The organism is Plantactinospora sp. GCM10030261 (assembly GCF_042666615.1).
Lineage (GTDB): Bacteria > Actinomycetota > Actinomycetes > Mycobacteriales > Micromonosporaceae > KBS50.
Map to the genome: position 1 here is coordinate 113249 of NZ_JBHTDD010000003.1, position 109238 is coordinate 222486.

The 109238-nt window shown below is 70.8% G+C and carries 114 protein-coding genes, 1 tRNA gene and 3 pseudogenes (2 of these 118 running past the window's edge); 48 read left to right on the forward strand and 70 right to left on the reverse strand.

The annotated features are described in order from the left end of the window. The 4 genes from ACFQUZ_RS05560 to ACFQUZ_RS05575 form a co-directional block, all read left to right on the forward strand. A protein-coding gene (locus ACFQUZ_RS05560; RefSeq protein ID WP_377438427.1) for a hypothetical protein crosses the window boundary here: on the forward strand, positions 1 to 116 show its end. The gene continues 223 nt to the left of window position 1, outside the view; the window shows 116 of its 339 coding nt (coding positions 224-339); its start codon lies beyond the left edge, outside the window; the stop codon is at positions 114 to 116. A 3-nt stretch (positions 117 to 119) separates the two neighbouring features. Further along, a complete protein-coding gene (locus tag ACFQUZ_RS05565; protein WP_377438430.1) occupies positions 120 to 386 on the forward strand; it encodes a hypothetical protein in 267 nt (88 codons plus the stop codon). Positions 387 to 454: 68 nt separating this feature from the next. Beyond that, positions 455 to 1303 carry an ABC transporter ATP-binding protein gene (locus ACFQUZ_RS05570; RefSeq protein WP_377438432.1) on the forward strand — a complete coding sequence of 283 codons (849 nt, stop codon included), beginning with the start codon at positions 455 to 457 and terminating at the stop codon, positions 1301 to 1303. Then, entirely contained in the window at positions 1300 to 2142 is an 843-nt protein-coding gene (locus ACFQUZ_RS05575) for an ABC transporter permease (protein WP_377438434.1), read from the forward strand. Before ACFQUZ_RS05570 ends, ACFQUZ_RS05575 begins: the two co-directional genes overlap by 4 nt. Before the next feature lie 469 nt (positions 2143 to 2611). Here ACFQUZ_RS05575 and ACFQUZ_RS05580 read toward each other — a convergent pair whose 3' ends face one another. Together ACFQUZ_RS05580 and murA are read right to left on the reverse strand one after the other, a co-directional pair. Further along, positions 2612 to 3460, reverse strand: coding sequence for a 3-hydroxyacyl-CoA dehydrogenase family protein (locus tag ACFQUZ_RS05580; RefSeq protein WP_377438437.1), 849 nt, complete (start codon positions 3458 to 3460; stop codon positions 2612 to 2614). A 140-nt stretch (positions 3461 to 3600) separates the two neighbouring features. Continuing rightward, positions 3601 to 5196 (reverse strand): UDP-N-acetylglucosamine 1-carboxyvinyltransferase, encoded by a 1596-nt coding sequence (gene murA / locus ACFQUZ_RS05585; protein ID WP_377438836.1) that lies wholly within the window; start codon positions 5194 to 5196, stop codon positions 3601 to 3603. A 67-nt stretch (positions 5197 to 5263) separates the two neighbouring features. Here murA and ACFQUZ_RS05590 point away from each other — a divergent pair, with 67 nt between their 5' ends. Both ACFQUZ_RS05590 and ACFQUZ_RS05595 read left to right on the forward strand, forming a co-directional pair. Next, complete coding sequence (locus tag ACFQUZ_RS05590; RefSeq protein ID WP_377438440.1) at positions 5264 to 5836, forward strand: cob(I)yrinic acid a,c-diamide adenosyltransferase; 573 nt, start codon at positions 5264 to 5266, stop codon at positions 5834 to 5836. Between the two features lie 89 nt (positions 5837 to 5925). After that, on the forward strand, positions 5926 to 6333 hold the full coding sequence (locus ACFQUZ_RS05595) for a VOC family protein (RefSeq protein ID WP_377438838.1): 408 nt from the start codon (positions 5926 to 5928) through the stop codon (positions 6331 to 6333). 27 nt (positions 6334 to 6360) lie between these two features. On the opposite strand, the gene ACFQUZ_RS05600 is transcribed toward ACFQUZ_RS05595, so the two are convergent. The 3 genes from ACFQUZ_RS05600 to ACFQUZ_RS05610 form a co-directional block, all read right to left on the reverse strand. After that, entirely contained in the window at positions 6361 to 6978 is a 618-nt protein-coding gene (locus ACFQUZ_RS05600; RefSeq protein ID WP_377438442.1) for a DedA family protein, read from the reverse strand. Between the two features lie 103 nt (positions 6979 to 7081). Further along, positions 7082 to 7765: a response regulator gene (locus ACFQUZ_RS05605; protein ID WP_377438445.1), complete on the reverse strand. Its 684-nt coding sequence runs from the start codon at positions 7763 to 7765 to the stop codon at positions 7082 to 7084. Beyond that, complete coding sequence (locus ACFQUZ_RS05610; protein WP_377438448.1) at positions 7762 to 8955, reverse strand: sensor histidine kinase; 1194 nt, start codon at positions 8953 to 8955, stop codon at positions 7762 to 7764. Before ACFQUZ_RS05610 ends, ACFQUZ_RS05605 begins: the two co-directional genes overlap by 4 nt. Positions 8956 to 9084: 129 nt before the next feature. Here ACFQUZ_RS05610 and ACFQUZ_RS05615 point away from each other — a divergent pair, with 129 nt between their 5' ends. Next, complete coding sequence (locus ACFQUZ_RS05615; RefSeq protein WP_377438450.1) at positions 9085 to 9717, forward strand: class I SAM-dependent methyltransferase; 633 nt, start codon at positions 9085 to 9087, stop codon at positions 9715 to 9717. Between the two features lie 110 nt (positions 9718 to 9827). Here ACFQUZ_RS05615 and ACFQUZ_RS05620 read toward each other — a convergent pair whose 3' ends face one another. The 13 genes from ACFQUZ_RS05620 to glyA form a co-directional block, all read right to left on the reverse strand. Then, complete coding sequence (locus ACFQUZ_RS05620) at positions 9828 to 10286, reverse strand: DUF2550 domain-containing protein (protein ID WP_377438453.1); 459 nt, start codon at positions 10284 to 10286, stop codon at positions 9828 to 9830. A gap of 11 nt (positions 10287 to 10297) precedes the next feature. Then, positions 10298 to 10579 carry a F0F1 ATP synthase subunit epsilon gene (locus ACFQUZ_RS05625; protein WP_377438456.1) on the reverse strand — a complete coding sequence of 94 codons (282 nt, stop codon included), beginning with the start codon at positions 10577 to 10579 and terminating at the stop codon, positions 10298 to 10300. A 79-nt stretch (positions 10580 to 10658) separates the two neighbouring features. Beyond that, positions 10659 to 11843, reverse strand: coding sequence for an LCP family protein (locus ACFQUZ_RS05630; protein WP_377438841.1), 1185 nt, complete (start codon positions 11841 to 11843; stop codon positions 10659 to 10661). A gap of 268 nt (positions 11844 to 12111) precedes the next feature. Then, on the reverse strand, positions 12112 to 13566 hold the full coding sequence (gene atpD / locus ACFQUZ_RS05635) for a F0F1 ATP synthase subunit beta (RefSeq protein WP_377438459.1): 1455 nt from the start codon (positions 13564 to 13566) through the stop codon (positions 12112 to 12114). Next, positions 13566 to 14501, reverse strand: a complete 936-nt coding sequence (locus tag ACFQUZ_RS05640; RefSeq protein ID WP_377438461.1) for a F0F1 ATP synthase subunit gamma — start codon at positions 14499 to 14501, stop codon at positions 13566 to 13568. Before ACFQUZ_RS05640 ends, atpD begins: the two co-directional genes overlap by 1 nt. Before the next feature lie 8 nt (positions 14502 to 14509). Further along, complete coding sequence (gene atpA / locus ACFQUZ_RS05645; protein ID WP_377438465.1) at positions 14510 to 16186, reverse strand: F0F1 ATP synthase subunit alpha; 1677 nt, start codon at positions 16184 to 16186, stop codon at positions 14510 to 14512. A 160-nt stretch (positions 16187 to 16346) separates the two neighbouring features. Then, complete coding sequence (locus ACFQUZ_RS05650) at positions 16347 to 17168, reverse strand: F0F1 ATP synthase subunit delta (protein WP_377438468.1); 822 nt, start codon at positions 17166 to 17168, stop codon at positions 16347 to 16349. Continuing rightward, a complete protein-coding gene (locus ACFQUZ_RS05655) occupies positions 17168 to 17731 on the reverse strand; it encodes a F0F1 ATP synthase subunit B (protein WP_377438469.1) in 564 nt (187 codons plus the stop codon). Before ACFQUZ_RS05655 ends, ACFQUZ_RS05650 begins: the two co-directional genes overlap by 1 nt. 28 nt (positions 17732 to 17759) lie before the next feature. Then, positions 17760 to 17996: a F0F1 ATP synthase subunit C gene (locus ACFQUZ_RS05660; protein ID WP_377438471.1), complete on the reverse strand. Its 237-nt coding sequence runs from the start codon at positions 17994 to 17996 to the stop codon at positions 17760 to 17762. Positions 17997 to 18067: 71 nt separating this feature from the next. Beyond that, positions 18068 to 18868, reverse strand: coding sequence for a F0F1 ATP synthase subunit A (gene atpB / locus ACFQUZ_RS05665; RefSeq protein ID WP_377438474.1), 801 nt, complete (start codon positions 18866 to 18868; stop codon positions 18068 to 18070). Between the two features lie 13 nt (positions 18869 to 18881). Then, the gene (locus ACFQUZ_RS05670; RefSeq protein ID WP_377438477.1) at positions 18882 to 19112 is read right to left on the reverse strand and encodes a hypothetical protein; all 231 of its coding nucleotides are present in this window, start codon (positions 19110 to 19112) and stop codon (positions 18882 to 18884) included. A gap of 276 nt (positions 19113 to 19388) precedes the next feature. Further along, complete coding sequence (locus ACFQUZ_RS05675) at positions 19389 to 19820, reverse strand: hypothetical protein (RefSeq protein ID WP_377438480.1); 432 nt, start codon at positions 19818 to 19820, stop codon at positions 19389 to 19391. Beyond that, a complete protein-coding gene (glyA, locus tag ACFQUZ_RS05680; RefSeq protein ID WP_377438481.1) occupies positions 19813 to 21123 on the reverse strand; it encodes a serine hydroxymethyltransferase in 1311 nt (436 codons plus the stop codon). The genes ACFQUZ_RS05675 and glyA overlap by 8 nt, the downstream gene beginning before the upstream one ends. Positions 21124 to 21217: 94 nt before the next feature. Here glyA and ACFQUZ_RS05685 point away from each other — a divergent pair, with 94 nt between their 5' ends. Continuing rightward, positions 21218 to 22684: an SDR family oxidoreductase gene (locus tag ACFQUZ_RS05685; protein ID WP_377438844.1), complete on the forward strand. Its 1467-nt coding sequence runs from the start codon at positions 21218 to 21220 to the stop codon at positions 22682 to 22684. Between the two features lie 76 nt (positions 22685 to 22760). On the opposite strand, the gene ACFQUZ_RS05690 is transcribed toward ACFQUZ_RS05685, so the two are convergent. From ACFQUZ_RS05690 to ACFQUZ_RS05705, 4 genes are all read right to left on the reverse strand, one after another. Further along, positions 22761 to 24854, reverse strand: a complete 2094-nt coding sequence (locus tag ACFQUZ_RS05690; protein WP_377438483.1) for a transglycosylase domain-containing protein — start codon at positions 24852 to 24854, stop codon at positions 22761 to 22763. A gap of 248 nt (positions 24855 to 25102) precedes the next feature. Continuing rightward, complete coding sequence (locus tag ACFQUZ_RS05695; RefSeq protein WP_377438485.1) at positions 25103 to 25723, reverse strand: phosphotyrosine protein phosphatase; 621 nt, start codon at positions 25721 to 25723, stop codon at positions 25103 to 25105. Beyond that, positions 25724 to 26368: an L-threonylcarbamoyladenylate synthase gene (locus ACFQUZ_RS05700; RefSeq protein ID WP_377438487.1), complete on the reverse strand. Its 645-nt coding sequence runs from the start codon at positions 26366 to 26368 to the stop codon at positions 25724 to 25726. Between the two features lie 70 nt (positions 26369 to 26438). Next, positions 26439 to 27293, reverse strand: a complete 855-nt coding sequence (locus tag ACFQUZ_RS05705; protein ID WP_377438489.1) for a PP2C family protein-serine/threonine phosphatase — start codon at positions 27291 to 27293, stop codon at positions 26439 to 26441. Between ACFQUZ_RS05705 and ACFQUZ_RS05710 the strand changes: the two genes are divergently transcribed. The 7 genes and pseudogenes from ACFQUZ_RS05710 to ACFQUZ_RS05740 form a co-directional block, all read left to right on the forward strand. Next, positions 27293 to 27445 (forward strand): hypothetical protein, encoded by a 153-nt coding sequence (locus tag ACFQUZ_RS05710; RefSeq protein WP_377438491.1) that lies wholly within the window; start codon positions 27293 to 27295, stop codon positions 27443 to 27445. The genes ACFQUZ_RS05705 and ACFQUZ_RS05710 overlap by 1 nt on opposite strands. Positions 27446 to 27566: 121 nt before the next feature. Then, entirely contained in the window at positions 27567 to 28709 is a 1143-nt protein-coding gene (locus tag ACFQUZ_RS05715; RefSeq protein WP_377438493.1) for a S1 family peptidase, read from the forward strand. 203 nt (positions 28710 to 28912) lie between these two features. Continuing rightward, positions 28913 to 29908 (forward strand): diacylglycerol/lipid kinase family protein, encoded by a 996-nt coding sequence (locus ACFQUZ_RS05720; RefSeq protein ID WP_377438495.1) that lies wholly within the window; start codon positions 28913 to 28915, stop codon positions 29906 to 29908. A 49-nt stretch (positions 29909 to 29957) separates the two neighbouring features. Next, positions 29958 to 30953: a YihY/virulence factor BrkB family protein gene (locus ACFQUZ_RS05725; protein WP_377438497.1), complete on the forward strand. Its 996-nt coding sequence runs from the start codon at positions 29958 to 29960 to the stop codon at positions 30951 to 30953. 140 nt (positions 30954 to 31093) lie between these two features. Further along, complete coding sequence (locus ACFQUZ_RS05730; RefSeq protein WP_377438499.1) at positions 31094 to 32638, forward strand: phosphatase PAP2 family protein; 1545 nt, start codon at positions 31094 to 31096, stop codon at positions 32636 to 32638. Positions 32639 to 32724: 86 nt separating this feature from the next. Then, positions 32725 to 33435 carry a phosphotransferase gene (locus ACFQUZ_RS05735; RefSeq protein ID WP_377438502.1) on the forward strand — a complete coding sequence of 237 codons (711 nt, stop codon included), beginning with the start codon at positions 32725 to 32727 and terminating at the stop codon, positions 33433 to 33435. A 117-nt stretch (positions 33436 to 33552) separates the two neighbouring features. Beyond that, positions 33553 to 34224 (forward strand): annotated as a pseudogene (locus ACFQUZ_RS05740) (helix-turn-helix domain-containing protein); the annotation flags it as partial. A gap of 147 nt (positions 34225 to 34371) precedes the next feature. On the opposite strand, the gene ACFQUZ_RS05745 reads toward ACFQUZ_RS05740, so the two are convergent. Further along, complete coding sequence (locus tag ACFQUZ_RS05745) at positions 34372 to 35193, reverse strand: META domain-containing protein (RefSeq protein ID WP_377438503.1); 822 nt, start codon at positions 35191 to 35193, stop codon at positions 34372 to 34374. Between the two features lie 183 nt (positions 35194 to 35376). Between ACFQUZ_RS05745 and ACFQUZ_RS05750 the strand changes: the two genes are divergently transcribed. Beyond that, positions 35377 to 35979, forward strand: coding sequence for an ATP-dependent Clp protease proteolytic subunit (locus tag ACFQUZ_RS05750; protein WP_377438505.1), 603 nt, complete (start codon positions 35377 to 35379; stop codon positions 35977 to 35979). Here ACFQUZ_RS05750 and ACFQUZ_RS05755 read toward each other — a convergent pair whose 3' ends face one another. After that, positions 35980 to 36951, reverse strand: coding sequence for a DUF5937 family protein (locus ACFQUZ_RS05755; RefSeq protein WP_377438507.1), 972 nt, complete (start codon positions 36949 to 36951; stop codon positions 35980 to 35982). It abuts the gene before it with no gap. A 70-nt stretch (positions 36952 to 37021) separates the two neighbouring features. Between ACFQUZ_RS05755 and ACFQUZ_RS05760 the strand changes: the two genes are divergently transcribed. Further along, entirely contained in the window at positions 37022 to 38281 is a 1260-nt protein-coding gene (locus ACFQUZ_RS05760) for an MFS transporter (RefSeq protein WP_377438508.1), read from the forward strand. 45 nt (positions 38282 to 38326) lie between these two features. Here the strand turns inward: ACFQUZ_RS05760 and ACFQUZ_RS05765 are convergent, their stop codons facing one another. Further along, a complete protein-coding gene (locus tag ACFQUZ_RS05765; protein ID WP_377438510.1) occupies positions 38327 to 38449 on the reverse strand; it encodes a hypothetical protein in 123 nt (40 codons plus the stop codon). 5 nt (positions 38450 to 38454) lie between these two features. Further along, positions 38455 to 39417, reverse strand: coding sequence for a TIGR03557 family F420-dependent LLM class oxidoreductase (locus ACFQUZ_RS05770; protein WP_377438512.1), 963 nt, complete (start codon positions 39415 to 39417; stop codon positions 38455 to 38457). Between the two features lie 176 nt (positions 39418 to 39593). Here ACFQUZ_RS05770 and ACFQUZ_RS05775 point away from each other — a divergent pair, with 176 nt between their 5' ends. After that, positions 39594 to 40943: a cellulase family glycosylhydrolase gene (locus tag ACFQUZ_RS05775; RefSeq protein ID WP_377438513.1), complete on the forward strand. Its 1350-nt coding sequence runs from the start codon at positions 39594 to 39596 to the stop codon at positions 40941 to 40943. Positions 40944 to 41051: 108 nt separating this feature from the next. Here the strand turns inward: ACFQUZ_RS05775 and ACFQUZ_RS05780 are convergent, their stop codons facing one another. The 3 genes from ACFQUZ_RS05780 to ACFQUZ_RS05790 all read right to left on the reverse strand — a co-directional run bounded on the left by ACFQUZ_RS05780 (position 41052) and on the right by ACFQUZ_RS05790 (position 42900). Continuing rightward, positions 41052 to 41420 carry a hypothetical protein gene (locus ACFQUZ_RS05780; RefSeq protein WP_377438515.1) on the reverse strand — a complete coding sequence of 123 codons (369 nt, stop codon included), beginning with the start codon at positions 41418 to 41420 and terminating at the stop codon, positions 41052 to 41054. After that, positions 41417 to 41806 (reverse strand): hypothetical protein, encoded by a 390-nt coding sequence (locus ACFQUZ_RS05785; protein ID WP_377438516.1) that lies wholly within the window; start codon positions 41804 to 41806, stop codon positions 41417 to 41419. The genes ACFQUZ_RS05780 and ACFQUZ_RS05785 overlap by 4 nt, the downstream gene beginning before the upstream one ends. Before the next feature lie 227 nt (positions 41807 to 42033). Beyond that, positions 42034 to 42900 (reverse strand): CPBP family intramembrane glutamic endopeptidase, encoded by an 867-nt coding sequence (locus ACFQUZ_RS05790; RefSeq protein ID WP_377438517.1) that lies wholly within the window; start codon positions 42898 to 42900, stop codon positions 42034 to 42036. Positions 42901 to 43247: 347 nt separating this feature from the next. Here ACFQUZ_RS05790 and ACFQUZ_RS05795 point away from each other — a divergent pair, with 347 nt between their 5' ends. Continuing rightward, positions 43248 to 43892, forward strand: coding sequence for a DUF3455 domain-containing protein (locus tag ACFQUZ_RS05795; protein WP_377438519.1), 645 nt, complete (start codon positions 43248 to 43250; stop codon positions 43890 to 43892). A 58-nt stretch (positions 43893 to 43950) separates the two neighbouring features. Here ACFQUZ_RS05795 and ACFQUZ_RS05800 read toward each other — a convergent pair whose 3' ends face one another. After that, a complete protein-coding gene (locus ACFQUZ_RS05800) occupies positions 43951 to 44250 on the reverse strand; it encodes a hypothetical protein (protein ID WP_377438522.1) in 300 nt (99 codons plus the stop codon). Between the two features lie 139 nt (positions 44251 to 44389). On the opposite strand from ACFQUZ_RS05800, the gene ACFQUZ_RS05805 reads away from it, so the two are divergent. Beyond that, a complete protein-coding gene (locus tag ACFQUZ_RS05805) occupies positions 44390 to 44662 on the forward strand; it encodes a GlsB/YeaQ/YmgE family stress response membrane protein (RefSeq protein WP_377438524.1) in 273 nt (90 codons plus the stop codon). 31 nt (positions 44663 to 44693) lie between these two features. Here the strand turns inward: ACFQUZ_RS05805 and ACFQUZ_RS05810 are convergent, their stop codons facing one another. Together ACFQUZ_RS05810 and ACFQUZ_RS05815 are read right to left on the reverse strand one after the other, a co-directional pair. After that, positions 44694 to 44954, reverse strand: a complete 261-nt coding sequence (locus ACFQUZ_RS05810) for a hypothetical protein (protein ID WP_377438526.1) — start codon at positions 44952 to 44954, stop codon at positions 44694 to 44696. A 38-nt stretch (positions 44955 to 44992) separates the two neighbouring features. Beyond that, positions 44993 to 45253, reverse strand: coding sequence for a DivIVA domain-containing protein (locus tag ACFQUZ_RS05815; protein WP_377438528.1), 261 nt, complete (start codon positions 45251 to 45253; stop codon positions 44993 to 44995). A gap of 446 nt (positions 45254 to 45699) precedes the next feature. Between ACFQUZ_RS05815 and ACFQUZ_RS05820 the strand changes: the two genes are divergently transcribed. Continuing rightward, positions 45700 to 46566, forward strand: a complete 867-nt coding sequence (locus ACFQUZ_RS05820) for a helix-turn-helix domain-containing protein (RefSeq protein WP_377438530.1) — start codon at positions 45700 to 45702, stop codon at positions 46564 to 46566. Beyond that, positions 46566 to 46784, forward strand: coding sequence for a DUF397 domain-containing protein (locus ACFQUZ_RS05825; protein ID WP_377438533.1), 219 nt, complete (start codon positions 46566 to 46568; stop codon positions 46782 to 46784). The genes ACFQUZ_RS05820 and ACFQUZ_RS05825 overlap by 1 nt, the downstream gene beginning before the upstream one ends. A 218-nt stretch (positions 46785 to 47002) precedes the next feature. Here the strand turns inward: ACFQUZ_RS05825 and ACFQUZ_RS05830 are convergent, their stop codons facing one another. Together ACFQUZ_RS05830 and ACFQUZ_RS05835 are read right to left on the reverse strand one after the other, a co-directional pair. Further along, a complete protein-coding gene (locus tag ACFQUZ_RS05830; protein ID WP_377438846.1) occupies positions 47003 to 47431 on the reverse strand; it encodes a hypothetical protein in 429 nt (142 codons plus the stop codon). A 187-nt stretch (positions 47432 to 47618) separates the two neighbouring features. Then, a complete protein-coding gene (locus tag ACFQUZ_RS05835; RefSeq protein ID WP_377438536.1) occupies positions 47619 to 48254 on the reverse strand; it encodes a hypothetical protein in 636 nt (211 codons plus the stop codon). Positions 48255 to 48413: 159 nt separating this feature from the next. Between ACFQUZ_RS05835 and ACFQUZ_RS05840 the strand changes: the two genes are divergently transcribed. Then, positions 48414 to 49130 (forward strand): hypothetical protein, encoded by a 717-nt coding sequence (locus ACFQUZ_RS05840; protein WP_377438538.1) that lies wholly within the window; start codon positions 48414 to 48416, stop codon positions 49128 to 49130. Between the two features lie 13 nt (positions 49131 to 49143). Here ACFQUZ_RS05840 and ACFQUZ_RS05845 read toward each other — a convergent pair whose 3' ends face one another. From ACFQUZ_RS05845 to ACFQUZ_RS05855, 3 genes are read right to left on the reverse strand one after another with little or no spacing between them, the layout of a single operon-like run. Then, complete coding sequence (locus ACFQUZ_RS05845; protein WP_377438540.1) at positions 49144 to 49404, reverse strand: hypothetical protein; 261 nt, start codon at positions 49402 to 49404, stop codon at positions 49144 to 49146. 35 nt (positions 49405 to 49439) lie between these two features. After that, positions 49440 to 50132 carry a hypothetical protein gene (locus ACFQUZ_RS05850; RefSeq protein WP_377438543.1) on the reverse strand — a complete coding sequence of 231 codons (693 nt, stop codon included), beginning with the start codon at positions 50130 to 50132 and terminating at the stop codon, positions 49440 to 49442. Beyond that, positions 50129 to 52603 carry an FtsK/SpoIIIE domain-containing protein gene (locus ACFQUZ_RS05855; protein ID WP_377438848.1) on the reverse strand — a complete coding sequence of 825 codons (2475 nt, stop codon included), beginning with the start codon at positions 52601 to 52603 and terminating at the stop codon, positions 50129 to 50131. The genes ACFQUZ_RS05850 and ACFQUZ_RS05855 overlap by 4 nt, the downstream gene beginning before the upstream one ends. Positions 52604 to 53085: 482 nt before the next feature. On the opposite strand from ACFQUZ_RS05855, the gene ACFQUZ_RS05860 reads away from it, so the two are divergent. After that, positions 53086 to 54069 carry a sporulation protein gene (locus ACFQUZ_RS05860; RefSeq protein ID WP_377438545.1) on the forward strand — a complete coding sequence of 328 codons (984 nt, stop codon included), beginning with the start codon at positions 53086 to 53088 and terminating at the stop codon, positions 54067 to 54069. 170 nt (positions 54070 to 54239) lie between these two features. Here ACFQUZ_RS05860 and ACFQUZ_RS05865 read toward each other — a convergent pair whose 3' ends face one another. Further along, on the reverse strand, positions 54240 to 54620 hold the full coding sequence (locus ACFQUZ_RS05865) for a hypothetical protein (RefSeq protein WP_377438547.1): 381 nt from the start codon (positions 54618 to 54620) through the stop codon (positions 54240 to 54242). A gap of 209 nt (positions 54621 to 54829) precedes the next feature. On the opposite strand from ACFQUZ_RS05865, the gene ACFQUZ_RS05870 reads away from it, so the two are divergent. Next, complete coding sequence (locus ACFQUZ_RS05870) at positions 54830 to 55240, forward strand: hypothetical protein (RefSeq protein WP_377438549.1); 411 nt, start codon at positions 54830 to 54832, stop codon at positions 55238 to 55240. Between the two features lie 143 nt (positions 55241 to 55383). Here ACFQUZ_RS05870 and ACFQUZ_RS05875 read toward each other — a convergent pair whose 3' ends face one another. Then, positions 55384 to 57726: a HelD family protein gene (locus ACFQUZ_RS05875; RefSeq protein WP_377438551.1), complete on the reverse strand. Its 2343-nt coding sequence runs from the start codon at positions 57724 to 57726 to the stop codon at positions 55384 to 55386. 262 nt (positions 57727 to 57988) lie between these two features. After that, positions 57989 to 59122, reverse strand: coding sequence for an outer membrane lipoprotein carrier protein LolA (locus tag ACFQUZ_RS05880; RefSeq protein ID WP_377438553.1), 1134 nt, complete (start codon positions 59120 to 59122; stop codon positions 57989 to 57991). Positions 59123 to 59217: 95 nt separating this feature from the next. On the opposite strand from ACFQUZ_RS05880, the gene ACFQUZ_RS05885 reads away from it, so the two are divergent. Beyond that, positions 59218 to 59874, forward strand: coding sequence for a response regulator transcription factor (locus ACFQUZ_RS05885; protein WP_377438556.1), 657 nt, complete (start codon positions 59218 to 59220; stop codon positions 59872 to 59874). A gap of 35 nt (positions 59875 to 59909) precedes the next feature. Then, positions 59910 to 61289, forward strand: a complete 1380-nt coding sequence (locus tag ACFQUZ_RS05890) for a sensor histidine kinase (RefSeq protein ID WP_377438850.1) — start codon at positions 59910 to 59912, stop codon at positions 61287 to 61289. Here ACFQUZ_RS05890 and ACFQUZ_RS05895 read toward each other — a convergent pair whose 3' ends face one another. Beyond that, on the reverse strand, positions 61290 to 63119 hold the full coding sequence (locus ACFQUZ_RS05895; protein ID WP_377438559.1) for a tetratricopeptide repeat protein: 1830 nt from the start codon (positions 63117 to 63119) through the stop codon (positions 61290 to 61292). Positions 63120 to 63228: 109 nt separating this feature from the next. Between ACFQUZ_RS05895 and ACFQUZ_RS05900 the strand changes: the two genes are divergently transcribed. Next, on the forward strand, positions 63229 to 63750 hold the full coding sequence (locus ACFQUZ_RS05900; RefSeq protein ID WP_377438562.1) for a VOC family protein: 522 nt from the start codon (positions 63229 to 63231) through the stop codon (positions 63748 to 63750). A gap of 102 nt (positions 63751 to 63852) precedes the next feature. Continuing rightward, positions 63853 to 64791, forward strand: coding sequence for a hypothetical protein (locus tag ACFQUZ_RS05905; RefSeq protein ID WP_377438564.1), 939 nt, complete (start codon positions 63853 to 63855; stop codon positions 64789 to 64791). Here ACFQUZ_RS05905 and ACFQUZ_RS05910 read toward each other — a convergent pair. The 3 genes from ACFQUZ_RS05910 to ACFQUZ_RS05920 all read right to left on the reverse strand — a co-directional run bounded on the left by ACFQUZ_RS05910 (position 64760) and on the right by ACFQUZ_RS05920 (position 66493). Further along, positions 64760 to 65251, reverse strand: coding sequence for a potassium channel family protein (locus tag ACFQUZ_RS05910; protein ID WP_377438565.1), 492 nt, complete (start codon positions 65249 to 65251; stop codon positions 64760 to 64762). The two genes, ACFQUZ_RS05905 and ACFQUZ_RS05910, sit on opposite strands and share 32 nt — an antisense overlap. A gap of 86 nt (positions 65252 to 65337) precedes the next feature. Further along, a complete protein-coding gene (locus ACFQUZ_RS05915; RefSeq protein ID WP_377438566.1) occupies positions 65338 to 65517 on the reverse strand; it encodes a DUF4236 domain-containing protein in 180 nt (59 codons plus the stop codon). Between the two features lie 115 nt (positions 65518 to 65632). Further along, on the reverse strand, positions 65633 to 66493 hold the full coding sequence (locus tag ACFQUZ_RS05920) for a helix-turn-helix domain-containing protein (protein WP_377438569.1): 861 nt from the start codon (positions 66491 to 66493) through the stop codon (positions 65633 to 65635). 149 nt (positions 66494 to 66642) lie between these two features. Here ACFQUZ_RS05920 and ACFQUZ_RS05925 point away from each other — a divergent pair, with 149 nt between their 5' ends. Continuing rightward, a complete protein-coding gene (locus ACFQUZ_RS05925) occupies positions 66643 to 67419 on the forward strand; it encodes a glucose 1-dehydrogenase (protein ID WP_377438571.1) in 777 nt (258 codons plus the stop codon). Positions 67420 to 67505: 86 nt separating this feature from the next. Here ACFQUZ_RS05925 and ACFQUZ_RS05930 read toward each other — a convergent pair whose 3' ends face one another. Further along, on the reverse strand, positions 67506 to 67937 hold the full coding sequence (locus tag ACFQUZ_RS05930; protein ID WP_377438573.1) for an SsgA family sporulation/cell division regulator: 432 nt from the start codon (positions 67935 to 67937) through the stop codon (positions 67506 to 67508). Positions 67938 to 68210: 273 nt separating this feature from the next. On the opposite strand from ACFQUZ_RS05930, the gene ACFQUZ_RS05935 reads away from it, so the two are divergent. The 3 genes from ACFQUZ_RS05935 (at position 68211) to ACFQUZ_RS05945 (ending at position 69245) form a co-directional block, all read left to right on the forward strand. Continuing rightward, positions 68211 to 68732, forward strand: coding sequence for a TIGR02611 family protein (locus ACFQUZ_RS05935; protein ID WP_377438575.1), 522 nt, complete (start codon positions 68211 to 68213; stop codon positions 68730 to 68732). 122 nt (positions 68733 to 68854) lie between these two features. Then, positions 68855 to 68929, forward strand: a tRNA-Val gene (locus tag ACFQUZ_RS05940). 139 nt (positions 68930 to 69068) lie between these two features. Next, positions 69069 to 69245, forward strand: a complete 177-nt coding sequence (locus tag ACFQUZ_RS05945; protein WP_377438576.1) for a hypothetical protein — start codon at positions 69069 to 69071, stop codon at positions 69243 to 69245. A 282-nt stretch (positions 69246 to 69527) separates the two neighbouring features. On the opposite strand, the pseudogene ACFQUZ_RS05950 reads toward ACFQUZ_RS05945, so the two are convergent. From ACFQUZ_RS05950 to ACFQUZ_RS05960, 3 genes and pseudogenes are all read right to left on the reverse strand, one after another. Further along, a pseudogene (locus tag ACFQUZ_RS05950) lies at positions 69528 to 70052 on the reverse strand (recombinase family protein); the annotation flags it as partial. Between the two features lie 77 nt (positions 70053 to 70129). Continuing rightward, a pseudogene (locus ACFQUZ_RS05955) lies at positions 70130 to 71637 on the reverse strand (ISL3 family transposase). A 217-nt stretch (positions 71638 to 71854) separates the two neighbouring features. Continuing rightward, the gene (locus ACFQUZ_RS05960) at positions 71855 to 72154 is read right to left on the reverse strand and encodes a hypothetical protein (RefSeq protein ID WP_377438854.1); all 300 of its coding nucleotides are present in this window, start codon (positions 72152 to 72154) and stop codon (positions 71855 to 71857) included. On the opposite strand from ACFQUZ_RS05960, the gene ACFQUZ_RS05965 reads away from it, so the two are divergent. From ACFQUZ_RS05965 to ACFQUZ_RS05975, 3 genes are all read left to right on the forward strand, one after another. Then, positions 72094 to 72480, forward strand: a complete 387-nt coding sequence (locus tag ACFQUZ_RS05965; RefSeq protein WP_377438579.1) for a poly(ADP-ribose) glycohydrolase domain-containing protein — start codon at positions 72094 to 72096, stop codon at positions 72478 to 72480. The two genes, ACFQUZ_RS05960 and ACFQUZ_RS05965, sit on opposite strands and share 61 nt — an antisense overlap. A 55-nt stretch (positions 72481 to 72535) precedes the next feature. Then, positions 72536 to 73318: a class I SAM-dependent methyltransferase gene (locus tag ACFQUZ_RS05970; protein ID WP_377438581.1), complete on the forward strand. Its 783-nt coding sequence runs from the start codon at positions 72536 to 72538 to the stop codon at positions 73316 to 73318. A 266-nt stretch (positions 73319 to 73584) separates the two neighbouring features. Then, complete coding sequence (locus ACFQUZ_RS05975; protein ID WP_377438583.1) at positions 73585 to 74475, forward strand: bile acid:sodium symporter family protein; 891 nt, start codon at positions 73585 to 73587, stop codon at positions 74473 to 74475. 42 nt (positions 74476 to 74517) lie between these two features. Here ACFQUZ_RS05975 and ACFQUZ_RS05980 read toward each other — a convergent pair whose 3' ends face one another. Beyond that, positions 74518 to 74937: a universal stress protein gene (locus ACFQUZ_RS05980; RefSeq protein ID WP_377438586.1), complete on the reverse strand. Its 420-nt coding sequence runs from the start codon at positions 74935 to 74937 to the stop codon at positions 74518 to 74520. Positions 74938 to 75176: 239 nt separating this feature from the next. On the opposite strand from ACFQUZ_RS05980, the gene ACFQUZ_RS05985 reads away from it, so the two are divergent. Then, a complete protein-coding gene (locus ACFQUZ_RS05985) occupies positions 75177 to 76532 on the forward strand; it encodes an APC family permease (protein ID WP_377438588.1) in 1356 nt (451 codons plus the stop codon). Between the two features lie 73 nt (positions 76533 to 76605). Here the strand turns inward: ACFQUZ_RS05985 and ACFQUZ_RS05990 are convergent, their stop codons facing one another. The 6 genes from ACFQUZ_RS05990 to ACFQUZ_RS06015 form a co-directional block, all read right to left on the reverse strand. Then, positions 76606 to 77400 (reverse strand): ABC transporter permease, encoded by a 795-nt coding sequence (locus tag ACFQUZ_RS05990; protein WP_377438591.1) that lies wholly within the window; start codon positions 77398 to 77400, stop codon positions 76606 to 76608. Then, positions 77397 to 78197 carry an ABC transporter permease gene (locus tag ACFQUZ_RS05995; protein WP_377438594.1) on the reverse strand — a complete coding sequence of 267 codons (801 nt, stop codon included), beginning with the start codon at positions 78195 to 78197 and terminating at the stop codon, positions 77397 to 77399. Before ACFQUZ_RS05995 ends, ACFQUZ_RS05990 begins: the two co-directional genes overlap by 4 nt. Beyond that, positions 78190 to 79155 carry an ATP-binding cassette domain-containing protein gene (locus ACFQUZ_RS06000; RefSeq protein WP_377438597.1) on the reverse strand — a complete coding sequence of 322 codons (966 nt, stop codon included), beginning with the start codon at positions 79153 to 79155 and terminating at the stop codon, positions 78190 to 78192. The genes ACFQUZ_RS05995 and ACFQUZ_RS06000 overlap by 8 nt, the downstream gene beginning before the upstream one ends. A 162-nt stretch (positions 79156 to 79317) precedes the next feature. After that, positions 79318 to 80463, reverse strand: coding sequence for an RNA polymerase sigma factor (locus tag ACFQUZ_RS06005; protein WP_377438599.1), 1146 nt, complete (start codon positions 80461 to 80463; stop codon positions 79318 to 79320). Positions 80464 to 80499: 36 nt separating this feature from the next. After that, the gene (locus ACFQUZ_RS06010; RefSeq protein ID WP_377438602.1) at positions 80500 to 80910 is read right to left on the reverse strand and encodes a YciI family protein; all 411 of its coding nucleotides are present in this window, start codon (positions 80908 to 80910) and stop codon (positions 80500 to 80502) included. Positions 80911 to 81078: 168 nt separating this feature from the next. Further along, positions 81079 to 81693 (reverse strand): YdeI family protein, encoded by a 615-nt coding sequence (locus ACFQUZ_RS06015; protein ID WP_377438605.1) that lies wholly within the window; start codon positions 81691 to 81693, stop codon positions 81079 to 81081. A gap of 112 nt (positions 81694 to 81805) precedes the next feature. Between ACFQUZ_RS06015 and ACFQUZ_RS06020 the strand changes: the two genes are divergently transcribed. The 3 genes from ACFQUZ_RS06020 to ACFQUZ_RS06030 all read left to right on the forward strand — a co-directional run bounded on the left by ACFQUZ_RS06020 (position 81806) and on the right by ACFQUZ_RS06030 (position 83845). Continuing rightward, positions 81806 to 82156, forward strand: coding sequence for a hypothetical protein (locus tag ACFQUZ_RS06020; RefSeq protein ID WP_377438607.1), 351 nt, complete (start codon positions 81806 to 81808; stop codon positions 82154 to 82156). Positions 82157 to 82391: 235 nt separating this feature from the next. Beyond that, positions 82392 to 83621: a cytochrome P450 gene (locus ACFQUZ_RS06025; protein ID WP_377438609.1), complete on the forward strand. Its 1230-nt coding sequence runs from the start codon at positions 82392 to 82394 to the stop codon at positions 83619 to 83621. Further along, complete coding sequence (locus ACFQUZ_RS06030) at positions 83618 to 83845, forward strand: ferredoxin (protein WP_377438612.1); 228 nt, start codon at positions 83618 to 83620, stop codon at positions 83843 to 83845. Before ACFQUZ_RS06025 ends, ACFQUZ_RS06030 begins: the two co-directional genes overlap by 4 nt. On the opposite strand, the gene ACFQUZ_RS06035 is transcribed toward ACFQUZ_RS06030, so the two are convergent. From ACFQUZ_RS06035 to ACFQUZ_RS06065, 7 genes are all read right to left on the reverse strand, one after another. Continuing rightward, a complete protein-coding gene (locus tag ACFQUZ_RS06035) occupies positions 83842 to 85221 on the reverse strand; it encodes an MFS transporter (RefSeq protein WP_377438614.1) in 1380 nt (459 codons plus the stop codon). The genes ACFQUZ_RS06030 and ACFQUZ_RS06035 overlap by 4 nt on opposite strands. Before the next feature lie 62 nt (positions 85222 to 85283). Next, entirely contained in the window at positions 85284 to 85595 is a 312-nt protein-coding gene (locus ACFQUZ_RS06040) for a S24/S26 family peptidase (protein WP_377438616.1), read from the reverse strand. Continuing rightward, positions 85592 to 87361: an ABC transporter ATP-binding protein gene (locus ACFQUZ_RS06045; protein WP_377438618.1), complete on the reverse strand. Its 1770-nt coding sequence runs from the start codon at positions 87359 to 87361 to the stop codon at positions 85592 to 85594. Before ACFQUZ_RS06045 ends, ACFQUZ_RS06040 begins: the two co-directional genes overlap by 4 nt. An 11-nt stretch (positions 87362 to 87372) precedes the next feature. After that, the gene (locus ACFQUZ_RS06050) at positions 87373 to 87855 is read right to left on the reverse strand and encodes a hypothetical protein (protein ID WP_377438620.1); all 483 of its coding nucleotides are present in this window, start codon (positions 87853 to 87855) and stop codon (positions 87373 to 87375) included. A 90-nt stretch (positions 87856 to 87945) separates the two neighbouring features. Further along, positions 87946 to 88185 carry a hypothetical protein gene (locus ACFQUZ_RS06055; protein WP_377438622.1) on the reverse strand — a complete coding sequence of 80 codons (240 nt, stop codon included), beginning with the start codon at positions 88183 to 88185 and terminating at the stop codon, positions 87946 to 87948. Between the two features lie 66 nt (positions 88186 to 88251). Next, complete coding sequence (locus ACFQUZ_RS06060; protein WP_377438624.1) at positions 88252 to 91173, reverse strand: BTAD domain-containing putative transcriptional regulator; 2922 nt, start codon at positions 91171 to 91173, stop codon at positions 88252 to 88254. A gap of 133 nt (positions 91174 to 91306) precedes the next feature. After that, the gene (locus ACFQUZ_RS06065) at positions 91307 to 92044 is read right to left on the reverse strand and encodes a TetR family transcriptional regulator (protein ID WP_377438626.1); all 738 of its coding nucleotides are present in this window, start codon (positions 92042 to 92044) and stop codon (positions 91307 to 91309) included. A gap of 49 nt (positions 92045 to 92093) precedes the next feature. Here ACFQUZ_RS06065 and ACFQUZ_RS06070 point away from each other — a divergent pair, with 49 nt between their 5' ends. Continuing rightward, positions 92094 to 93014: an alpha/beta hydrolase gene (locus tag ACFQUZ_RS06070; protein WP_377438628.1), complete on the forward strand. Its 921-nt coding sequence runs from the start codon at positions 92094 to 92096 to the stop codon at positions 93012 to 93014. On the opposite strand, the gene helR is transcribed toward ACFQUZ_RS06070, so the two are convergent. The 5 genes from helR to ACFQUZ_RS06095 form a co-directional block, all read right to left on the reverse strand. Further along, positions 93001 to 95175: an RNA polymerase recycling motor ATPase HelR gene (gene helR, locus ACFQUZ_RS06075; RefSeq protein ID WP_377438630.1), complete on the reverse strand. Its 2175-nt coding sequence runs from the start codon at positions 95173 to 95175 to the stop codon at positions 93001 to 93003. The two genes, ACFQUZ_RS06070 and helR, sit on opposite strands and share 14 nt — an antisense overlap. 175 nt (positions 95176 to 95350) lie before the next feature. Continuing rightward, positions 95351 to 96055: a hypothetical protein gene (locus ACFQUZ_RS06080; protein WP_377438632.1), complete on the reverse strand. Its 705-nt coding sequence runs from the start codon at positions 96053 to 96055 to the stop codon at positions 95351 to 95353. A 127-nt stretch (positions 96056 to 96182) separates the two neighbouring features. Continuing rightward, positions 96183 to 96974, reverse strand: coding sequence for an alpha/beta hydrolase (locus ACFQUZ_RS06085; RefSeq protein WP_377438635.1), 792 nt, complete (start codon positions 96972 to 96974; stop codon positions 96183 to 96185). Between the two features lie 99 nt (positions 96975 to 97073). Beyond that, positions 97074 to 99440 (reverse strand): glycoside hydrolase family 9 protein, encoded by a 2367-nt coding sequence (locus ACFQUZ_RS06090; RefSeq protein WP_377438637.1) that lies wholly within the window; start codon positions 99438 to 99440, stop codon positions 97074 to 97076. Between the two features lie 138 nt (positions 99441 to 99578). Then, positions 99579 to 100685, reverse strand: a complete 1107-nt coding sequence (locus tag ACFQUZ_RS06095; protein WP_377438639.1) for a cellulose binding domain-containing protein — start codon at positions 100683 to 100685, stop codon at positions 99579 to 99581. 373 nt (positions 100686 to 101058) lie between these two features. Between ACFQUZ_RS06095 and ACFQUZ_RS06100 the strand changes: the two genes are divergently transcribed. Genes ACFQUZ_RS06100 through ACFQUZ_RS06110 form a run of 3 tightly spaced genes read left to right on the forward strand, consistent with a single transcriptional unit; the run spans position 101059 to position 104188 of the window. Next, positions 101059 to 102093: an efflux RND transporter periplasmic adaptor subunit gene (locus tag ACFQUZ_RS06100; protein WP_377438641.1), complete on the forward strand. Its 1035-nt coding sequence runs from the start codon at positions 101059 to 101061 to the stop codon at positions 102091 to 102093. Continuing rightward, positions 102090 to 102881 carry an ABC transporter ATP-binding protein gene (locus ACFQUZ_RS06105; RefSeq protein WP_377438643.1) on the forward strand — a complete coding sequence of 264 codons (792 nt, stop codon included), beginning with the start codon at positions 102090 to 102092 and terminating at the stop codon, positions 102879 to 102881. Before ACFQUZ_RS06100 ends, ACFQUZ_RS06105 begins: the two co-directional genes overlap by 4 nt. Further along, positions 102878 to 104188 carry an ABC transporter permease gene (locus ACFQUZ_RS06110; RefSeq protein ID WP_377438645.1) on the forward strand — a complete coding sequence of 437 codons (1311 nt, stop codon included), beginning with the start codon at positions 102878 to 102880 and terminating at the stop codon, positions 104186 to 104188. Before ACFQUZ_RS06105 ends, ACFQUZ_RS06110 begins: the two co-directional genes overlap by 4 nt. 91 nt (positions 104189 to 104279) lie before the next feature. Here ACFQUZ_RS06110 and ACFQUZ_RS06115 read toward each other — a convergent pair whose 3' ends face one another. Together ACFQUZ_RS06115 and ACFQUZ_RS06120 are read right to left on the reverse strand one after the other, a co-directional pair. Continuing rightward, positions 104280 to 105344 (reverse strand): sensor histidine kinase, encoded by a 1065-nt coding sequence (locus tag ACFQUZ_RS06115; protein WP_377438647.1) that lies wholly within the window; start codon positions 105342 to 105344, stop codon positions 104280 to 104282. Then, a complete protein-coding gene (locus ACFQUZ_RS06120; RefSeq protein ID WP_377438650.1) occupies positions 105341 to 106018 on the reverse strand; it encodes a response regulator transcription factor in 678 nt (225 codons plus the stop codon). Before ACFQUZ_RS06120 ends, ACFQUZ_RS06115 begins: the two co-directional genes overlap by 4 nt. Before the next feature lie 142 nt (positions 106019 to 106160). On the opposite strand from ACFQUZ_RS06120, the gene ACFQUZ_RS06125 reads away from it, so the two are divergent. The 3 genes from ACFQUZ_RS06125 to ACFQUZ_RS06135 all read left to right on the forward strand — a co-directional run bounded on the left by ACFQUZ_RS06125 (position 106161) and on the right by ACFQUZ_RS06135 (position 107924). Beyond that, the gene (locus ACFQUZ_RS06125; RefSeq protein ID WP_377438652.1) at positions 106161 to 106481 is read left to right on the forward strand and encodes an ATP-binding protein; all 321 of its coding nucleotides are present in this window, start codon (positions 106161 to 106163) and stop codon (positions 106479 to 106481) included. Positions 106482 to 106627: 146 nt separating this feature from the next. Further along, a complete protein-coding gene (locus ACFQUZ_RS06130) occupies positions 106628 to 106798 on the forward strand; it encodes a hypothetical protein (protein WP_377438655.1) in 171 nt (56 codons plus the stop codon). A gap of 76 nt (positions 106799 to 106874) precedes the next feature. Next, positions 106875 to 107924 (forward strand): lysylphosphatidylglycerol synthase transmembrane domain-containing protein, encoded by a 1050-nt coding sequence (locus tag ACFQUZ_RS06135; RefSeq protein WP_377438657.1) that lies wholly within the window; start codon positions 106875 to 106877, stop codon positions 107922 to 107924. On the opposite strand, the gene ACFQUZ_RS06140 is transcribed toward ACFQUZ_RS06135, so the two are convergent. Continuing rightward, positions 107881 to 108411: a MarR family winged helix-turn-helix transcriptional regulator gene (locus ACFQUZ_RS06140; protein WP_377438660.1), complete on the reverse strand. Its 531-nt coding sequence runs from the start codon at positions 108409 to 108411 to the stop codon at positions 107881 to 107883. The genes ACFQUZ_RS06135 and ACFQUZ_RS06140 overlap by 44 nt on opposite strands. Before the next feature lie 76 nt (positions 108412 to 108487). Here ACFQUZ_RS06140 and ACFQUZ_RS06145 point away from each other — a divergent pair, with 76 nt between their 5' ends. Continuing rightward, positions 108488 to 109238: the 5' portion of an MFS transporter gene (locus tag ACFQUZ_RS06145; RefSeq protein ID WP_377438662.1), read on the forward strand. It continues 512 nt past the right edge of the window; only the first 751 of its 1263 coding nucleotides appear in the window; the start codon lies at positions 108488 to 108490; its stop codon lies off the right edge, out of view.

Consider the following 109238-nt stretch of genomic DNA (forward strand, 5'->3'; position numbering starts at 1 on the left):
GGTTCGGCACCTGGGGACCGGCCTGGTTCGTTCCCCGACTGCTCGCCGTCACGGTTGCCGCCCGCACCTACGACGCCGCGATCGAGGGCACGCTGACCATGTTCCTCTGGGGGTGACAGATGTCCGCAGCCACCGACGACCACCGGTCCACGCACCGGGCCTTCCTGGTCCGGTCCCCGGAATCCGGTGAGATCGTCCATGTCCACCACGAGATCATCTTCGGTGACCGGCCGCCGGACGGGCGCGACCCGCGGGAGCGGGCCGCCGACCTGGCGGCCGAGTTGGCCGGTGCCCGGGGGCGTTCCGGCCGGACGGAAGAGGTGGACCCGGCCGACGTGCCGGTGCCCGAGTTCCGCGCCCCGGAGACCGGTCCGCCCGCTTCCTGATCGTGGTTGACCGGGGCCCCTTCCGATGCGAAAGGCGACAGGAAGGGGCCCCTCCTTACGATGGTCGGATGGAACCCCAGCTCGCGATCTCCGTACGCGGCCTCCGCAAGGCGTACGGCGGAGTCGACGCCGTCGCCGGTGTCGATCTCGACGTCCGGCGGGGGGAGGTGTTCGCCCTGCTCGGACCGAACGGCGCGGGCAAGACCACCACGGTGGAGATCCTGGAGGGCTACCGGCAGCGGGACGCCGGCGAGGTCCGCGTCCTCGACGCCGACCCGGCGACCGCCGGGCAGGACTGGCGGACCCGGGTCGGCATCGTGCTCCAGGGCACCGGCGAGTTCGACGAGCTGACCGTCCGCGAGGTGGTGAGCCACTTCGCCGGCTTCTATCCCGCTCCCGACGACCCGGACAAGGTGATCGAGCGGGTAGGGCTGACCGCGAAGGCGCGGGCCCGCACGCACTCCCTCTCCGGCGGGCAGCGGCGCCGGCTGGACGTCGCGCTGGGCATCATCGGCCAGCCCGAACTCCTCTTCCTGGACGAGCCGACCACCGGTTTCGACCCGGAGGCGCGGCGCGAGTTCTGGGAGCTGATCCGGGACCTGGCCGCCGCCGGCACCACAATCGTGCTGACCACCCACTACCTGGACGAGGCCGAGTCGCTTGCCGACCGGGTGGGGGTGATCGCTGGCGGTCGGCTGATCGAGGTGGCCACCCCGGATCGGCTCGGCGACCGGGAGGCGGCGCTGGCCACCGTCTCCTGGCGTACCCCGGACGGAGGCTGGCAGCGGCGGGAGAGCGCGACGCCGACGGCGCTGGTGGCGGAGCTGGCCGCGCGGTTCGACGGCGAGGTGCCGGGGCTGACCGTCACCCGGCCCACCCTGGAGGACGTCTACCTACGGATGATCGGACACCGATGACCACCACCGATATCGCGGCGCCGGCGGCGACCACCCCGACCCGGCGGGTCGGACCCGCCCAGCTGGCGCTGCGGCAGGGCCGGTTGGAGATCCGCCAGTTCCTGCGCAGCAGGGAGTCGGTGGTGTTCACCATGGGCTTCCCGGTCATCATGATCCTGATCTTCGCGGCGATCTTCGACGGCGAGATCGCGCCGGGCGTCGATTACACGCAATACTTCATCACCGGCATGATCGCCACCGGGCTGATGACGGTGAGCTTCCAGAACCTCGGCATCTGGATCCCCGTGGAGCGGGACCGAGGGCTGCTCAAGCGGCTGCGCGGCACGCCGATGCCGAAATGGGTCTACTTCGCCGGCAAGGTGATCATGGTGGTGGTGATCGGGGCGGCCGAGACCGCGCTGCTGCTCGCCGTCTCCGTTGGGCTGTTCGACCTGTCGCTGCCGGGCAGCGCCGCGCGGTGGCTGACCTTCGGCTGGGTGTCGGTGCTCGGTGTCACCGCGTGCACCCTCTGTGGCATCGCCATCTCGTCGCTGGCCCGCACCGCCCGCAGCGGCTCGGCCGTGGTCACCCCCGTCGCGCTGGTGCTCCAGTTCATCTCCGGAGTGTTCTTCGTCTTCACCGACCTGCCCGCCTGGATGCAGCAGGTCGCGGCGTTCTTCCCGCTCAAGTGGATGTGCCAGGGGCTGCGCTCGGTGTTCCTGCCGGAGACGTTCGGCGGCCAGGAACCGGGCGGGTCGTTCGAACTCGGCCGGGTGGCGTTCGTCCTGGCCGCCTGGTGCGTGATCGGCCTGGTGCTGTGCCTGCTCACCTTCCGCTGGACCACCAAGCGCGACGGCTGACGTTCACGGCCGTGCCGCTGCGAGCTGGGCCCTGACCCATGCCGGGTCCGGATTGGTGCGGGCGCCGTCGGCGGTGATCACCGTAGGCGTGGTTTCGTTGCCGTTTCCGGCGTGCACCGTACCTGCCAGACGGGGCACTCACAGTCACCAAGGACGGGTCCGCTCGGCGACCGATTCTCGCCTTTGCGGTGCTGTAGCCCACGCAACAGCAACTCACGGTGACCACAGGCGCTGACCACCTTACATCGACAGGTGGCTATCACACCGGATGAACCCGGGTGTTGCGTGGGCTACAGCACCGCAAAGGACCGCCGACACCAGCATGGCAACTCAAGGAATCGTTACACACGGTACGCAGCGCGAGAGAGACGACAGTTGTCACGCTCCGCATTCAGCACCGCGTACCGCCCAGCCCCGACCGACCCGGTGAACCTTCCCGACACCACACTGGATCGCTTCTGGCCCGCGATCAGTACGAGTAGAAGCCCTTGCCGGTCTTGCGGCCCAGGTCGCCGGCGGTGACCATGCGCTGGAGCAGCTCCGGGGGGAAAAACTTCTCGTCCGCGGTGTCGGCGTAGATGTTCTTCGCGGCGTGCAGCAGCACGTCGGCGCCGGTGAGGTCGGTGGTGGCCAGCGGTCCCATGGCGTGCCCGAACCCGAGCTTGCAGGCCGTGTCCAGATCCTCGGCCGATACCACCCCCGACTCGACCAGCTTGACGGCCTCCATGACCAGCGCGGCGATGAGCCGGGTGGTGACGAACCCGGCGATGTCCCGGTTGACCACGACCACCGTCTTGCCGATCTCCTCGGCGAACGAGCGGACGGCGGCCAGCGTCTCGTCGCTGGTCTTGAAGCCGCGTACCAGTTCGCAGAGCTTCATCATCGGCACCGGGGAGAAGAAGTGCGTCCCGACGACCGCCTCCGGCCGCTGGGTGACGGCCGCGATCTGGGTCACCGGGATGGCCGAGGTGTTGGTCGCTAGCACCGCGTCGGCCTTGCAGATCTTGTCCAGCGCGCGGAACACCTCGTGCTTGACGTCGAGCCGCTCGAAGACCGCCTCCACCACGATGTCGGCGTCCGCGGCGGCCTCCAGGTCGGTGGTCGGGGTGATCCGGTCCAGCGTCGCCGACACGTCGGCGGCCTCGATGGCGCCCTTGGTGGCGAACTTGTCCAGCGACTTACGGATGCCGTCGAGTCCCCGCCGCGTGGCGGCGTCGTCCAGATCGCGCAGCGTCACCTGCCACCCCGCCTGGGCCGCCACCTGGGCGATGCCCGAACCCATCAGACCCGCCCCGATGACCGCCAACCGCCCCGCCATCTGCCACTCCCTCGCCGGAGGAACCCGCCTGCTTCGAGCACCCTAACGGGCGAGCCTGAACGTCCGTAAAGGCGGCCCCGGCAGCCTTCGTCAGAGCGTGAGTCAGACCGGCCCGGGTGACCACTCCTCCATCCTCACTGTCAGAGGGAGAACTCGGGATCCTCCGGGGCCAGTGCCCGCTCCACCGTCACCCCGAGACATCGCAGGTCGGACACGAAGTCCGGGTAGCCCCGGTCGATGTGGTGCACGTGCGAGACCTCGGTCACCCCGTCGGCGCACAGTCCGGCCACCACCAGCCCGGCACCGGCCCGGATGTCGGTGGCCCGCACCGGCGCGCTGGACAGCCGCTCGCGCCCGCGTACCACGGCATGGTGGCCGTCGGTCTTGATGTCGGCACCGAGCCGCGACATCTCGCTGACGAACATGAACCGCCCGTCGAAGATGTTCTCGGTGATCAGTGACGCGCCCTCGCTCACCGAGGCCAAGCCGATCGCCATCGGCAGCAGGTCGGTGGCGAACCCGGGATACGGCAGGGTGACCACGTCGACCGCTGACGGTCGCCGGTCCATCTGCACCCGGAAGGCGTCGTGCCGGGTCTCCACCAGGCCACCGGCGGAGACCACCTTGTCCAGGGCGATCTCCAGGTAGGTGGGGCTGACCCCGGTAACGGTCACGTCCCCCCGGGTCATCGCCGAGGCGAACGCCCAGGTGCCGGCCACGATCCGATCGCCGACGGTGGCGTGCCGCACCGGGCTCAACTCGCGCACGCCCTCGATGCGCAGGGTCGACGTGCCGACGCCGTCGATCTTGGCGCCCATCTCGGAGAGCATCGCGCAGATGTCGACGATCTCCGGTTCCCGCGCCGCGTTGTCGATCTGCGTGACGCCGTTGGCCAGCACCGCCGCCATCACCAGGTTCTCGGTGGCCCCGACGCTCGGGAAGTCGAGCCATACGGTCCCGCCGTGCAGACCGCCGGGAGCGGAGGCCACCACGAAGCCGTGCTCGCCGGAGATCTCGGCACCCATCCGGGCCAGGCCGGCCACGTGCATGTCCAGCCCCCGGGAACCGATCGCGTCACCGCCCGGGTGCGCCACCCGCACGTACCCGCAGCGGGCCAGCAGCGGACCGAGCACGCAGATCGACGCGCGCAGCCGGCGTACCAGGTCATAGTCGGCCTCCGTACCCAGCCGCTCGGGCACGTCGATGGTGACCGACCGGGACCGCGGCGGCGGCGCGGGCGGCTCACCCGCCGGCCGCGCCGCCGCGATGTCGCGGGCCGGTGAGACCGCGACGTCGGTGGCCGGGGCGACCGCGATGTCGGTCGCCGGCGGGTCCGCGAAATCCGACCCCGCCGGCGGTACGCCGGGGGCCGCCATCGGTGGGACGAGCAGCCCTGCGCCGCTGGCGCCGACCGGCGTTCCGCCGCTGCCGGCGGCGGCCGGGGGGTCGTCGTCGCCGAACGTCACCTCGCAACCGAGGCGGCGGAGCACCTCTCCCATGATCGCGATGTCGGTGATCCGGGGCACGTTCGTGATCACGCTGCGCCCGGGTGCCAGCAGCGCCGCCGCCATCAGCTTGAGCGCGGAGTTCTTGGCACCCACCACGTGCACCTCGCCCGCGAGGCGGGCACCGCCGTCGACCCTGATCACGTCCACGTCGGTCATCGTAGGGTCAGCCGGCGTCGTCGGCCGGGCGCCGTCCGGCCGGCGCCGGTCGGCGGAGTCCCGTGCCGCCAGTTCGCGGCTCGCCGGATCCGCCCCCGGCGGCTCGGCGGACTGGCCGGTCGTCCGTACGCTGTGCGACATGGCCGTCCACCTCACGCGCATCTACACCAGGGCCGGCGACGCCGGCACGACCAGGTTGAACAACAACGAGGAGGTCCCGAAGACCGATCCGCGGATCGTCGCGTACGCCGACGTCGACGAGTGCAACGCCTCGATCGGCGTGGCCCTGGCCTTGGGGCAACTGCCCGACGCCCTGCGTGCGGTGCTGGCCACCGTGCAGAACGACCTGTTCGACGTCGGGGCCGACCTGGCCACGCCCGTGGAGCCGGAACCGGCGTACCCGCCGCTACGGGTGACCGCCGAGTACGTCACCCGGCTGGAGGGCTGGTGCGACGAGTTCAACGCTCCACTGGGCAAGCTCGACTCCTTCATCCTCCCCGGCGGCACCGCCGGAGCGGCGCTGCTGCACGTGGCGCGTACGGTGGCCCGCCGCGCGGAACGGTCGGCGTGGGCCCTCGTCGGTAGCGACCCGGAACGAACCAGTGTTCTTCCGGCAAAGTATCTCAATCGCCTCTCCGATCTGCTCTTCATCCTGGCAAGAAGCGCCAACCCGGACGGCGATGTGCTATGGGTCCCCGGCGCCAACCGGTGACCGGACCCACACCGCGCGGCACGGAGCCGGACCCGGGCGACGCCGAGCCGGACCCGGCTGGACCCGGACCGGCTCGCCGGACGGGCGGCCTGCATCATGTCGAGATCTGGGTGCCGGATCTCGATCTTGCCCGGCAGGACTGGGGTTGGCTGCTCGGCGAGCTGGGTTGGCAGCCGTTCCAGGACTGGCCGGCCGGGGCGTCCTGGCGGCTCGGGCCGGTCTACCTGGTGCTGGAGCGGTCCTCGGCGCTCACCGGGCCGGCGCACGACCGGTGCGCTCCCGGGCTCAACCACCTCGCCTTCCACGCCGGTTCCCGGGCCGACGTCGACCGGCTGGTCGCGGCCGCGCCGGGCCACGGGTGGTCACTGCTGTTTCCGGACCGGCATCCGTACGCGGGCGGGCCCCGGCACTACGCCGGCTACCTCGCCGACCGGCAGGGGTACGAGGTCGAGCTGATCGCCGCCCCCTCCCCGCCGATCCAGGGCAGATGGTCGTGAGTTGATCTCCAATCACGACCATCTGCCCTAGATCGGCGGGGTGATGGGGGCGGCGCGGTGGCGGTGGCGCAGCCAGAGCAGCACGGCCAGGGTTGCCGCGCCGAGCACGCACGCCCAGGTCGGCACGCCCGGTAGCCGGGCGTAGGACGCGCCACCGGCATAGCCCAGCAGCACGGTGCCCGGCACCCAGACCACGACACCGGCAGCGTTGTAAGCCACGAACCGCCGGTACGGAAGCCCGGCCGCCCCAGCCACCCTGGGCACGATGGTCCGCACGACCGCCATCCACCGGCCGACCAGCACCGCCGGCCCGCCTCGCCTCATGAGCAGCTCGTCGGCCCGCGCCCACCGGTCGGCACCGATCCGGCGGCCGAGCCGTCCGCGCCGCACCCGGTCCCCCGCCAGCCGACCCTCGACGAAGCCGAGTTGGTCGCCGGCGAAAGCGGCGGCCACACAGACGATCAGCACCGTACCCAGGTCGAGGCGCCCGGAGTGGGCCAACGCCCCGACGGTCAGCATGGTCGTCGCGGCCGGTACGGCGACACCCAGCAAGATGCCGACCTCCGCGGCGAGCAGCACGGCCGCGACGAGATAGACGCCAGCGGGCGGCAGTCCCCCGAGCCAGTCGATGAGCGTGGCGGTCATGCCAGCAACGGTCCCCCGGGCCGACGGCTCGGGGCCTCGTGCCGCGGGGCCGTCCGCCTCCTCCGGTCGGCCGGACCGGCACCTAGGGGCGGGCCCGATTCGTCTAGGGGTTGGGCACCGGACGGAAGTCGTCGTCGACCAGACCCAGGCGGTGCGCCGTCACCGCGGCCTGCACCCGGTTGCGCAGCCGCAGCTTCTCCATCGCGGCCGAGACGTGCGTCTTCACCGTGGTGACCCCGAGGTGTAGGCGGGCGCCTATCTCCGCGTTCGACAGTCCGGCGCCGACCAGGGTCAGGACCTCCCGCTCCCGGTCGGTGAGCAGCCGGCGGTCCACCGACCGGTCGTCCGTCGGCCGCTCGGCGGCGTGCGCGGTGACGGCCCGGTCGACGACCCGGGACAGGACCGCGGCCGCCAGCATCGGTTCACCCCGGGCGGCCCGGCGAACGGCGTCGATCAGTTCCTCCGGCGCGCCGTCCTTCACGAGGTAGCCGATAGCGCCGGCGCCCAGCGCGCCGTACACCGAGCCGTCGTCGGCGAAGGTGGTGAGCACCAGGATCCGAGCTGCCGGCTGGCTCTCCAGGATGCGCCGGGTCGCCTCGATGCCGTCCATCCGGGGCATCCGCAGGTCCATCAGGACCACGTCGGGCCGCAGCCGGTCGGCCAACCGGACCGTCTCCAACCCGTCACCGGCCTCGCCGACCACGTCGAAGCTCCCGGCGGTGCGCAGCAGCAGGCTCACCCCGGCCCTGACCAGCATCTGGTCGTCCGCGATCAGAACTCGGATCACGCCTCGTCCCTCCCCATCGGCAGCCGGGCCACCAACCGCCAACCGCCGTCCGCAGGCCCCGCCGTCAGCGTGCCACCGAGCAGGCCGACGCGTTCCCGGAGACCGGCGAGCCCGTGCCCCGAGGACGGCAACCCGGGTGGCGGCACGACGGCGGCGCGGGCCTCCGCGGGCCCACTGTCCCGGATCTCCACGCGCATTCCGTCCGATCCGGTCCGGATCTCAACCGCGACCACCGCGCCCGGACCGGCGTGCTTGAGTGCGTTCGTCAGGCCCTCGCGGGCCACCCGGGCCGCCGTCGTACGAGCCACCAGCGGGGCCGCCGCCAGCTCGCCAACCCCGGTTACCCGCACGTCGAGTCCCGCCGCGCGGGTGAGCCGCTCGGCCTCGGCCAGCACCTGCTCCGGCTCGACCAGTGGGGCATCCGAGGCCACCGCCTCCGGGTCCCGTAGCACCGCCAACAGCGCCCGAAGCTCCTCCACCACCCTGGCAGAGGTGGCCCGAATGTCGCCGAGAGCCTCGACGGCGTCGTCGACCCGCCCGGTGTGCCGGGCGGCGTACTGTGCCGACCCGGCCCGCACCGCGACGCCGGCGATATGGTGCGCCACGATGTCGTGCAGGTCACGGGCCACCGCGGCGCGTTCGGCCAGCCGGGCCGCCCGGGTCTCCACCACACGGCGGGCGTCCGCCTCCCGGACCCGTTCCTCGGCCACCAGCGTGGCGACGCGCACCCCCCGCAGGTACCGGCCGAACACCACCGGCGTGGCCACCAGCATCGCCAACACGACGACCCGGAGCATGCCCTCCTTGCCGGCGAATACCGGATCCGTCGGCTCGCCCAGGACGGCGACGCTGAACACGGTCACGGCGAACCCGATCAGCCAGCCCAGGATCGCGCCGAGCCAGCCCGAACGGTAGGAGTGATAGCCGAGGGCGAACCCGCCGGCGAACAGCGGCATGGCCGTCCCGTACGGCAGCGTGAGGGCGGACCCGACCAGCAGCGCCGCCTCCGCGAGCAGCACCGGGAGCGGATGCCGGCGAACCGCGACCAGCAGCACGGCGGCGCCCAGTTCCAGCAGCAGTGTGGCACCGCGCTGCGGGATGTGGGGCGACCCCAGCGCTGACGTGACCAGGACGAAACAGATCGCGGCCAGCGCTGTCAGCACGTCGAACCGCCAGCCGCGTCGGGTCACCAGGCCACCATACGGACCCGCTGACCGCCCCCCGCCCCTCCCGCTGGCCGGCGTGCCTCCTCCGGGTGGCCGCCAGACCGACCCGTCGACGGAGATCGGTAGCGGCTCTCCCGGCCTACCGTGCCGACCATGAACGATCTTCCTGCCCACGAGGGGACGAGCCGCGATCTGCCGGCGTTCCTGACCGAGTTCCTCCGGCGACCGATGATCGTGGGCGCCGTGGCACCGAGCGGACCAGATCTGGCCGGTGACATCACCGCTGCCGTACCGCGGACCGGAGAGCCGGTGGTGGTGGAACTCGGACCCGGAACGGGAGCGTTCACCGGCGCGGTGCAGCGCCGGCTCGGTGGCCGGGGACAGCACGTGGCAATCGAGGTCAACCCGCGCCTCGCGCGCCGCGTTGCCGATCGGCACCCGGCGGTCCGGGTGGTGGTGGCGGACGCGGCCCGGATCGGCGACGTGCTCAGCTCGTACCGCCTGCCGGCCGCCGACGTGGTGGTCAGCGGGCTGCCCTGGGCGGCGTTTTCGGAGCGTCGACAGCGGTCGATGCTGTCCCGGGTGGTGGCCGCGCTCTCCGCCGGCGGCGCGTTCACCACGTTCGCCTACCGGCACGTCCGCTGGACCGGCCCGGCACGGCGCTTCCACGGCCTACTCACGGAGTCGTTCGAGGAGGTCACCGTGGGGCGTACGGTGTGGCGGAACCTTCCGCCCGCCCTCGTTTACCACTGTCGGCGCCCGGTCCGCATCGCGGCGACCTCTTGATCGACTCGTTGTCGGCGATACAGGGGTGTCCCGGTCACTCCAACCCGCCAGGTTCGCCGACATTGAGTCGATCAGGCCGAGGGTGCGAGGTGCGTCGACCCGGTCGCGGCTCAGGCCGCCGGGCGGTGGTCGTGCGGGGCCAGACGCGGCGAGGCCGCCCCGGGTGGGGCGGCCTCGAGCCAGGAGAGAAAACCGGTAACGGTTGATTTGGCCATCGCGATCTCCACCGGTGCCTGGTGGCTGGTGCAGCGGAGGATCACCCAGTCGTCGGGCATGGAGAGCAGTTCCTGACCCTCTGGCATCCGGCGCCGCTCCACGGCCAGCCCGGTCCGGTTGAGCACCCGCTTCGGGCGCAGGGCCAGACTGAACATTCGATACCAGCACAACTGGTCGTCCGTGAACCGGCCGAACCCGGGTGACCAGCCACGCTGGTTGAGCATCGTGGAGACGCGGACGCTGAGCCTGATGATCCCTCCGGACCGGGTCACCAGGGCCCGACGGACGAAGAGCGCCCCGAACAGCACGAGCAGGACGGCTAAGCCGAGGACGATCCCTTCCACGACCTCCACGGCGGGCCGGCTCAGCGGGATGCGGGAGTGACTTGGGTGGCGCTCTCGGCCAGGACGGTCACGCCGCCTCCGGTGACCGAGAGGAATCCGCCGGTGACCTCGTACGCTAGTTGTTCGCCACCGGCGCGCTTGATGCGTACCTGGCTCGACTCGGCCAGCAGGCCCAGCAGCGGCGCGTGACCCGGCAGGACACCGATCTCACCCTCGGTGGTGCGGGCGACAACCATCTCGGCCTCGCCCGTCCAGAGCTTCTCCTCGACGGATACCAGCTCCACGGTCAGCTGCTTTGCCACGCTGTCTCCTCTGCGGCGGGGTTGCGACGAGTCTAGTCGGGACCTGTTCGGCACGGGGAGCCGGGTGCCGAGTGACCGGTCACTTCTCCTTGTTGATCATCTCAGGGTGGGCGGCGACGAACTCTCCCGCCGCGCCGCCCCGGAGCGCCTCCAGGAACTCCAGGGCCAGCGGTTGCAACCGCTCACCCTTGTACGCCCGGCCGGTGCCGATCCCCTCGCCCGGCAGTTTGATCATCTGTATCGAGTCGGACCGGAGGTTACGCAGCGCGAAGCCCCAGTCGGCGACGGTGGCACCCCGACCGTTGAAGATCAGGGACTCGCCGGCCGCCCGGAGTACGCCGTCCAGCTTGATCGGGTTGGTCACCACGTCCTTGCTGAGCGCCTGGTTCGCCATCGCCCGGACGAACTGCTGCTGGTGCCGCTGCCGGTCGTAGTCGCCGTTCGGCAGCCCGTACCGCTGCCGGACGTAGTCCAGGGCCTGCCAGCCCTTGAGGTGGGCGGTGCCCTTCTTGTACTCGGCCTGCGGACCGACGTAGCCCTCGCCGTACCGCTTGTGTTTGCGATGCGTGCCGTCCGGCTCGCGGTGCTCGGACTTGACGTCGGTGTCGATGTACATCGTGACGCCGCCCATGGCGTCCACGATGCGCTGGAACCCGCCGAAGTCGATGATCGCGCCGGCGTCGAAGCGCTCGATCCCGGTGACCTTGGAGACCGTCTTCGACAGCAGCTCGAAGCCGCGGGCCGGGTCTGGCCGCTCCTGCCCGGGCACCCGACTGCCGAAGTACATCGCAGAGTTGATCTTCTCGCGACCGCCGCGGTACTCGGCCTTCGGGAACGCCGGGATGTCCACCACCAGGTCCCGGGGGATGGAGAACAGGTACGCCTGGTCCATCGACTCGTTGACGTGCACGACCATGATCGAGTCGGACCGGGGCGGCTCGTTCGGGTTGCTGGCCCGAGGGTCGATGCCGACCAGCAGGATGTTGACCGGTCCGTTGATCTCCTTGCGCTTGACCTGCGCACCCGCCGCCTGGTCACCGAACAGGTCGGCCTGCTTCACCGCGCCCTGATAGCGGGCCAGCAGCACCTCGGAGGCGATCAACACCCCGCCACTGAGCAGCACCAGCACCGTACCCAGAACCGTGCACACCCGGGCCCAACGGGGGATCCGCGACTTCGTCCGGCCGCCGGACTTCCCGCCACCGGACTTCCCGCCACCAGCCGCCGTGCGGTCGCCGAAGCCCGGCGGCGCGTCACCGGTCACGCCGGTCGACTTACCGTTCCGCCGCTTGGCCACGGCTGTCCCTCCACTGTCGTCGCGCTCCCACGTACCGGACGAGCACAACGGTCCGGATCGTTGCCGGCCGCGCTGAGCTGAAGTGAAAAGTACCTCGGATCCCGGCGGTGTGCCGAACCCCGTCCGTCGTACTGATCAACGAGAGCGGGGCCCGTTCCGTTCAATGTGCGGACCGGAAAGCGGAAAACCGCGCCGGCACGACGCCGACGCGGTTCCCGTGGATCAACTACGGACCTCAGTCCTTCATCAGGTCCTTGGCCTTGCGCTCCAGGTCCTCCAGGCCACCGCACATGAAGAACGCCTGCTCGGGGAAGTGGTCGTACTCGCCCTCGCTGATCTTCTTGAACGCCTCGATGGTCTCCTTGATCGGGACCGTCGAGCCCGGTACGCCGGTGAACTGCTCGGCCGCGTAGGTGTTCTGCGAGAGGAACCGCTCGATCCGGCGGGCCCGGCCCACCGTGACCTTGTCCTCCTCGGAGAGTTCCTCGATACCGAGGATGGCGATGATGTCCTGCAGGTCCTTGTAGCGCTGCAGGATCCGCTTCACCTCGGAGGCCACCGCGAAGTGCTCGGCGCCCACGAACTGCGCGGAGAGGATCCGGGAGTACGACGCCAGCGGGTCCACCGCCGGGTAGATGCCCTTGTCGGAGATCGACCGCTCCAGGTTGGTGGTCGCGTCCAGGTGCGCGAACGTGGTCGCCGGCGCCGGGTCGGTGTAGTCGTCGGCGGGCACGTAGATCGCCTGCATCGAGGTGATCGCCTGGCCCCGGACCGAGGTGATCCGCTCCTGCAACTGGCCCATCTCGTCGGCCAGGGTGGGCTGGTAGCCCACGGCGCTCGGCATCCGGCCCAGCAGGGTGGACACCTCCGAACCGGCCTGGGTGAAGCGGAAGATGTTGTCGATGAAGAGCAGCACCTCCTGCTTCTGCACGTCGCGGAAGTACTCCGCCATGGTCAGCGCGCTCAGCGCCACCCGCAGCCGGGTGCCCGGCGGCTCGTCCATCTGGCCGTAGACAAGCGCCGTCTTGTCGATGACGCCGGACTCGGTCATCTCGGCGATCAGGTCGTTGCCCTCGCGGGTCCGCTCTCCCACGCCGGCGAACACCGACGTACCACCGAAGTTGTTCGCGACCCGGGTGATCATCTCCTGGATGAGCACCGTCTTGCCCACGCCGGCACCGCCGAACAGACCGATCTTGCCGCCCTTGACGTACGGGGCGAGCAGGTCGATGACCTTGATGCCGGTCTCCAGCATCTCGGTCTTCGGCTCCAGGTCGGCGAAGGCCGGCGCCTTCCGGTGGATGCCCCACCGGTCGGAGACCTCCAGCCGCTCCCCCTCACGCAGGTTGAGGCACTCGCCGATGGCGTTGAAGACGTGGCCCTTCACCGCGTCACCCACCGGGACGGTGATCGGCGAACCGGTGTCCCGCACCTCGACGCCGCGCACCAGGCCGTCCGTCGGCTGCATCGAGATGGCCCGGACCATGTTGTCACCCAGGTGCTGGGCGACCTCCAGGGTCAGCGTCTTCTCGCCGCCGGACAGCGACACGTCCACATGCAGGGCGTTGAACAGGTCCGGCATGGCGTCGCGCGGGAACTCGGCGTCGACGACCGGGCCGATGACCCGGACCACGCGACCCGTGGCCGTCTTGGTCTCCGCTGGTCCGCCAGCGGTTGCGGATACAGTCATCACACTTCACTTCCCGACGCGGCGAGCGCGTTCGCGCCGCCGACGATCTCGCTGATCTCCTGGGTGATTCCGGCCTGGCGGGCCGAGTTCATCTCACGCGTGTACTTCTCGACCATCTCTTCGGCGTTGTCGGTGGCGCTCTTCATGGCCCGCCGCCGGGCCGCCGACTCGCTCGCCGCCGACTCCACCAACGCCGCGTAGATCCGCGTGTTGATGTACTTCGGCAGCAGCGCGTCGAGTAGCACCTCCGCCTCCGGTTCGAACTCGTACGCCGGGAGCAGTCCCTTGGCCTCGGAGCGCGGTCGCTCCTCGACCTCCATGGGACCGAGGATCCGGGCCACCGGCGTCTGGTTCATCAGCGACTTGAACTCGGTGGAGACGATGTGCAACTCGTCCACCCCCCGGATGCCGTCCGGCCCCGGATCACCATCGACGTCGTCCGCCCCGGCGGTGAACGCCTTGATCAGGGTCTCGCCGACCTCACGGGCGTTGACGAACTCCGGCTGCTCCGAGAAGCCCGTCCAGCTCGCCTCGATCGGCCGGTTGCGGAACCGGTAGAACGTGACGCCCTTGCGGCCGATCACGTACAGCACCGGCTCCTTGCCGTCCGCCTTGAGCCGCGCCATCAGCGACTCAGCGGTCTTGATCGCGTTGGAGCTGTAGGCGCCGGCCAGGCCACGGTCCGCCGTGATCAGCAGCACGCCGGCCCGCCGGATCCGCTCCCGCGGGGTGAGCAGCGGGTGGTCGATCCGCGCGTTCGACGCCAGCGCGGTGAGCACGCCGGTGATCGCCTGGGCGTACGGCAGGGATGCCGCCACCCGGGCCTGGGCCTTGGCGATCCGGCTCGTCGCCACCAGCTCCATCGCCTTGGTGATCTTCTTCATGCCCTTCGCGGCGCGAATCCGCCCCCGAAGAACGCGTACCTGGGCCGCCATGATCCGCCTTACTGCTCGTCGGCCGGGCGGTTGTCCGCCTCCACGGGACGGTCCGTCGTGCCGTCGCGGAACCGGGTCACCGTCTCCCGGGACTGCTCGCCCTCCAGCGGCTTGGCCGGCGCCTCGTTGATCTGGCGCTCGTCCTCCTTACCGAGGAACATCTCCTTGAACCGGGCGATCGCGGCGTCGAGCGACGAGATGGTGTCGTCGTCCCACGTGTTGTCGGCGATCGCGGCCAGCACGCCCTCGTGCTTGTGCCGCAGGTACTCGAGGAACTCGGACTCGAACCGGCGGACCTCGCCCACCGGGATGTCGTCAAGCTTGCCCTCGGTGCCGGCCCACACCGAGACGACCTCATGCGACACCGGGTACGGCGAGTAGTTCGCCTGCTTGAGCAGCTCGACCAGCCGGACGCCCCGGTCCAGCTGGGCGCGGGACGCCTTGTCCAGGTCGGAGGCGAAGGCGGCGAACGCCTCCAGCTCGCGGTACTGGGCCAGGTTCAGCCGCAGCGAGCCGGCGACCTTGCGCATCGGCTTCACCTGCGCGGCGCCACCGACCCGGGAGACCGAGGTGCCGACGTTGATCGCCGGCCGGACGCCCTGGTTGAACAGGTCGGTCTCGAGGAAGATCTGGCCGTCGGTGATCGAGATGACGTTCGTCGGGATGAACGCCGAGATGTCGTTGCCCTTGGTCTCGATGATCGGCAGCCCGGTCATCGACCCGGCACCCATCTCGTCGGAGAGCTTCGCGCACCGCTCCAGCAGCCGGGAGTGCAGGTAGAAGACGTCACCGGGGTACGCCTCACGGCCCGGCGGACGGCGCAGCAGCAGGGACACGGCCCGGTACGCCTCGGCCTGCTTGCTCAGGTCGTCGAAGACGATCAGGACGTGCTTGCCGCCGTACATCCAGTGCTGCCCGATGGACGAGCCGGTGTACGGCGCGAGGTACTTGAAGCCGGCCGGGTCGGACGCGGGCGAGGCGACGATTGTGGTGTACTCCATCGCGCCGGCGTCCTCCAGCACGCCCTTGATCGAGGCGATGGTGGAGGCCTTCTGCCCGATGGCCACGTAGATGCAGCGGACCTGCTTAACCGGGTCGCCGGAGCGCCAGTTGTCGAGCTGGTTGATGATCGTGTCGACCGCGACCGTGGTCTTGCCGGTCTGCCGGTCACCGATGATCAGCTGTCGCTGACCCCGGCCGATCGGCGTCATGGCGTCGATCGCCTTGATGCCGGTCTGCAGCGGCTCGGAGACCGACTGCCGGGCCATCACGTTCGGCGCCTGGAGCTCCAGCTCCCGGTAGCCCTCGTTATCGATGTCCCCGAGGCCGTCGATCGGCTCGCCGACCGCGTTGACCACGCGGCCCAGGAAGGCGTCACCGACCGGCACCGAGAGCACCCGGCCGGTCCGCTTGACCCGCTGGCCCTCCTCGATGCCACCGAAGTCGCCGAGGATGACGACGCCGATCTCCCGGATGTCCAGGTTCAACGCCACGCCGAGCGTGCCGTCCTCGAACTCCAGCAGCTCGTTGGTCATGGTCGAGGGCAGGCCCTCGACGTGTGCGATGCCGTCGCCGGCGTCGGCGACGGTGCCGACCTCCTCGCGGGAGACGTCGGGCGAGTAGGACGAGACGTAGCGCTCAAGGGCGCCGCGGATCTCCTCCGTCGAGATGGTCAGCTCGGCCATCCTCTGCTTCCTCTATTCAGGCCCGGTCTAGCCGGAACGGCGTGGATGTCTTTGTCGGCGCCTGGCGAGCGCGTCACGGTGTGCGGCGCCGGGGCGCCCGCGGGTGTTGCGGCGCCGGGGCGCCCCCTAGCTGTAGCGGCGCCGAGGCGCCTCCGGGTGTTCAGCGCTTGGCCAGCGCGTTTCTGGTGTCGGTGAGCCGGCGCAGGATCGTGCCGTCGTACAGGTCGGCGCCGACCCGGACGCTCAGGCCGCCGAGGATCTCCGGGTCGACCGTCTGCTTGACGCTTACCTCCCGACCGTATAGCTCGGAGAGCTTGGCGCCCAGCCGTTGCTCTTCCTGCTCGGTCAGCGGGGCGGCGACCGTCACGTACGCCACCTGGCGGTCCCGCCGGTCGGCGGTCAATTCGACGAGCCGGGTCAGCGCACCCTCGAAGGAACGCCCGCCGAACCCGGCCAGCGCCACCTCGGCGAGCCGGACGGTGACCGGCCTGGCCTTCCCCGCCAGCAGCGCGCGGACCAGTTCGGCCCGCTGGGCCGGGGGTGCGACCGAGTCGGACAGCGCGCTGGCCAGCCCCGGGTCACCGGAGACCACCTGACCGAACCGGAACAGCTCGTCCTCGACCTCGCCGAGGTCCCCGGCCCGCTCGGCGCTGGCCAGCAGCGCCTCCACGCCGAGTCGCTCGGTGGCCTCCAGTAGCTCGGACGCCGCCGACCACCGGCCCGAGACGAGCTGGGTGACCAGCTTGGCGGCGTCCGCACCGATCTTGCCGGACAGCACGCTGCCGGCCAGGCCCGAACGGTCGCCACCGGAACGCGCCGGATCCGACAGTGCCCGGCGCAGTCTCGGCTGCTGGCGCAGCAGCCCGGCTACGGCGAGGACCTCGTCACCGGCGGTCGCCACCGCCGAGGCGTCGGCCTCCCGCGCGTACGCGTTGAGCCGTTCCGCCGCGGCGGCGTACGACTCCCGGCTGGCGGCCTGCATCAGCGGGCCCCGGCCGGGGTGCCGTTGCCGGTACCCGCGGTCTCCAGGTCGGCGAGGAACCGCTCGACGGTGTTGCGGCGGCGGGCCTCGTCGGCAAGCGACTCACCAACGATCTTGCTGGCCAGGTCGACCGCCACCGTGCCGACCTCCGCCCGCAGCTCGCGGACGATTGTCTGCCGCTCGGCGGCGAGCTGCTCCTTGCCGGCCGCGATGATCCGATCCGACTCCTCGCGGGCCTTGGCCAGCACGTCGGACCGGATGCCCTCGGCGTCGACCCGGGCGTCGTCCCGGATCTTGGCAGCCTCGGTGCGGGCCTCGGCGAGCTGGGCCTTGTACTGCTCGAGCAGCTTGTTCGCCTCCGCCTGGGCGGTCTCGGCGCGCTTGATGCCACCCTCGATGGCATCCACCCGGGCCTGGAACGTCTGTTCCATGCGCGGGAAGACGTGCTTCATCAGCAGGTAGGCGAGCAGGCCGAAGGCGACCAGCCCGACCACGATCTCCTGCCAGATCGGCACGATCGGGTTGTGCTCGGTGCCGCCCTCCGCGGCGAGATTCAGCAGCATGCCAACCTCCGGTTCGAGAAGGTTTCGATCAGGAGGGGACCGTGAAGGCGTAACCGAACGCGATACCCAGCAGGGCCAGCAGTTCGACCACGGCGAAGCCGATCCACACGTACGGCAGGGTCATCCGGGACGACTCCGGCTGCCGGGCGGTCGACTGGATGTAGGCGGCGAAGATCAGGCCCACACCGATGCCGGGCCCGATGGCGGCCAGGCCGTAGCCGATGGCGCTCAGGTTTCCGACGATGTTAACTTCCGCGAGGTTCATTTCTCGGATTCCTCCTGGGTATCTCGCGTGAGCTGTTCACGCGGGACGACAACGGGTTGTGCGGTTGTGGGTCAGTGCTCCTCGGCGAGGGCGCCCTGCACGTAGCTGGCGCTCAGCACGACGAAGATGTATGCCTGCAGGACGACGACAAGCGCTTCCAGGAAGGTCAGCGCGATGGAGACCGCCCAGGACAGCAGCGAGACCGGCTTCAGGAACAGGCTTGAGGAGTTGAGCAGCAGGAATCCGCCCAGCGTGAAGACCAGCAGGATGATGTGGCCGGCGAACATGTTCGCGAACAGCCGCAGCGCCAGCGACACCGGCCGGGCGATGAACGTCGAGAACAGCTCGATCGGGATCAGCAGCGGCTGCATGAACCAGGGCGCCGGCGGCATCAGCGAGTGCTTCATGAACTTGCCGAAGCCGTGGTGCCGGATGCCGACCCAGATGAACATGACGTAGCTGATGATCGCCAGGAACGCCGGGAACGCGATGTGCGAGTTCGGGGAGAGCTGCACGCCGGGGATGATCTGCCACAGGTTGTTCATCAGGATGAAGCAGAACAACGTCGTGAAGTACGGCGCGAAGTTGACGCCGCGGTGGCCGATCATGTCCACCGCGATGTTGTTCCGCACGAACCCGTAGATCGACTCGGCGATCCACTGCTTCCTGGTCGGCACCAACTGCGGCTTCCGGTAGCTGGCCAGGAAGAAGATGATGAGCAGCCCGACACTCACCCAGACCAGTGCGGTGACCTTGGTGAACCAGTACGAGTTGTGCGCGCCCCACGGCACGATGCTCGGCAGGAAGAAGTCTTCCACACTCGGCGGAAACGGTAGTTCGTTCTGCGCGAGAACGACCGACTGTCCGATCACCGCGTCCCTTCCCTCAGGTAGGCGTGCCAAGCCGGCGGATGACCAGATAGACGCCCCCGGCCGCGCCGAGCACGATGCCGACTCCGGTGGCGATGCCGCCGGTGTCGAGCCACTGGTCGACCAACCAACCGATGAACCCCCACACCGCGAGACCCCCGATGAGGTACGCGAGCGCCGTCCAGCCCGCGCCGGCGTCCGGAGGTCCCGGATTGCCGGAAGGCTGGGGGGCTTGGTCACCGGTCATGACGGGCCGAACGATATCAGCCGGGCAGATGAGGCTGTGCCTCACCCCCCGCACAACTCAGTCGTGTGGGCGCTCCGGGAGGCGAAGTTCGTAACCTGGCACGCTACTCCGCTTCGGCGGGGGCGCAATGACCCATCACTGACAGTTTCGATGTGGCGTGGGCCACGCCGACCCGACGCGGGTCGCCGTGGCGTGGGCCGCGCCGACCCGACGCGGGTCGCCGTGGCGTGGGCCGCGCCGACCCGACTCGGGGCGCCGAAGAGGCTTTCCGCGCCGTCAGCGACCGCGGGCGTGCACCGTGCTGATCCACCAGATGTGGGCACCGGTCCAGCCCACCGCCCCGACGGCGATCCCCATGAGGAACGGCCTGAACCCGGCCCAGTCCTGGGCGGCCAGCGCGATCGTGACCGCGCCGAACAGGACAATCTTGGCGCCGTAGACCCCCAGCCCGAACGGCAGCACCAACCGGGGGTGCACCGAGTCGGCCCAGGCCACCACGAGCGTGGACAGGACATAACCGACGGTGACCAGAGAGACGCCGGTGGCCGCGCCGATCGCTCCGTGCACCCCGGCGACCAGCCCACCCGCGATCGCGGCGAGCACCACAAGCACCCCGGACACCCCGATGAGGACCGGCAGGTGCCGGATCCGCCACCGGCCGTCGTCGGCCGCGGTCGTGGCGGCCGGACCGGCCGCGGGCTCAGTCATGGGGGTACGCCGGGAACTCGCGCACCAGCTCGGTGACCTCACCGGCGAGCCGGGTCAGCGCCTCGGTGCCGCCGGGTTCGGCCGGGTCGACCCGGATGGCCGCCGCGATCAGGCCGGCGATCCGTCGCATCTGCGCCTCTGTCATGCCCTGCGTGGTCACGCTCGGCGTACCGACCCGGATGCCGGAGGCGACCATCGGCTTCTGCGGGTCGTACGGGATGGCGTTCTTGTTCAGGGTGATGCCGGCGGCGTCGCACCGCGCCTCCGCGTCCCGCCCGGTGATGCCGAGGTCGCGCAGGTCGAGCAGGGCCAGGTGGGTGTCGGTGCCGCCGGACACCGGCCGCATCCCCTCGGCGGCCAGCCCGTCGGCGAGCGCCTGCGCGTTGCGGATCACCTGGCCCGCGTACGTCTGAAACTCGGGCGTCGCGGCCTCCCGCAGCGCGACCGCCTTGGCGGCGATGGAGTGCATCAACGGGCCGCCCTGGGTGAACGGGAAGACCGCCTTGTCGATCCGTTGGGCCAGCCCCTCCCGGCAGAGGATCATGCCGCCGCGCGGGCCGCGCAGCACCTTGTGGGTGGTGAAGCAGACGACGTCGGCGTGCGGCACCGGGGACGGGATGGCCTTCCCGGCCACCAGGCCGACGAAGTGGGCGGCGTCCACCATCAGGTACGCGTTGACCTCGTCGGCGATCTCGCGGAACCGGGCGAAGTCGATCAGCCGGGGGTACGCCGTCGCGCCACAGATGATCATCTTTGGCTGGTGGGCGAGGGCGAGATCACGCACCTCGTCGTAGTCGATCATTTCGGTGTCCCGGCGGACCGGGTAGCCGACCGTGGCGAACCACTTGCCCGAGAAATTGACCTTGCTGCCGTGGGTGAGGTGCCCGCCGTGCGGCAGCTCCATGGCCAGCACCGTGTCCCCCGGCTGGACCAGGGCCGCGTACGCGGCGAGGTTGGCACTGGCCCCGGAGTGCGGCTGCACGTTGGCGTGCTCGGCGCCGAACAGGTCCTTGGCCCGGGCGATGGCGATCTCCTCAGCCCGGTCCACCTCGGCGCAACCACCGTAGTACCGGCGACCCGGATATCCCTCGGCGTACTTGTTGCTCAGGGTCGAGCCGAGCGCGGCGAGCACGGCCGGCGAGGTGAGGTTCTCGCTGGCGATCAACTGGAGGCCGCCCCGCAGCCGGTCCAGTTCGCCGAGCACCACCGTCGCGATCTCCGGGTCGGTCGCCCGCAACGCCCCGAAATCCGGCCCCCAGAAGGTGCCGGTCGCGCCGGCCGGCGCGGTTGTCAGGTCGGTCATGGGCGGTCCCCTCGTCGCGGTCGGGCGAGCGACCCGACCGTGGGCACGACCGGTCGCTCAGCGGACAAGTCTAGGAGGCGGCACGATGGGGATCATGAGATGCCTGGTCACCGGCGCCACCGGATACATCGGCGGCCGGCTGGTCCCCCGCCTGCTCGCCGCCGGTCACGAGGTGCGCTGCCTGAGCCGGGACCCCCGCCGACTGCGGGACGCGCCGTGGGCCGGCAACGTGGAGATCGTCGAGGGTGATCTCGGCGCGCCGGGGACGTTGCCCGCCGCGTTCGCCGACGTGGACGTGGCGTACTACCTGGTGCACTCGCTCGGTCAGCACGGGTTCGAAGCGGCGGACCGGGCGGCCGCGACGAACGTGGCCGAGGCTGCGCGGGCCGCCGGCGTACGCCGGATCGTCTATCTCGGTGGCCCGGAGCCGGCGGCCGGCGACGGACCGGTCTCGCCGCACCTGCGCTCCCGGGCCGAGGTCGGCCGGATCCTCCTGGCGAGCGGCGTACCCACCGCCGTGCTCCGAGCCGCGGTGATCATCGGCTCCGGCTCGGCGTCCTTCGAGATGCTCCGCTACCTCACCGAGCGGCTGCCGGTCATGATCACCCCTCGTTGGGTACACAACCGGATCCAGCCGATCGCCGTCCGGGACGTGCTGCGTTACCTGGTCGGCTGCGCCACCCTGCCGGTCGAGGTGAACCGCGGCTTCGACATCGCCGGACCCGACGTGCTCACCTTCGCCGAGATGATGCACCGGTACGCCGCGGTGGCCGGCCTGCGGCGGCGGCTCGTGCTGCCCACCCGGGTCCTCAGCCCGAGCCTGTCGTCGCACTGGGTGGGTGTGGTCACCCCGGTGCCGAACGCGATCGCCCGGCCGCTTGTGGAAAGCCTGGTCCACGAGGCGGTGGCGCGGGAACACGACATCGCCCGGTACGTCCCGGACGACGGCCTGACCGGCTTCGACCGGGCGGTCGAGCTGGCCCTGGCCAGGGTCCGCGACGCCGACGTGGAAACCCGGTGGTCGACGGCGAGCGGCCTGGACGCGGCGGCCGAACCGCTGCCCAGCGACCCGGACTGGTCCGGCGGCTCGGCCTACACCGACGACCGGGAGATAAGGGTGGCCGCCTCCCGCGCCGACCTGTGGCGGGTCGTCGAGGGGGTGGGCGGCGACAACGGCTGGTACTCGTTCCCGCTGGCGTGGTCGGTCCGGGGTTGGCTGGACCGCGCGGCCGGCGGGGTGGGGCTGCGCCGGGGACGTCGAGACCCGCACCGGCTGCTTATCGGCGAGGCGCTCGACTTCTGGCGGGTGGAGGAGATCGTCCCCGGCGAACTGCTCCGGCTGCGGGCCGAGATGCGCCTGCCCGGCGCGGCCTGGCTGGAGCTGCGGGCGGTGGACGACGGGACGGCCGGCAGCCGCTACCGGCAGCGCGCCGTATTCGTGCCGCGCGGCCTGGCCGGGCACGCGTACTGGGCGGCCCTGACGCCGTTCCACGCGGTCATCTTCGGCGGGATGGCGCGCAACCTCGCCCGGCGCGCCGAGCGGGAGGGATGGACCTCCTAGCCGGGGGCCAGTCCCCGCGCGGGACGCTTGGCCAAGGGCCGTTCCCGCGCGGGGCACCAGTCGTGTGGACCCTGTCTCACGGCACGCCCAGCGCGAGCCGGCGGCTCGGCGGGGCGAAGGCGGCGACCGGCTTGCCACGCAACGCCTCCTCCATCACCCGGCCGACCGCCACCGTCAACTGGGCCTGCACCTCCCGGCCGACCGCGTCGCGCGGGTTGTCGGGATTGGTGGCGATGCCGGCGACCGCGACCTGCGGGGTGTACGCCACCACGGTCTCCGTCGCGTACCCCTCGTTGCTGCCGGTCTTGCCGGCGATCGGCCGGTTGGGGACGACCTGCCGGAGCTGACCGCCGGTGCCGCCATCGCACTGGTTGAAGGCCGACTGGTCACCCACCGGGCAGCGGGCAGCGTCGGTCGCCGCCCGTGCCGTGTCCGCCGGCAGCACCTGCCGGCAGGCCGGGTCCGCCGCCGGCACCGGCCGGCCGGCCGCGTCCCAGATCGACGTGACCGGCGACGGCGCGCAGTACCTCCCCTCGGCCGCCACTGTGGCGTAGGCATTGGCCAGGTCCAGCGGCGTGGTGGCGGAGACGCCCAGGGTGAACGGACCCCACAGGTGGGCACCGTCCACCGCCAGCCGCGCGTCGTCCTCGGCCCGGAAGGTGATGCCCAGCCGCTGGGCCATCTCCACCACCCGCTCCGCGCCGACGGTCTCCTGGAGGTGGACGAAGTAGGTGTTGACCGACCGGCCGAAGGCGGTCCACATGTTGCGTAACCCGCTCTGCGTCTCGGGACTGGCGTTCTGCGGACACCAGAGCCCGCCGCAGCTCGCGGGCCCGTCCACCGGATAGCGGGTGAGCAGCTTGGCCGGGGCGTTGTACGGACTGTTCAGCGGCATCCCGGCCTCCAGCGCGGCCAGCAGTGTGAACAGTTTGAAGGTGGAGCCGGCCTGGTAGCCCACGATGTCCCCGCCCCCGGCCACGAGCTGGTTCATGGTGTTCGGATAGTTGACCTGACCGGGCGGATTGGCCGTCAGCCCGTAGTGCCGGTTCACCGCCATGGCGAGCACCCGGCCGGTCCCCGGCTGCACCACCGCGAGCGGCGCCGCGCGCGGGCTGGCATAGCCGTAGATGCCTGTCACCTGTCGCACCGCGGCGGACTGGACGTCGAGATCGAGCGAGCTGACGATGCGGTAGCCGCCCCGGCGCAACGCGTTACGCCGGTCGTTGACCGTGGACCCGAAGGCGGGCTGCTGTTCCCACCACCGCGCCACGTAGTCGCAGAAGAATCCCCAGTCGTCGCCGGTCGGTGAGACACAGTTGCCCGGCATGGGACTCGGGCGCAGTCCCAGCGGCGCCACCGCGGCGCGTTTCCGCTCGGCGGGGGAGATGATGCCCAGCTCGACGAGTTGGTCCAGCACGTACGTCCGGCGGGGCAGGGCCGCGGTCGCGTCACCGTTGATCGGGTCGTACTGCTCCGGCGACTGGACCAGGCCGGCGAGCAGCGCCGCCTCGGGCAGGTTCAGAGCCGCGGCGGGCTTGCTGAAGTACCGCTGGGCGGCGGCGGAGACCCCGTATGCGCCGGCGCCGAAGTAGGCGATGTTCAGGTACCGGCTGAGGATCTCGTCCTTGCCGAGCTCGCGCTCCAGCGCCAGCGCGTACCGCATCTCCTGGACCTTGCGGCCGACGCTCGTCTCGGTGGCCGCGGCCCGCTCCGCCTCGGTGAGCGAGGGGTCGGTCTTCCGCACGTTCCGCACGTATTGCATGGTCAGCGTGGAGGCCCCCTGCCGGGTCTCACCGCCCACCCGGTTGGCCACGAAGGCCCGGACCACGCCGCGCAGGTCCACCCCACGATGCTGGTAGAAGCGGGTGTCCTCGGCCGCCACCATGGCGTGTCGCATGATCGGGGCCACCGCCTGGAGCGGGACGTCCTGCCGGTTCTCGGCGAAGTAGGTGGTAATCAACGTCCGGCCGTCGTTGGCGTACAGGTAGGAGCGCTGCGGGTTGGACGGCGTGTCGAGATTCGCGGGCAGGTCCGCGTACGGCCGGGTGACGGTGGCGAGACCCCAGCCGGCGACCAGGTGGACGGGGAGCATGACGGCCGCGAGGAGCAGACCGCCCAGCACACCGGACAGGACGACCGTGGCGGCGACCGAGAGCTTGGATCGGACCATCGGGGCACCTCGCGCATCGGGTTGGGCTGATGCGCTTCAGGATTGCCGATTACGGCATTATTGTGAGGGTTACCCGCGAAACACCCCCAATGGGGTCAAGCCCCCACGAGCAGGCGAGCCCCCCAACCCTCCCCATCACTACTCTCCGCGATCTTGAACTTTTGGCGCCGACAAAAGCCGTAAAAGGTACGAAAGGTCAACCCAAACCGCAAGATCGTGGCGGAACGGGAGGCCGGGGAGCTAGTTAGTTAGGGAAGCAAGGTGGCGGCCAGCGGTTGGACGGTCTCCTCAATCTCGTCCGCCACCCGGCTGAAGCACTGATCGCCCCGCCCCCACGGATCGTCCAGGTCGTCCCCGGGCTGCGCGTTGGTCCCCCGTCGGGCCGTGTTCGCGGCCTCGACCAGGGCCACCCCGCGAGCGTAGACGGCCTCGGCGGTGGCATCCGCCGCCGGCAGGGTCGACAGGTCGAGCATCGGCAGCAGCCGGCCGAACTCGCCGAGCACGAACGTCCGGTCGGCCGCGTCGGGGCGCAGCGCCAGCACGTACTCGTGCTGATCGGCGGTCGCGGTGAGGACCAGGTCGGCTGCGTCGATCTGGTCCGAGCGCAGCCGGCGGGCCGCGAACCCCTCGACGTCACCACCGCGCGACCGGACCTGCCGGGCGGCCGGCGGGTTCATCCCCTCGCCGGCGTGCCAGCCGCCGGTGCCCGCGCTGTGACTGTGCAACAGCTCGTCGGCGAGGCCGGCCGGCACGTCCCCGCCGCGCGACCGCGCCAGCCGCTCCCGCACCGCGAGGACGAGCAGCCGCTCGGCCATCGGCGACCGGCAGATGTTTCCCATGCAGACGTGCAGGACGGTGAACGGCGGCACTCACGCCTCCTGCGGGATGATGTCCGGGATCACGTCGCAGAGTCGCTCCAGTGACAGCGCACCCTGGCGCAGCACCCGCGGCTTCTCGCCCGTCACGTCCACGATCGTGCTGGGCAGCGAATCTGGACACGGCCCGGCCTCCAGGTAGGCGCGTACCGCGTACCCGAGCTGGTCACGGGCCTGCTCGGCGGTGAGCGCCGCGGGCTGGCCGTGCTTGTTCGCCGACGACACGGCCATCGGGCCCGTCTCCCGCAGCACCTCCAGCGCCACCGGATGCAGCGGCATCCGCACCGCCACCGTCCCCTGCAGGTCACCCAGATCCCACTGCAGGCTCGGCGAGTGCTCGACCACGATGGTCAGCGGACCCGGCCAGAACGCGTCGACCAGGTCCCGGGCCGTCATCGGCAGCGAGAACACCAGGCCGTCCAGGGTGTGCCGGGACCCGATCAACACCGGCGGCGGCACGTTCCGGCCGCGACCCTTCGCGTCCTGAAGGGCCTTCACCGCGTACGGGGTGAAGGCGTCGGCCCCGATCCCGTACACGGTCTCGGTGGGCAGCACCACCAGTTCGCCGTTGCGGACCGCCTCGATCGCGGCGGCGATCCCGCGGTCCCGTTCGGCCGCCGACCGGCAGTCATAGAGCATCACGGGATCAGAGTCTGCCACGCCACCCCCCGCCCCCCGCGATCTAGGGCAGATGGTCGTGAATTGATCTCTATTCACGACCATCTGCCCTAGATCGGCGGGGAGGGTGGGGTGGGGAGGGGGAGGGTGGGGAGGGTGGGCGGGCGCGGTGGGCTGGGGGTTGGGCGGTGACGCGGAGCAGGGCCACCGTCGCGTTGTCCGCGCCACCGACGGCGATCGTGTCGGCGGTGAGCTGGCGGGCGATCTCGTCGAGGTCGGCGTCCCGGCTCAACAGCCGCCGCAGCCGGTGGTAGTCGAGCTGATCGGTGATGCCGTCGGTGCACAGGCAGTAGACGTCGCCCGGCAGCAGGGAGACGCGCAGCAGATCCGGTTCCGGCTGTTCCGGATGACCCACGTACCGGGTGAGCTGGTAGCGGGCCGCCGCCGCCTCGGCCGAGTCGGCCGCGTACCAGCCGTGCACCAGGCCCAGCCAGGCGGTGGTGTGATCGACGGTGAGCAGTTCCAGCAGCCCGCCGCGCAGCCGGTACGCCCGCGAGTCGCCGAGCTGCACGATCCACGCGTCCCGGCCGGTCGGCCCGGCGAGCAGCGCGGTCAGGGTGCATCCGGTCAGCTCGCCCAGCTCGGCCCCGGCCCGGGTCACCTGATCCTGGGTGTCCGCCACGGCGGTGCGTAGCTCGTCCGGACCGGCCGCCGCGCCGATCCCCCGGATCTGGTCGACGAGAGTCGTCATCGCGGTGGCCCCGGCCACGGTGCTGCCCCGCCCGCCGCCCATTCCGTCCGCCACGGCCAGGAACGGCAGCTCGGGGTCGATGTGCAGGACGTCGAAGTTGGCCGGGTACCGGCTGCCCACGCAGGTGGCGCCGGCCACCGACAACCGGCGGCGACCGCGGTCGAAGCTCCGCACAGTGTCCGCGAGCGATTGCATTGCGCCAGTATGCCGGGCTGTTCCGGCCGACGTCGGACAACCGGCCGCCGCTGCGTTTCCGGGTCGAGTCGGTGCCGGGAGACACCCGGTTCCGGGTGCTGTTGCCGCTGGCCGGGGCGGCGTCGGGGGGTCAGATCGACGAGACGTTATGACGTAGTCGATATGTATCGCTTGACGGGTGTCACATTTAGCGTGGGTTTCGTCCCCGGCGGCGCCCGAAGGTGGCCTTTCATCCTCATCGGGCGTGGTCTACCCCCGATGAAGGGACTGTGCATGCTCAACCGACTCGCGTCCGCCGCGGCCGCCACAGCGCTCGCGGCGGGCCTGGTGGCCACCGCACCCCAGGCGGTCACCGCGGCACCCCCACCCACCCCCGCCCCCGCGACCGACCAGGTGTCGCCGGATCTGCTCCAGGCCATGCAACGGGACCTCGGCCTGGACGAGGACGCCGCCCGGGCCCGACTGAGCGCCGACGCCCGTGCCGCGACCGCGGAGCGGTCACTGCGGGCCGCGCTCGGCGACCGGTTCGGCGGCGCCTGGCTGGCCGGCGGGGACACGGTGATGGTCGCCGTGACAGACGAGAAGGCCGCCTCGGAGGTCCGCGCCGCCGGAGCGGAGCCGACCCTGGTCGCCCGCGGCGAGAACCAGTTGACCAAGCTCAAGGACACCTTGGACGCGAACGCCACCAAGGCGTCCCGGTCGATCACGGGCTGGCACGTCGACGTGGCCGACAACGCCGTCGTGGTCCGCGCCACCCCGGCCGGCGCCACGGCGGCCAAGGAGTTCGCCACCGCCAGCGGCCTGCCCGCTGACGTGGTACGGGTCGAGACCGCCGCCGAGGCACCCCGACCGTTGTACGACATTCGCGGCGGCGACGCGTACCACACCCCGGTCGGTCGCTGCTCCGTCGGATTCGCGGTCTCCGGCGGGTTCGTCACCGCGGGCCACTGCGGCACCGTCGGCCAGTCGACCGAGGGTTCCAACGGGGTGGCCCAGGGCACGTTCCAGGGCTCCTCGTTCCCGGGCAACGACTACGCCTGGGTGGCGACGAACGGTTCCTGGACGCCGCAGCCGCACGTGAACGACTACGCCGGCGGCGTGGTCACCGTCTCCGGCTCGGCCGAATCGGCGGTCGGCTCCTCGGTGTGCCGGTCCGGCTCGACCACCGGCTGGCACTGCGGCACCATCCAGTCCAAGAACGAGACCGTCAACTACGCCGAGGGCGCCGTGTCCGGGATGACCCGGACCAGCGCCTGCGCCGAGCCCGGTGACTCGGGCGGCTCCTGGCTGACCGGGAACCAGGCGCAGGGCGTCACCTCCGGCGGGTCCGGCAACTGCACCTCCGGCGGCACCACGTTCTTCCAGCCCGTCAACGAGATCCTCGCCGCGTACGGGCTGAGTCTGGTCACCGGCTGAGAACCGAGACTTTCCTCCCTCGGGTGGGCGGGGCCGGCGCGAGCCGGCCCCGCCCTTTTACGCCACACCTGTCTTCCAGAACCGATATGGGCGAATAATCGACCATCCTTGCCTCCTCCCGGTTCTGAAACGCGGATCGGCTGCGCGAAACGTCACGGCGTCCGGGGTCGCCGGGATCGTTGCCGTGCTGCACACTGGCGGCCGTGGAGTCCCGAGGCGAACGCGACGGCAATGCCGGCACCTGCTCGGCCGTGGTGGTCAACCCGGCCAAGGTGACCGACCTGGACGAGTTGCGGGGCACCGTGACGGACGCGCTGACGGCGGCCGGATGGGCGGAGCCGCTGTGGTACGAGACCACGGTCGAGGACCCCGGAAAGGGCCAGACCCGGCAGGCGATCGAGGCGGGCGCGGAGGTGGTGTTCGCCTGCGGCGGCGACGGTACGGTGCTGTCCTGCGTCAACTCGCTGGTCGGCACGGACGTGGCGCTCGCGGTGCTGCCCAGCGGCACGGGCAACCTGCTGGCCGCGAATCTCGGCCTGTCCGACGACCTCGCCGCCGGCATCCAGGTGGCGATCGAGCGCGGCAAGCGTCAACTCGACGTGGGTGAGCTGGACGGCCAGTACTTCACCGTGATGGCCGGCATGGGCTTCGACGCCAAGATGCTGGCCGACACCTCGGAGACCACCAAGCGGCGGATCGGCTGGCCGGCGTACGTGATGGGGGCGGCCCGGCACCTGCGCGACCGGCCGATGCGGCTGACCATCAAGATCGACGACGGCCCGCCGGTGCGCCGCCGGGCCAAATCGGTGCTGGTGGCCAACGTGGGCCGGTTGCAGGGCGGGCTGCGGTTGCTGGCAGACGCCGAGCCGGACGACGGCCTGCTCGACATCGCGGTGCTGTCCCCGCGGACCATCGGCCACTGGGTGGCGCTCGGCTGGGCGGTGGCGCGACGCCGCGAGCGGGTGCCCCGGATGCAGGTGCTGCGCGGGCGGCGGGTAGAGATCCGGAGCACCCGGGCGCAGCCGCGCGAACTCGACGGCGACGTGATCGATCCGGGCCGCACGCTGAACGTGCGGGTCCGGCCCGAGGCGCTCTGGCTCTGCGTGCCACGTCCCGAGGAGGCGCCGGACATCTCGGTGGACGCCGACGCGGTGGCCGAACGCGGCGAGCGGTTCGTCGAGGAGGCGCATCGTGACTGAGAGTTCCGTTGGCTAGCCAGGTCCCGGCGGTGATTGCGCGGAGCGGGCGATGAGCAGCACCCGGATCGTCCCCGAGACCCGCCTGATGGCGGAGAACGAACTCACCGCCGACGACGCCTGGCACACCCTGCGCCGGCACGGCGGGTGGCACCTGCTGCGGGACGCGTTCATCCGGTTCCGGTACGGCGACGGGTTCAGCCACTCCCGGGCGCTCGCCCTGCAGCTCTGCCTCGCCGTGGTGCCGTTCCTGATCGCCCTCACCGGGCTGGTCGGTCAGATCGGGGCGCGCCGGGGCGGCAAGGTGATCGCCGAGACCGTGGTGGCCATCACGCCGGGCGCCAGCGCCCAGATGGTCCGGGAACTGCTGGAGAACCAGGGCGACGACGCCGGCGAGGTGGCCCTGGTGCTGGGCCTGATCACCGGGCTGGTGGCGCTGACCACCACGATGGCCCAGATCGAACGGGGCGCCAACCGGATCTACGGGGTGGAGCGGGACCGGCCGGTGCACTGGAAGTACCTGCGCGCCGCGGTGCTCGCCGTCTGCGCCGGTCTGCCCGCCCTCATCGGATTCCTCATCCTGGTGGCCGGCACCCCGCTGGGCGAGGCGGTGCAGCGGCACTACGAGTGGGGCACCGCGGCGAACGCCACCTGGGCCCTGGTGCGCTGGCCGCTGAGCCTGGCCCTGACCGTCTTCGCGGTGGCCGTGCTGTTCCGGCACGCGCCCCGGCGCAAGCAACCCGGACTGTCCTGGGTGCTGTTCGGTGCCGCGCTGGGCACCGTCCTGTGGTGGGTGGCCAGCCTGATGCTTGCCGGTTACGTGCGGTTCTCCGACCAGTTCGGCCAGACGTACGGGCAGTTGACCGGGATGATGGCGCTGCTGCTGTGGGCCAACCTGACCGGCATGGCGCTGTTCGGCGGGCTGGCGTTCGCCGCCCAGTTGGAGGCGCTGCGGGTGGGCGCGCCGGAGCCGGCCCAGCCCGATCTCTGGCGGCCGGACTCGGAGCGCCGGGAGGACATGGACACCGGCGAGATGACCGCCCTGTAGACCCGGACAAACCGCACACCGGTGTACGGGCGCTCGCATCGGGGTATTGCGCTGGCCCAGACGAGCAGGAGCCGCTGCGGGTGAGCGCGAGGAGTGAGCCGGGTTGCGCGCCCGCGGTCGCGGACGAAAGGTGGGCACCGGTGGGCGCAAGCACCGAGCCGGGTCGACGGTCACCGCGGTCGGAAACCGACCGGGGTGGGGCGGGCAGGCTCCCCAATCTGGTACGCGGGCCGGTCGGCCACTTCGCCGAGCGGAGCCTCGTCGGCCTGCTGGTGATCGTCGGGGCGGGAGTGGGGTTCGGCCTGCTGCTGACGCTCGTCCACGCGGAGTGGGGGCCGTTGCGCCGGGCCGACATCGCGGTCGCCGACTGGTTCAACCAACTGGTATCGCCGTACCCGGTGCTTGTCGAGACGCTGAAGGTGGTCACCGACCTCGGCGCCACCGCGGTGCTGGCGGGGTTGGTCGGCATCGCCGCGGTCGCCCTGCTGATCCGCCGGCAGCCCCGGCTGGCCGTCTATCTGATCATCACCGGGATCGGTGGCCTGATCCTCAACCCGACCCTCAAGGCGGCGGTCGGCCGGCTCCGGCCGGTCGTCGAGGACCCGGTGGCCACGGTCCCCGGCAACAGCTTCCCGAGCGGGCACTCACTCGGCTCCTTCGTGGCGTTCGGCGCGATCCTGCTGGTCTTCCTCCCGGCCATGCAGCGGGGCTGGCGCAAAGCGGCGATCTGGATCACGGCCGTGCTGGTGGCGGTCATCGGCTTCACCAGGGTCGCCCTCTCCGTGCACTACGTCTCGGATGTGCTGGGTGCCTGGCTGCTCGGCACGGCCTGGTTGACGATCAGCGCGTACGCCTTCCGGCTGTGGCGCCGGGAGCGGGGCCAGCGTCCCACCCGGCCGCTGGCCGAGGGACTGGAGCCCGAGGCCGGGCAGGAGATCGCGCCCGCCCCGGCCGAGGAGCGGGTGTTCCCGCATCCCCGGTCCAAGGTCGCCGAACTGGTGGTCGGTTGGGTGTTGGTGTTCGGCACGCTGTACGGCTTCGGCCTGTTCGTCATCCAGCACGCCAAGGGCACCTTCCTGGAGACGATCGACCGGGTGCCGCAGGAGCTGGCCGAGGAACGCACCCGGGACTGGACAAGCGTGAGCTGGTGGTGGAGCGAGTTCGGCAACACCGGGGCGATCATCATCATCGGGCTGGTCGCCTGCGTCCTGCTGCTGGCCGTGTGGCGCCGGTGGCGTCCGGTGCTGTTCGTGGCGCTGGCGATGGCCGGTGAGATCACCCTGTTCCTGGCCACCGCCAAGGCGGTCGGCCGGCAGCGGCCTCCCGTGGAGCAACTGGACGGTGCGCTGCCCACGTCATCGTTCCCGTCCGGGCACATCGCCGCCACGCTGTGCGTCTGGACGGCGATCGCGATCGTGGTGGTGCCCCGCTCCGGTCGTTGGTGGCGCTGGGCCTTCCTGACGCTCGCCGTGGTCATGCCGCTCGGGGTGACCATCTCCCGGCTGTACCGGGGGATGCACCACCCCACCGACGCGCTGGGCTCGTTCCTGCTCTGCGCGCTGTGGATCGGGCTGGCCTACTGGGTGGTCCGGCCCAACGCGGACCTGCGCGAGGGCAACCGACCATCCTTCACGGCCGACCAGGTGGACGAGTTGGACGACGAACTGGCCCGCGCCGGTAGGTAACGGAAGGTCGTTCGAGCTGCCGCGCCCGCGCCCGACCCGGCGGCGGTGGCCGTCGAGGCTCGACTTCGACCCGTACCCTCGGTCGGGTGGGGGAGCTGGAGCTGCTGGCCCGGGGGCGCGACGCGGACGTCTTCGCACTTGACGATCGGCGGGTGCTGCGTCGTTACCGGCGCGGCGGTGACGTCCGGGGCGAGGCCGAGGTGATGCGTCACGCCGCCGCCCACGGGGTCGCCGTCCCGCTCGTGTACGGCGCCGACGGCACGGACCTGGTGCTCGAACGCCTCGACGGGCCCACGCTGGCGCAGGCACTGTTCAGCGGGCGGACGGACGTGCCGACCGCGGCGCGGCTGATCGTCGACGCGCAGACGGCCCTGCACCGGATCCCGCCACCGCGGTCGTCCGGCGACCCGGCCGTCCGCCTGCTGCATCTGGACCTGCACCCCGAGAACATCATGCTCGGCGCGCACGGGGCGGTTCTGATCGACTGGCGCAATGCCGAGGCGGGGCCGCCGGAGCTGGACGTGGCGGTGAGCGCGCTGATCCTCGCCGAGGTCGCCGTCGACCTCTCCGGCTCACTGGTCCCGCCCGTCATCGGGTCGACGAAGGCCCGGGTGACCGAGATCGCCGACGCGCTGCTCACCGCGTATCTCGCCGGCTCGCCGACCGGACCGGGCGGGCACCTCGCCGAGGCGGCGCGGCGGCGGCGGATCAACCCGAACCTCTCGACGGCCGAGAAGGGTCGGCTGGACGAGGCCGTGGCGCTGGTGCGCGAGCGGGAGCACGCCGTTCACCGGTAGCGAACGGGCTGGTCGCGGACCGCCCGGCCGGTCGATCACGGTTAGGCTGACCGCATGACCGCGAACCCGAAGCGCGGCGCGCGGACGCCGGCACCGGCCGGCTCCGGCAGCCGCCAGGTGCTCCCGACACGATCCGCCGCCGAGTCACCGGCCCCGCTGCTGCGCCGGTTGATCGGCGCGGTGCTGCGCCGGATCCGGCAGCGCCAGGGCCGGACGCTGCGCGACGTCTCCCGGGCGGCCGGGGTGTCGCTGCCCTATCTGTCCGAGCTGGAGCGTGGTCGCAAGGAGCCGTCGTCCGAGGTGCTCGGGGCGATCTGCCGGGCGCTGGGGATGCGCCTGGCGGACCTGCTCGACGAGGTGCGGGACGAGCTGTTCCGGCTGGAGTCGCCCGGTCGGCGCCCGGCGGCGAGGTTCGGCCGTCCGGGACTCGTGCCGGGACAGCCGGGTCGGGACCAGGTTACCGCCGGTTCGTCGGCCGGCCTCCGGGCCGACCGCCGGGAGCGCGGACCGGTCATGCTCGGTGGCGCGGTCCCGCACCCGCCGAACTTCCCCCGGGTCGGTACGCCAGCCCCGCTGGTCGCCGGTGTCGGCTCGCCGGAGTCGTCTGCCGGCGGGGCGCACCGGATCGGGTTCGGGCCGGCCGTCGCGGGTGACGTCCCGGTCGCCGGTGCACCCCCGCTCACCTTCCGGATCATCGGGTTCGGCGATCACGATGACCGTCCGCGGCCGCCCGAGCGGTCGTACCTCCGCGTCCGGCTCGTCGAGTCGCGTGCCGGCCGTCGGTCGTACGCCCGCCGGTCGTATCCCGGCCGACGGTCCGACGATCGTCGTCGGATCGCCACCGCGAGCCGGTCGGTGGTGTTCTGCGGGGGCGACGCGCCGGTCCGGTCCGGCGGCCGGTTCAGCGGGCCGGGCAGAGTCGGGCCCGTGACGCGGTCAGCCGCCCGCTACCAGGCGCAGGCCGTCGCCGGACGGTTGGGTTAGCGTCAGGAAGCGCCCGTCGACCCGGTGGTTGACGGTACCGCTGAGGACGGCGAGGACGGCGGACTCCAGCGACCCGGCCGGGCCGTCACACGCCCGTTCGGTCGCCGTAAGGCCGGTGACCACGATGGTGTCCGCCCGCACGTCGGCCGTGCCACCGATCTCATTGCAGCCCGTCGAGCCGGTGAGCCGGCCGTCCGTGGACACCGTGAGGTGGGCTCGGGCGCCGGCCGGCAGCGACGAGGCGGTTTCACCGTCGACGATCGTGTCGACGGTCCAGGTCGTGCCGGTCAGCGGCCGGTCCGGGTCGGCAACCTCGCGGTCGGTGAACCGGATCCGGGTGACACTGCCGTCGAGCGTCAACTGGTCCCCGGCGACCTGCCAGGTCGGCCCGTCGCCGAGGAACCGGATGAGCCACTGGTCCTGGGCCATCCGCGCCTGGTCGCAGCCCATGTCGGTGCCGGACATCTCGGGAACGGTCAGCCGGTTGCCGGTCAGCCGGACGGACCCGCTGAGCTGGTTGCAGCCGGCCGACGCCCGTAGCGTGCCGTCCGGAGCGAAGTGCAGCTCGACCCGCGTGTTCGGCGCCATGGCCCTGGGGGAGCCCGATTCGGTGACGTCGACGGACCAGAAGGTGCGTCCGGTCAGCGGATCGGGGGCGGGCACGGAGGCGACCGGGGCGGCGAGCGTGTCGGGCCGTGCGCAGGCGGCCGAGGTCAGGCCGGTGATCGTCAGAGCGGCGGCGACAAGCGCCGCGCGGGCAACGAGGCTTCGCATGTGGCTATGACGCGGTGCACCGCCGTCCGGCTCCCGACGTTTCCGGGGGCTTTTCTGCCGGCAGCAGAACTGCTCAGGGCAGAATCGCGTGCGAACCGCCGGCCCGGCGGCGACGCTGGACCGACCGGGAACTCGGGGCGCGACCGGCTCCCCGGCCGGACAGCACGGAGATGAGGCAGACCGATGACGGTATGGATGCGGGCGGAGGCCCCGTCGTCCTTCAACGACCAGGTTTTCGATCGGCTGCTCAAGGAGCGGATCGTCTTCCTCGGTGAGGAGGTGACCGACCAGTCCGCCAACACGATCTGCGCGCAGATCCTGCTGCTGGCCGCGGCCGACCCGGATCGGGACATCACGCTCTACATCAACTCTCCGGGCGGGTCGATCAGCGCCGGCATGGCCGTCTACGACACCATGCAGTTCGTCAAGAACGACATCGCCACGCTGGCCCTCGGGTTCGCCGCGTCGATGGGGCAGTTCCTGTTGAGCTGTGGCACCGCCGGTAAGCGGTACGCTCTGCCGCACACCCGGATCATGATGCACCAGTTGTCCGGCGGCATCGGCGGCACGGCGGCGGACATCGCCATCCAGGCCGAGAACATGCTGCACGTGAAGCGGACGACGAACGAGTTGCTGGCCCGGCACAGCGGACACACGGTGGAGGAGATCGAGCGGGACTCCGACCGGGACCGCTGGTTCACCGCCGAGGAGGCCCTCGGGTACGGGTTGATCGACCATGTGATCACCCGGGCCACGGAGATTCCCGGCCCGCATCCGGTCTCCTGACTACATCGTCGGTTCCGGGCCGACGAGGGTGTCCGCCCGGGCGGTGCGCAGGTGCAGGGTGGTGCGGCCGTCGCGACGGGTGGCAACGAGACCGGCCTCCCGGAGCACCGTCAGGTGCTGGGACACCGCCGCGGCGGTGACTCCGAGGCGGGCCGCGAGGCCGCTCGTGGTTTGCGGGCTGGTCAGTTGGATGAGGATCGCGGCGCGGGTGCGGCCCATGAGCTTGGCCAGGGCGTGCGGTGCCGGCCGGGCGGCTTCCCATAACGTCGCGACGCCGCGAGCGGGGTAGCGGAGGGTGCCGACCGCGACGGGCCGGGTGGCCGCCGTGACCCGCGGCCAGCAGAAGATGCTCGGGCAGAGGACCAGCCCGTGCCCGCGTACGCTCACCGCCGTCCGCTCGGTGCGGTGGGGATGGATGACGAGCTGTTCGCCATCCCATTCGACATCGGGGTGCAGGTCGGTGAAGAGGCTCTCGAACCCGCCGGTGGCGAGCGCCCCGGCACGCTGGGCGATGTCGGCGTCCAGGAGCCGGACGATGCGCTCCCAGTGCGGCGCGACGATCAGCTCGTGGCAGTGCCGTAACGCGGCCACCACCAGTGGCAGCTCGGCGCGGGGGTCGGCCTGGAACTGCCTCGCCCGCCGCGAGGTCAGGCGGGACGTGTCGATCCGCGCGCGGGCGGGTGGGGTGGCCCGGATCCGGCGGAGTTCGGTCGCCAGGTCGGGCATCCGGGAGGCGGGAGCGGGCAGCAGGAAGCCCGGCTTGACCTGGTCGTGGCTGACCAGCGCCTCGAGCAGGGGAAGATGCTCGACGGTTGCCAGCCGTGGCCTGGCCCAGCGCGTCCAGGGCAGGTGCACCGCGGGTACGCCGGGACGGATCAGGGCCGCCAGCGCCATCACCGTCTCGTACACCGGCGAGATCGCGAAGCGCACCCGGGCCAGCTCGGCGCCGGTCAGCCTAATCTCGATCTTCATGCTGCGCCCTCGGCGGTTTAGCGGAGGCTGAATCGTAGCTGCCGCGAAGCGCCGACCGCATGCTCGCCGGGTGAATCGGGATTGGCGTCTGTTGTGGACTGCCTCGACCGTCTCCGGTCTGGGCGATGGTGTGTTCGTCGCGGTACTGCCACTGCTGGCCGCGACCATGACCAGCGATCCGCGGCTGATCGCGGGGATCACCGCGTGGGGAACGCTGCCGTGGCTCCTCACCGCGCTGCCCGCCGGTGCCATCGCGGACCGTGTCGACGGGCGGCGGTCGCTGATCATTGTGGAGGTGTGCCAGGCGCTGCTGGTCGGCACGTTGGCCGTCGTGTCGATGGCGGGAGCCGGGACGATGGCGGTGCTCTACGCGGTGGCGTTCGCGTTGGGCACCGCGGAAACGTTCGCGAAGGTCGCGGTGCAGAAACTCGTTCCGGCAGTGGTGCCGCCGCGCCGATTGGAGGTGGCCAACGGTCAGCAGAACGCCTCATTGTTCACGGTGAAGCTCTTCCTCGGTCCGCCGATCGGAGCGCTGCTGTTCTCGGTCTCCGCGGCGCTACCGCTGTGGCTCGACGCCGCCACGTTCGCTGTCTCCGTGGCCCTGGTGACCCGCCTGCGGGTGCGCACCCGGCAGGTCTCGGGCACGCGCTGGTCACCGATTGGCGACATCCGGGAGGGGGTCCGGTGGCTCGCCCGGCACCGCCTGCTCCGGACGCTGACGCTGCTGGCCGGCGTGGCGAACCTGGCGAACTTCATGACCGTCTCGACGCTTGTGCTCTTCGCCCGCGACCGGCTTGGCCTGGACGAGGCCGGGTACGGCGTCCTGCTCGGCGCCATGGCGGTCGGCGGCGTGCTGGGCAGCCTGGTCAGCGGCCGGATCATAGCCCGGTTCGGTGGGCGCGCGGTCGCCACCGCCACCATCTTCGCCACACCTACGGCGATGCTGGGCGTGGCGTTTCTCGCCGTGGACCTGGTCAGCATGGCGGCGCTCTCGACCGTCAGTTCCTGCGGCGCGTCCCTGTGGAACGTCGCGTCGGCCTCGGTACGGCAGCGCACCGTGCCGAGCGGGTTGGTCGGGCGGGTGAGCAGCGTCGGGCTGATGGTCTCCTGGGGAGCGCAGCCGGTGGGGGCGCTGCTCGGCGGGCTGATCGCCGCCTCGTCCCTCGGGCTCGCGGCGCCCTGGATCATCGCCGGTGCGCTGCGCCTGCTGGCCGCCGTGGCGGCGCTTCCGGCGCTGCGCACCTGGCCGAAGGCGGCGGACGACGGATCGGAACTGGGCGGGCTCACCGCTGACCGGCCTGCCGCCGGCTCCGCCCCCGCCGACCGCTGACCACCGACCGCTGACCACCGACCGCTGACCGCTGACCGCCGACGCTCAGCGCAGCGCGACGTTGAGCAGCACGGTCAGCAGGATCGAGCCGACCACCGAGAACAGGATCATCAGCAGGCAGCCCAGTCCGCCGCCCAGCGGCCGGACCTCCACGTTTCCGAAGCGCATGAGTCTCACAGCTCCCGCAGCCGGGGGAGCAGTTCGTCGCGGGCCCAGTCGAGGAACCGCGGCTGGTGGTCGCCACCGATCTGCACGATCGCCACGTCGGTGAACCCCGCGTCGACGTACTTCTTGAAGGCGGCGACGTGCGCCTCGGTGTCCGGGCCGCAGGAGATGTTCTGCGCGACGTCGTCCTCGCGGACGTACGCGGTGGCGGCCTCGAACGAGGCCGGCGCCGGCAGGTCGGCGTTGACCTTCCAGCCGAGTCCGAACCAGCGGAACTGGTCGTGTGCGATCTTGCGGCACTCGTCCTCGTCCGGGCCGTAGCAGATGGCGACCTGGCCGTAGCGTGGCTTCCCGGCGCCGCCGGCCCGGTCGTACGAGTCGACGAGGTTCGCCAGCGGCTCGGTGGCGATCATCGCGTCGGCGTACTCGCTGGCGAGATCGACCGATGACGGCCCGGAGACCGCGACGGCGAGCGGCACCGGCGTTTCGGGCCGGTCCCAGAGGTACGCCTCGGGCACCTCGTAGTGGTCGCCGCTGTAGGTGAGCGTCTCGCCGTCGAGCAACGGGCGGATGATCTGTAGCGCCTCCTCGAACATCTCGTGCCGCTGCTGCACGTGGGGCCACGCGCCGACCACGTGTTCGTTGAGGTTCTCGCCGGCGCCCAGCCCGAGGGTGAACCGGCCGTCGGAGAGCAGCCCCAGGGTGGCCGCCTTCTGCGCGACCACGGCGGGGTGGTACCGGCGGGTCGGGCAGGTCACCATGGTCATCAGGCGCATCCGTGAGGTGGCGTGCGCGACGGCTCCGAGCACCGACCAGGCGTACGGCGAGTGGCCCTGGGACTTGAGCCAGGGGTAGTAGTGGTCGGACATCACCGCCAGGTCGAAGCCGGCGTTCTCGGCGCGCTGGGCGTAGTCGACAAGCTGCTTGGGCCCGGCCTGCTCGGTCATCAACGTGTATCCCACAGCGACCACGGGTGGCTCCTCTCTCGACGTCCTCCGGGGACGGGGTACCCCCGGTCGCCGGTCCGAATCGCAGACCTGGACGGGTGGCCTCTTGACCGCCCATTTCGGCTATCGTTAAACTTCGATGACTTAACCGGTTAAGTTGCTGTTAATCCCCCGTCCCCCATCCATTGAGGTGAGGTTCCATGCGCACCCGGCTCCTAGCCACCGCGGTCGCGGGCCTGCTCGCCCTGCTCGCCGCGGTGTTCGTCGCGGTCCAGCCCGCCAACGCCGCGGCCGGCTTCACGGTCCGCGACGGCGTCCTGCTGGACGCCAACGGCACCCCCTTCGTCATGCGCGGGGTCAACCACGCGCACACCTGGTATCCCCAACAGACCGGATCGTTCGCGGACATCAAGTCGCTCGGCGCCAACGCGGTACGCGTCGTGCTCAGCAGCGGCGACCGATGGACCCGCAACGACGCCGCCGACGTCACAAACGTGATCAACCTGTGCAAGAACAACCGGCTCATCTGCGTGCTGGAGGTGCACGACACCACCGGGTACGGCGAGCAGAGCGGCGCCATCACCCTCGACCGCGCGGTCGACTACTGGACCAGCATCGCCAGCGCCCTCGCCGGCCAGGAACGCTACGTCATCATCAACATCGGCAACGAGCCGTACGGCAACCAGAACTACGGCTCGTGGGCCGCGGACACCACCCGGGCCATCTCCCGGCTGCGGGCCGCCGGCTTCGACCACACCATCATGGTCGACGCGCCCAACTGGGGCCAGGACTGGTCGAACACCATGCGGGACAACGCGGCCTCGGTCTTCACCAGCGACCCGGACCGCAACACCGTGTTCTCCATCCACATGTACGGGGTGTACGACACGGCCGCCGAGATCAGCGACTACCTGGGCCGGTTCCGGTCGGCCAAGCTGCCCATCGTGGTCGGCGAGTTCGGCCACAACCACTCGGACGGCAACCCCGACGAGGACACCATCCTGTCGTACGCGCAGGCCAACAACATCGGTTACCTGGGCTGGTCGTGGAGCGGCAACGGCGGCGGCGTCGAGTACCTCGACATGGTCACCGGGTTCGACAAGAACCAACTGACCTCCTGGGGTCAGCGGATCTTCAACGGCGCCAACGGGATCCGGCAGACCGCGCGGGAGGCGACCGTCTTCGGCACCCCGCCGACCGACCCGCCCACCGATCCGCCGCCCACCGACCCCACCGACCCGCCTCCCGGGCCGACCGGCTGCACCGCGGCGTACCGGGTGACGAACTCCTGGCCCGGTGGCTTCCAGGGCGAGGTGACCGTCACGGCCGGCAGCGCGGCGATCCGGGGCTGGACCGTCGGCTGGACCCTCACCGGTGGGCAGCAGATCACCCAGTCCTGGAACGCGACACTTACCGTGTCCGGTTCGGCGGTGACCGCGCGCAACGTGTCGTACAACGGCAGCCTCGGCGCGGGCGCCAGCACCACGTTCGGTTTCATCGGCGCCGGCAACCCCGGCAGCGCGCCGACGACGAACTGCACGGCGAGCTGACGCGTACGGTGGTCGGGCATTCCGCCGGATGCCCGACCACCGCCGTTAACGACCGTTGGGCGTCGCCGTGGGTCATGTCCCCTGGGTACGGCCGGGCCAGTGCCCCGGCTATCGGGGGCCGTCTGTCTCGGCGCTCGTGGTCGCGGTCGTCATCGTCCGGCCCCGCACGGCGGCGACGATCAGCAGTCCCATCCCGGCCGCGTTGATGATTGCTCCCATCAGACCGAGCGCGACCAGATCGAGCGGGATGTCGGTGATCCCGGGCATACGTCCATCGTCGACCGCCGCTCCTGCCGTTGTTAGCCCGTCCTCCACGATGTCCGAGAACCACAGTGCTGCGGCGTAGTCGACCACGAGAACCGTCAGGCCGCTGATGGCCGCTCCGGCCGCAGCTCCCAGTTGGCGACGCCGCAGGATCGCGACGACCAGGCCGCCGATGATGGTGACGGGATACGGCACGGACCAGAGGTCGATCATCGGGTGCCTCCACTCAGCGAGTCACCGACGCTGGGCAGGTCGGATTCCGCATCGGCGCGATCGGCGCTCACCGGCCGACGGCCCATGAAAACGGCGATGACCAGGAGTAACAACCCGGCGATGTCCAACCTCTGGACGGTGGTTCCGATCGCGTCGCCCCATGCGCTGAGCGCTATCAGGCCATCCGTGTCCATGGAAAACGCCATGTGAAACAGGTAGCCGAGGTACGCGGTACTTCCTACCTGTGCCACCAGCAACATCACCAAAGCGCCCGCCACCAGCCAGGTCAGCGAACGGAGCCGTCGCCGCCGCGCCAGCACAAGAGCCAAGCCGACGAGCAGCACAAGAACCGAAGGAAGTGTTACGAGAGCAAGCATCGAGATCATCTGGGCTCCCCGTGATCCGCCCGGATAGTGGTTGAGTGTGCCCGCCGAGCCAAGCGTCAAGATCATAATCGGGTGGTCCTGGGAGAACAATCCCCATATCCGGTCGCTCGCTGACGTGATGAAACCCGGCGGCGATGATTGCCCTAATGTGCCGCCACCCAATGGGGCCGCTTCCAGGCGACGCCGATGGGCCATTCGATGACAGCGTTCTGCCTGCGTACGCCTGGCTACCCGGGCGGGCCGTGGGTGGCGCTTACCGCACGACGATCGGTGCCGGCGCCGGCGCCGATGCTGGCGCTGGCACCGGGGCGGAAGGCGGCGGACCGCAGCAACGGTACACAGACCAGGGCCAGCGCCACATTGGTGCAGATCATGTTCTGGACGACCGTGAGCTGGCCCGTCCCGGTGAACAGCTGCTCGGTGAGCAGCCCCATCACCATGTTGTTGCCGGCGTGAGCCAGGCTGGTGACCCACACCGAACCGGTCCGGGCGTAGAACCAGCACAACATCACCTGGAACAGCATGAACGTCAGTGTCCACAGAACCATGCTGACGGAGTGGTCGGCGAACTCGACATAGCCGAGGTAGGCGAGCGGGTAGTGCCACACCGCCCAGATGAACCCGGTCGCGACCATCGACGTCCGGGGTCGGCCCGGCACCAGGCGGGGCCAGAGGAAGCTGGTCCAGCCGAACTCCTCGCCGAAGTAGATCGGCGTCAACACCAGTTGCAGGATCAGCAGCAGCACGATGCCGCCCGCCCCGCCCGCCGGCGACAGATCCGGCCGCCACCACCCGACGGCGGCGGCGCAGCCCAGGGCGAGGAGTGTGACGGCGAGCGGCGCGACCCAGGCGAGCAGCCAGTGCCGCCACGCCGCGCGGAGCCGCAACCGCAGACCGGCACCGGCGAACCCCTCCCGGGTCACCCACCGCCGCGCCACCACGGCGCCGACTGCGGGCATGACCGCCACCGGAAGTTGCACAAGCGGATTCACCAGCGACCAGTCCATCACCAACCGGGCGAAGAACAGGTACGGCCACGTTCCGCCGAACGCGATGAGCAAGAAGACGACGATTCCCCGTACGCGAAGCGACATGCCGTTGAGTCGATCATCGCGGAGTCGGTGGGATCACTACGGCTGGACCGCCGATTGGGGGTGGGCCCAGGCGTAGGACCCGCCTACCGCCGGGCCCCACTTCTGGTTTGCGCCGGTGCACGTCCCAAGGTCGACTCGATGTCGGCGAAGTAGCGGGGTGGGCGACGGTCCGACACCCCTGGATCGCCGACGTCGAGTCGATCAGCGGGACGGTTCGAGTCGATCACATGATCGTTTCAGATGGTGCGATTGCCGGTCGACGGGAAGCCTGGGCCGCGCGTCGAGACGCTCCGTATTGGACTTTGGCGGGGACAGCCCATCGAGTGGCCAGCCATGAGGAGGCAAACATGCCGAGGTCCATTCGCATTCGTACGCTCATGGTGGCCGGCCTGGCGGCCTGCGTCGGCGCCGTCGCCGCGGGTGCCCATCCCGCGACGGCGTCCGCGAAGGCGGAACCCGCGCCGCAACCGGCTTCCGCGACGACCGCGACGACCCCGTTGACCGCGTTGACCGCGACAACCGAGACGACAGGGGTGGCCGTCACCCAGCTCCTCCCGGACGCCGTCAAGCCCCCGGCCGGGTCCCGGCCGATCGGCGCGTACCTGGTCAGCCGCGGTACCCAGGACTACACCTGCGTGGTCCCCGGCGGCGCCGACACCGGCGCCTTCACGGACGCCTCCGTGCCGGAGGCGGAACTCGTCGGCACCGGCGGCTGGATCCACCACTTCGCGGGACCGAGCTGGCAGTCCCGGCGGGACGGGTCACTGGTGACCGCGACCAGGGTCGCCTCCTCGCCCCGACCGGGCGCCATCCCGGAACTGCTGCTCGAAGTGGCCGCGCGTTCCGGCGCCGGCATCCTGTCCCGCGCCGACTACATCAGCCGGCTGTTCACCTCGGGCGGATTGGCGCCGACGGGCAGCTGCGTCCCGGGCGAGACGGTGCGGGTCCCGTATGGCGCGGTCTACGTATTCTGGGACGCGCCCACCGCCTGATAGCGACGCTGCGTCGGTCGTCTCGGCGGGCGCCCCACGCCTCAGCCTGCTGCGAAGGTCATCGGGCGAGCACGGGAGAGGCGAGGCCGAGCACGCCGCGGTACCCCCCGACGTACCGCCGCAACCGGGCGTCGAGGTCGGCGCGGAGCTGGACCGCGTCGGGATGGTCGGGGTGCGCGGCCAACCCCTCCTCCCGGCCCGCCAGCCACGTCGACTCGAAGTCGTCCCACTCCCGCTGGTCGGTGGTGCTGAGATGCAGAACGCGGGGCGGCGGCCGGGATGGCGAGCCGGTCGAGCAGCAGGGCGGCGTGGTCCTCGGAGAGCGGGGAGTTCCATCGCATGCGGCGGTGCCGGGCATCGGCGAGATCATCAACAGGAGGCATCGGCGAGTCTGCCGGCCCCGGTCCACGTCGCATCCGATTTACGGTAATGCGCGGCCCCACCGGGGCCTGGGTCGTTATCCATGGAGACCCATGTGGGGTCGGAGGGAGTTGACCGTGACCATCACCGGCATCATCGTGGCCATTCTCGTCGGCCTGCTCATCGGCGCGCTGGGCCGGCTCCTGGTCCCCGGCCGGCAGAACCTGCCGATCTGGCTCACCATCGCGATCGGCATCGTGGCCGCGCTGCTGGGCAGCCTGTTCGCGTACGCCGTCGGTGTCGGCGACACGGAAGGCTTCGACTGGATCGAGTTCATCTTCCAGGTCGCCTTCGCGGCTGTCGGGGTCGCGCTGATGAGCGGCTTCTACGGCCGCCGGGGGCGGCGCTGACTGGCCGCCATGGGCAGTTCGCGCGGCACCGTCAGAGCGCGGCGTCGTACCTCCGGAGCTGGTCGATTGCGGCCTTGACCCGCTCGGCACCCTGGTCGAACCGGTTCCGGGCGCCGGTCAGCTTGCCGATGGCGCCCCGGCAGGCCGGCTGCCGGGTGCCAGCCGACAGCGCCTCCAGCGTCGCAATGGCCTTGTCGACCAGGATCGCGGCGGCGCTGAGCTGCATGAGTGCCCGCTCCGCCTCGGATGTCGCGGTCGCCAGGCCCGTCCTGATGTCGCCGATCGTCGCCATCGTGTCCTCCTCTGGTTGTGGTGGTACGTCGTCGGGTGTCATAGCCGGTTCCACCGGTCGTTAGGCCGTTGCCGGTCGCGTAGGGCCCGCTTGAGCCGTGCGTTCTCCTCGACCACCCGGCCCAGTTCCTGGTTGAGCGCCGCCAGCTCGTACGCGACCCTCCGCAGAAACTGCCGAACCTCCCGCGGGTCGAGGCCGCGCCGCCCGATGAATGTCACCCGGAACTGGCGGTTCCGGACGTGTCGGGGATGCAGCCGAGGCGGCGCGTCGGCGCCGTAGACCGTGCCGCGAAAGCTCATCGCGTACCTCGCTGTCCTGTCGAACGTGGATGGTGGTCCGCGCGGCGCCGGCACCGCGCGGACCGCCCGCACCGGCGACCGCAGCCTTCTTCGGCGGGTACGGCGGCCGGGCAGCAAATGGTTTCGGATTTCTGTGTATGTCGGGGTCGCGTGTCGCGGCCTGGTCGTGATAGATATGTCGTCAAGTCGGTTCGGAGCCGGGATGAATGCCCATCCCGACGCTCTAGTTGAGACCCGCCGAGTGCCGGTATGCGTCTGCCACACGCGAAGCCCGCTCTCGACACCTTCTCGGCTGTTGGCACAGCCGCGGTCATCGTGTTTGCACCGGGTGTCCCCGGGGGCCGGTGATCACCTTTCACCCGACAGCCACATTTCCAGTGGCGTCGCTTTTGGTGCAAGAACACCAAACGACATCGTTACGAGAATCTGTGCCAGAGAGGTGAGGAATGCCGGTCAGGAAAGAGTCGTTCGTGCAGACACTACGGGCTCAGTGGCTTGGTCAGCAGATGCGTGAGCTGCGGGAGCAGCGTGGCTACACGCTCAAGCAGGCGGCCGAGTTTCTGGAGCGTGACTTCTCGTCGGTGGCCCGGTACGAGCGGGCCGAGTGGCCGTTCCGTCGAGGCGTGGTGGTCTCTCTGCTCGACCTCTATGGCGAGCACGGCCAGCGGGAGCGGGCACGACTGATCCAGTTGGCCGAGGACGCCTGGCGCACCGACAGATGGGACGACGACTATGACGAGTTGGTGGATGCCTCCTTTATCGACTTTCCTTGGCTGGAATCCAGGGCGGTGCACATCTGCTCCTTCGACGCCATGCTGATGCCGGGCCTCATGCAGACACCGCATTATGCCGAGGCGGTGATTCGTAACGCCGAGGGGGCGAAGGCCACGGACTTCTCGGTGGGCAAGTGGCTGCAACTGCGGATGGACCGCCAGCGGATCCTGGACCGCGAACCGCCGGTCCGGATCTCGGCGGTCATCGATGAAAGTGTCCTACGGCGCCCGATCGGGGACGCGGCGTTGATGCGGGACCAACTCGCCCACCTCGGGGAGCTGCTGCGGCGTCCCACCATCAAGGTCCGGATCCTGCCAATGAGCGTCGGCCTACACCCCGGGCTTGACGGGTCCTTTGTCCTGTTTCGAATGCCGAAGCCCTATCCAGAGGTGGCCTACGCGGAGACCCTCAGCGGCCGCCTCTTCATGGAGTCACCGAAGTCGAAACGGTATGCGGACGCGTACGATCGACTCGTGGCGATGGCGCTTGATGAGAGCGAGTCGGCGAAGCTGATCATGACCATTGCGGAGGAGTTGTGATGACCGAGAACATGCCACCCGTGGCCTGGCACATCAGCACGAGGAGCAACAGCAACGGTGGGAGCTGTGTGGAGGCCGGGCCGGTGCTCGACGGGTCGGGACGGGTGGCCGTCCGGCACAGCAAGGCCCCCGACGCGGCGACCATCGTCTACACCCGTGCCGAGTGGGACGCCTTCGTCGGCGGCGTCAAGGACGGCGAGTTCGACTTCACCGCATGATGACGCGACGTGGAGCCCCGGCCGATGTCGTGACCCGAGTCGTCCGGGCACCGGGGCGATATCGGCCTTGATCATCACAGTATCGGGGATGTTGGGGCGTCCACCCTCGACGGACACCCCAACATCCCCGATGTTGTGTTGATCACCTCGGGTCGGCTATCGCCTCATACGTCGATCTACCGGCTGGGCTGGTGGCGCCTGGCCATGCGCCGGTTCGCTCATCCGCCGGCCTTCGCCACCGTGACGAGTTGCTGGCCGACGAGGTCCTGTGCCTGCTTGATCTCGTCGACGCCATCTTCGAGGCGTACGGGTGCCTGGCGGCATGATCGGACGGCGCTGTTGAGCAGGTTGTTGCCGCTGCCAGCGCTGGCCTTCTGGAAATGCGCCTGCGCCTTGTTCACCGAGTCGATGACCTCGGCGACACCTCGCCGGGTCTGTTCCAGGGTCTGAAGGACGGCGGAGAGGTTGGCCAAGACGGCGCCGACCGGGCTCGCCCCCCTGCCGCCGGTGACCCGGTCGAGTCCGGCATTCATGGCCCGGCCGACGAGCCCACCCATCTTCATGCCCGCATAGGCGGCGCCGACCGCGATCAGCGGCGAGGCTCGGTAGCCGACGGCCTCGGCGGCAGCGGTCGCGGCCACTGCGATGCCGGCTCCGGATGCCTTGCCTACCTTCTCGCTGACGTTCTTGATCCCATCCCGCGCCGACTCGATCGCCGTGTCCCGCAGCGCACCCCACCGTCGCGGTCAACGCGCCGATGGCTTTCCCGCGAACATCCGATGCTCGCTCATCTGGAGTGTGGCGCTTATGGGACTTGGACCTCCACCCCATCGGCTACTGCACCGGATCCAGGAAGGCGCATCCCGACGCTATCAACATTGGGATGGTGACTGCTGCCTGGCTCGCCGCCTGGGAAGCAGTCAGACGTTCCAGATCCTCGCCGGCTTGGATATCTCGCTGGTTGTCCTCGTCGAGCCCAGTGCAGGCGTCCCACAAGGAGCCCTCCGTGGATGAGAACGCCCAGATGCCGTACATGACACCGGTGACCTTGACCAGGGAGATGCCGTTGTGGCCGATGTGCCGGCGGTCGGGTTCCTCTGGGGTGTTGCCCATGCCCTCGGCCAGCGGGAACAGCTTGATACGGCGGAACGGTTCGGCCAGGTCGCCATCGGTGTCGTACTCGATGAGCAGGCGTCGTTCGATCAGCCGGTCGATGACCGGCTCCGGGTTCGCGGGTCCGGTGCCGGCGGCAATGACGTCGTGGTGCAGGGTGTCCCGGTTGACCTCCAGCCGGGAGTGGCGTTCCGGGTCGACGAAGGCGCGTCCCCACACCTGGAACTCCTCGTCGGTCAGTTCCTCGGAGTCGATGCCGAGCCGCACCTCCCAGTATTCGGGGTTCGGATCCGGCGGGGTGACGTACCGGTAGGAGGGGCCGAGGTTGAGACCGACGGGGACGATGACCTTGGGCATCGGCGGACCTTCCGGGTGCGGGCGTTGTCAGCGGGTCACGCTGCCATGCGATCAGTGGTGGGCGCAACGACCTCAGCCGATGTACGACAAATCCCATCGGTCCGCCGGAACGCGGCCCGGTGACTTGAACCGGTGCCGGCCAGTTTCAAGAATGGCGCGGTGGATCCCACCGACCTGAAAACGCGGGCCCTCGCACTGCGGGCCGCCGGCAACACACCCAAGCAGATCGCCCGAGCGCTGGGCGTTCCCCGGGCCAGGGCCACCGCACTGGTACGCGGCGTCCCGGTGGCCAAGCCGAAGCGGCCGGAACCTGCCGACCTGCCGCTGGTCGGGTGCTGGATCACCCGGCAGTGGAGCAATGGCCTCACTATCGCCGATCGGCCCGCCGACTGGCTCGACGACGCCGAACTTCCGCCGCTCGCGATGGGCGCCGGGTTGGCCAGCGTCGCCGTGGCCCGGGAGAACGACACCAACGGCATCACCGTGGGCGGCTTCCTGGTCGACACCTACTGCCTCGGCGCGAAGAACGCCCTCCGGGAGAACCTGGTCGATCGGGAAGACCTGATGTTCTACCTGGACGAGTTCTTCGGCGGCTACGACACCGAACCGCTCGCCGCCCCGATCTCTCTCGCCCGCGAGGTGGTGTTCGGCGCCGTGGATTACGCCCGTGGCCTCGGCTTCGACCCGCATCCGGACTTCCGGCTCGCGGCACCGTACCTCGGCAGCTGGCAGCCACCCGGGCGGATCACATTCGGCCGCGAGGGCAAACCGTTCTTCCAACAGGGCCCGTACGACGACCCGGACCGCGTCATGCGGACCCTGGACCGGACGATCGGCCCTGGCGACTACCACTTTTCGGTGGTGGCGACGGAGTGAGCCCGTACGGGCATCACAGGACGGCGTTGTACTTCTCCGTCTGCGCGATGGCCGCCTGGATCAGGCCGGCACCCTCGCCGAACTTCTGCTTGGCGGCGCTGAGCTTGCCGATGGCGCCCATCACGGCGGGCTGCTGGGTGCCGGCGGCCAACGCCTGAAGCACGGCGATGGCCTTGTCCACCTGGGCGTTCACCCCGGCGAGTTGGGCGAGCGCGGTGTCGGCCTCGGACTTGCCGTGGGCCAGGCCGGCCTTGATGTCTCCGATGGTTGCCATGGGGGTGTCCCTTCCCAGCTTTGATGTGTGGGGATTCAGCCTCGGGTGGCGGCGATGAACATGAACCACAGGATCGGCATGCCGACAAAGCAGATCAGGCCGCCGGCTCGGGTCGACCGGATGCCACCGCCGCCTATCCGGGGCTGCCCGGCGAGCGTGATCGTCAGATAGCCGGCGAAGAACGCGAGAGCCGGCAGTCCACACAGCGACCAGGGCACGAGCTGCCAGGGAACGCGGCCGAGGTCGGCGTCGGGGCTGGCGGCGAACATCAGCAGCGACGCGATGGTGCCCAGGGTCGCGGCGGTGGCGTACACGAGCATGTTGCGGGCCAGCGGGCTGAGGCCCGGCAGCAGCGGCGGCTCGGCCGCGCGGCGGTGTGCCTGTTCGGCGGCGGCGTCGGCCGCGTCGGCGGCGGCCGTGGCTCGACGCAACGCCTCCGCCGGGTCCGTCACCGCGCTCGGCGCGACCCCGGCGAGGTGCGGATCGGGTAGCCGCAGGGTGCCCGCCAGTTGCTGGAGGTGCTGCCGCTGCACCGCGAGTCGGTGGGTGAGTTGATCGACCGCGGCCTGACCGGCGCGGGTGGTCGCGGCCTGCTGGTCCGCGCGGGTCCGTTCGTCGCGCAGCAACGCCGCCAGCCGGCGGGCGTTCTCGGTGTACGCGGCCCAGTCGGCCGGTCGGGGCGCCGGTCCGTCACCGGGGCGTACGGGATGAAAACGCGGTCCTGTCATGGCAGGTCGTCCATTTCGGCAAGGGTGCCCGGCCGGACGTAGGGGACGATCAGCGTCCGTCGGTTGTCGTGCCGGTCGATCAACAGCGCCCGGTTGGGCCGGGACTGCCAGTCGGTGGAATAGTCGCCGAGCAGCGAACCCACCTCGTTGCCGGGAAGGTTGAGGGCCACCAGGTGGGCGACCTCCCCGCCACCGGTGGGGCCGAGGTCGTCGGTGAACCGGCTCAGGGTGCGCCACCAACCGAGCAGGTGGACGCCATGGGTCGGTCCGTTCGACAGCACCTGTCGCAGGTCGTCGTGCCCGGATCGGTAGGTGGTCGGGTCGCTGGCGGCCAGCAGGCTGCTGGCGCTGTCCGCCCCGAAGACGACGAGATAGGTGGTTGGTCCGTCCGGTCGGCCGTCGGAGACCGCCTGAGCCAGGTCGGTCAGCAGCCGGCGCAGCCGCGCGGTGGCGACGCTGTCGCACTCGTGGCCGGCCTCGGTGATCGCCTCGATGGTCGCGTCGGCGGCGTCATCGGCGGCGGCGACCAGTGGCGCCACCAGAAACCGTGCCGTGCCGGGTTGATGCTGGCGGGCCAAGCCGACCGTGGCCGCGTACAGGATGTCGGCCCCGACCTGCGAGGTGCCCAGGATGGCGACGTGGCTGCCCGGGGCGGCTTCCAGGGTGAACCCGGCGGAAGGCAGTCCCACGTCGACCGTGCGGCCGACAAGCGCCCGTCGCCGCCGTACGGCCGCGGACAGCCGTACGAACGTCGGGTCCTGGTCGGGGTGCTGCTCGGCGTAACCGGCGAACACCGCCGGCGGCGAATCCCCGGGCGGTCGGGCGTTCCACAGCAGATGCCGTTGCGTGGCGACCGACCGGGTGTCGGCGTTCGGGAAACGGACGACCCGGTTCGCCCCCGGAATGCCGGCGGCGGCGTTGACCACCGCGCTGCCGACCGGCAGACCGTCGGCGGCGTCGTTTAGCTGGTCGAGCATCCCGCCGCCACCGGCCAGCGCGATCCGCAACGGAAACTGTCCGAAGATCGATTCGGTCTTGGTGAACAGCGCCTCCACCCCGGCGACGGTCTGCGACGCCAGGATCAGGTGGACGCCGTACGAACGGCCCTTGCGCGCCAACTGCTCCAGCAGGCCCGCCGCCTGCCGGGCCACCGTGTCGTTGCCCTCGAACAGCACGTGGAACTCGTCGATCACCGCCACCAGTCGGGGCATCGCCACATCCGGGCGGCCGGTCCGCAGGTCGGCGAGCTTCGTCACCCCGGCCCGCTTCAATTCGCTCGCCCGCCGGCTCATCTCGCGCACCAGGTGCCGCAACACCGCCAGGCCGTACTCACGGTCCGACTCGATGCCGACCGTACGGGCGTGCGGGATCCACGTCGGGTCCACCGCGGTCGGGGTGAACTCGGCGAACGACACGCCCTCCTTGAAGTCGAGCAGATACAGACCCAGCTCGTCGGGGGAGTAGCGCGAGGCCAGGCCGTACAACACGTCCAGCAGGAACACCGTCTTGCCGGAGCCGGTCCGACCACCCACCAGCCAGTGCGGGGTCGTGTCGTCCAACGCCAGGACGCAGTCGGTGTGCCCGTCCCGTCCCACCACCGTCCGAAGTCCGGTGATGGATGACTCCTGCCAGATCTCGGTCGGCATTAACGCTTGGAAGTCGGTCGACGCCCGCACCCGGGCCGTCTTCGCCAGCCGTCGGCAGATCAACTCCACCAGGTCGTCCGGCGGCCCGTCGTCCAGCCGGACGGGGAGCGGCAGGCCGGAACTATCCGGGTTGAACCGGTGTGGTCCGGGTGGCTCCGAGATCGTGAAAAGCCCGCCCTTGACGGCCGTCAATTGGGTCGTACCGTCCAGTCTCGGTGTGGAAGGCCAGCCCGGCGGCTGCGGCGGCGGGTAGCCGGCGAGCAGCAGGTGGACACCCGCCGCCGAACCCGCGTGGGCGATCGCCGCCAACCGCGACCATTCTGTGCGTCCCGCGCCTTCCGGCGGTGCCGCACAGCAGACCAACAGCACTGGCGAGTGCATCGGACCCGTCGGTGCCCGTTCGATCCGGTCCTCGGCCTCGTCGAGGACGCGCTGGAAGCCGGGCAGGTCGGTGGCCGGCCGTGGCCAAGCCTCCGCGTCCATCATGTCCCGGAAGGGGGAGAAGGCCGCACCCAGCGTGGCGCCGTCCACGGTGGCCACCCGAACGGCGTCTTCCGGCAGCGCGGCGAGCACCCGGAGCAGGATCCCACGCAGCCAGCCGGCGACCGCCGCGTCCCGGATATCCGTGTCGATGGCGAGGTGCCCGGCGCCGACGAAGGGGACCACGATGTCGATGGAGGTTCCCGCCACGGGCGTCGTGTCGCCCAGCCGGATGGTCATGGGACGGGTGGGGACGGCGTCGATCCCGGTGGGCAGGTCGAGGGGGGAGGGGTCCCATCGGCAGCCGAGCCAGCCGGGTGCCAGCGTCGGCGCCAACCGCCGCATGTCGGCGGCCAAGCGTCGAGCCTCCGCGCTCGACGGGGACGGCGCCAAGGCCGGTGCGCCGCCCTCCCGCAGTCGGACCCGCGCGGCCTCGACGTGCGACACGGCCTCCCGGTGCGCCGCGACCGCACGCCCGAATGCCGAGGTCACCGACTCCATGGCTGGACTCCTCCGAACCGATCGATCTCGGCCTTTCCCGCGACCATACCCAAGGACGCCACTGTCCGTCAGTCCCGTGTCGCGCTGTGTCAGTCGTCGTCAACGTCAGTCGACCGGCGCTGACGGGCCGCCGTGAACGATTGGCGGTGGCCACCGATTAGCTCCCTGCGGATCTCCGTGCTCGCCGGGCTGCTCGGTTCAGCGATTTCTCAGCCGGTCCGGATAGGATCCGCCGGGACGGCGCGTTACCAGCGCGCCACGGGCGTGACCATCGCGCCTCGACCAGAGCCCGGCCCGCGGCAGCGGGCCCTTCCCAGGAGAGCACCGTGGTCTTCAAGAAGATGTTGAGCGCCTTCGGCGTCGGCGGCCCCAGCGTCGACACCGTCCTGGACAACCCGAACACCCGACCCGGTCTCGCGTTGACCGGTCAGGTGCGGATCAAGGGTGGCTCCCAGTCGGTCGACCTCGACGGCGTCACCCTCTCCCTGGTTACCCGGGTGGAGGTGGAGGGGCACGACACCGAGTACGACGCCATGGTGGAGTTTCACCGCCTGCCGGTCGCCGGGCGGATGCAGCTCGCCGCGGAACAGGACCTGGCCATCCCGTTCCAGTTCCCGGTGCCGTGGGAAACGCCAATCACCGACGTGTACGGCCAGCGACTGCGTGGCATGACGATGGGCCTGCGCACCGAGCTGGCGGTGGCCCGGGCGGTGGACAAGGGCGACCTCGACCACGTCGCGGTGCATCCGCTGCCCATCCACGAACGGATCCTCGAGGCGTTCTCGCGGCTGGGCTTCCAGTTCAAGAACGCCGATCTGGAGCGCGGGCGGATCGCCAACGTGCGGCAGACCCTGCCGTTCTATCAGGAGATCGAGTTCTTCGCCGCGCCGCAGTACGCGCATTCGATGCGTGAGGTCGAGCTGACCTTCGTCACCAACGAGTCCGGCGTGGACATCGTCCTGGAGGCTGACAAGCGGGGCGGTTTCCTCCGGCCTGGCCACGACAGCTACGGGCGCTACTCGGTGCCACACGCCGACACGGACCGGGTGGACTGGACACAGCAGCTCGACGGATGGCTCAACCAGTTGGCCTCCAGCCGTGGCGGGCACGGCTTCGGTGGCCATCCTGGTTACCCGCCGGCCCAGCACGGATACGGTCACGGCCACGGCCGGGGTGGCGGCATGGGGGCAATGGGCGGCATGGTCGCCGGTGGTCTGCTGGGCGTGGCCGGTGGAATGGTGGCCGGCGAAATGATCGAGGACGCGTTCGACGGCGACGGCGGGGACTTCGGCGACTTCGGCGAGGAGTGAGCCGGGCGTACCCAGGTGATCCGGGGGTGGCGGCGCGGACCCGGCCCCCAGGTCGACACTGGCCCTATGCCAACCGGCTACACGACCGCGGCCTCCGGGATGTCCCGGAGGCCGCGGTTCTGGCCGTTGGTGCACCGATGGTCCGTCCACGCGGGACGGACCGCCGGCCACTAACGGCTGCCGTGCCGCCACGAGCTGGCCAGCTTCGCCAGACCGCGGCTACCCAGGTAGGCGATCGTCAGCAGGGTGATCAGCCACCATGCCTGGTTGGCGCGGAACGGGTCCACACCCGTTGCCGGGCTCGTGTCGACCAGGTACGAGGCGAGCAACACACCGCCGACCGCGGCCAGGTAGACCCAGAACTCGGAGGACAACACCGACGGCTTGGTCTCGGTGCCCCGAGCCGGCATCCGTCCGTCGCGCGTCTCCCGGCCGGCCGGCATGTCGTGCGTATGCGCGGACGGCATCTGCCGGGTGGGCATGTCGGGCATCTGCCGTTCGGTATCCGGCATCCGCGCGGTCGCCCTGTTCATCTGCGACTGGGTACTCATCTCTACCTCCTCGGATTCGATGAGTTCGTCGGATTCGAGGAGCATCGCCCCGAACCACCCGGACGCGGCCGTCGCGGACCACGACCAGGCGCCGGTGGGTTTCCCGGTCGGCCGGCGGGCAAACGAATATCGGGTCTGGCCTGGCGTTTATCCGCGCCGGCGGCGGGCACGTCAGCGCTTTTGGCGGTACGACCGCGAGCCGAAGCGAGGTGAGGAACGTGCGAGACGACGCGGCACGGTCGGGGCAGGACATCGGCGGACAGCTCGACCCGGCCGACTACGGGCCGGATGCGGCGGACGAGGTGACGCTGCCCGCCGCGGACGAACGGCGCGAAGCACACGCACACGACATCGACGACCCCGCGGACGCGAGGGTGGATCCGGACGTACTCCGGGACGGAGGACCCACCCGGGGCCACGGCGCCATCACCACAACCGGCGGACGGGCGGGCCCGGCCAACGTGCACCGCAGGCCGCGGACATCGGACCGGGCCGGTGGTCGGGTCGCCCCGACCACCACCGGCGACGCGACCACCGGCGGGATGGACGTCCCGAGCAGCGGATCGACAAGCGACCAGTCCGGCCGGGCCAGCCAGATCGACAACGCCAGCGAACGCTGAGCCGTGCCCGCCCGCGCTCGCCCGCCCGCGCTCGCCCGCCCGCGCTTGCCCGTCTGTTGATCTAGGGCAGATGGTCGTGAGTTGATCTCCATTCACGACCATCTGCCCTAGATCGACGGGGAGGGGGCGCCGGGGGGAGGGGGCTAAGCGTGCTCCGGGTCGGTGAGCCGGAGGATGCCCAGTCGCTGGGTCGCGCGGGTGAGCGCGACGTACAGGTCGCTGAGCCCGCGCGCGGACTCGGCCACGATCCGGTCCGGGTCGACCACCAGCACCGAGTCGAACTCCAGGCCCTTGGCCTGCCCGACGCTGAGCACCACCACCCGGCGGTCCAGGTCCGGGTCCGCGCCCACCGCCACGTCCGGCACGGCCGCCGCCACCACGGCACCCAGCCGGTCCAGGCCGGAGGCGGGGACCAGCACCCCGAGCCGGCCGTCGCCCACCTCGGCGACCTCGGCCGCCACCTGCTCCACCAGCCGCGCCGAGAGGTCCGCGGCGTCGGGGACCAGCACCTCCCACGGGGGTACGCCGGTCTCCCGGACCGACCGGGGCGGTTCCAGCGTCGGGTCGATGTCGGCGAGGACCTTCGCCGCCAGCGCCATGATCTCGCTGGGGGTCCGGTAGCTGACGGTCAGCTCCGCCAGCCGCCACCGGTCGGCCACGTACGGCCCGAGGACGTCCCGCCAGGAGGCCGCGCCGGACAGCGCGCCGGTCTGGGCGACGTCACCGACCACGGTCATCGACCGGCTCGGGCAGCGGCGCATCAGCAGCCGCCACGCCATGGCCGAGAGTTCCTGCGCCTCGTCCACGATCACGTGTCCGAACGCCCACCGTCGGTCCCGGGCGGCCCGCTGGGCGGTGGTCAGCCGCTCCGCGTACTCATGCCGTTCGGCCAGCCGGTCGGCGTCCAGCAGGTCGGTGACCGTGAGGATCTCGCTCTCCGCCTCGTCCTCGAACTCGAACGACTCGGAGCCCTTGGCGATCTCCAGGGCTCCCTCGGCGTACTCGATCCTGCGCCGGCGCTCCCGCTCCTCGGCCGCTGCGCGGTCCCGGTCGTCCTCGCCGAGCAGTTCGGCCGCCTCGTCGAGCAGCGGCGCGTCGGCGGGCGTCCAGCCGTCCGGCTCGGCGCGCAGCAGCAGGCCGCGTTCGGCCTCGGTGAACCGTGACGCGGCGGAGGCGATCGCCTCCGCCGAACCGAACAGGTCGGCAAGCAGCCGCTGCGGGGTGAGCACCGGCCACAGGTGGTCCAGCGCCGCCCGTACGGCCGGATTGTCCCGCAGTTCGCGTCGCACCTCGGCGAGGTCGGCCTCGCTCAGCAACTGCGGATCGCCGGGTGCGTCGTCGCCGCCGAGCGGATCGTCGGCGTACGGGTCGAGGCCGATCCGGTCGGCGAGCTGGTCCGCCAGCGCGTGCACGATCTCGATGTCGAACAGCGGTCGGGCCTCGTTGTGCGGCTTGCCGGTGCGGCGGGCCCGGTCGCGGGCCGCCTCGACGGTCGCCCGGTCCAGCTCCAGCGTGATGTCCTCGTCGACCGGTATGGGCATCGGCTCGTCGGGCAACAGCTGCCGGTTCCGCACCGCGGCGGCCAGCACCTCCACCATGTCGGCCCGTCCCTTCACCTCAGCGGTCTCCGGCGACTCCGGGTGCTGCGCCCGGACCCCGGGGAAGAGGTCGCCGACGGTGCCGAGCAGCACGCCGGTCTCGGCCAGCGACGGCAGGACGTGCGCGATGTAGCGAAGGAACGTCGCGTTCGGACCGACGATCAGCACGCCGCGGCTGGCGAGCTGCTGCCGGTACGTGTAGAGCAGGTAGGCGGCGCGGTGCAGCGCCACGGCGGTCTTGCCGGTGCCGGGCCCGCCCTGGACCACAAGCACTCCGCTCAGGTCGGCGCGGATAACCCGGTCCTGTTCGGCCTGGATGGTCTGCACGATGTCGCCCATCCGCCCGGTCCGGCTGGCGTTGAGCGCGGCGAGCAGAGCCGCCTCCCCGGTCAGTTCCGACGGGCCGTCGGTGCGCGCCGCGTCGAGGTCGAGCACCTCGTCGTCGATGGCGGTGACCTCGCGCAGCCGGGTGCGGATGTGCCGGCGTCGGCGTACTCCGTCCGGCGCGGCGGCGGTGGCCAGGTAGAAGGGCCGGGCGGCGGGCGCCCGCCAGTCCATAAGCAACGGCTCGTGGTCACCGTCGGTGTCGAAGATGCCGATTCGGCCGATGTAGCGCGGCGGCCCGTCGACCACGTCGATCCGGCCGAAGCACAGGCCGTTCTCCACCGCGCCGAGCCGGTCGATCTGGTCGGCGTACATCGCCACCATGGCGTCGCGTTGGGACCGTTCCTGCTGGGTGCCGCCCGTGGCGCGGAGCGCCTGGTCGAGGCGTTGGCGGGACTGCTCGCGCAGGTCGTCCAGCCGGTCGTAGAGGGTCGAGACGTACGCCCGCTCCCGCGCCAGCTCGGTGGCGTGACGCTCGTCAATCTCGATAGACTGACTTGACAAACTGGCCCCCTATGTGTTCTTCTTTCGAGACCTAGCGGCGATATCACGCCGCTGTTTCTTGTGCCCGGAACGACGAAGGATAGCGCGTCAGCGCACCGTCTGCCACGGCACCACCACAACGGCTACCCGACCACGGCATTTGGCGTCGGCAGGGCAATCGGCGCGGACACGGAAGCTGGCCTGGACACGGCGGTGGCCCGGTCACGGCGGTGGCCCGGACCCGACGCGCGCGTCGGGTCCGGGCCACCGCCGTGACCGGGCGTTACTTCTCGGTACGGGCCACCTCGTACAGCCGTTCCGGGGTCACCAGCCCGGCCAGCAGCCGGCCGTCGTCGGTGAGCAGGACGCTGAACAGCTTGCCGGACAGCAGCCGGCCGCTGCCCCAGTCGCCGTCGACCTTCGGCACCCCCCCGAGCAGGCCCTCGAGCCGAGCGGCCTCATCGCCACCACCGGCGGGCGCGGGTCGCCCCGGTCCGGCCGGCCCGGCGCCATCGCGGGCCACCAACACGGTGGTCCACCCGGTGCCGACCGTCTTCATGCCCTCCGGCGGACCGGCCTTCTCACCCGGCCGGCCCGGCTGCGCGTCGTCGCCCGACGGCGCCTCCTTCGCCGGCTCAACGATCTTCGTGCCGGGCGGCGGGTTGAAGGTGAACTGCGCGGGGTCCGGCCGGCTGAAGTCCACCTGGGTGAAGGCCACCTCGAAGGCGGGCTCCGAGGCGCCCCGGGCGAAGATCTCGAAGCGCAGTGGGATGTGTTCCCGCGAGTCGATCGCGATCCGGACCTGCCCGACAAGCGACGCCGTGTCCCGGGGTCCGAGCACCAGCTCGTACGCGTCCCGGCCGGCGATGTGCGCGGACCGGCCGACGGTCACCTCGGTGGTCGGGTCCACCGCTGCCAACGCCTGCTCGGCGGCCTGCTGCGGGGTGAACGGCAGCTCGGTCGCCGGGGTCCGGCCGGCCGCCGCGCCCTCGGGCAGCACCCGGTGCACCGCCTCGTTGCGCTGGCTGGCCCACACCCAGACGTCCCGCCCGTTGTGGATCACGTCCGTCTCGCCGAGCGTGCCGAGCAACGCCACCCGCTGTTGCTCCGGCCCGGCGTACCAGACCCGCAGCGTGTGCGTCCCGGACGCCAGCGTGGCGAGATCGGCCTCGCCCTGACCGCCACCGAGGGGGAGCGCCGGCAGACCGAGATCCGCGCGCTGGACCACGGTGCCGGACAGGCCGTCCAGCTTCGCGGTCTGCAGATCCACCAGGAGCTGGGCGGCGCTGCGGGGCGGCAGGACCGGTTCGGCGTTCGCGGCGAACGTGCCGACCGCGGCGCCGCCGCCGAGCACCACGACCGTGGCGGCCGCCGGGACCAGCCAGCGCAGGGCCGGCCGGTTGCTGAACATGGACATGAGTCGCACCTCCTGCCGCCATCCTGCCCGGTGGGCGCTGTGACGGCGCTGAGAACTGCTGTGAGTTCCCTCAGCCAGGGTGGCACGCTTGTGTGGTGCGGTTGCTGGTGGTCGAGGACGAGGCACGCCTCGCCCGTGCGTTGCAGCGGGGCCTGCAGGCGGAGGGTTTCGCCGTAGATGTGGCCGGCGACGGGTCCACCGGAATGGACCTGGCCCGGTACGGCGGCTATGACGCGGTGATCCTCGACGTGATGCTGCCCGGACTCTCCGGTTACCAGGTGGTTCGCCGGCTGCGCGCCGGACAGTGCTGGGTGCCGGTGCTCATGCTCTCGGCCAAGGACGGCGAGTACGACCAGGCCGACGGCCTGGACTGCGGCGCCGACGACTACCTCACCAAACCCTTCTCGTACGTGGTGCTGCTGGCCCGGTTGCGCGCCCTGCTGCGCCGGGGAGCGCCCAGACGCCCGACGGTGCTGGTCGCCGGTGACCTCAGTCTCGACCCGGCCGGCCGGCAGGTGACCCGGGGCGGTGCGGCGGTGGACCTGACCGCCCGCGAGTACGCCGTCCTGGAGTACCTGATCCGCCGCGCCGGCCAGGTGGTCTCCAAGACCGAACTGCTCGACCACGTCTGGGACGACAGCGTGGACACCGCCCCGAACGCGGTGGAGGTCTACATCGGCTACCTGCGTCGCAAGATCGGCCGGGACCGGCTGCAGACCATCCGTGGTGCCGGCTACCGGCTCGTGGGATGAGACCGCGGCGGGCGCTGGGGCTACGCGCCCGGTTGCTGGCGATCGGCGTGACCGGGCTGAGCGTCGGGCTGGCCGCCGGTGGCGTGCTGCTGGTCGTCGTCCTCGGCTTCGCCCTGCAACGCACCGCCGACACCGAGGCGTTCAAGACCGCCGACGCGGTGGCCCGGCTCGCCAACCATGGAGCGCTGCCGGATCCGCTGCCGGTCGCCGGCGGCGAGGTACGCGTCCAGGTCATCGACGATCAGGGACGGGTCCGGGCCGCTTCGATCGACGCGGATCGGTTGGTGCCCATGCTCTATCCCGGCGAACTGGCCCGGATCGGGGACCGGGACCGGCTCTTCGTTCCAGGGGAGCGGTACGGCATGCGCGGACCGGTCCGCGTGGTGGCGGTGGCCGCCGGGCCGGTCGGAGACCCACGGACCGTGCTGGTGGCCAAGTCGATGGCGGACGTGGCGCAGAGCGTCCGGCTGCTGCGCAACACCCTGCTGGTCGCGTTCCCGTTGCTTGTCGGACTCCTCACGGTGGTCGCCTGGCGGGTGGTCGGCGCGACGCTGCGGCCGGTGGAGGCGTTGCGGGCCAGCGCCGAGGAGATCACCGGCAGCGGCCGGGCCGGGCAGCTGCCGGTGCCGGCGGCGCGCGACGAGATCCACCGGCTCGCCGTGACCCTCAACGGCATGCTGGACCGGCTCGAGTCGGCCCGGGTCCGGCAGCGGGCGTTCGTCGCCGACGCGGCACACGAGCTGCGCAGCCCGCTGGCGAACATGCGTACCCAGCTCGAGGTGGCGCAGCGGCTGGGTGACCGGACCGACTGGGCCGGGGTGAGCGACGACCTGCTGGCCGACACCGTCCGGCTCGGCCGGCTGGTCGACGACCTGCTGCTGCTGGCCCGCAGCGACGAACCCGGCAGGCTGTCCCGCCCCCCGCGTCCGGTGGACCTCGCCGACCTGGTCGCCGAGGTGACGCGGCGGTACCCGACACCGCCGGTGCGGTTCGAACCGTCCGAGCCGGCGTGGACCACCGGTGACCCCGACGAGTTGCGGCGCGTCGTGGCCAACCTCCTCGACAACGCGGTACGGCACGCGAACGCCGAGGTGACGGTCACGGTGCGCCCCGCCGGGGCGTACCAGATGGTGGTGGTGACCGACGACGGGCTCGGCATCCCGGCCGCGGACCGGGACCGGGTCTTCGGCCGGTTCACCCGGCTCGACGACGCCCGGGCGCGTGACGCTGGCGGGGCCGGTCTGGGGCTGGCGATCGTGGCCGAACTGGTCCGCCGGCACGGCGGGACGGTGACCCTGTCCGACGCGCGTGCCGGCGCCGCTGTGCCCGGCGTACGGGTCGAGGTCCGGCTGCCGGCGGTTGATCCGCCGGTGGCGGACCTACCGGCTACTGGTCCGCCGTCCGACGTCCGTTAGTCACCGGGCCGGGCTGGGTTTACGGTCCGTGCACACCGGCTTCGTGGTGCCGACGACGTCGGCCGAGTAGACCACCCCGACCGTGAAGCAGTAGTCCAGGTTCTTGTTGAGCCCGTACACGGTGAAGGCGTTGCTGCCGGCGGGCAGGTCCTGGAATGCCTGTGGCTGCTGCCCCCGCCGGCCACCCGCGATGACCACCGGCCCTTCCACCCCGGGCGGATAGGTCCAGGTCAGAGTGACGCTGTCGGAGTTGTCCCGGAGCTTGACCGGGCCTGGCGGGGTGCCCGGCGAGGCGGGGGCGGCGCTCGTCGCGGCGACCGTCGGGGCGGGGGAGGCGGGCGGGGCGGCCGAGTCGCCGGTCGGCGCCGCGGTGGGCACGCCGGTGCTGCCGGTGGGCGAGCCACCACCCGTCAGGTTGAAGCCGGCGATCACCGCCGCCGTGCCGAGCAGCACCACCAGGACCCCGATGATCACGATGGGCACCGTCCGGCTGGTCCGCCGGGGCGGCGGATGGTAGACGGGGACCGGCAACCGGCTGCCCTGCCGCAGTTCCGGCAGGTTACGGACGGGGTAGACGCCTTCGGCCTCGGACTCGTCGTCCGGCTGCGCGGGGCGGTACCAGGGCGGCGGGCCGTACGCCGGGTCGGATCGCGCCGGGCCGTACGCCGGGTCGGATCGGGCCGGGTCGGATCGCGGCGCGGTGTCTGGTGCGCGGTACCGCCCGTCGTCCGGCCCGGTGCCGTACCGGGTGACGTACGGGCGGGTGACGTCCGGATCCTCGGAGGCCGGCCCGTCCGGCGGATGAACGGCCGGCGCGGTGGTGGGGGTGTCCGGCTCGGAGCGGACGCCCTCCTCGGGCGGCCACCAACGCTCGGCCGGTTCGACAGGATCCTCCCGTAACGACGGATACGGATCGTCTTGATATGGATCATTCTGATAGGCGTCGTCCGGCGCGGGCTCGGTCGCCATCGGATGCCGCGGCGCGGCCCAGTACGCGTCATCCCGGTCCGCCGGTTCGGCCCGCTCGGGCACCGACGGTTCCCGCGGCGTCGGGAGGTCGGTCGGGGCCGGGTGGTGGGTCGGGGTCGGATGGTCGGCCGGTGTCGGGTGGTCGGTGGCGGCCGACGACGCCGCGGAACATACGTGATCCGGGTCCACCGCCGCCCGGGCCAGCGCGTCGACCTGGCGGGCCAGCGGATCCTCCGGGGGCAGATGCTGCCGGCACAGCTCCCCGGCCAGCGCGAAATGCTGGTGGGCGACGACGTAACGGCCACAGTCGCGCTCCATGCCAGCCAGCCGGGCGAGCATCTTGATCCCGCTCGGATGGCCATCGCCGTACACCTCCCGGTGCAGTTCCCACGCGTCGGTCAACCGGGTCCGGGCCACGTCGCACTCGCCCAGCGCGTACTCGACGGTGGCCAGGTCGGCGTGCGCCGCCAATACCCGCAGCGACTCCGGACCCTCGATGGCGGTCAGCTCGATGACCACGTCCCGGTAGAGCCGGGCCGCCCGATCGTGGCTGCCCACCCGGTGCAGCACGGCCGCCAGCGTCGCGGCGGCGCCCACCGTTCGCGGATCGGTCGACCCGTACAGCCGGGTGGCCGCCGAGTAGGCGAAGGTCGCCCAGCCGCGCGCGGCGTGCGGATCGCCGAGCGCGACAAGCACCCGCGCCTGCAGGCCGGCGACCTCGGTCAGATCCGGGGAGGCGTGCGCCGGGCTGGGATCCGCGGTGCTGAGGGCCTCGTCCAGCAGGTCCTGGGCACCGGCGAGGTCGCCCTGCGCCACGAGGCCCTGGGCAGCGCTGGTTACGTCGCGGAGTCCGGGAGTCACGCGCCTCATCGTGCTTGCCCGGCCACGGTCGGTACAAGGCCCGGAGGTCAACAATTCGATCGCGACCGCTCCAGCAGCCGACCGGCGTGCCGCGGGCTACCGTCGGAAGATGGGTATCCATCGACTCAACCACGCCGTGCTGTACGTCGCCGACCTGCGCCGATCCGTCGCGTTCTACACCGACGTGCTGGGTTTCGAGTCGGTGGACATGACACCCGAGGGATTCACCGGGGCGGCGTTCCTCCGGGCACCCGCCTCGACGAACGACCACGACCTGGGTCTGTTCGAGGTTGGTGCCGCCGCCGGCCCGTCCGCCGCCGGGCGCGGCACGGTCGGCCTCTATCACCTCGCCTGGGAGGTGGACACGCTGGACGAGCTGGCCGCGGTGGCGGACCGGCTGGTCGCCGCCGGTGCCCTCGCCGGCACCTCCGACCACGGGACCACGAAGAGCCTGTACGGCGCCGACCCGGACGGCTTGGAGTTCGAGGTGGTCTGGCTGGTGCCGAAGGATCAGCTGGACGACGCCGCGCTGGCCGCCCGGCGCCGCATCGGCCGGCTGGATCTGGCCGCCGAGCGGCACCGGTACGGCGGACAGACCCGGGGTGGAGTCGGCATCTCCATCCCCGGCTGAGGTTTCCGCCTCGGCCGGTTTCCGCCCTCGGCCGGTTTCCGCCCTCGGCCGGTTTCCGCCCTCGGCCCGGAGGACCCGCCGCCGGACTGGTAGAACCGACTCATGTCCGGTGCCCGTACCGCCGCCCTGCGCCGCGAACTCCTCGTCCGCTACCTCGACGTGTGGCTGCCCCGGGCATTGAACCGGTCCCGCCGGCTCACCGTGGCGCTCGGCTACGCGGGGGTGGACCGGGACGTCGCGGACGCGTCCCTGGCGGCGCTTGCCGAGTTCGCCGACCGGTTCGCCGGACGCCGGGTCACGGTGGTCGTGCTGGCCCCCGATCCGGGACTGGCCGAGCGGCTGGCGACCGCGCAACGGCGCCTCGGGCTGCCGGCCGACGTCGCCGTGCACCCCATCGCCGCCGGACCGGACGTCCTGCCGGCGGCGCTGCGGGCGGCCGGCGCCGCGGGAGCGCCGCTGCTGGCGTACCTCGACCTGACCGACGCCCCGGTGTCGCTCGACCCGCTGCTGGCGGCGGTCGCCGCCGGCCGACCGGCGGAGGCGCTGCTGGTGCTGGGCGGCGCGGCGGCGGACGCCGCACCCACCGCGGCGGCCGGGCGCGCCGGCTTCACCCTGTGCACCGAGGTGGAGTTGGTGCCCGACGACGCGACCGCCGCCGAACGGCTGGTGTTCGCCACCTCGCACGGACGCAACCTGGACGCCTTCAAGGACGAGCTGTGGGCGCTGGACGAGTACGCGGGGGTGCGCTACCGCGACCCGCGCGATCCCGAGGGGCACCTGCTCGACATCACCCTCAACCCGCACCCGGGACCGTTGCGCCGGGAACTGCTCGCCCGGCTCGACGAGGGTCCGGCCACCGTCACCGAGCTGCGGCAGTTCGCCGCGAGCCAGACGGTGTACCGGGCCGCCGACGTCACCCGGGTGCTCGGTGCCTTGCTCGCGGCCGGGTCGGTCAGCCGTGCGCCGGAGGGCGGCCGGCTCGGCGGCGACGTGGTCATCTCCCGCGAGGTCACTTCCCCCGGTGGGCGGAGGCCCGCCTGAACACCACCGAGATACCGGTGGCGATCACCCCCACGCTGAACACCATCTGCACGATCACCACCCCGCGGGCGAGCTGACCCACGGCGGACACGTCGCCGTAGCCGATCGTGGTCACCGTGGCGAGGGCGAAGTAGAGCGCGTCCAGCCGCGTCCGCAGCCCGACGAACTGGCTCGGATCGCTCACCACCAGCACGTAGTCGGCGAGCGCGAACGTCATGAGGCCGGCGACCAGGGTCACCGCCAGGCTGAGCAACGAGGCGTCGGTCTCCGGCCCGGAGCGCACCTGCCGCCGTACCTGGCGGGTGGTCAGCACGGCCACCGCGAACACCAGGAGCGCGGTGATGACGGCGCGCAGCACCGTCCGGGTGAGCGAGACGTCCGGCTCGACGGGTACGACGAAGTAGGCGCCCACGATGAGCAGGCAGGCCAGCGCCGCGTGCCGGCGTCGGTTGTGTGCCATGCCCCGATTCTGTGGCCCGGACCGACGGAAGGACCCCTTGTTCACGCATCGCGGGCGTGCCCAAGGGGTCCTTCCTCGCTGCGCGGTCAGGAGCGCGACTTGTCCTGCTTCCAGGACAGCGGGCCGGGCAGGTCGACGCGGTGCGCGCGGGCCCGCGAGTTCCACGACCAGCGGCCGATCCTGATGCTCCAGGAGGAGAAACCGTTCTCGGTGAAGTTCAGGACCAGCGGGCCGTACTTCTTGCGCTTGCGGAACATCAGACCCATCGCTGTGCTCCTTTCGATGATGAGCGACCGGGGTGGCCCAGATGTGCCCCGAGCGTCTGTTTGCCAAACCCGCCCCGGACTCGTCCCCCATGCGCGAATTGCGGCGGGTCTCCGGTTACGGCCGTCGCGTTCCGGACGAGGACGGGTCGCTCGGGCCCCGGCGTCCCGGTTGTGCGGCCCGGAAGCCACCCGGCGTCCAACCCACCTCGCGCTGGAAGAAGCGACCGAAGTTGGTCGGCTCGGGAAAGCCCAGCCGGCGGCCGACGTCGGCGACCGGCTCGTCGGTGGCGGCGAGCAGCCGCATCGCCTGCAGCGTGACCCTGTCGTCGATCACCTGCTTGGCACTGCGACCGGTGGCCGCCAGGCAGGCCCGGGTCAGGGTACGGACCGAGCAGCGCAACCGGTCGGCGTAGTCCTCCACCCGCCGAGTCGTCGCGTACGACCGTTCCAGTTCATCCCGCAGCCGCCGGTAGGTGTCACAGTCGGCGGACTCGCCGGTGGCCGGCAGCAGGGCGAGCCGGAGCAGGAGCACGGTGAGCTGGTGCCGCAGCAGGTCACCGGCGAGTCGGCCGGGGCCGTGCCGACGGCAGTCCACGACCAGCTGACTGATCTCGCTGATCACCGCGTCCTCGTCCTCGCCGGCGAGCTGCCAGTGCCCGCCGGTGTCGGGTGGGCCGGCGGCGACCCGGTCGTCCCAGCACAGCACCACGGCGTCGAGGCCCGGCTGTCCGCCGCACCGGACGACCTGCCCGGGACGGGCCCACACCAGTGTGCCGGGGCGGCACTGGCGGGCGCTGAAGTCGACCTCGTGGGTGCCGTGCCCGACGGTGACCAGGATCAGTTGGTGCTCGGTGAGCAGCTGCGGTCGACCGAACCCGGGACCGTCGCGGAGATCCCGCAGCGTGGTACTGCCGATCCCCGCCCAGCCGGGCACCGGTTGGCCGCTGCCATCACCGCCGTGACCAGGACCGATCATCGGCCCGACGGTAGCCGCCGGGCGCCGCCGACGCACCTCGGGGTCGCCTGCCGGGTTGTCGGGACGGTGCGGGGCCGACTAGGTTACCCGAAAGTAGCTACCTTCGGTGCCGCGTGGCGGTGACCGACCTCAGCTCCCGAAGGGGTGTCATGCCGGGTCTGTTCGCGGTCGAGGGCAAGACCGTCCTGGTCACCGGGGGATCCCGGGGGATCGGCCTGATGATCGCCGAGGGCTTCGTCCGGGCTGGCGCCCGGGTGATCATCTCCTCCCGGAAGGCGGACGTCTGCGCCGAGGTGGCCGAACGGCTCTCCGCGTTCGGCACCTGCGAGGCGATCCCGGCTGACCTGGCCAGCACGGAGCAGGCGGACCGGCTGGCCCAGGCGGTACGGGAGCGGGCCCCCGCCCTCGACGTGCTTGTCAACAACGCCGGGGCGACCTGGGGCGCACCGCTGGAGGCGTACCCGGAAAGTGCGTTCGACAAGCTGTGGGCGGTAAACGTCAAGGCGGTGTTCCGGCTCACCACGGCGCTGCTGCCGGCGCTGCGGGCGGCGGCCAGCGCGGAGGACCCGGCGCGGGTGATCAACATCGGCTCCATCGACGGCATCCGGGTGCCGTGGATGGAGGTGTACGCGTATTCGGCCACCAAGGCCGCGGTGCACATGCTGACCCGCAGCCTGGCCCACCAACTCGCGCCGGAGCGGATCACCGTCAACGCGATCGCCCCGGGACCGTTCGAGAGCAAGATGATGGCGTTCGCGCTGGACGACCCCTCGACCCGGGCGACCATCGAGCACCAGGTCCCGCTGGGGCGGATCGGCCGGCCGGACGACATGGCCGGTACGGCGATCTTCCTGGCATCGAGGGCCGGCGCCTACCTGACCGGGGCCGTCATTCCGGTCGACGGCGGCGTCACCACCCACGGTTGACCGTCCGATCGTGCGGCGGCGCCGCGCGGATTCGGCAGGTCCACGCGGCGCCGGTGGTCCGTACGTCCGTCCGGCCGGCGGGCCGGTCAGCGTCCGGCCAGCAACCTCGTGACGGCGGTGTCGACGTCGAGATGGTCGCCCTCCCGCCCGCGCGGCACCACCACGTATGTGCGGCGGAGGAACCGGACGAGGACGCTGCGCGGCACCTCGAACAGCGCGTTGCCGTCCGGTGAGGAGAGGGCCAGCGCGACGAAGTCGCCGCGCGGGGTGGCCCAGGGCCAGACCCGGACGTCGCCGATGCCGGCTGGCTCGTCCAGACCGGTGACCAGCAGTTCTCGGGCGAAGGACCAGCTTACCGCCTCGCCTCCGGCCGATTCGGCGTGAAATAGGACATGAACCGCATACGGATCAGCTGGGTCGTAGCGTAGACTTGCCCGCACAGGGAGTGCGGTGGCGTCTGGCGCGACCAAGCGCAACGACGTCTCCACCTCGACAGTTGTCGGTCGGATGACACTCATGGACGTTCTCCCCCCGGCACCGCTGCGGAACGCGCGTGTTCCGCTTTTCCATACTCAGGTGCTAGTCGTAGCTACGCTCCGCCATACGCTGATCTCACCCAGTGGTGGGAAGGAGCTCGGAAACGCCGCTTGAATGGAGGAATTCAGGTAGAGTATCCGGTTCTGCCCACGTTGCCGGTCCCATCCGGCAGCAGATGGGTCAGACGTCGACTCACTCCGGTAACGTCCAGTCGTCCCGTCGAGTGACGGTGGCGGCGGACACTGGGGGTGTAAATGGCCACGAATCCATCCTCATTGGATGAATCCAATGCGGTTTCCCCGCCCCAGGCGGGGGCTCCGGATGGATGGACGGAGCGGGGGAGCGAGGTGCCCGAGAACACGCGCCCGGCGGGACGGACCGCCCGCGCCTGGCTCCGGCTGCACACCACCCTCGACCTGATCCGGGCCAACCCCACCGGCCGGATCGCCCTCAAGATCGTGATTGGCCTGCTCGGTGCGCTCGTCGTCGCGCTGGGCGCGGCCCTGATCCCGCTGCCCGGTCCCGGCTGGCTGATCGTGATCGCCGGCCTCGCCATCTGGGCGATCGAGTTCCACTGGGCACGACGGCTGCTGGCCTTCACCCGACGCAACGTCCGAGCCTGGACCACCTGGGTGGGCCGACGATCCTGGCCGATCAGGGTGCTGCTCGGCACCGTGGGGCTCGTCTTCGTCGGCGTCGTGGTCTGGCTGTCGCTGAAGGTCGGCCTGGGTATCGACGTGTTCGCCATGGCCCGGGACGTGATCGAACCGTACTGACCACTTCCGCTGGACCCGGCACCTCCGTCGGTCGTGGTGCTTTCGTGCGGTCCCGACGCTCCCGCCGCGCCGACCCGGATGTGCGTCGGAGGGACCCGATCGGGTACAGTCATCCGCGCTGAGGGCGATTAGCTCAGCGGGAGAGCGCTTCGTTCACACCGAAGAGGTCACTGGTTCGATCCCAGTATCGCCCACCATAGGTAGCAGTGCGCGAACCGCGTCAGCGGCTTGCGTTTGATCAAGGGCCGGGCCGTTGAGGTCTGGCCCTTGTCCGTCTCTGAGGACGGGAACTCTGAAGATCGGTGTGAGGCTGTCGTCGGAGTTGATCACGATCTCGTGGACGAGAGCTTCGAAGAGGGCTTTTCTGGCGATGTGGTTGCCGCGGTCGAGGACGTCGCGGATGCGTGCGTGGATTTTGGACAGGTCGGCAAGGGTTGGTGCGGCGGGTGGCTGATCCAGGTCGAGTTCGAGCTGTGCCTTGAGGGCGCGAAGGGCTCGTGTCTGGTCGCGTAGGTTGGTCAGTCGGGCTTTGACGTTGTCGTCTTCGTCGAGAGTGCCCTTCTCGAAGGCTGTCAGGTAGCGGTCGACAGCGGCGCCGTTGGCTTTGAGTTGTTCGTTGACCGTGGCGAGTTCGCCCTGGTGGGCGCTGGTCGACTGGGTGTGGCGGGTCTGGAACTCGGCGATGGCTTGGCTGATGACGGGGTAGCCGGTGGAGTAGAAGTCGAGGACGGCTTGACGCATGGCCTGTTCGAGTTCGTCGGCGTTGAAGCGGTGGTTGTCGCAGCCGGCGTCGGTGCCGTAGCGGGCGCGGCTCCAGCACATGTAGTAGCGGTAGCGGTTGTTGCGGCCGTGTGCGGCGGTGCCGATGTAGCGTCGCCCACATTGTGGACAGCGGATCTTGCCGGTGAGTTCGTAGTCGGAGGAGTTGGCGGCACGCTGACCGATGTCGGTGCTGCGCTTGGCGAGGATGCGTTGGGCGAGGTCGAACTGTTCGGTGGTGATGATGGCGGCGTGGGCGTGGGCGTCGGCGACGGCGAGGTCGCGAAAGCGTTTCTCGCCGAGATAGACCCGGTTGGTGATGATTAGCTCGATGGTGTGGGGGGACCAGGACTTACCCATGCGGGTCCGTAGGCCTCGGTCGTTGAGCATGGTGGCGATCGACTTCGTGCCCAGGCGGTCTCTGGTGTGGCTGTCGAAGATGAGCCGAACGGTGGCGGCCTCGACGTCGTTGACTACGAGCCTGTGGGTCTTCTTGTCGATCAGATAACCCAGCGGTCGGGCACCGCCGTTCCACAGGCCCTTCTCGGCCTTCTTCTCCATGCCGGGGGAGTGTGGATCTAACGGCTCTGTCTCACATTCGGCTCTGTCTCACATTCGGTGGTGACGGAGGGTGCTGGTTAGCCGAGCAGGATGCGGTGTCGCAGGAGGGCGAAGCCCGCGCGTCCGTACATTTGTCGCTTGATCAGTTTGGTTTTGGTGTTGACGCCTTCGGTGCCGCCGTTGTGGAAGGGGTGGGTCAGGGCGGCGTTGACGGCGTCGCGGTCGAGGCCGAGACCGCGGGTGAAGGTGTGCAGGTGGGGCAGGTCGATGGTTTGACCTCGGTGATCCACGAGTCGAGGCGGTCGTCGTTGCCGCCTGCGGGAGTGAGTAGCGCGGCGAAGGAGCCGATGAATCCGGTCAGGGCGGTCATCTGTGGGCAGGCGGCGGTGAGGGCGTCGACGAGCTTTCGCTGGTGTTCCTTGAGTTGGTCGGGGGCGGTCAGGAGATAGCGGGTCAGGCGCCTGGGTGACAGAGCCGGGCGGTCGGCTTCGACGCGGCCTTGGGTGATGTAGCGGTAGAGCAGGTTGAGGGTGCCGGTGTAGCCCAGTTCTCTGATCTCGGCGAGGAGTTGGGTGGCGCCGATGGCGGGGTCTTGTTGGCGGCGGCTGCGTAGGTGGTCGCGGTAGGGGTCGACGAGGGTGGGCCGGTACTGGGGTGCGCGAACCAGGCGTTGCGGTTCACTGATCCGCGCATAGCGTTTGACGGTGTTGAGGCCGAGGTTGAGCCGGCGGGCGCATTCCAGCAGCCCGACGCCCTTGTCGATCAGGTCGTGGATTTGCTGCCACCGTTGCCGGGTGGTCACGGCCCGCTTGCCGTCCTGCGGTGGCGGGCCTGCTTTGGCCCAGCATGAGCTGTGCGCGGTGACCTCCTTGCGCACAGCCTCGGTGAGGTTGTGCCACAGGTGCCAGCGGTCCGCGGCGTGTAACGCGCCGGGTAGGGCGCGGCGGACCGCTTCCGCGTAGGCGCCGGAGGAGTCCCGACACACCACCTCAACACCGGGATGCTCGCGCAGCCACGTTTCCAGCGTTGCGGCCTTGCGGTCGGGCAGCACGTCGACGCGTTCACGGTTGACCGCGTCGATCAGGACGGTGGCGTAGCGCTGGCGTCGGCGCAACGCGAAGTCGTCGACACCGAGCACGCGGGGCACCGGCCGTTCGGGCAGCGGTATGCGCAGCAGCGCCCGCAGGGCGGTGTGCCGCGACATGACGACCATCGCCAGGGCTGACGACAGGCGGGCGCCTCCGCGACCGGCCAGCTGGCGCACCACTGCGGCGACCTGGGAGATCAGCCGGGATGTGCGACGTTGGTAACGCTCCAGAACTCCCGGAAGCTGTTCCCGGAACGTCTGATGGCAGCCACGCGTCGGGCATGCCAGACGACGCACGCGCACCCGAAGCACCACTGGCCGGGCATCGACTGGCACGTCCGCGAGAGTCCGCTGGTGATACCCGTGCACCCGGCCCGTCACGGCCGCGCAGCCTGGACAGGCCACCGGCCCTTCAGGAGTCCGAGCCCGCACCAGGATCCGTTCGCCCTCGTCCGTCACGTCCTCGATCACCAGCGGGGACAGGCCTGAGAACACCATCTTCGTAAGATCATCGATCTTGCTCACATGATCTCAAGCGACATCGACTACCTTCGGTCACCACCGAATGTGAGACAGAGCCGTTAGCGAGACAGCCCCCATCCCGGCCTCACGCTGGAGGCCGACTTCGGCTGCTCCCCGTGCACGCGGGGGTGATCCCGTGATGGTCATGCGGGTCTCCCTCGGGTTGGACTGCTCCCCGCGCACGCGGGGGTGCCTAGTCCGAGTGCTGGTGCGGTACGTCGGACGATTCCTGGAGCTTCCTGACGCCGTCGAGCAGTTCGTCCCAAAGGCCCTCCGCAGCCTTGCGAACCTGCGGGTTGAGGTTGCGGTGTACGACCCACTTCGCATCGCCCAAGCCCATGCCGGTCGCGTCGGCAACGGCCTTGATTGCTGAGATCGGGGAATCGGTACGCCGAAGCAGTTCCTGGGCTAGCTGATCCGCGTCGGCACCGGATGCCAGCATCGCCCGCGCTATCTCTGTCAGGAGTCGAATCCGCTCCATCCTGTCGGTCACGCAGTGAGCGTATCGCCAAGCCATCTCGGGGGTCGCATAGCTTCTTGTCACCGGCGACCGCCATTGCGCCGTCGAACAGGCGAGACCGTCAATCTAGGCCCGTGAGCTGCTGGAACGTGGTTCGGATTCTGCCACGTATCGCCCACCACGAATATGTGCAGCTCGTGAGCCCGTTACCGGCCTGGGCCTGGTGCGGCGGGTCTGGTGCTCGCGTCGGTGCCGAACCCGGGTGGCGGTTCCTGGGCGGGGCGGAGGCGCAGGAGGAAGGTATCGCCCGCTTGTCGGCGCTGTACCCAGGTCTACTTGCCGTGCCGGAGTGCCCGTGACCGGGCGGTCGGGTCGCGCGAAATACCGAGCATTGACAGCGCGGATCGTGTCAGGATGCTCGGCATGTCTGGTCGCGCCCTGAGTTTCGGAGTCGTAGCGGAAGCGTACGAACGGTTTCGGCCGGGGTATCCGGCGGAGCTTTTCGACATGGTGGTCACATACGCGGGTCAGCCGCCTCGGACTGCCCTCGAGATCGGCGCTGGGACAGGAAAAGCAACCCGCCTGTTCGCTCAACGGGGGGTCATGGTCACCGCGACCGAGCCTGACGGGGCCATGCTCGCCGAACTGCGTAAGCATGTGCCGGCAAACGTCAAGACCGTGCAGGCCGCGTTCGAGGACCTGCGACCGGGCGAGAGCTACGGGCTGGTTTATGCGGCAGCGGCGCTACATTGGACGAACGCGGAGGGTCGGTGGTCGCGCATGGCCGCGCTGCTGGAGCCGGATGGCGTGTTCGCCTCGTTCGGTGGGCCGGTCCAGCTCGCTGACTCGGCTGTAGAGGAAGCTGTTCGCGCGGCCCAGGCACCGTTCTTGGACAGCGATGGGGTTCCGTCTCCAGACGGGACGCCTGCGGAACAAGACATGCAGTGGCCGGGTACGGAGCTCCAACGGTCCGAGTGGTTCGCCGATGTTCAGCAGTCCGTGGTCGAGCGGCGCTTGACGATGAGCGCTCGCGACTACGTCGACCATCTGTCGACCATCTCGGCTTATCTCGAACTGCCGGCCTCGGAGCAGGAACAGGTATTTAGCCGGATCACGCAGGTCTTGCCGGAGACGGTCGAGATTGCCGCCGACATTACCGTCCATCTCGCGCGCCGGCGCTGCGCCCGTTCGGTCTGAGCCGTGCCGCCGAACAGGTGGGGCCGGCCGGCCTGGAGCATCACGGTGCGCGATGCCGGGAGGCCGGCGACCAGGCCAGGTGTGTGAAGCCGAGTTCGGCGCAGGCCGGCATCATTCCCGGCGTGTTGCCGCCGCGGCAGGTCGCCGGGGTCCCCGACGGGGCTCGCCGCAGCATCGAATGCTGAACCTGGTGGATAACGAGAGGGGCTCGTGCCGACCGTACGGACGATTGTGAGAAGGTTTCTGGTTCGTGACGATGTCGTGCCATGGACTCAGCGCTGACCCTGATCGGACTGCCCGTCGCGCTCGGCATCATCATGCTCGGCCTGGGTCTCGGACTCACCGTCGCCGACTTTCGCCGGGTGGCCCGGCACCCCCGGGCGGCCGTCATCGCGCTGGCCTGCCAGGTGCTGCTGCTGCCGGCCCTGTGCTTCGGCCTGGTCCTCGGGTTCGATCTGCCGCCGGAACTGGCAGTCGGCATGATGCTGCTGGCCGCGTCGCCGGGCGGCACCACCGCCAACCTCTACAGCCACCTGTTCGGCGGGCACGTGGCGCTGAACATCACGCTGACCGCCATCAACTCGGTGCTCGCCGTGTTCACCCTGCCGATCGTGGTGAACCTGTCGGCGGGCTACTTCCTGGCTGACGGGCGGAGCATCGGCCTCCAGTTCGACAAGGTGCTGCAGGTGTTCGCCATCGTTCTCGTGCCGGTCGCGATCGGCATGCTGGTACGCGCCCGGGTGCCCCGTGTCGCCGAACGCCTGGACCGCCCCATCCGTGCCCTGTCGGTCGTGGTGCTCGTCGCGGTGATCGCCGGCGCCGTGCTCGGCGAACGGGAGAACATCGCCGACTACTTCGTCTCGGTCGGCCTGGTCGTGCTGGCGTTCAACATCCTGAGCCTCGCGATCGGCTACGGGGTGCCGCGGCTGGCCGGGGTCGACCGGCGCGCGGCGACGGCGTCCGGTTTCGAGATCGGCATCCACAACAGCACCCTCGCCATCACGATCGCGCTCAGCCCGGCGCTGCTCGACAACACCCGTATGGCCGTTCCGGCGGCCGTCTACGGCATCGTCATGTTCTTCACCGCGGCGGCCTTCGGCTTCCTGGTGACCCACCGGGGCGCCGGCGCGGCGGAGCCGGTCAGCCGCGAGGTGTAGGCCAACCGAGGGAACGGGCGGGATGCCGATCTCCCCGTGGCGTCAGCGAGAGCGGTCCGGGTGGGTGATCACCAGTACGGGCCGAGGTGACTTTTCGATAAGCGCCAACGGCAGGCTGCCGAGCAGACGTTCGGCTACCGCGGGTCGGGTGCTGGACCCCACCACGATCAGATCGGCATGCTGTTGGTCGGCGAAGCCGAGGATCTGTTGCAGGGGCCGGCCGGACAGCACCGTCTGGCTCGCCTCGATCCCGACGGCGGCCAATCGCTGAACCGCCGCCGAAGCGGCCCGTTGAGCCCGTTCGACGAACACGCTGCGCGGCGCCGCAGTCAGGCGCTCAAGCTCCACCTCGTCGACGGCGACCACGGCGACCGACCCGCCGCTCTGCCGGACCAGATCCGCGACGGCGTCGACGACCCACGGCTGGTCGGCCTCGGGGTTGGCGCCTAGCACGATGTGCATGTCGTCCTCCGTTGCGTACGGCAGTGGGTCCACATCTGTCGATGGCGAGTGCGTTGATGCTGCACCGTGCTGTCCGTCCGAACAAGGCTGATGTCGTACCGCGCCTGAGCGGCGGATGGAATACGGTGTGCTCAGAACATCGATGATGTTTACCACGCTTCGCGCCGAGTCAACCATCTCGGAGGCGAACGTCGAGGGGAGCGACTGTGGCGTACGCAGGGGCACCTGAGAAACCCGCCGTGGGTGGTGAGCCGGCTCTCAAACGGGTGATCGGCCCCGGCCTGCTCCTGCTGTTCGTGGTCGGAGACATTCTCGGCACCGGTGTGTACGCGCTCACTGGCAAGGTCGCCGCCGAAGTCGGCGGAGCGGTGTGGCTGCCGTTCCTGGTGGCGTTCCTCGTGGCGATGCTTACCGCCTTCAGCTACCTGGAACTGGTGACGAAGTATCCGCGGGCCGCGGGTGCGGCGCTGTACACGCACAAGGCCTTCGGTATTCACTTCCTGACGTTCATGATCACCTTCGCGGTGATGTCCTCGGGCCTCACCTCGGCGTCCAGCGCGTCGAAGGCGTTCGCCAGCAACTTCGCCGAGGCCTTCGACCTGTCGATCGGCGAGGGCCTCGGGCTCGGCGCGGTGGCCGTCGCCTTCATGACGCTCATCGCCCTGATCAACTTCCGGGGCGTGTCCGAGAGCGTCAAGTTGAACGTGCTCCTGACCTGCGTTGAGCTGACCGGTCTGCTCATCATCATCTTCATCGGGGCCTGGGCGCTGGGCGGCGGTGACGGCGACATGTCCCGTCTGCTGGAGTTCGAGGCACCGCCGGGTGAGCATGCGTTCTTCTCGGTCACCGCGGCCACCGCGCTGGCGTTCTTCGCGATGGTCGGCTTCGAGGACTCCGTGAACATGGCCGAGGAGACCAAGGAGCCGTCCCGAATCTTTCCGAAGGTCATGCTGGCCGGGCTCTGCATCACGGGTCTGATCTACGTCCTGGTGGCGATCTCATCGGTCGCTCTGGTCTCCCCGCAGGACCTCAGTGAGGGCGACGCGCCGCTGCTGAAGGTTGTGGCAGCCGGAGCGCCGGCATTCCCCGTCACCATCTTCGCCTTCATCACCATGTTCGCCGTGGCGAACTCCGCCCTGATCAACATGCTGATGGCCAGCCGGTTGCTCTACGGCATGGCCCACGAGGGCGTGCTGCCACGAATGCTCGGACGGGTCCATCCCACCAGGCGTACGCCCTGGGTCGGCATCGTCTTCACCACCCTGATCGCCTTCGGATTGATCGGGTTCGCCGACCTGACCGCGCTGGGCGGCACGACGTCGCTGCTCCTGCTCAGCGTCTTCACCGTCGTGAACGTCGCTGTCCTGGTGCTGCGTCGCGACCCGGTGCAACACGCCCACTTCCGGGCCCCCACCGCCATCCCCGTGATCGGTGCCATCGCCTGCGCGTACCTGGCCAGCCCGTTGTCCGGCCGGGCGAGCGACGACTACCGGGTGGCCGCCGTGCTGCTCGTCATCGGGGTGGTCCTCTGGGCCGCCACCTATGTCACCAACCGGTTCATCCTGCGGCAGGCCCCCACTTCCGGATCACCGTGATCTAACCACCCCGCGAACGACCAGCAGGTCCCGCGTTCCGCGGAGAGAGCCGGGCGACTCCACTCGCCGTCCGTTACCCGCTGGCACCCGTGTACGCGCGCAGCGAGCGGTGCCAGAAGACGCTCGCCAGCGCGACGGCGGCCACCGCCACCGCGGGGGCTACCAGCAACAGGTACGGGTCGAGCCGGCCGAGCAGCGCCTCGGCGGGGAATGTGGTGAGGAACGCGACGGGCACGATCGTCAAGATGCTCTGTACGGGATCGCGGTACAGCTGCACGGGGAAGCGGGCCAGCTCGACGAAGGAGAAGGACACCTGGCCGAGTTCGTCGGCGGCCATCAGGGTCACCGCGAGCGCCATCAGCACCAGCGTCAGGCCGTATAGCAGCAGCACGGCGGCGAGCAGCAGCAACAGGAACGACGCCAGCGCGGCCGGCGTGACCGCGTGTCCCGACAGACGGAGCCCGATGCCCGCCAGCGTCAGCCCGAGTGGCGCGTCGAGCACGTTGCTGACGTTCAGGTGGCGCAGGCTCACCAGCAGTTGCGCGTCGAACGGCTTGGTGAGCAGGAAGTCGAGGGTGCCCCGGCGCACGTACTCGTTCATTCGTTCGAGGTTGGGCTGTAACAGCAGCTGCCGCAGGCCGTTGAGGGTGAAGAACAGGCCGATGACGACGAGCACCTCGGCCTGGGTCCAGCCGGCCACGTCGTCATCGAAGCGGAAGTAGACGGACGCACCGGCCGTCGCCCACGCCATCCAGAAGACGCTCAGTGCCACGTTGGACGCGAAGTTGAGCCGGTACTCCAGCTCACTGGCCACCGCCGCCCGCCAGCAGATGCCGAGGACACGGACGCCGCGAAGGGCCTGGTTCATCCGGCCACCGCCTGGTAGCGACGCACCCCACGCCGCCAGGTCAGCCGGTAGAGCACGCCGAACAGGGCCAACCAGGCGAGTCCCACGGCGAACCCGTAACCGGTCTGTTCCGCGTCGAGGCGACCCATCAACAGCTCGACGGGGAAACCCACGGTGGTGCGGAACGGCAGCCCGAGAGCGACCGCGCGGAGCCAGTCCGGCATCAGCGGCAGCGGCGCCACCCAGCCGGAGGCGAACGAGCCCAGCCCCCACCACAGCATCCACACGTTCGTCGTCTGGGTGCTCCAGAACCCGATAAGCGCGAAGGTGGACGCCATGAGCAGGCTGACCAGATAGGCCAGCACCACGGCGGCGCCGACCGTGACGGCCCGGACCGGGTCCAGGTCGTAGTCCAGGCCCGGTACCACGAACGCGGCGAGCGCCAGCGAGGGCAGCAGCGCCACCAGGAACACCGCGCGGTGCCCCAGGTCTCCGGCCGTGTACTGATGGAACGGGTGGATCGGCCGCAGCAGCCGGACCGACAGGTCGCCGCTGCGCATGTCGCCGTCCCACTCCCACACCACGTGCTGCCCGGACAGGTTCCACAGCACGATCGCCGCCGCGTAGTACGACAGGAAATCACCGGCCGTCCAACCGGCCGGTGGCCCGTTCTCGGCGACCACGGTCAGCCAGACCCCCATGAGCAACAGCGGGAAGAAACCACCGACGACCGACAACAGCAGCCTGGTCCGGTAGGTAAGCGCCGTCTGGACGGCGCCGCGCACCATGCCGGGGTACGCGGCGAGCACGTCACGCATGGGCGAAGACCTGGCGGATGATGTCCTCCACCGGCGGCTCCTCGATCGCCACGTCGTCCACCGGCAGCGCGGTCAGCAGCCGGGCCGCGAGCGTCGTGGTCTCGGCGCGCGGGACGCGCAACGTGACCACCGCCCCGTCGACGGACAGGACGTCGACACCGGCCCAACTGTCCGCCGGTACCGGGGTGCGCAGCGTGACCCGGACGATGCGGTGCGGTGAGTGCGCCTCGATGAGTGCCGCGAGGTCGCCGTCGAAGCGCAGCGTGCCACCGTCGATGACCAGCACGCGCCGCGCCAGCGCCGTCACGTCACCCATGTAGTGGCTGGTCAGCAGCACCGTGGCGCCGTGCCGGGAGGCGTAGTCGCGGACGAACGTCCGCACCGCCGCCTGTCCGTTGACGTCCAGGCCGAGGGTCGGCTCGTCGAGGAACAGCACGTCCGGGCGGTGCAGCAGGGCCGCGGCCAGCTCGCAGCGCATCCGTTCACCGAGGCTGAGCACCCGTACCTGCTTGGTCAGCAGCGGCTCGATGTCCAGCAGCGCGACCAGTTCGTCGAGCGCCGCCCGGTACGGAGTGGCGGCGATGCCGTAGAGCGACCGGTTGACCTCGAAGGCGTCGGCCGCCGGCAGATCCCAGAACAGCGAGTTGCGCTGCCCCATGACAAGCGATATGCGGCGCAGGAAGGCCGGCTCCCGCCGTTGCGGCGAATGCCCGATGACCTGGACGGTGCCGGCCGTGGGATGCAGCAGACCGGTCAGGCACTTGAGCGTCGTGGTCTTGCCGGCGCCGTTGGGGCCCAGGAAGCCGACCACCTCACCGCCCTGGATGGTGAAACTGACCCCGTCCACCGCTCGGACGACGACGTGCTCGCGGCGCACCATGGACCGCAGTGCGGCGCCGAGACCCGGGTCGCGCCGGTGCACCCGGAAGTGCTTCGCCAGATCCCGCACCTCGATCATGTCGCCACGCTAGCCGCGCCATCGTTACCGTGCGACCGGGATATTCGCGGGATCCAGCAGACGGACTCCCATGTCGAATCCGAAACCACACCCACCCTTCGATAGGTTGCTGACGCACCGGACGCGGTCCCTGGCCCCCCGCTCGCGTGGTGATGCGGTCGCTCATTCACGTAGCCGGGCGTTGAGCCGCGCGGCCCGAAGCAGGAGGTGGTCACGTTCGCGGAGACTCGTCGCAGCCCAGGCGGCGTCGACGTACAGTCGTGCCGCGGTTACCGGGTCACCGACCCGCTCGCGCAGGTACGCCGCCGCGGCGGCGTGGCGGGGCAGGGCGGGGTCGAGTTCGGCCAGGGCCGCCAGACCGGCCCGCGGCCCATCGGACTCGCCTACCGCGACGGCCCGGTTGAGTCGGGCCACCGGGTTGTCGGTCAGGCGCACCAGCTCGTCGTACCATTCCACGATCTGTACCCAGTCGGTCTCCTCGGCCGTGCGGGCGTCCGCGTGCAGCGCGGCGATGGCCGCCTGCGCCTGGAACTCGCCGAGCCGATCGCGGGCGAGGGCCGCCTGCAGTACGTCGACGCCCTCGGCGATCATGCGGGTGTTCCACCGGCCCCGATCCTGCTCGGCGAGCGGCACCAGGCTGCCGTCCGAACGGGTGCGCGCCGGGCGGCGCGCGTGGTGCAGCAGCATCAGCGCGAGCAGGCCCGCCGCCTCCTCGTGCTTGGTCATCACGGCCAGTTGGCGGGTGAGTCGGATCGCCTCGGCGGCGAGGTCGATATCGCCCGAATAGCCCTCGTTGAAGACCAGGTAGAGCACCCGCAACACCGTGGCGAGGTCTCCGGCCTGGTTGAACCGGACGCCGGAGACGGCCCGCTTGGCCCGGCTGATCCGCTGCGCCATCGTCGACTCCGGCACCAGATAGGCCCGCGCGATCTGGCGGGTGGTCAGACCGCCGACCGCGCGTAACGTGAGCGCGACCGCGGACGCCGGGGTCAGGGACGGATGCGCGCACAGGAAGTACAGCCGCAACGTGTCGTCCACCGACGCGCCCGGCTCGGGGGTGGGCCTGGCGCGCGCGAGCACCTCGCGCTGCCGCCGGGAGGAATCGGCGCGCGCGGTGTCGAGAAACTTGCGCCACGCCACGGTGATCAGCCAGCCCCGCGGATCGCGCGGTTGGTCCCGCGGCCACCCGCGTACCGCTTCGACCAGGGCGTCCTGCACGGCGTCCTCGGCCGCCGCGAAGTCCGCTCCGCGACGTACGAGGACGGCGATCACCGTGGGGGTGAGGGCCCGCAGCAGGGACTCATCCACGGGTCGACACGCTGTCGAGGATCCCGGCCAGCATCGTCACTCCGTGATGGTCGGGGGAACGGTCAGGAACGGGCGCACCTCGAGCCACTCGTGGATGGGCTTGCCGCCCGCTCCCGGCGCCGCGGACAATTCGCCCGCCAACTCCAGCGCGCGCGGGTAGCTGTCGACATCGATCACCATCCACCCGGCGATGAGGTCCTTGGTCTCCGCGAACGGGCCGTCGGTGACTGGCGGCCGGCCCTCGCCGTCGTACCGGACGAAGGTGCCATCCGGGGACAGCGCCTGAGCGTCGACGAACTCGCCGGTGGCCGTCAGCCGCGCGGCGAAATCCTCCATGTACCGCATGTGGGCGGACAGCTCCTCCGGCGTCCACTGCTCCATCGGCACGTCGTTGACCGCCGCCGTCGGCCCGCCACGGTAGTGCTTGAGCAGCAAGTACTTGGCCATCTCGGTTCTCCTTGATCCGGTGCGGCCCATTCTGGCCGTCGGCACCCCTGGGACGCCGCCGCGAGCGGGATCTCGACATCCCGCCGCGGGATGTCTCGCCCGTACCAGACATCAGCGGGCGAGCAGCCCGGCCGCAGCGGAGGCCGCGTGCCCAGCCAGCGGCCACAGCTACGTCCCGACGTCAGACTTCGCGGGCCTGGCCTTCTGGGGGTAGATGGTTTCGTGGCGAGCCAGCATGGCGACGAACTCTTTGATCTTCCGTTCCCGGGTCTGCGCCCGCTTGACGGCATTGACCCGGTGGATGAGCGCGAACCGGTTCGTCTTGGTGAGGACGTCGAACATGGCCTGGGCGGCAGGCTCGGCGGCGATGGCGGCGAGGAGGTCGGCCGGCACCTCGGCCTCCGAGGGTGGGGCGTAGGCGCCGGCCCACCGCCCGTCCGCCTTCGCGGCTTCCACAGCGGCACGACCCGGGGGCGTCATCCGCCCCTGCGCCTCCAGCCGGGCCACATGGGCGACGTTGCGTTGTGACCAGGAACTGCGCGGCCGGCGAGGGGTGAACCGGATCCAGGAGGTCTCCTGGTCCCGCTTCCGGGCCTGCCCGTCGATCCAGCCGAAGCACAGGGCCTCGTCGACCGCCTCCTGCCAGGTCAGGCTCGTGACGGTGCCGCCCTTCCTGGTCAGGGCGAGCCAGACGCCGGGCGAGGTCGCGTGGTTGGCCGACAGCCAGGCGCGCAGCGCCTCGGCGTCCGCGACGATCAACTCTTCCAGCTCGGGACTCGGCATGACATCAGGTTAACGAGGGTGAGTCAGCGACGACGCCCCGCCATCCGGCGGTACCGGGACAGCATCGGTGCGCGACGCATAGGAGACCCGGTCCTGGGGAATCCTGCCTGTCATGGCGTCGTACTCGGTGAACCAGGCAGCTGTCACCCGTGCCCGGCGACTCATCGAAGCCCGGCAGTACATCCTCGACAGCGACTGGGGTGCCGCGCAGCCCCGCGCCGCCGAGGAGAACGCATACCTCGAAAGACACTCGTGGGACGAGTACGGCGAGTGGTTCCTCGGCCAGACCGAGGGGGCGACCGAGGGGACGAAGAGCCGCCACGCCTTCGTCTACGGCGACTTCCGCCGGGTCCACCGGGCCGGGCTGGTCGCGTGCGTCTACCGCGCCTCCGAGTGGCGGCACAAGGAGATCGAGTTGGCCGCACACGACCTTCTGCAGCTGCTCGACGACACCAGCGGCTGAGGTCCGTCTCCACGCCGCTCGGGAGCGGTGCGCGGGCGAGCCGCGCCCCTCGGCACACCGGGCACAGGCCCGACGAGGGGTGACTCTCCTGGCGATCATCGACGGGCCTCGCTACGATCCGAGATCGATGCGTCGCTGAGCGTCGATGTTGGTCCGTACCCCCGACGCTGGCGACCGGCGCCGCTACGAAGGACAGCGCCGAGCCGACGATCACGCCGTTCACGAGGGGATCCTGATGACGGAGAGCGCGCAGATCACCGAGGGCCGAACCGTTCCGCCCGCCCGGCCGTACCCGTTCAGCGTCCCCGACCGGCTCGTGGTCGATCCGACCTACCGCGAGTTGCGCGAGACCGAGCCGATGACCCGGGTGAAGCTTCCCTACGGCGAGGAGGCATGGCTCGCCACCCGGTACGAGGACGTCCGTACCGTCCTCGGTGACGTGCGGTTCGGTCGCGCCCCGGCCGTCCAGCGCGACGAGCCCAGGCTCACCTCGCGCCAGCAGGACAGCGGCATGCTGACCATGGACCCGCCCGACCACACCCGACTGCGCCGGCTGGTGGCGAAGGCGTTCACGGTACGCCGGGTCGAGGCGCTGCGGCCCCGCGTCCAGGAGATCGCCGACGGGCTGGTCGACGACATGGTCAGGCTCGGCCCACCAGCGGACCTGGTGCAGCACCTCGCCACGCCGTTGCCGATCCAGGTGATCTGCGAGTTGCTCGGCGTCCCGTACGCCGACCGGGACCGCTTCCACACCTGGTCCGAGGCGATCGTCTCGACCACCTCCCTGCCGGTGGAAACGATCCAGGAGTACCTGAACAACCTCTGGGGCTACATCGGTGAACTGATCGCCGAACGCCGCCGCGAGCCGGGAATCGACGACCTGCTGGGCGCGCTGGTGCGGGCCCGCGACGAGAACCAGGATCGGCTCGGCGAGACCGAGCTGGTGCAGCTGGCCGGGGGGCTGCTCGCGGCCGGCCACGAAACCACGGTGACCCAGATCCCCAACTTCGTCTATGTCCTGCTGCACAACCCTGAGCACCTCGCCCGGCTGCGGGCCGATCCGTCACTGGTGCCGGCCGCCGTCGAGGAGCTGTTGCGGTACGTGCCGCTCGGCGTCGGCTCCTCCTTCGCCCGGTACGCCAAGGAGGACGTCGAGGTCGGCGGGGTGCTGGTCCGGGCCGGTGAACCGGTTCTCGGCTCGCTCTCGTCGGCGAACCGGGACGGCACCGTCTTCGCCGACCCGGACCGGCTCGACTTCGACCGCGAGCACAACCCGCACCTGGGCTTCGGGCACGGCGTCCACCACTGCGTCGGCGCACAGCTGGCGCGGATGGAGTTGCAGGTCGCCGTCGCCACCCTCGTGACCCGCCTGCCCGGATTACGGCTCGCCGTACCGGAACCGGAGCTGGAGTGGAAACGCGGCATGCTGGTGCGGGGCCTGCTCAGCATGCCGGTGGCCTGGTGAGCACCGCATGGCGGATCGGCGTGGACGCGGGTCGCTGCATCGGCACGGGCATCTGCGCCGGTACCGCGCCCGAGCACTTCCGCCTCGTCGACGGGAACTCCGCGCCGTTGGCTGACGTCGTCGTCCCGGCCGACGTGCTCCTCGACGCCGCCGACTCGTGCCCGGTGGAGGCGATCACGGTTCGGGACGCGAGCGACGACCGGCTGATCGCGCCGGAGGATTAGCCCGAGGTCGCTGAGCGGGACGGGTCACCACCGGTGGGCTGGGGTAGCGGACCGTCGGTGCCGACGAGGGAGGGCGGACCTGTCGCGATGCCCTCCTCGGGCACGGGGCTGGAGGCCCGGGCGTCGGCCAACACCTCGGCGGGGACGTGCCGTCCGAGGAACCGCCGCGCCAGCCGGGTCGACGGGTGTATGCCGATGGTGGCCACCACGATGATGCCGGCGATCACCAGCCATCCCACGCCGCCCCAGTTGATGGCGAGGAAGGTGTACAGCGCCGGCGCCCACACCTGCCCCAGGGTGCCGCTCAACTCGGCGGCGCCCTGGTAGGCGCCGCGCTGCCGCGGATCCATCAGATCGGCCTCGAACGACCAACTCGCGGCCGAGAGATAGAGCTCGGCCCCGGTCACGGTGACGTGTCCCACCCAGACCAGCGCGATCGTGATCCAGCCGACGGTCTCGTGGGTGGCCAGCGTGATCAGGCAGGAGATCACGAAGAAGGTGGACGACAACCGGATCGCCTTCAACGCGGTCGGCACATCCTTGACGCCGCGGGCCGCCGCCATCGGCAGGAAGATGCACATCACCGTGTTGGTGGCGAACAGGAAGGCCAGCAGCACCCGCGGCGCGTCGGTCTTCTCCACCAGCCACAGCGGGATCACGACGTTGAGCAACACCTGGTTGGTCCAGAAGACGCCGGTGAAGAAACTCGTCAGCAGCCAGCCGGGGTTGCGCAGCGGTCCGGGCCCGGGGATCTTGACTTTGCGCTCCGCCGGGGTGCGGTTGTCGTGCGAGGCGCGCGGTAGCCGGGTGATCGCGGCGGCGTTGACCAGGAAGGTCGCCGCGGTGAACCAGGGCAGCGCGTGCAGGACGTCGTTGGAGTCGAACGCCAGCGCGATGCCGCCGAGTAGGGAACCGAGAGTGAAGCCGACGTTGAGCGCGGAGTACATGTAGGCACGCGACTTCACCCGCTCACCCGCCGGCAGGACGTCGATCGTGTAAGCGCCGTGCGCCGCACCGCCGAGGGCGCCGATGACCTCCATGCTGGCGGCCATGACCACGTAGCCCGTGAAGTCGGTGATGAACGGCCACACCGAGAACATCGCCGCCTGCCCGATCGCGCTGACGGCCCACATCTTCTTCGGCCCGAACCGGTCGACCAGCTTGCCCATCGGCAGCGCGGCCAGGAAGGCGGCGACGCCGGCGATCGTCAGGCCGAGGCCGACCTGGGCGGCGGACAGTCCGACGATCTTGGTGAAGAACACCGCTGACCCGGTCAGGAAGGTGCCCTGACCGAGGGCGAACAGCAGGGACTGCGCGGCGAGTCGGCCGGCCAGCGGCGACGGCGGGCGCGCTTGGTGGATGAGGGCGGCGAACATCACCCGGGATTGTCGGGAACTCCCCGCCGATTGTCGTGCGATTTTCCCTCGTGGCGCAGGCGTCACCGCCTCCCGGTGGCCACCCCGAGAATCGCCTCGCGTGGTACCGCCCCGAAGTGTCGGGAGTCCTGGCTACGGATGTTGTCCCCGCGTACCGTCACCGCGCCGTCCGGTTCGATCCGGTGCACGCGTTTGACCATCCAGGTCAGGTCCGCGTCCGGGACGACGTCGTGGGCCCGGAAGACGACGATGTCACCGGGCGCCGGTGCCCGCCCGACCCGGACGATCAGCCGGTCGCCGTCGCGCAGCGTCGGTGCCATGCTTCGCCCCCGGACGACCACCAGACGCCACCGGTGACGCAGCCAACCGGTCATGACACCGCCAGTTGGTATCCACCGGCCTGCAGGCGGAACAGCCGGGCGTACTCACCGTCCGACACCATCAACTCGTCGTGCGCACCCGATTCGACGACGCGTCCGGCGTCCAGCACGATGATGCGCTGGGCGTCCCGCAGCGTGCTGAGCCGGTGGGAAATCAGTAGTCCGGTGCGACCGTGGCGGATCCGGGCCAGCGACGCGTGTACGCGGGTTTCGGCGTCCGCGTCCAGCCCCGAACTGGGCTCGTCCAGGATCAGCAGGTCGGCGTCGGCGCGCATCAGCGACCTGGCCAGCGCGACCCGCTGCCACTGGCCGCCGGAAAGCGTCATCCCCGACTGACCGTCCTGGTCGGCGAAGGTGCGGCTGAGCAGCGTGGCGTACCCCCGGGGGAGAGCGCGGAGGCGCTCGTGGATCTCGGCCCGCGCGGCGGCCTCCGCCACCTGCTCGGTCGTGTACGGCAGCCGGCCGATGCCGACGTTCTCCGCGGCGGTGAGGTCGTAGCACATGAAGTCCTGGAAGACCGCGCCCGTCCGGCCGCGCAGCGTTTCGACCCGCAGGTCGCGCAGGTCCACCCCGTCCCAGGTGATCCGGCCGCGATCCGGGTCGTAGAACCGGCAGAGCAGCTTGACGAGGGTGCTCTTGCCGGCTCCGTTGAGGCCGACGAGTCCGACGGCCTCGCCAGCGGTGATCGTGAGGTCGACGCCTCTCAGGACCCAGGGACCATCCTCGTCGTAACGGAACCACACGTCCTCGAACCTGATCCCGGTGCGCAGCGGCGGGGCCGGCAGGCTCCCGTCGGCCAGGTCGGGAGGGCTGTCGAGGACGGCGACGTAGTGCCGGAACAGCCGCACGGCCGCCCCGACCTCGCCGAGCTGGCCGGCGATGCCCGCCAGACCGCTCTGTGCCGCGCCGAACGCGGCCAGCAGGAGGGTGAGGTCGCCGATGCTGAGCCGGCCGCGAACCGCGGCGTTCACCGCGATCACCGTCGTGGCGAGCGTGACGGCGGCGCCGGCCAGCGCCCAGCAGGCCTGCACCACGGTGGCATGCCGCGCGGCGTCCAGCTCGATCCGGCCGGCCGTACGCACGGCACCCGTGAGCCGGTCGTGGAAGAACCGGCCGAGCTGGTAGAGGCGCACCTCCCGGACGGCACGCAGGTCGGTCAACACGCTCTGAAACAGGAAGCGGGCCCGGAACAGGCCGGCGCCGTCCTCGACGGCCCGTGCCGCTCGACGCGCCAGCCGCAGGTGGATGAGGAACTCGGGCACGGCCACGGCGAGCAGGAGCAGGCCCGCCGGCGGCCAGAGGGACGCCAGGATCGCGGCGAAGCCGCCGATGGTGACGACGCTCTGAGCCACGTTGACCGCGAACATCACGACCGCGTACGGCGCCTGGTCGGCGGCCTGCTGTGCCAGCGCCAGCCGGTCGCGCAGGGCCGGCTGTTCGAAGTGCCCCAGACCGAGGAAGCTGTTGAGTTTCCGGTACAGCCGAACGTCGGCGGCGATCGTGATGGCGTGCTGCAACGCCGTGGTGAAGTAGCCGGACAGCCGGTTGGCGATCGCCGCCAGGGCGACCAGGACGGCGATCGCCACCGCGTACCAGGTGGCGGTCGACGGGCTGGCCGAGTCACCCCCACTGACCTCGTCGAACAGCAGTTTCGTGAACCACGCGATGCCGATCGGTGGTGCCGCTGCGACAAGGACGAGGACGACCATCGCGGTGAGCGCCTTCCGGTCCGCGCAGCCCAGCCGCAGGGCGGCTCGCACGGCGGCCACGGTCAGGCCAGGACCGGAAGCTGGTGACTGGAATCGACGACCACGCCGTCGACGACCGACAGCACCGCGGGGAATCCGGTGACCCGGAACTCCTGCTCGGCAAGCTGCTCGGAGATGGTCACGGTGTCGAACCCGGTCAGGCGGGCGGCCATCGACGCCGTCTCCACCGGCGTACCGATCATGAGGACGAGGGCGTCGCGGCGGTGACGTTCGACGTCCGCCGTCAGGGTTTCCAGGAGGGACTGGCACGGTGGGCAGGTCGGAGTCAGCAGCACCACCGTACGCCGGCCGGACCTCAGCTCGGCGTGCGCGAAGCCGCTGACATCCAGGCCCGGGGCGGGCAGCACCTCGGGGACGGACTCGCCGTCGTGGGCGTGGCCGGCCCGCACCTCGCGGATCCGCCGCGCGAGGGTCAGGGTCAGGACGAGGTTGAGCGCGGCGACCGCGCCGATGACAGCGACGGCGGCGTAGGCGAAACCCGGCATGGGAACTCCTCGGCGGGACAGGGGCTGGGACAGGGCGGACGGGGAGGGGACCGTGCCGGCCGGCCGGCACGGTCCCCGGTGCGACTCAGGTCAGCAGGCGCCGACCTTCTTGACGTAACAGACCGGCCGAGACGTCGAGGTCTTGCACGACCCGTAGCAGTTGAAATAGCCCTGCCGGTAGTAGCGGAAGTAGGAACCTCCCGAGCAGTAGCCGTTGGACGCGACGCACGAGCACGCCTGGCCGTTCTCCGGCACGCAGGCGCCGGCCTCCTCCCGGCCGAGCACCTTGCCGAGGACCGCGTCGCCGACGCGGGTGAGAATCCTGGTCATGGGCAGACCTCCCTTTGTGGTGGTTGCCCTCACTGTGCGGCTCGCCGCTGCGCTCGTCCTGCGCATCTACTGCGCGCCGGCTGCGCACCGCCAGCGGGCCAGCCATTCGCGCAGGTCGTCGGCGTACGCGGCGTCGAAATGCTCGAAGATGCGCAGCGCCTCCTCACCCAGCGTGACAGCGGTTTCGGGCATTCCCGAGGTGGCCCGGGCCCGCGCCAGCAGGCTGAGCGAGTTCGCCAGTGGGAACGGTTGCCCGACGCGGCGCAGCATCGCCACCGACGTCTCCAGCTCGGCCACCGCCCGACCCGCGTCACCCTCTTCGAGGTGCACCTTGCCGAGCAGCCGGCGGGAAATCGCCTCCCCCCACTCGTGGCGCAGCTCGCGGAACGCGGGCACCGTACGAGTCAACAACTGGCGAGCGGCAGCGCGATCTCCGGCCGCGAGGTACGTCGCCGCCAGCGCCTGCTCGGCGGTGGTCACGCTCATCCGGTCACCGAGCCGGTGCGCGGCGCTGACCGCCCGCCGCAGGTGGTCCACGGCTCCCGGCCACTGCTCGGCATGCCGACGCAGCAGCCCGAGGCTTTCCCGCGCGAGCGCCTCGCCCCACAGGTCGCCACCGTCCACGAAGAGCCGCAACGCCCCGGAGCAGGCCGCGTGGGCGAACGGGGAGGTGTGCTGGTACTGCCCGTGCTGCATGCCGAGGGTCAACAGCACGTGGCCGCCGACCGGCCCGACCGGCCAATGCGCCGCGCCGAGTCGCACCATCAGCAGCAACGCCGCGTCGGCCTCCCGTAACCGGCCGAGTTGACGGCAGCACAGGGAATAGCCCTGAAGCGCGACGAGCCGGTGCGCCACCAGCGGTCCGCGGCTGTCCCGCTGCGCCGCGCGCAGCAGCGGCACGGCCTCGGCGTGCCGGTTCAGCATCCGGTAGGCCGTTCCCAGGTGGAGCCGCACCGAGGTCCGGGTCGGCGACGGCAGGTCGGCGGGCCGGTCGAGCACGCCGCGCAGGCATTCGACGAACTCGGGCAGGTGTTGGCTTCGCATCATCGCGAAGTTCCCCATCGTGCAGGCCAATCGGCCGGCCAGGTCGACCGCGTCCAGTCCCAGCAGGTCCCGCACCGCCGCGACCAGGTTCTCCCGCTCCGCCTCGAACCAGTCGACGGCGTCCCACGCGTCGATCCGGGACTCCGCGGCAGCCACCGGCAGGGCCTTGCAGGGCAGCGACGCGGCGGCCCGTTCGGCGTACGCGTGCAGCCCGGCGTACCAGGCGATCACCTGGTCCACGGCGACCTGGGTGCGTTCCCGGGCGTGCAACCGGACCAGGTCGTGGATGCGTGCCCGGCCATCGGCGTCCGCGGACAGCAGGTGTGCCCGGCACAACTGTTCCAGCAACGGCTCGGTCGTCTCGTCCCACATGCCGAAGGTGCGCAGCGAGGTCCGGCTCAGCACCGCGAGCAGCCGCGTGGCGGGCGGTGGCAGCCGTTCGATTCCGATGGTGAAGCTGCTGCGCACATCGAGCCCGTCGAGTGACAGCTCATCGAGGCGGCGCCGCTCGTCGCGTAACCGGTCACGCAGCCGTGCCACGGTCATCGACTCCCGCTCGGCCAACCGCACGCCGGCGATGCGCAGCGCCAACGGCAGCCGACCGCACAATTCCACGACACCGGTGGCCGCCACGGCCTCCCGGTTGATCCGGTCGGCGCCGGCGAGCCCGGCGAGCAGATCCAGGCAGTCCTCGACCGGCAGGACGTCGAGCGGGACGACCTCGGTCCCCGGCAGTCCCGACAACGCCACCGTGCTGGTGATGAGGGCGATACTGCCAGCGGGTGGCAGCAGCGGACGCGCCTGCGCCGCGTCGGCCGCGCTGTCCAACAAGACCAACATGGGCTGGTCGGCCAACACGGATCGGTACAGCGCCGCCCGTTCCTCGACGGCCGCCGGGATGGCCTCACCGGCCACCCCGAGAGCCCGGAGGAAGGCGCCGAGCACCGCGCCTGGCCACGCCGGATCCGTGCTGTTGCCGCGCAGGTCCGCGTACAGGCAGCCGGCGGGAAAGCGGTGGCGGCTCTCGTGCGCCGCGCGCAGCGCGAGCGTGGTCTTGCCGGTCCCCGCGAGTCCGGTCACGACGACGACCTGAGCCGCCCCGGCGGCCGGCGGGGTGCGCCCGAGCAGTGACAACAGCAGTCCGAGTTCCTTGTCCCGTCCGACGAAGTCCGGGGTGACGCCGGGGAGTTGGTTGGGCCGCACCCGCGCCGGTGGGGACGCCTCCTCCGCACCGCCGAGGATCATCCGATGCAGCTGCCGCAGTTCCGGCCCCGGGTCGATGCCGTGCTCCTCCGCGAGGATCCGGGCTCCGGCCCGGTAGACGGCGAGCGCCTCCGCCTGCCGGCCGCAGCGATGCAGGGCCACCATGAGCTGGCCGCGTAGCCGTTCCCGCAATGGCCGATCCCGCACCAGCGTGGACAGCTCGGGCACGATCTCCTGGTGCAGGCCGAGGGAGAGCAGCGAATCGACGCGCAGCTCGACCGCGTGCTCACGCAACTCGCGCAGCCGATCACGCTCGAAGTCGACGAGCCTTGAACCGACGTCGACGAACGCGTCGTCACGCCAGCGTGCCAGCGCCCGGTCCAGCAGCTCCACGGCACAGCGGGCGTCGGTGGCGGCCGTCGCGGCCCGCACGTCGGCGGCGAACTCCGCCGCGTCCACGACCACCTCCGGATTGAGCTGGTAGCCGGGCGCGCGGGTGAGGATCAGCTCCGGCGTGGCGCGGCGCCGGACCGAGGCGACGACCGCCTGGACCCGGTTGCGTGCCCCCGTGGGCGGCTCGTTCGACCAGAGCCCGTCGACCAGGCGGTCGACCGAGGCGATGCGGCCGTGATGGGCTGCCAGGCTCGCGACGAGGGCCTTCTCCAGCGGGGCGAGCGGCACAGGCGCCCCGTGCACGTTCAGTTCGGTCCGCCCGAGGACGTCGACCCTGTACCCACGCACGGCCGGCGGGGTCCTCAGGACGCGCTCGGAACGCAGGGGCCCTCGGGCCCGGGCATTCCCGGTGTCTGGCGTCCGTGACGCGGATCAGCGGTCCCAGCCAGCGGCACTGTCTCGAAACTATTGTCGCAAAACATCATGATGTTTTGAGAACCCGGTAGATGGTGGCGCGGGAGACGCCGTACCGATCGGCCAACTCGTCGACGCCGAGCCGGCCGCTCTCCCGCAGGCGGCGTGCCTCCGTCACGTCCGCGGCCGTCAGCGCCGCCGGTCGCCCACCGGCCCGGCGGTGCGTACGCGGTTCGGCCCCGGTGCGCGCGTCTGGCGGTCCGTCGGCGGCGGCCGGGTCTCCCGCCACCAGCAGCGCGCGACTGCCGCCAAGGATCAGCCGGCGGAGTCGCGCGGGTTCCACGTCCCGGAACAGCACCACGGGATCGGTGAGCCCGGCGACCACCTGCGCTGCGCGTACGCGTTGCGCGAGGGTGGGACGGGGGCCGCTGACGAGCGTGTTGGCCAGGGCGATGGCGGCCCGGAACCGGTCGCCGACCGGTGCCTGGGCGAGCAGGGTCAAGTCGCGGACCAGCATCAGCAGTGTGTCCCGATGGCGCAGGAAGACGTCGAGAAACGCCTCGATGGCACGCCAGCGCACCGCCTCCGCGTCCCCGGCGGCCTCTGCTTCGTTCAACGTCTGCTCCAGCTCGTCGAGCACCGGGCCGGTCAGCTCGTGGAGCACGTCCTGCTTGGCTGCGAAGTGGTAGTAGAGCGCGGCCTTCGTGATGCCGATCCGGTCGGCGATCTCCTGCATGGAGGTGGCCCGGTATCCGCGTTCGGCGAACAGGGCCGCCGCGACCGCCAGGATCCGCTGCCTCGTCAACCTCGCTCCTCCCTAACCGTCGGTAAGTAGGATTGCTATCATCCTGACCATGGGTCAGTTTACTGCGGTCGACATCTCCTTCGCGAGCGACGGGGGCCGGCGAGCCGGTCGCATCTACCGGCCGGACGCGCCGCATCCGGTGCCGTGCGTGGTGATGTGCTCGGGGTTCGGCAGCACCATGGATCGTCTCTACACGTGGGCTGAGGTTTTCGCCGCCGCCGGGCTGGCGGCGTTGGTGTTCGACTACGGCAGCTTCGGACGGAGCGAGGGCGATCCGCGCCAGGTTGTCGACATCGACGGCCAACTCGCCGACGTGCGGTCCGCGGTGGCGTGTGCCCGGGCCGACAGCGCCGTCGACGCGGATCACGTCATCCTGTGGGGCAACTCCCTCGGCGGCGCCCACGCGATCACCGTGGCGGCCGACGACCCACGGATCGCCGCCGTGGTGGCGCAGATCCCGTTCAACGGGTTCCCACGCCGCGTCGAAGGCCGATCGACGGCACAGAGCCTGCGGCTCATGGCGGCCATCCTGTGGGACGCGCTACGGGGCAGAGCCGGCCTGACACCGCACTACATCCCCCTCGTCGGCGAACCGGGTGAGATCGCGATCACCAACGCGCCGGCGGCCAAGGAACATGTCCGCACGCTGTCCGGCGGGGACTCGCTGTGGCGTAACCGGGTGGCACCCCGCGCGACCCTGCGGATGATGCGCTACCGCCCGGCGGACGCGGCCGCGCGACTGACCGTGCCGCTGCTGGTCTGCCTCGCCACCGACGACGCGGAGACGCCCGTGGAGTTGAGCGGGCAGCTCGCCGAACGCGCCCCGTACGGGCAGGTCAAGCTCTATCCGGGCACGCACTTCTCCTTCTACACCCAGCCACAGACGCGGCGGACGGTCGCGTCGGATCAGGTCGCCTTCATCCGAGAAGCGCTCCCGCCCCAGTCCGGCCCGCACGTCAGGGCCGGGTGAGGAGGACAAGCCGCTGGGTGGCCCGCGTCATCGCGACGTAGCGGTCCACCGCGCCCTCGATGCCGGGGCCGAACGCCTCCGGGTCGACGAGGACGACCAGGTCGAACTCGAGACCTTTCGCCAGTTCCGGGGTGAGCGACCGGACGCGGGGGGTGTCTCGGAAGGACGGATCCCCGATGACGCAGGCGACCCCGTCGGCGTGCGCGGCGAGCCAGGCGTCGAGGATCGAGCGCAGATCGGCGGTGGATCCGTGGACGACGGGGCCGTCGCCGCCACGGATGGAGGTCGGCACGTTGGCGTCGGGAAGCACGGTCCGGATGACCGGCTCGGCCTCCGCCATGACCTCTTTCGGCGTCCGGTAGTTGATGCTCAGGGTGGCCAGATCGATCCGGTCGAGCCCGATCCGCGTCAGCCGTTCCCGCCACGACTCCGTGAACCCGTGCCGGGCCTGGGCACGGTCGCCGACGATGGTGAAGCTGCGGGACGGGCAGCGCAGCAGCAACATCTGCCACTCGGCGTCGGTAAGTTCCTGCGCCTCGTCCACGACGATGTGCGCGAACGGGCCGGCGAGCCGGTCCGGCTCCGCGGTCGGCAGGGCGGCGTCGTCGACCAACGCGTCCTGGAGGTCCAGTTGACGCAGGCTGGCCAGCACGCCCTCGCCGTCGTCGTAGGAGTGCGCCTCGATCAGGTCATCGATCACCGTGGACATCCGGGCGCGTTCCACGGCGACCTGGGCCGCGCGCCGCCGCTCGCGCCCCGCCGCCGCCGCGTCGCCGAGTCGCTGCCGGGCCGCGTCCAGCAGCGGCAGGTCCGACACCGTCCAGGCCCGAGGGTCGGCGCGCCGTAACCTCCGGATCTCGTCGGCGCCGAGCCAGGGAGCGCATCTGCGCAGGTACGCGGGGACCGACCACAGGTCCGCGACCACGTCGGTCGGGTCGAGCAGCGGCCAGGCCCGGTTGACGGCGGCGAGTAGGTCCCGGTTGCGGCGCAGCGCCGCCCGGACGAGGTCGTCCGGCTCGTCCCCGTCGTACCTGCTGACCAGAATGGTCAGCAACTCCTCCAGGATCTCCTCACGTGCCTCGTTGTGCGGGGTGCCGGGCCCCGGCGCGTCGAACGCCTCGGCCCAGTCCGCGGCGGTCAGCCGGATCTCGGACTGGTCGGTCGTGACTGTCATCCCCCGGGTGGGAGGATCCTCGTAGAACCTGACGGCCGCGTCGATCGCCGTCACCAGATCCGCGGACGACTTCAACCTGGCCACCTCCGGGTCGGTCTCCCTCGTCGCCGTGGCCCCCTCTGCCACCAGGTCCCGCAGCGTGCAGATCTGCACGTCCTCCTCGCCGAGGCTGGGCAGGACGTCGGCGACGTACGACAGATAGGGCTGGTGTGGGCCGACGAACAGCACGCCGCCCCGGCGGTGTCCGAGGCGGGGATCGGAGTAGAGGAGGTACGCGGTGCGGTGCAGCGCGACCACCGTCTTCCCTGTACCCGGGCCGCCGTCCACGACGAGAGCGCCGCGCGATCCGGCTCGGATGATGGCGTCCTGGTCGGCCTGGATGGTGCTGAGCACGTCCCGCATCCGGGACGAGCGGCTGCCGCCCAGGCTGGCGATGAAGGCGGACTGGTCGTCGAGCGCGGCGTGCCCGTCCAGTCCGTCCGGGGTGAACACCTCGTCCCAGTAGTCGGCGACCCGGCCGCGGGTCCAGCGGTACCGGCGGCGGCTCGCCAGGCCCATCGGATTTCCGTGGGTGGCCCCGAAGAACGGCTCGGCCGCCGGGGAACGCCAGTCCACAAGCAGTCGCCGTCCCGCGTCGTCGGTGAGGCCCTGCCGTCCCACGTACACGGGCTCGGTGCCGTCCGCCGCCACCATCCGGCCGAGGCACAGGTCGACGCCGAAGCGGCGCAGGGTACGCAGGCGAGCGGTCAGCCGGCGGATCTCCTGGTCCCGGTCCAGGGCCCGCTGACCCTTGCCACCGGGCGCCTGGCGCGCGGCGTCGAGACGGTCGGACAGGTCCGAGGACACCTGCTCGAGACGCTGCGCGATGGCGGCGAAGTGTTCCTCGTCTCGGGCGATCAACGTCGGCTCGGCCTTGGCGGAGAGGCGGTCGGGAAGGGCGAAAACGCCATTCCGGCGCGCCCCGATATTCGATGGAGATATTCGCATTCTTTCGCCACTCCAATGTCATGGATTCGCTACGGCCGGCAATTCTGCGGCACGACCCGGGTCTTGCGGCAAGTCCCCGGGTGCGATATATCTTGAAAGTGGCGGGGGATGGGTCACCCGCTGATCCGCATCCCCGACGCGGGCGACCTGTCGATAAAAGCGCAGTGGACGCGAATCAGGCGTTCAGCACGGTGAGCCAGTCGGCTGTCCGGACGCGATAGCCATGCCGGTCGGCGAGTCCTCGCACGATCGCGGGAACATGGCCGGCGCCGTAGACGACCGCGACGTCGATCCGTTCAGAGGACCGGGTGCGGATCAGCTCGCCCAGCGCGGCGAGCAACCGCTCGTCCCGGGTGTCACGGAAAACGTGGTCGAAGTGCTCGGTGAACTCGTCGTCGGCGCCCATTTCGTCCCTCTCGCTGGGCAGGTCGTTCACCTCGACATCGGGCGCGAGCAGCCGTCGAGTGCCACCGAAGAACTGCGCGACGACCACGATCGGAACGATGGACCACATCAGTGCCCGGTATCGTAGCGGCATCGTCCGCCAACCCTGGGTGAACTCCGCGGCCGTCACATCCGGGTTTAGCAGTTCGACGCCCAGCGACCGGTACGGGATGTTGTCGGCCACCAGGCCGGAGCGCCTGTTACGAGGGATGACCCGGTAGGTCAGCGTGATGGCCCATGTCAGTACCGAGCGGCCGCTGACACCTTCGACGACGAGCAGGTCACACTGGCGGAGCCGCCGCGCGACGGCCGCATAGAAGTCCGGGCTTGCCACATGGAGCATGGGGAACAGCACGAACTCCAATTGGCTGCCGGGGCGACGAAGACGCAGCACAGCAGAACGGGTGCCGATGATGCTGTGCTCGATGATCTGCATGGTCGTCCGCCTGAGGTGCGCCGGTGCGGGTCTCACACGGTAGGGGCGGGCGGCAAGTCGGGCGGCGGATACGGGTGGTCCGGGCTCAGGAACGGTCAGCAGGTACGCGGCGGGAGACGGTGGCGAGCTACGACGCACCCGGGCGCAGTGGCAGCCAGGCCAACACGTCCTGGATCCTGGCGTCCCAGTACGCCCAGTCGTGCGCGCCGGGGGAGAAGTCGACGGTCAGCGGCACCCCGCGCTGGCGGGCCACCTCGACGAAGTGCTGGTTGTCGTCGTACAGGAAATCCTCGGTGCCGCAGGCGACGTAGAGCGCGGGCCGCTCGGCGCCGGCCGCGCCGTACCGGTCGAGCAGCGCCACCGTGTCATCGTCGGTGCCGATCACCGGCCGCTCGCCGAATACGGTGTGCCAGACCGCCGGATCCACGGGGTTGTCGGGATGCCGGCGGCGGGTGGCGAGGTTCAGGGCGCCGGAAAGGCTCGCCGCCGCCGCGAACCGAGCCGGGTCGCGCAGCGCCCACTTCACGGCGCCGTAGCCGCCCATGGACAGGCCGGCGACGAAGGTGTCGGCTCGGTCGCCGGAGAGACGGAAGAAGTCGTGGCAGACCCGGGGCAGCTCGTCGCTGAGGAAGCTCCAGTAACGGTTGCCGTGCTCCTCGTCGCTGTAGAAGCTGCGACCGACCTGGGGCATCACCACGGCCAGGCCGAGCGGTGCGACGTACCGCTCGATGGAGGTCCGGCGCAGCCAGATGGTGTCGTCGTCGGTGAGGCCGTGCAGCAGGTAGAGCACCGGCGGGGCGGCGACGCTGGAACTGCTCGCCATGCCGATCTGTGACGTGGTGCGCTGCGGCAGGATCACCGTCATCGACGTGCTGAGACCGAGCACGTCAGAGTAGAAGTCGCACCGCATCAGGGCCACGATGATCGATCCTACGACACGCTTCGGGTGCGGCCAGCCGATCGGTCCGGGGTTCCCGCCGCCTGGCGGCGGGAACCCTTCGGACATGTCAGCGGCCGGTCAGCGGAGCCGGCCCCGGGCGTCGCCGTTGTCCTGGTCGGCGACGAACGCCGCGATCCAGGCCAGTGGCGCGTTCCAGTTGATGGTCAGCTCGTTGGTCGACCACGACTCGATGTCGTCGAGGTAGCAGAACTGCGGCGCGCAGCCCCGCAGCTTCTGCTGGGCGACCGGGTCCTGGATGGACGAGTTCGGCCCGCCGGAGAGGGTGCCCCGCGGCGGGTTCGGCAGGTTCGGGTTGAGCTGGTTGGCGTACCACCGGCTGTGCTGGTTCTTCGACGCGACCTCGCCGTACCCGGTGACGTAGGACTGGTTGAGGGCGTTGCGGCCGAAGATGTAGTCCATCGTTTCCAGCACGCCGGCGCGGTAGCGGTCGTTGCCGGTGATGTCGAACGCGGTCGCCATGACGATCGCGTTGTTGAGGATCAGGTTGTTCGACCCCCAGTCGTAGGTGTTCTCGGCCGGGTCGTACGGGATGCCGTACGGGTGGGCGCGCAGCGTGGCGAGGTAGCGGTCGGCGCCCTCGACCACCGACGCGCGTACCCGCTGCCGGTCGGGCAGCAGGTTCGGCAGGGTCGCCAACTGGAGCCGGCCGAGCTGGGCGGTGTGCCCCCAGTCCATGCCCCGGTCGCGCCAGATGTCACCGGTGTGGTGCGGCGAGGCGAGCAGGAAGTCCTTGTACTCCTTGCCACCGGTGCTGATGAACAGTTCCGCCGCGGCCCAGTAGAACTCGTCGCTGACGTCCGCGTCGTCGTAGGCGCCGCCGCCGGTGCCGTCCGCCGGGCTCGCGTAGATCTCCGGGTTGGCCTTCGCGGCGTCCCACGCCCGCTTGGCCGCGGCCAGGTTTCTCGCCGCGAAGCGCCTGTCGTACGGGAGGAACACCCGGGCCGCCTGGGCGGCGGTGGCCGCCAGGTTGAGGGTCGCGGCGGTGGACACCGGGTGCAGCTCGCGCAGCTTCGGGTCCAGGTGCGGCAGTAGCGGCAGGCCGGTCCACTCGTTGTCGTGGATCTTGTGGTGCGCCATGCCGGCGTACGGCTGGCCGGCGGGGACCTGCATCTTCAGCAGGAACTCCTGCTCCCAGCGCGCCTCGTCGAGGATGTCCGGCACCCGGTTGCCGCTCTCCGGCAGGGCCAGTGTGCCGTCCCGCAACTGCCACAGCTCACCGGTGCGGGCCAGCACCGAGCGTTCGTAGGTGCTCATCAGCTGGTGCACCGAGATGCCGCCGTTCACCACGTACTTGCCGTGATCGCCGGCGTCGTACCAGCCGCCGGAGACGTCCAGCGTGTAGTCGCAGACGCCGGGCTGGCACGGCACGGCGGTGTCGCCCTGGTTGGGCGCGACCCCGACGTGGCCCGCCGGCCGGCCGTAACCGGGCCGCAGGTCATCGCGGATCTCCACGCCGCTGCGCTGGGTGTAGTAGAACTTCAGCGCGTCCAGCCGGAGCCGCTCGTAGAAGTCGGCGCCGATGTCGAACGGTCGGCTGGTCTCGCCGTCGGCGCTCAGCGTGTAACCGGTGCCGGCGCGCTGGTAGCGGCCGAAGTCGACGCTGTGCACCTGCTGCCCGGAGGACTCGTCGAGGCCGCGCGGGGTGGTGGTGCCGTTGGCCACCACGGTGCCGGTCGCGTTCCGGAGCTGCCACGGCAGCGGATCGGTGGCGTCGGTGACCACGGTGGCATTCTTCGGCCCCTTGGGCAGGTAACCGACCTGGTTGACGCGTACCCGAGGCCCGGTGTCCGGCTCGTACACCGGCGGCTCGGCACCGCCGCGCAGGCTGACGTCGTCCAGGCAGATTCGCCAGGGTTCGGCGCTGCCGCCGAGCTGGAACGCCACCTGCGCGTTCGGCAGGTCCACCGGGGAGGTGAACGTGTAGGTGTAGCTGTCGCCGGAGACGCTGAGCTGGGGATTGGCCGCCAGGTACTGCGTGTACGGGTCGACCGGGAGCTGGATCAGCGCCTTGGCGACCCGGGCGGGGGTGGCGGTGCCGAAGAACCGGAACTCGTACGACTCGCCGGCGACCAGGGCGATGTTGTCCTGGCCGATGATGGCGTCCCACGGGTTGACGGTGCCACCGGGCACGTCCGTGCAGAGCCGTCCACTGCTGGAGTCGAGGGTGAGGTTGGCGGTGCCCCACCACGGGGCGTGCCCGTCGTCGAAGGTGCCGTTGACGATCTGTTCCGGCCCTTCGGCGTACGCGGTGGAGCTGGCCAGGGTGGTGGCGGCGAGCGCGGCGACGGTGGCGGCGGCGAGCGTGGCCGCCGTTCGGCGCCGGGCCCCGGCGCGGGGCGGGGGAGGTGCGGACACGGGGGATCCTTCCGACGGAGGTCGACCGGCGGGCGCGCGCAAACGATCATGGGAGCGCTCCCAGGTCATCGATCATCGTCACATCGAGCATCTGCCGTGTCAATGGATCCGGCCCCGCGCCGGGCCGGTGCGGGGCCGTCCATCGTGCTGTACGGGTCCGGTGGGCCGGGCCTGCCGGTCCTTCCGGCCCGTCCTCGGGTCGCGAGGTCAGGACGCGGCGCAGGTGAAGCCGCCACCGACGACGGTGCTGCTTCCGGCCGGCCGGTTGACCTGGAGTCCGAAGGTGGCGCTCGCGCCGGGCGCCAGGCTGCCGTTGTAGCCCACGTTGCGGGCGGTGACCGTCTGCCCGCTGCTTGTCACGTTCGCGTTCCAGGACCCGGCCAGCGTCTGCCCGGACGGCAGCGTGAAGGTGACCGTCCAGCCGTTGAGGGCCGAACTGCCGGTGTTGGTGACCCGCACCGGCTCCACCACGTACCCGCCGTTCCACTGGGTCTGCACGGTCGGTGTGGCCGAGCAGCCCCCGGGGCCTGGGCCGGGGCCCGGCCCGGGGTCGCCGCTACCCGGCACGACGTCGGCGGAGAAGCTGTTGACCGCCAGTCCGACACCGCCCGACCAGGGCTCGAAGCCGGCCTGGATGCTGGTCAGGTACCAGGAGGTGGTGACCTGGGTGCGGGCGTCCACGTCCCGGACGAAGTCCATGACGTTGAACGACCAACTGCTGATGGCTGACGGTGCGACGTACGAGACGACGTCGTTGCCGCCGTTGTTGCCCTGCCAGACCTCCCAGCTACGGCCGCCCACCGAGGTGGTGCCGACCCGGCTGCCGATCGGCTGGATGGGACCCTGCCGGTTGAACCAGATCATGATCTCCATCTGGTTGACGCCGTTCGTCTTCGGCGTCGGGTCCAACCAGATGTCGTACGAGGCGTTGTAGGTGCCGCCGACGTAGCTGTACGAGATGGACGAGTTCACGCTGGCGATCTGGCTGAGCTGGCGCGGCAGGTTGGTGCCCGGCGAGCAGTTCGTGTAGTGGCAGCCCGCGAAGACCGAGGGGTACGACAACGGGGCGCCGTTGGTGGGGGCGCTGCCCTGCTGGGAGACGATCTGGAAGCCGGTGCTGGTGACGTTTATGCACTGCTCGGCGTTGCTGCCCCAGCGGTTGTTCTGGACGACGTACCGGTTCTGGATGGTGGTCGAGCCGTACTGTTCGCAGATCCGTGTGTCGGCCTGGGCCGGCGTGGCGCCGGCGATCGGCGCGACCAGGCCGGCCGCGGCGATCAGCAGCGCCGCGGCCAGCGAGCGTCTGAAGCTCATCGCTTCTCCCTGTTCCGGCGCTCCCTCGGAGGATGGGAGCGCTCCAACGAGACTCGTCGATGTAACCACACGGCAATCGAACAGGGAAGTGTTTCGACGCGCACGAGGCGGCACCCGCCGGCGGGACGCAGCCGGTATGCTCCGGCGGATCGCGTGCTGGCGACGCCGGGTCGTCCATCATGTAGTCGGGGCCGTTCCTCATGGATGTGTGGTCGGCGCACGGCCGATGGTCCGGTTTCGCTGCGAGGCAACCGACATGCCGACGAGTGACGTCTCTATGGCGCGGGGTCCGGCCGGGACGGGGTTACGCCGGGACGGGGTTACGCCGGGACGGTTCAGCCGGAGCGGGGTTCAGTCAAAGCGGGGAGCGGCGGTGCGAGGGCAACAACTGGGCAGGGTGGGCGTGGTCACCGCGACCCTGCTGATCATGGCCACCGGCTGTAGCGGCGGAGGAGGCCCGGTGGAGGCGCCCGGGCTCGCCGCCCGGGGGACCACGATGACCACGACGAAACCCGTCCGGCAGGACCTCGACAACCGGCTCAGCCTGACCGGCAAGGTGACCCTGAACCCGGTGTTCGGCCTCCCGGCGCCGGTGGCCGGGGAGATCCGCTACCTGAACGTGACGCCGCCCCGGACAGCTCCGAGTCGGGCGACCCGGGTGGCGACCATCCGGGCCGGCGGCAAGACGCACCGCATCGAGGTGCCGGCCGGCTCGGCGTTCGCCGGCCGCCTCGTCGACAACCGGTCCACCGTGACCGCCGGGATGCCGGTCGTCTCCGCGAAGCGGGGCGGGTACGGGATCGTCGCCGACATCGGCGGGGAACAGGCATACCAGATCTCCGACTCGGTGAAGACCGTGCAGGCCCAGATCAAGAATGGCCCCGGCCCCTTCTCCTGCACGGTGCTCGGCACCATAGCCGCCCTGCCCGCCGGGACCCTTCCCGAGCCGGAGCCGCAGACGGGCGACAGCGCGGCTGACGGTCAGGGGCCCGGGGACAAGCCGACCGCGCCGAGCGGCCTGGCGGCCTCCCCGCCGCAACAGGAGGACCGCCCCGAAGCGTCCGAGGCGACCGGCATGCGGCTGGTGTGTGTCGCCCCCGGTGACATCAAGATGATCAATGGAGCGAGCGTCACCATCCAGGTGGTGACGGCCCGGGCGAAGAACGTGCTGGTGCTCCCCGTGGAGGCGGTGGCCGGTGGACAGGGCCGCGGCAAGGTGGACATCGTCGGACCGGACGGCAACCGGGAAACCAGGGACGTCGTTCTCGGCCTCACCGACGGCAAGGTCGTGGAGATCAGAACCGGCCTCACCGGCGACGAGAACATCGCGGTCCCCGGGCCCAACCTGCCACCCGGCGCCCCGGCCGACGGCAAGGACCAGGGCGGGCCCGCCGTGATCGGGAAATGAACCCGCTGCTGGAGCTGACCGGCATCACCAAGACGTTGAAGGGTCAGCAGGCCCCCCGGACCATTCTGGACGGTGTCGACCTGACCGTGCACGGCGGGGAGAGTGTCGCCATTCTCGGCCGCTCGGGTTCCGGCAAGTCCACCCTGCTCAGCCTCATCGGCCTGTTCGACCGGCCGGACGGCGGGCGCTATCTGCTCGGTGGGCGGGACATCACCCGGCTGCCCGAACGTCGGGCCGCCGCACTGCGCAGCGCCGAGTTCGGCTTCGTGTTCCAACGGTTCTTTCTCCTCAAACACCTGACCGCCGCGCAGAACGTGGCGATGGCCCTGGTGAACGGGCAGGGCTGGCTGCCGCGTCGCAAGCGGCGGGCCCGCACCATGGCGGCCCTGGACCAGGTGGGCATCGCCCACCTCGCGAAGAACCGGCCGGCCCGGCTCTCCGGCGGCGAACAGCAACGCGTCGCGGTCGCCCGGGCGTTGGTCCGGGAGCCCCGGTTGCTGCTGGCCGACGAACCGACCGGCGCGCTGGACACCGACACCGGCAACCTGGTGATCGACGTGATGCGCGCAGCCACCGAACGGGGCTGCGGGCTGATCCTGGTCACCCACGACTGGGACCACGCCAGGAAGATGGGACGAGTGCTGCGGCTCAGCGACGGCGTGCTGCACCCCGTGGACGACTCGGAGTCCACCGGAACCGGTGACCCCCGAGCCGCCGGCGACGCCGCCACGGCCGGTGACGGGCGCACCGCCGGCCCAGACCGGGCACCCGCCGGGGTCGGCGCGTGATCCGGCTCTCCGGGCGCTTCCGCTCGGCGCTCATCATCGGGACGCAGGGCATCCGGTCCCGCAAGACCCGCACCTTCCTGTCCATGGTCAGCCTGTTCCTGGGCGTCCTGGCCGTGGTGGTTGTCCAGGTGGGCGCGGAGGTCGCCCGCAGCGCGCAACTGGCCGACCTGGAACTTCAGGCTGGTAAGGACGGCACCCGGCAGGCGTACCTCCCCGGCGGCGGCGACGTCATGCGGATTACCGAGGAGACCCTGCGCGGGCGGGACGACGGCGTCGCGGCCATCAACCAGATGGCGATCATCGGAGAGCCCGACGTCCGGCCGATCAACCCGGGAGCCATGCCGTTCGAGGACGGCAGCATGGCGTACGACCCGGGAGGCGGCGCGATGGTCTGCGACGAGCGCGGTTGCCGGCCGATGGAGCAGTTCACTCCCCAGGTGCCGGGTCAGGCGATCGAGGTGCAGATCGTCGCGTTGACCGGAGACGTCCGGCAGTTCCGCCCGTTCCGCCCGGTGGCCGGCGAATGGCTGGACTTCACCGGAGATCCGTCGCTGTCCCCCCGAATCGTGATCAACGAGGAGGCGGCCGAGGGTTTCCGGCGCCACCAGGTGCCGGCCGAGATGCGGGTCACCGGCACCACCGCGAACCCGACGCCGCGCATCATCGGCGTGGTGGACGACGGCAGCCCGCAGCCCACCGCCTATCTGCGCGCCGACGAACTCGATACCTGGCGCGCCCCGGGCGGCGCCGACGACCAGGGAGCCGGGATCCAGGTGATGCTGGCGCCCACCGCCGGCGACCTCGAACAACTGCTCCGGGCCCGATTGGTCGCCGCCGGCGTCCCGGCGGACAACCTCCAGTTCAGCACCATCGACATACGTAAATCGATTGCCCGAGAGTTGGCGCTGGTGCGCTGGATCTTCCTGGGCATGGCCGGGCTGGTGCTGCTCATCGGTGTCGCCGGCATCCTCAACGTCGGGCTCGCCACGGTCGGCGAACGGGTCGAGGAGTTCGCTCTCCGCCGTGCCGTGGGCACGCCACGCTCCCTGCTCGCCGGCATCGTGCTCGCCGAGACGCTGCTGACCGGGCTGTTCACCGCAGTCGCCGCCATCGGGCTGTCGGCGCTCGGACTGACCGCGATCAGCACGGTGCTCGGCGGCCGGGAGGAGTTCCTGCGGGATCTCGCCTTCCCCTGGCAGGCGGGTGTCGCCGGAGTCATCGCCGGACTGGTCGCCGGGCTGCTCGGTGGCCTCATCCCGGCCATCCGGGCGGCCCGCATCCCGATCGCCACCGTCATGCGGGCCTGAGCTGGCCGTGCGGGCCTGAGCTGGCCCGTGCGAGCCTGAGCTGGCCCGTGCGAGCCTGAGCTGGCCGTGCGGGTGTGAGCTGGCCGTGCGGTCAGCCGACCCCGGCCAGCAAGCCGGCCGGCAACCGGACGTGAACGTGGCAACCCGGCGTACCGTCGTCCTCGGCCGGGTCGACCACGGCGATCGTGCCGCGGTGCAACTGCACCACCCAACGGGCTATGGCCAGCCCGAGCCCGGTGCCACCACCGGTGGCCCGTTCGCCCCGCGCGAACCGCTCGAAGACCCGATCCCGCTCGGCGGCCGGAATGCCGTCACCCGAGTCGGCGACCGCGAACAGCACCTCGTCCCCCCGCCGCTCCACCCGCACCCGGACGGTGCCGCCCGCTGGGCTGTGCCGGACGGCGTTGTCCAGCAGGTTGGCGAAGACCTGGTGCAGTCGTTCCGGATCGCCGGGCACGGTGAGCGGCCCCGCCGGAACGTCGACAGTGAACCCCACCCGCCGGCCGGCCCCCGCCGCGGTCACCTCCGCCTCGGCCACCACCCGGGACAGGAAGTCGGCCACCTCCACGTCCTCCCGGTTTAGCGGCACCACGCCCGCGTCCAACCGGGACAGGTCGAGCAGTTCGGCGACGAGCCGCCCCAGGCGCTCGGTCTGCGCGAGCGCCGTTCGCATCGTCGCCGGCTCCGGCCGGGCCACCCCGTCCACAATGTTCTCCAGCACGGCACGTAGCGCGGCGATCGGCGTACGCAACTCGTGCGAGACGTTCGCGATCAGCTCCCGGCGTTGCCGGTCGGCCGCCGCCAGATCGGCTGCCATCTGGTTGAACGCCGTCGCCAGCTCACCGACCTCGTCCCGGGACCGGGTGCGCACCCGGCGGGTGTAGTCACCCCGGGCCATCGCCTGGGCGGCCACCGTCATCTGACGCAGCGGCACCGTCGCGCCGTGCGCCATCACCTGGAGGGTGACAAGTGCCAGCGCGACCGCGATGGCGACGAAGGTGGCGCGCAACGGCATCCACTCCAGGCTGTACCAGAGCACCAGCAGCCCGACGCCGCCCGCGAAACCCAGCGCCAGCGACAGCTTCGCCTTGATCGACCGCACCGGGTCCAGCGGTCGGGGCAGCCAGCCGAGCAGACGGGCGACGACGGCGGTCACCGGCCGACCTCCAGCGCGTACCCGACGCCGTGCACCGTGCGGATCAGGTCCGCGCCGAGCTTGCGGCGCAACCCCTTGATGTGGCTGTCGACGGTCCGAGTGCCGGAGGCGTCGGCCCAACCCCAGACGTCGGCCAGCAACCGCTCCCGGGGCAGCACCGCCCGGGGGCGCGCGGCGAGGTGCACCAGCAGGTCGAACTCGGTGGGCGTCAGGTGTGCCTCGACGCCGGCCCGGCTGACCCGCCGCTCAGCCTGGTTGATCTCCAGATCGCCGATCACGATCCGTGGCTCACCCGCGGCCAACTTCGCCATCCGGCGCAGCAGGGCGTGCACCCGGGCCGCCAACTCCCGCATCGAGAACGGCTTGGTGAGGTAGTCGTCGGCGCCCACCGCGAGCCCGATCAGCAGGTCGGTCTCGTCGTCCCGGGCGGTGAGCATGAGCACCGGCACCGGCCGCTCGGCCTGCAACCGGCGGCACACCTCCAACCCGTCGAAGCCGGGCAGCATGACGTCCAGCACCACCACGTCGGGGCGTACCCGGCGGGCCGCCTCGACCGCCGCCGGCCCGTCCCCCGCGACGTGGACCACGAACCCCTCGGCCCGCAGCCGCGCCGCGACCGCGTCGGCGATCGTCCGCTCGTCCTCGACGACAAGCACCGTCCGTTCACCGGCCACGCGTACCTCCCCGTCCCGCCACTGTGACAGACCCTAAGGGTCCCGTGTGCACCACCGGCGGTGACGATGTGAACGACTTGTGGAGCGGGATCTCCCGTCGGCAGGATGTCGGCCGGCCGGGCCCGATGCCAGACTCCCTGACATGCGACGCACCCTCGTCGGCCGGGACGAGGAGTTCGACACGTGCTGGCGCGCTCTCCTCGGTCGGGGGTCGGCGCTGGTGGCGGGCCCGACGGGGATCGGTAAGACGGCACTGCGGCGGGAAGTGGTCGCCGAGGCGACAACCGCCGGATGGCTCGTGCTGACCTGTGCGCCCACCGAATCCGAGACCACCCTGCCGTACGCGGCCCTGGCGGACCTGTTGCGCGCACTCGCCGACCGGGCGGCCGGCCTGCCCCGACCGCGACGCGTCGCGGCCGAGGCTGTGCTGCTGGCCCGGACGAACGGGCCCGCCACCTGGTGACCGAAAGGACGTGGGACGGCGCCGGCTGTCGGCGGCCCGGTGCCGGTTCGACAGCGGGGCCTACGCGGCCGCCCGAGCCGCCGCCCGTCGGATCCGCCCTCGGCGCGCCGATCGAGCTGTGTCGCAGCACACGGCTAGGGTTGTGGTTGTCCTACGGCGTCGGTTACTCGATTCCGCCCAGCCTCGTCAAGGTTGTCAACGCCTTCCTTGAGCTGGTCAACGTGAGGCCGATCGAGGCGAAGGCCGGCGTGGGCGCTGTGACGAACGTCTTCAACCGCTACGTGGTGCATCCAGACGTCAAGATCTGCCGAAGTTGAGATAGCGGCCTTCCGACTGAACCCCTGGGGCGCGCGCTGCGTGCGTACTCCCGGAAGACGTGCGAAGGAGGCCCGGTTGCGAAACGACGCTGCGTCACGGTCCCGGCTCTGGCCGTGGCTCCGGCCCCTGGCCGGGGTCGGTCTGCTGGGTGTCCTGGTGTGGTGGGTGGGCACCCGGTCCGTCCTGGACGGGTTGCGCATGATCGACAGCGGTGCGGTCGTCGGGGCGCTCGCCATCGGCGCGATGACGACCGTGTGCACCGCCTGGCGTTGGCGGCTGGTCGCGGAGGGGCTCGGCGTCCGGCTACCACTGGCCGCCGCGGTGGCGCACTGCTACCGGGCCGTCTTCCTGAACGCGACGCTGCCTGGCGGAGTGGTGGGGGACGTGCACCGCGCCGTGCGGCACGGGCGGGACGCTGGCGACGTCCGGCGCGGCATCCGGGCCGTGTTGTGGGAGCGGACCGCCGGGCAACTGGTGATGGTGGTGGTGGCGGTGATCCTGCTGGTCGCGCTGCCGTCTCCGGTACGACCGTTCCTGCCGACCGCGATCGCGGTGTTGGCCGTGGGTGCCCTCGGCGCCGTACTGCTGGCCCGGCTGCTGCCCACGTCCGGGCCGTCCCGGGTGGCACGGGCGTTGCGCACGGCGGTGGCCGATGTGCGGGCCGGGTTACTGGCCCGCCGGACCTGGGCGGCCGTACTGCTGGTGTCGACGCTGGCCGTGGCGGGTCACCTGGCCACGTTCGTGCTGGCCGCGCGGACCGCCGGCAGCACGGCGCCGGTGACCCGGCTGGTACCGCTGACGCTGCTGGCGCTGCTGGCGATGGCACTGCCGCTCAACGTCGGAGGGTTCGGTCCGCGCGAGGGGGTGGCCGCGTGGGCGTTCGCCGCCGCCGGTCTGACCGCCGCCGAGGGCGTCGCCACCGCCCTGGTGTACGGGACGCTGGTGCTGGTGGCGAGCCTGCCCGGGGCCGTGGTGCTGCTGTTCCGCCGGGTCGGCACGGCCGGTCCCCGCACACTGGACGCCTCGCTGGGCGCGCCCGTGAACTCCCCCGGGAACGCCTCGCTGGGCGCTCCCGTGGAGATCAGCCGTCGAAGGACCGCACAACCGTGCGTAGCAACGCGTTGAGCTGACGCAACTCCTCGGGTGTCAGGGCGGACAGCAGCGCCCGTTCCCGGTCCATCGCCTCGTGTACATGCCGCTCCCAGACGGCCCGGCCGGCCGCGGTCGGCCGTACCACGACCCGGCGCCGGTCGCCGGCGTCCACCTCGCGGGTCACCAGTCCGGCGGCGAGCAGCCGGTCGAGCCGGCTGGTCATCGCGGCCCGGGTCACATGAGTGGCCTCGGCGAGCTGCGCCGGGGTGGCCTCGGTCGGGTACGGCTGCACCATCAGCGCGTGCAGCGTCCCGTAGTCCTCCAGGGTGAAGTCCGACTCGGCGAAGGCCGCCGCGTCACCCCGTCGCATCCGCTTCAGGATGTGCTGCATCCGGGTGAGCGCGCCCTCCACCTCGCCGTACGCCGGGTCCTTCTCCCAGAACCCCGCCCACCGGGTGACGTGGTCGTCGACGACGTCCCTGGGCTGGCGCTCTCCGGCGTCCGTGGGCTGCTCCGTCATGCCGCCATTCTGCCCGGCCGGCGACGTGGTTGATAATCAGATAGCTAATAGTTAGACGTCGTACTAAAGTGGCCGCATGACAGCTTCCCTCGGCGCGGCTCCCCTCGGCACAGCTCTCCTTGGCGGCGACTTCCGCCGACTGCTCGCCGGGCAGTCGCTTTCGTGGCTGGGCAACGGCTTCCAGGTGGTGGCGCTCGCCGTGGCGGTGTTGACCGCCGGTGGCGGCCCCGGTGATCTCGGCCTGGTCCTGGCGACGGCGATGGTGGCAACGCTGGGCTGCACCCTGTTCGGCGGCGTGTGGGCCGATCGCCTCCAGCCGCAACGCATCATGGTGCTCTCCGACGCGGTGCGGTGCGTCGCCACGGCCGGCATGGCCGTCATGTTCGGCGCCGATCGCTACTCACTTCCGCTGCTGTGTGGGCTGGCCGCCGTCTCCGCCGGTGCCGGCGCGTTCTTCGGTCCCGCCTTCGCCGCGCTGAAACCGATGCTTGTCCCGGTCGCCCACCGGCAGTCGGCCAACGCCACCCTCAACCTTTCCCAGACCGGCTGCCTGGTGGTCGGGCCGGCGGTCGGAGGTGTGGTCGTCGCGGCGTACGGCGCTCCGGTCGGCTTCGCCGTCAACTCGGCGAGCTTCCTGGCCGCGATGGTGGCGATCATGCTGATCCGGACCCGGGTCGGCCGGGCACCCCGAGCCGGCATGCGGCGCGAGATGGGCGAGGGTTGGCGGGAGATCCGTACCCGGGACTGGCTCTTCGTCGGGGTGCTCAGCGCCGCCGCTTTCCACGTGGCCAACGGAGTCGTGCTGGTGCTCGTCCAGGTGGTCGCAA

Excerpts from the sequence above, each read along its gene's own strand:
- ACFQUZ_RS05565 (WP_377438430.1), top strand. The coding sequence starts at position 120 with ATGTCCGCAGCCACCGACGACCACCGGTCCACGCACCGGGCCTTCCTG.
- ACFQUZ_RS05570 (WP_377438432.1), top strand. The coding sequence starts at position 455 with ATGGAACCCCAGCTCGCGATCTCCGTACGCGGCCTCCGCAAGGCGTAC.
- ACFQUZ_RS05575 (WP_377438434.1), top strand. The coding sequence starts at position 1,300 with ATGACCACCACCGATATCGCGGCGCCGGCGGCGACCACCCCGACCCGG.
- ACFQUZ_RS05580 (WP_377438437.1), bottom strand. The coding sequence starts at position 3,460 with ATGGCGGGGCGGTTGGCGGTCATCGGGGCGGGTCTGATGGGTTCGGGC.
- ACFQUZ_RS05590 (WP_377438440.1), top strand. The coding sequence starts at position 5,264 with ATGGCCGTCCACCTCACGCGCATCTACACCAGGGCCGGCGACGCCGGC.
- ACFQUZ_RS05600 (WP_377438442.1), bottom strand. The coding sequence starts at position 6,978 with ATGACCGCCACGCTCATCGACTGGCTCGGGGGACTGCCGCCCGCTGGC.
- ACFQUZ_RS05615 (WP_377438450.1), top strand. The coding sequence starts at position 9,085 with ATGAACGATCTTCCTGCCCACGAGGGGACGAGCCGCGATCTGCCGGCG.
- atpD (WP_377438459.1), bottom strand. The coding sequence starts at position 13,566 with ATGACTGTATCCGCAACCGCTGGCGGACCAGCGGAGACCAAGACGGCC.
- ACFQUZ_RS05640 (WP_377438461.1), bottom strand. The coding sequence starts at position 14,501 with ATGGCGGCCCAGGTACGCGTTCTTCGGGGGCGGATTCGCGCCGCGAAG.
- atpA (WP_377438465.1), bottom strand. The coding sequence starts at position 16,186 with ATGGCCGAGCTGACCATCTCGACGGAGGAGATCCGCGGCGCCCTTGAG.
- ACFQUZ_RS05650 (WP_377438468.1), bottom strand. The coding sequence starts at position 17,168 with ATGCAGGCCGCCAGCCGGGAGTCGTACGCCGCCGCGGCGGAACGGCTC.
- ACFQUZ_RS05655 (WP_377438469.1), bottom strand. The coding sequence starts at position 17,731 with ATGCTGCTGAATCTCGCCGCGGAGGGCGGCACCGAGCACAACCCGATC.
- ACFQUZ_RS05660 (WP_377438471.1), bottom strand. The coding sequence starts at position 17,996 with ATGAACCTCGCGGAAGTTAACATCGTCGGAAACCTGAGCGCCATCGGC.
- ACFQUZ_RS05670 (WP_377438477.1), bottom strand. The coding sequence starts at position 19,112 with ATGACCGGTGACCAAGCCCCCCAGCCTTCCGGCAATCCGGGACCTCCG.
- ACFQUZ_RS05675 (WP_377438480.1), bottom strand. The coding sequence starts at position 19,820 with ATGACTGAGCCCGCGGCCGGTCCGGCCGCCACGACCGCGGCCGACGAC.
- glyA (WP_377438481.1), bottom strand. The coding sequence starts at position 21,123 with ATGACCGACCTGACAACCGCGCCGGCCGGCGCGACCGGCACCTTCTGG.
- ACFQUZ_RS05685 (WP_377438844.1), top strand. The coding sequence starts at position 21,218 with ATGAGATGCCTGGTCACCGGCGCCACCGGATACATCGGCGGCCGGCTG.
- ACFQUZ_RS05690 (WP_377438483.1), bottom strand. The coding sequence starts at position 24,854 with ATGGTCCGATCCAAGCTCTCGGTCGCCGCCACGGTCGTCCTGTCCGGT.
- ACFQUZ_RS05700 (WP_377438487.1), bottom strand. The coding sequence starts at position 26,368 with ATGCTCTATGACTGCCGGTCGGCGGCCGAACGGGACCGCGGGATCGCC.
- ACFQUZ_RS05705 (WP_377438489.1), bottom strand. The coding sequence starts at position 27,293 with ATGCAATCGCTCGCGGACACTGTGCGGAGCTTCGACCGCGGTCGCCGC.
- ACFQUZ_RS05715 (WP_377438493.1), top strand. The coding sequence starts at position 27,567 with ATGCTCAACCGACTCGCGTCCGCCGCGGCCGCCACAGCGCTCGCGGCG.
- ACFQUZ_RS05725 (WP_377438497.1), top strand. The coding sequence starts at position 29,958 with ATGAGCAGCACCCGGATCGTCCCCGAGACCCGCCTGATGGCGGAGAAC.
- ACFQUZ_RS05745 (WP_377438503.1), bottom strand. The coding sequence starts at position 35,193 with ATGCGAAGCCTCGTTGCCCGCGCGGCGCTTGTCGCCGCCGCTCTGACG.
- ACFQUZ_RS05750 (WP_377438505.1), top strand. The coding sequence starts at position 35,377 with ATGACGGTATGGATGCGGGCGGAGGCCCCGTCGTCCTTCAACGACCAG.
- ACFQUZ_RS05755 (WP_377438507.1), bottom strand. The coding sequence starts at position 36,951 with ATGAAGATCGAGATTAGGCTGACCGGCGCCGAGCTGGCCCGGGTGCGC.
- ACFQUZ_RS05765 (WP_377438510.1), bottom strand. The coding sequence starts at position 38,449 with ATGCGCTTCGGAAACGTGGAGGTCCGGCCGCTGGGCGGCGGACTGGGC.
- ACFQUZ_RS05775 (WP_377438513.1), top strand. The coding sequence starts at position 39,594 with ATGCGCACCCGGCTCCTAGCCACCGCGGTCGCGGGCCTGCTCGCCCTG.
- ACFQUZ_RS05780 (WP_377438515.1), bottom strand. The coding sequence starts at position 41,420 with ATGATCGACCTCTGGTCCGTGCCGTATCCCGTCACCATCATCGGCGGC.
- ACFQUZ_RS05785 (WP_377438516.1), bottom strand. The coding sequence starts at position 41,806 with ATGATCTCGATGCTTGCTCTCGTAACACTTCCTTCGGTTCTTGTGCTG.
- ACFQUZ_RS05790 (WP_377438517.1), bottom strand. The coding sequence starts at position 42,900 with ATGTCGCTTCGCGTACGGGGAATCGTCGTCTTCTTGCTCATCGCGTTC.
- ACFQUZ_RS05795 (WP_377438519.1), top strand. The coding sequence starts at position 43,248 with ATGCCGAGGTCCATTCGCATTCGTACGCTCATGGTGGCCGGCCTGGCG.
- ACFQUZ_RS05800 (WP_377438522.1), bottom strand. The coding sequence starts at position 44,250 with ATGCCCGGCACCGCCGCATGCGATGGAACTCCCCGCTCTCCGAGGACC.
- ACFQUZ_RS05810 (WP_377438526.1), bottom strand. The coding sequence starts at position 44,954 with ATGGCGACGATCGGCGACATCAGGACGGGCCTGGCGACCGCGACATCC.
- ACFQUZ_RS05815 (WP_377438528.1), bottom strand. The coding sequence starts at position 45,253 with ATGAGCTTTCGCGGCACGGTCTACGGCGCCGACGCGCCGCCTCGGCTG.
- ACFQUZ_RS05820 (WP_377438530.1), top strand. The coding sequence starts at position 45,700 with ATGCCGGTCAGGAAAGAGTCGTTCGTGCAGACACTACGGGCTCAGTGG.
- ACFQUZ_RS05825 (WP_377438533.1), top strand. The coding sequence starts at position 46,566 with ATGACCGAGAACATGCCACCCGTGGCCTGGCACATCAGCACGAGGAGC.
- ACFQUZ_RS05835 (WP_377438536.1), bottom strand. The coding sequence starts at position 48,254 with ATGCCCAAGGTCATCGTCCCCGTCGGTCTCAACCTCGGCCCCTCCTAC.
- ACFQUZ_RS05845 (WP_377438540.1), bottom strand. The coding sequence starts at position 49,404 with ATGGCAACCATCGGAGACATCAAGGCCGGCCTGGCCCACGGCAAGTCC.
- ACFQUZ_RS05850 (WP_377438543.1), bottom strand. The coding sequence starts at position 50,132 with ATGACAGGACCGCGTTTTCATCCCGTACGCCCCGGTGACGGACCGGCG.
- ACFQUZ_RS05855 (WP_377438848.1), bottom strand. The coding sequence starts at position 52,603 with ATGCGGCGGTTGGCGCCGACGCTGGCACCCGGCTGGCTCGGCTGCCGA.
- ACFQUZ_RS05865 (WP_377438547.1), bottom strand. The coding sequence starts at position 54,620 with ATGAGTACCCAGTCGCAGATGAACAGGGCGACCGCGCGGATGCCGGAT.
- ACFQUZ_RS05880 (WP_377438553.1), bottom strand. The coding sequence starts at position 59,122 with ATGTCCATGTTCAGCAACCGGCCGGCCCTGCGCTGGCTGGTCCCGGCG.
- ACFQUZ_RS05900 (WP_377438562.1), top strand. The coding sequence starts at position 63,229 with ATGGGTATCCATCGACTCAACCACGCCGTGCTGTACGTCGCCGACCTG.
- ACFQUZ_RS05905 (WP_377438564.1), top strand. The coding sequence starts at position 63,853 with ATGTCCGGTGCCCGTACCGCCGCCCTGCGCCGCGAACTCCTCGTCCGC.
- ACFQUZ_RS05910 (WP_377438565.1), bottom strand. The coding sequence starts at position 65,251 with ATGGCACACAACCGACGCCGGCACGCGGCGCTGGCCTGCCTGCTCATC.
- ACFQUZ_RS05915 (WP_377438566.1), bottom strand. The coding sequence starts at position 65,517 with ATGGGTCTGATGTTCCGCAAGCGCAAGAAGTACGGCCCGCTGGTCCTG.
- ACFQUZ_RS05920 (WP_377438569.1), bottom strand. The coding sequence starts at position 66,493 with ATGATCGGTCCTGGTCACGGCGGTGATGGCAGCGGCCAACCGGTGCCC.
- ACFQUZ_RS05925 (WP_377438571.1), top strand. The coding sequence starts at position 66,643 with ATGCCGGGTCTGTTCGCGGTCGAGGGCAAGACCGTCCTGGTCACCGGG.
- ACFQUZ_RS05930 (WP_377438573.1), bottom strand. The coding sequence starts at position 67,937 with ATGAGTGTCATCCGACCGACAACTGTCGAGGTGGAGACGTCGTTGCGC.
- ACFQUZ_RS05935 (WP_377438575.1), top strand. The coding sequence starts at position 68,211 with ATGGCCACGAATCCATCCTCATTGGATGAATCCAATGCGGTTTCCCCG.
- ACFQUZ_RS05965 (WP_377438579.1), top strand. The coding sequence starts at position 72,094 with ATGCCAGCATCGCCCGCGCTATCTCTGTCAGGAGTCGAATCCGCTCCA.
- ACFQUZ_RS05970 (WP_377438581.1), top strand. The coding sequence starts at position 72,536 with ATGCTCGGCATGTCTGGTCGCGCCCTGAGTTTCGGAGTCGTAGCGGAA.
- ACFQUZ_RS05975 (WP_377438583.1), top strand. The coding sequence starts at position 73,585 with ATGGACTCAGCGCTGACCCTGATCGGACTGCCCGTCGCGCTCGGCATC.
- ACFQUZ_RS05980 (WP_377438586.1), bottom strand. The coding sequence starts at position 74,937 with ATGCACATCGTGCTAGGCGCCAACCCCGAGGCCGACCAGCCGTGGGTC.
- ACFQUZ_RS05990 (WP_377438591.1), bottom strand. The coding sequence starts at position 77,400 with ATGAACCAGGCCCTTCGCGGCGTCCGTGTCCTCGGCATCTGCTGGCGG.
- ACFQUZ_RS05995 (WP_377438594.1), bottom strand. The coding sequence starts at position 78,197 with ATGCGTGACGTGCTCGCCGCGTACCCCGGCATGGTGCGCGGCGCCGTC.
- ACFQUZ_RS06000 (WP_377438597.1), bottom strand. The coding sequence starts at position 79,155 with ATGATCGAGGTGCGGGATCTGGCGAAGCACTTCCGGGTGCACCGGCGC.
- ACFQUZ_RS06010 (WP_377438602.1), bottom strand. The coding sequence starts at position 80,910 with ATGGCCAAGTACTTGCTGCTCAAGCACTACCGTGGCGGGCCGACGGCG.
- ACFQUZ_RS06015 (WP_377438605.1), bottom strand. The coding sequence starts at position 81,693 with ATGCCGAGTCCCGAGCTGGAAGAGTTGATCGTCGCGGACGCCGAGGCG.
- ACFQUZ_RS06020 (WP_377438607.1), top strand. The coding sequence starts at position 81,806 with ATGGCGTCGTACTCGGTGAACCAGGCAGCTGTCACCCGTGCCCGGCGA.
- ACFQUZ_RS06025 (WP_377438609.1), top strand. The coding sequence starts at position 82,392 with ATGACGGAGAGCGCGCAGATCACCGAGGGCCGAACCGTTCCGCCCGCC.
- ACFQUZ_RS06035 (WP_377438614.1), bottom strand. The coding sequence starts at position 85,221 with ATGTTCGCCGCCCTCATCCACCAAGCGCGCCCGCCGTCGCCGCTGGCC.
- ACFQUZ_RS06040 (WP_377438616.1), bottom strand. The coding sequence starts at position 85,595 with ATGACCGGTTGGCTGCGTCACCGGTGGCGTCTGGTGGTCGTCCGGGGG.
- ACFQUZ_RS06050 (WP_377438620.1), bottom strand. The coding sequence starts at position 87,855 with ATGCCGGGTTTCGCCTACGCCGCCGTCGCTGTCATCGGCGCGGTCGCC.
- ACFQUZ_RS06055 (WP_377438622.1), bottom strand. The coding sequence starts at position 88,185 with ATGACCAGGATTCTCACCCGCGTCGGCGACGCGGTCCTCGGCAAGGTG.
- ACFQUZ_RS06070 (WP_377438628.1), top strand. The coding sequence starts at position 92,094 with ATGGGTCAGTTTACTGCGGTCGACATCTCCTTCGCGAGCGACGGGGGC.
- helR (WP_377438630.1), bottom strand. The coding sequence starts at position 95,175 with ATGCGAATATCTCCATCGAATATCGGGGCGCGCCGGAATGGCGTTTTC.
- ACFQUZ_RS06080 (WP_377438632.1), bottom strand. The coding sequence starts at position 96,055 with ATGCAGATCATCGAGCACAGCATCATCGGCACCCGTTCTGCTGTGCTG.
- ACFQUZ_RS06090 (WP_377438637.1), bottom strand. The coding sequence starts at position 99,440 with ATGACCTGGGAGCGCTCCCATGATCGTTTGCGCGCGCCCGCCGGTCGA.
- ACFQUZ_RS06095 (WP_377438639.1), bottom strand. The coding sequence starts at position 100,685 with ATGAGCTTCAGACGCTCGCTGGCCGCGGCGCTGCTGATCGCCGCGGCC.
- ACFQUZ_RS06105 (WP_377438643.1), top strand. The coding sequence starts at position 102,090 with ATGAACCCGCTGCTGGAGCTGACCGGCATCACCAAGACGTTGAAGGGT.
- ACFQUZ_RS06125 (WP_377438652.1), top strand. The coding sequence starts at position 106,161 with ATGCGACGCACCCTCGTCGGCCGGGACGAGGAGTTCGACACGTGCTGG.
- ACFQUZ_RS06140 (WP_377438660.1), bottom strand. The coding sequence starts at position 108,411 with ATGACGGAGCAGCCCACGGACGCCGGAGAGCGCCAGCCCAGGGACGTC.